The sequence below is a fragment of the Rhodopirellula islandica genome (assembly GCF_001027925.1).
Taxonomy (GTDB): domain Bacteria; phylum Planctomycetota; class Planctomycetia; order Pirellulales; family Pirellulaceae; genus Rhodopirellula; species Rhodopirellula islandica.
Genome location: NZ_LECT01000048.1, coordinates 115,344 through 205,705, shown reverse-complemented (window position 1 = coordinate 205,705; position 90,362 = coordinate 115,344). Strand labels below are relative to the sequence as shown.

Genomic DNA, 90,362 nt, shown 5'->3' with positions numbered 1-90,362 from the left:
CCCGTTGGCAACGCCGCGATCGCCTTGGCTGTGATTCCAACGGCCCTCGATTGGGTACACTGTTCGGCACTTCCAAGTCGTCCGCTTCGTTGATGGCGGTGTCGTAAAAACCTTCCGTTCGGCGACCTGCCGAGGTCGGGGGTTCGAGGGGATCTATTAGTGTGCGATTAGCGCTGATTAGTGTTCCTGGAAAAGCCGGGTTGCGCTGAACACTGATCTTCGCTAATTGAACACTAATCCGACGCGGGCTCTCGGCTTCGATGCGGAACAGTCGCCTAACATGTGTTTCACGCTGGATAGCGACTTCGTCTCTGGAGCCTCGTTCGGCGGGTCACGTCGTTCGCTTCGATGATGCCTTCCCATTGGCAACGCCGCGATCGCCTTGGCTGTGATTCCAACGGCCCTCGGGTTTAGTACACTGTTCGGCACTTCCAAGTCGTCCGCTTCGTTGATGGCGGTGTCGTAAAAAGCGTTCCGTTCGGCGACCTGCCGAGGTCGGGGGGGCGAGGGGATGTATTAGTGTGCGATTAGCGCTGATTAGTGTTCCTGGAAAAGCCGGGCTGCGCTGAACACTGATCTTCGCTAATTGAACACTAATCCGGCGCGGTCTCTCGGCTTCGATGCGGAACAGTCGCCTCACATGGGTTTTACGCTGGGTCGCGGCTTCGTCTTTGGAGCCTCGTTCGGCGGGTCACGTCGTTCGCTTCGATGATGCCTTCCCGTTGGCAACGCCGCGATCGCCTTGGCTGTGATTCCAACGGCCCTCGATTGGGTACACTGTTCGGCACTTCCAAGTCGTCCGCTTCGTTCAGGCGTTGTCGTAAAAACGTTCCGTTAGGCGACCTACCGAGGTCGGGGTTTCGAGCGGTCCGAGGGGGTCTATTAGTGTGCGATTAGCGCTGATTAGTGTTCCTGAAAAAGGCGGGCTGCGCTGAACACTGATCTTCGCTAATTGAACACTAATCCGGCGCGGGCTCTCGGCTTCGATGCGGAACAGTCGCCTCACATGGGTTTTACGCTGGGTCGCGGCTTCGTCTTTGGAGCCTCGTTCGGCGGGTCACGTCGTTCGCTTCGATGATGCCTTCCCGTTGGCAACGCCGCGATCGCCTTGGCTGTGATTCCAACGGCCCTCGATTGGGTACACTGTTCGGCACTTCCAAGTCGTCCGCTTCGTTCAGGCGTTGTCGTAAAAACGTTCCGTTAGGCGACCTACCGAGGTCGGGGTTTCGAGCGGTCCGAGGGGGTCTATTAGTGTGCGATTAGCGCTGATTAGTGTTCCTGAAAAAGGCGGGCTGCGCTGAACACTGATCTTCGCTAATTGAACACTAATCCGGCGCGGGCTCTCGGCTTCGATGCGGAACAGTCGCCTCACATGGGTTTTACGCTGGGTCGCGGCTTCGTCTTTGGAGCCTCGTTCGGCGGGTCACGTCGTTCGCTTCGATGATGCCTTCCCGTTGGCAACGCCGCGATCGCCTTGGCTGTGATTCCAACGGCCCTCGATTGGGTACACTGTTCGGCACTTCCAAGTCGTCCGCTTCGTTGAGGGCGGTGTCGTAAAAACCTTCCGTTGTCCGCCGCAGGTTATTCGTTGGCAAACCTCATCGTCGAAAAATCGCCCACGATCAAATGGTATTCTGACCTTCACCCGTTTTTCGCGCGGATTGAATCCATTGTCCGTCAACACCGCTGGCTCTGGACGGACGTGGACCTTACTTGTGAACTTCCTGTTCCGCCCAACAACAGTGATCGTTACTTGGTCGACGGCGACACGCTTTACGACTTCGCTCTCAATCGTCCTCAATTCGTCTGGTCGGTGCTGTCGGCATTGCCTGCATCCGCCGATTTCGACCCCACGATCCTCGACTCTGTTCCGTATGCTGACGGCAACGCCGATCTGTGGCATGGTTCGCCGCGGCCGCAATTCTCTGACGCGAGTTTCGAGATCGTTTGCTGGGATTCTTCGGCGACGCTGCTGATTGGTGCGTCTGACGACGTCGCGAATGCCTTTCTCGCTGCGTATCCGGACGCACGCAACCTTGATACTGACAATCAATCGCGGGGCTAGCGGCGGACAACATGGTGTTCACGACGGGCCTTCGGTGCACCTTCCTTGGTTGGTCACGCGGGCTGGCGTTGGTACAATCTCTCGTTGTTCAGACATCGCTGGCTCGGTTCCGGGCGGTGTTCAAATACTGACTGTGGGCCGACGCAGGGGGGGCCAATGCCGATCGCTGAAATCATTCACCCCGGATTCTCCACCGCCGACGGAGAGGTTACATCGATTTCGTATGATGGCAGTGATGTCACGCTGAGATTCCTCGATTGGCGTGAACATCAAATTTGCGTCGTGTTTCGTGACGTCACTCGTTTCGAGTGGACTGATGAACCAGACGACTTGTTCGAGGGTGAGCCGTACGATGGCACGTGTGTGGTTCGGAATTCTGCCTGGCCGCCAATCGTTGCCGAGTCCAAATGGGAACACTACCGCCTGAACTTCAACGCTTGCGGCGGTCGGTTGGATGTCGCTTGCGAGTCTTTTGCGATGGGGACGCTGCCATAGCGCAGGGTCGGCCCAGTAAGGGCTTTTGCTGATCGCAATCCCAAGGTGCGCCAACATCATAGCGCACTGGAACGAATTGACGGCCATGTCGACGACGCCGACGTGATCGCGATCTATGACGTCGATCCTGAGGGCGACGTTTTTCGCGAAAATGCGATTCTGGGGGTGAAGACGTGAGCGATCAACGGCAGACGCAGGTGGTCACGAGCAAGGTGTGGGAGGTAGACGTTTCCGCGCCACTTTTCAGCGCGTCCTGTTGCACGATGAATGACAGCCCACAAGTCGATGTTGGCCGAGTTCGGCAATGCCGATCTGGATCTCGATGCGGGCGTGCGCAAACGAGTTTGACACGGCTGCCTCATAATCGATCCCAATTGCATGACCGGCATATCTGTTGCTTTGTACAGCGATAGTCGTCCCTCACCCGGGTGGCTGTCGCTTTCTTTGTGCGTCTTGCGCGGTCAAACGTGGGGGAATGCGCGATTTGGGTGGCTCGTTGACGCCCTCCCTCACCCGTTTTTGACTCATCGGAGACCTTTATGTTCGGCTTTCGTTCTGCCCGCTTGCTCGAAAATCAACCAGTTGATCAACGCCACGCTCCCGAAGTTGCAAAGGAAGCTGAGAATTTTCAGAGGAGAAAGCGACGCGGAACCAGGTCACGCCGAACAACTCTGAACCGATTGATGGGGGAACGCCTCGAGGAGCGTCGCGTTCTAGCGGCTTATGTCGTCGACACCGCCCTGGATGTGGTCGCGGAAGACGGCATGATCAGTTTACGGGAGGCAATCCAAGCCTCCAATTCCAACGCCATTGTGAATGCGGACACGGTGCCGGGTGATTTGACTGCGACCGAAATCGATCGCATCACCTTCGCCGACGGTTTGAGCACGATCCTTCTGGGCAGCGAGTTGGAGGTCACCGAATCGCTCCAGATTGCGTTGGGTGACTCATCGGGTCAAACGATTGGCGGTGGCAATGTCTCGCGAATTTTCGCGATCAACGCGTCCGCTGGGGAGGCCGTGATCGTGGATGTATCCGGTTTGACGCTGCAAGACGGTTTGGCGGAATCAGGCGGTGCAATCTTCGTCGGGTCGGGACAATCGTTGTCTCTAACCAATGTCACGTTGACAGGCAACACAGCGACTGGCGACGACGCTGACATGGGTGGCGGTGCCCTGGCCATTGATGGCGGGAACGTGACGATCACCGATTCAACGATCACCGGCAATGTCGCAAACGGTGTCTCCGGCAGCGGCGGGGGGATCCTCAATCAAGGCACGCTGACTGTTGCGGGCGGCCAGATCAGTGGCAACACCGCCAATCGTGCTGGCGGTGGGATCGAAGCGACCGCGGGGAGCAGCACAACGCTGACCGATGTTTTGATGGAACTCAATGTAGCCGGACCGGATGGTTCGGCGGCGCCAGGCAACGGTGGCGCACTGCATCTCTCGGGTGATGGCAACGCAGAGATCTCAGGGGGAACGATCCGCGACAACACCGCGGCTCTCGAAGGCGGTGGTCTTTGGAACAACACCGGGACGATGACGGTTGACGGAACCATCTTGACCGGGAACGTTGCCTCGGGTGACGCCGCCGATGACGGTGGCGGAGCGATCTTCAACAATGGCGGAACACTGACGGTCAGCAATGCAACGATCAGCGGCAACGCGGCTGACGGAACGCTTGGTAGCGGTGGTGGTATCTTCAGCACCGACGGTGCAGTGACGATCAACTTGAGCCAAATCGGTGGTGCGATTGCATCCGAAGGCAACACGGCCAATCGTGCTGGTGGTGGCATCGAAGTGATCACTGGCACGGTGACGTTGAACTTCGGAACCGATGTTTCGAACAACTTCGCCGGTATCAATGGCGGTGGATTGCACTCGACGGGAGCGGCCAACGTGACATCGAACCTGGCGATCTTCGGCAGCAACACGGCGGCCAGCGAAGGGGGCGGTTTGTGGAACTCGTCGACCGGAACCATGACGCTCAACGGCGGGGCGATTTCATCGAATGTTGCCAGCGGCAATGACGCCAGCAACGGTGGCGGCGGTCTATTCAATGACGGTGGCACGCTGAACGTGATCGATGCAGTCATCGGATTCAATGTCGCCGATGGTGCCAGCGGCAGCGGTGGTGGGATTCTCAATGATGGCACGCTAACCGTCTCGGGTGGCGAGATCAGTGGCAACACTGCCAATCGAGCCGGTGGTGGGATTGAAGCCACGGCGGGGAGCGGCACGACGTTGACGGATGTCAGGTTGGAATCAAACGTTGCTGGACCGGATGGATCTGCATCACCGGGCAACGGAGGTGCATTGCATGTTTCTGGCGATGGGATCGTGACGATCACCGGCGGTTCGGTGACGGACAACGTTGCTGCGAACGAAGGCGGTGGCCTTTGGAATAGCGTCTCCGGAAGTTTGACTGTGGACGGGACGACCGTCAGTGGGAACTCCGCTCCAATTGGTGGCGGCATTTTCAATGACAGCGGTGTCGATGCGACATCGCAGTCTTTCGAAACGACCCTGAGTACCCTGAATGATTCAGGTGTGAGCGGAACCGCATCGGTTACGGTGGACACGAGTGATCCCGGCAACCCGTCGATCACGGTCCATATCAACGCTTCTGGTTTGGTTCCCAACCAACCTCACATCCAACACATTCACGGACGATTTGCATCGGACCTGGATTCGACCGGAACAATCCCAGGACCCTTCCTGGGTGAAGGTGGTGTTGCGATCGATTCGCGAACACCGGATGCTGGCGATGATGCGAACGGAGATGGCTTCATCACCGTCGGCGAAGGGGTTTCTGGATATGGCAACGTTTTGTTGAACCTATCCAGCCCACGTGCACCGGTTCCTTTGGAAGGGAACTCACCGTTGGCCGATTTCAACTTGGATGACTTTCCCACAGCCGAAGACGGCACGATCGACTTCAGTGAGACGTACACGTTTGATCTGAGCGATGCTGACCAAGCTCGTCAGTACAACAATTTGTTGCCGATGTCACTGCGTGAGATCGTGCTGCATGGGGTGAACACGGACGTTGATGTTGACGGTGATGGTTCACCGGATGGTTATCGCGTGACCGGTCCAGCTGCAGCGGGCACGTTGCAAGCCGTGGGCGGAATGCTGACGATCGTGAATGCGGAGATTTCTGGCAACACAGCAACGGGGAACGGTGGCGGGATCGCCAACGAAAGTGGAAATGTCTCGATCGCTGATTCAAGCATCTCTGGCAATGTCAGTGGTGGCGATGAACCAGGTGAAGGTGGCGGGGGAGTCTTCAATGACGGCGGCACGGTCACGATCACCGACAGTGATGTTTTCGAGAACACCGCGATGGTGGGACTGGGCAACGGCGGCGGGATTCTGAACGCGAACGGCGGAACGTTGGTGGTTCGTGGAGGAACGATTTCGAACAACGATGCGTCTCGTGCGGGCGGTGGTGTCGAGAACGCTGGCAATGCAACCTTCTTCGAAACTGAATTCGACGGAAACACGACTGGAATCAATGGTGGTGCTCTGCACACATCCGGCCCTTGGACCGCGAATTTCATTGACACGACCATCACTGCAAACACTGCGGGTGCGGAGGGCGGTGGTGTTTGGAACAGTTCGGCCGGAACGATGACTCTGGTTGGATCGAGCGTTGATGGCAACACGGCCAGCGGCGATGACGCGGATCAAGGCGGTGGCGGTGTCTTCAACGATGGCGGCACGCTGACCATCGACTCGACGTCCATCACCGGCAATGCAGCTGACGGAATCTCGGGCAGCGGCGGCGGAGTCTTGAATCTCGGTTCGCTGACCGTCACTGACTCGACGATCAGCGGCAACGTTGCCAATCGCGCAGGCGGTGGGATCGAAGTGACCAACGGGTCAACGACATCGCTGACGGACGTGAATCTGGACGGAAACAACGCCGGTGTCAGTCCCGCAGTGGCAGCGCCTGGCAATGGAGGTGGCTTGCACGTCACCGACGCGGGGACGGTCACCATCAGCGGTGGCACCGTGAACAACAACGTTGCCGCGTCTGAAGGTGGCGGCTTGTGGAACGGAACCGGTGTGATGACCGTGACCGGAACCACGATCAGCGGCAACACGGCCTCAGGCGATGATGCTGACAATGGCGGGGGCGGTCTGTTCAATGTTGGTGGCACTTTGAATGTCAACGACGCAATGATCACTGACAATGTTGCGGATGGTGCAGCCGGCAGTGGCGGGGGGATCCTCAATCAAGGCACGCTGACTGTTGCGGGCGGCCAGATCAGTGGCAACACCGCCAATCGTGCAGGCGGTGGGATCGAAGCGACTGCGGGAAGCAGCACAACGCTGACCGATGTCTTGATGGAACTCAATGTTGCCGGACCGGATGGATCAGCGGCGCCCGGGAACGGTGGCGCACTGCATCTCTCGGGTGATGGCAACGCAGAGATCTCAGGGGGAACGATCCGCGACAACACCGCGGCTCTCGAAGGCGGTGGTCTTTGGAACAACACCGGGACGATGACGGTTGACGGAACCATCTTGACCGGGAACGTTGCCTCGGGTGACGCCGCCGATGACGGTGGCGGAGCGATCTTCAACAATGGCGGAACACTGACGGTCAGCAATGCAACGATCAGCGGCAACGCGGCTGACGGAACGCTTGGTAGCGGTGGTGGTATCTTCAGCACCGACGGTGCAGTGACGATCAACTTGAGCCAAATCGGTGGTGCGATTGCATCCGAAGGCAACACGGCCAATCGTGCTGGTGGTGGCATCGAAGTGATCACTGGCACGGTGACGTTGAACTTCGGAACCGATGTTTCGAACAACTTCGCCGGTATCAATGGCGGTGGATTGCACTCGACGGGAGCGGCCAACGTGACATCGAACCTGGCGATCTTCGGCAGCAACACGGCGGCCAGCGAAGGGGGCGGTTTGTGGAACTCGTCGACCGGAACCATGACGCTCAACGGCGGGGCGATTTCATCGAATGTTGCCAGCGGCAATGACGCCAGCAACGGTGGCGGCGGTCTATTCAATGACGGTGGAATGCTGAACGTGATCGATGCAGTCATCGGATTCAATGTCGCCGATGGTGCATCGGGAAGTGGTGGCGGCATTTTCAACACTGGGATCGCGACGATCGACAACACGACCATTTCAGGCAACGTCGCCAATCGTGCCGGCGGTGGTCTGGAAGCCATCGGCGGATCGACCACAACGTTTACCGGTGGATCACTGGAAAACAACGTGGCTGGCCCAAGTGGATCTGCTGCGCCAGGCAACGGTGGAGCGGTTCATATCTCCAGTGATGGTTCCGTTGAACTGACGGAAGTTCATGTTGATGGCAACACGGCCGCCAGCGAAGGCGGTGGTTTGTGGAACAGTTCCACGGGAACGCTGGTCGTCACACGTTCTACGATCTCCAACAATGTCACAATCGACGGCGGCGGGATTTTTGCCGACGGGGACGGCGGTGAAGTCACGGTTGTCAACTCAACCATTGCATCGAACTCAGCATCCAGCCATGGTGGCGGTGTCTTGAGCGAAGGTGGAACTGTCTCGTTGACCAGTGTCACGATCGCCGACAACACTTCATCGCAAGGTGGAGGCATCTCGGTCGAAGCGGGCATTTTGTCGTTGATCAATTCGATCGTATCGCGGAATACCGCTTCGACGAATCCCAATCTGTCGGGTTCCATCACCGACAACGGAAACAACCTTGTCGATGATGACGCAGGGCTTGGAACACTGGGCGAGTTTGGTGGCCCAACCCCGACGATTCCATTGCTCGCTGGTAGTGCTGCTTTGGATGCCGGGGTGCTGGCCGGATTGGCAACTGATCAACGCGGCGTTGCGCGACCGCAGGGTCCGGGGGTCGACATCGGTGCCTTCGAATCGGATCTGGCGGCACCGGTTGCGGCTTCGTTGAGCATCGTTGCTGAGAATGCCCAACGCGTCGAAGGTGATGCGGGGACCACCGCGTTCACGTTCACGGTGACTCGTTCCGAAAGCACGACCGGTACTGTCACGGTGGACTATTCAGTGGTCGGTGACGGAGAGGATCCAGCGGATGCGAGCGATTTTGGTGGCACATTGCCCACCGGGACGGTGGCATTCGCTGATGGCGAGTCGGCGGCGACGATCACGGTGAACGTTTCGGGCGACACTCAAGTGGAGTCAGACGAAAGCTTCACGGTGCTGCTTAGCAACGCCAGCGATGACACGCTGATATCACAAGCGGATGCGGCGGGAGTCATTCTCAACGACGACATCAATGAACGTGAAACGCGAATCTTGATTCCGACCTTTGTGGCGCGTCCACACTTGATTCCTGGGGATGGCATTCCAACCGCAATCATCTTTCAGGCGTTGACGGACACGACGGTCACGGTCACGCCGATTAGCGTGACCAGCCTGAGCGAGACGGTGCGGATCGTCGATGCCGATACGTTGACGGTGAGTTCCTATCAGAACGGTGTGGCGAGGGCGAACTTGGAAGCCGGCGAGTTGTATGCGGTCATTTTTGAGCCGCTGTCCAGCGATCGGATTTTTTCGATTCAATCGTCAGCCGGATCCGACACGTTGACCAATCGAGCGGCGACGAACATCCTGCAGCCAACCGATACATCGGCTGACGGTGAAACGACGGCATTGGATGCGTTGATGGTGATCAATGAGTTGAACCGTTTGAACGATGCCGGTGGTGAACCACTCGTGGGAAGCTTCGTCGATGTCAATCGCGACGCGAACGTCACTGCACTGGATGCATTGTTGGTGATCAATCATCTCAACCGAATGGAACTGTCAACCAACGCGGCTTTGGGTGAACTCATTGCACCGCAAATTCCATTCGGAAGTTTTGCACCCAGTGAGCTCTCGAGCGATGAAGTCGATGAGTTTTTCGACAGCGGAGAAGTCATCGGTGTCGACGGACCCGAAAGCAAGGTCTCATCGACATTCGACGGTTCATCATCGACCGCAACAGCCACGTCATTCGGAGTGGACGAGGCGATGGCGGAACTCGATGACGAGGACCCCTCGCTATCCATGGCAACTGAGATCGAATTGTTGGGAACCGTTTAGCAACTTGGTCCGATAGGATTTGACCGCATCGCGTCAACACCAACCATTTCGAAGTTCAGCGTTGGCCCTGGGTGTACGGGGAAACGGGGAAGCGGGGGCGTTTGCCAAACCGGTTCAAACGCCGAATGACGCCTGCCGACCTGCTTGGCGTCAACCGCATCCCGGGCGGTTGGATTTTCAACTCATTCGATCTTGGTTGGTGGTTTCTCGTTCAACGCAGTCTGATTTGGACGATTGTTTGATTGCCGGAGATGAAACCGAGCCAATCATCATGGGAGGCTCGGTCACGATTGGTCGACACGGCACCACTTTGCCGAACGTTCGGCAGGGTTTGACAACGCGTTCCTGAAGCGTGGGGTTGACCATGAATGGCATTGCGGACGATCTCTTTGCTGCCACTCTTTCGGCTAAACTCAGAACTCAGAACGAAATGCGAACGGAATGTCATCCGCGCAAACAAAAAGCCACGTCCGTGGACATGGCTTTCGTTGTTCGGTTTGGAAACCGATATGATTTGGCAAGCGTTGATCAGCTGGCCTTGTAGGCGTCGCGAAGATCGCGAACTTTGTCGTGGCCGGCTTTGACCTTTGCGTATTGGGCGGACAACACATCGTTCATTGCACTGCCAGCGGTGTCTTTGAGGACATCTTCGTAGGCTTCCTTGATGTGATCCTCCCCACGCTCGGCTTCGATCAAGATCACGGTTGCATCGCCGCCGTTCAGTTTGCCGCGGATGTTGATCCAGATGCGGTGTGTTTTGGCGGCCACGCTGCCATCGTCTTCGGCTTCTTTGCCGTTGAACTCGACGTGCTGCTGCAGTTCAGTGGCCATCGCGGACCGTTCATCACCAATCGCCCGAAACAGTGTCGCCAAACGCTCGTCCTTCAGTTCTTCGGCGGACTCGTGAAAGCCGTTGTAGGAATCGATGTTGGCACGAATCAGCTTTTGAAGCTTTTCGATGGTGGTTTCGTTCAAGTCGATTTTGGTTTCAAGAGACATGTGAAATCCTTCAGTTTGCTGTAGTTGGTAGATTTATCAAACGGTTGTTCGATGAAGGAAGTAGGTTGCAACTACCGTGCCAGAACTCGACTTCGTTCTTCCAAAGAGCCGTTGCCATTGTCTGACACCGCACTTGGTCGCACGCACTACAGCGAACGCTTTCTCGAATGACGATTCTGGGGGTGGAGCGATGCTGACGAGGTGAATGCCCGGTTCACTTGGTTTTGCTTGTTTAATCTTGCGTACCCAATCAAAATCCCGCTGGTGTCAGAGACGTGGCTTTTTGAATTTCGGATTCCGTTGGCATGCGATGGATCGTGATTGAGTCGGCGTCTTTGTCAAACTCGATGAGTTCTCGCTCCGCAAAGGCGTTGAGCCAGGATTCCATGGGCCAGACGCCCCACTTGCGGTGAAATCGTTCAGCGTTTTTGACGATTGGTTTGAGATGGTTCAGGGGTGGTTTGCAAACCGAGTGATGTTGGTGATAGGCAACAGCGTTTACGAACCCGAATGGCACCCCAGCTTTGCGAGCAGAAAACGCGAAGTCGGTGTCCTCGCCACCATAGCCATCAAATGAATCGTCAAACCCGCCGATTTGATCGAAGGAAGAGAGGCTGGTTGCAAAGCAGAGCGACCAGAACATTTCGTATCGTTCGGAACCTTGACGTTTTTCCTCGCCAAGTTGAGGCTGCAACGGATGACCGACTGAAAGTCGTTGGAGATGATCCATTTGCCAGTCGTCTTCGGCGGCTTCCGCGGGGAGGTAGCGGGGGCATCCCATCCACAGTCGGTCCTCGGTTTGAAGTGCATTCAACATGTTTCCGATCATGTCGGGCGATGGGATGCAATCAACGTCCAGGAACACCAAACCGTCGGTTTTGCAGAGCGAAGCGGCGTGGTTGCGAGCCTGCGCTAAGGGAAGCGGTTCGGTTGGATGATTGACACTGGATATGCGAATCGGGAAGCGTTGACAATCCGGAAGTGTGACATCCTGATTCATGCCAACGACAACCCATTCGTGTGGCAGAATTTCAGATTGCAACAACCCCTTCAGTTGATTTTCGAGATGTGCCTGACGTCCGCGAACGATGGTGAGGACACTGATCTTCATAGCGTTAACAACTCCCGAGACAATCTGGCTTCCTGGGACCATTGAGCGACTCGAGTGATGTGCTCCGCCGCCTGCTCGGCTCCGTCCTGTTCAAAAATATCTCGCCATGGTGATGGATCCAAGGACATCGCTTCCTCAATCAATGTCGGCCACTGGCCTAATTGGGGCCAATCGGTCAATCCGATTGCCAATTGTTCCCGGCTCAGGATCTTGGCCTTGCGAATTTGTTCTTCGAAGGGGCGGTCTTCCGCGATCGCGATGAACCGGCACCGGGCATGACCGAGCTCCATCACGCTGTTATGGCCAGCAGATGTAACGACGACACTGGCATCAGCGATCCAACTGCCGGGATGATCTTGCCATCCGGCGAAGAGCAGATTTGCCGGTGTTCGTTCGGCGTTCGTATCATCTTCTTTTCCTAAGACGCACCAGTCCGCGTGCGGGACCGAAGTCGCCGCGTCTCGCAAGTGCTGGTGAACGTCGCCCGTGCCACCTCGACCAAACATGACCACGATCAACGGCCGATCGCTTTTTCGTGAGTGCCGTTGAGCTTGACTCGACGATCCGCTTGCTTCTTCGCGGCAAAAACCATCCAAGTAGACCGTTTTGTCTTGGACAAAATCGGGTGTGATGTCATCCTCCATCGATTGCGGGAAGGGAGCCAACAAGGAGTGAGCGGCTTCGTAAGCGGCCAAGTGAGCAGCGTCGTCGCGACGTCCATGCTGACGCATCACAATCTGAGGAATCGACGCCAACCGCGTGAGCATCGATATCTCCGCTGAAACGTCGATCACCATCACGTCTGGTCGAGTTTCATCCAGCCAACGTGTGTACTGAGCGACTCGCTTCGTGATGGAATCTGTCCACAGCGGTGTGTGGTGCAGCGCGGAAACGTCTCGTGCGTGCTGCATTCCACGTACTGGAACGTCGTCGTTGTCGCATTCGATTCCGATAACGTTCTCAAGCGTGGGACCGCTCCAATCGAGGCCATGAATTCGGCTGGTGACAACCGATGCTGGCACCGGCAACTGACGAAGAATGGCCTCGGTTCGGTGCTTATGGCCCATCCCGTGATAATGGACATAGAAGCCCACATGGGGTTGTCGAACGATCACGCCGCAACCTCATTCGGGAAGCTCCAGTTGGAGTGTTTTCGGTACAGCGACTCGTATTGTTCCACCATTCGGTCGAAGCTGTAGTGCTCTTGTGCGACCCGGCGGCAGATTTCACCAGGCAGCTTCATGCATCCAAGCAACGCCTGAGCCAAATCACGGACACTTCCCGGCTTGGCCAATCGGCCGGTGGATTTGCCAATCAGCTCCGGCAAAGCACCGCGATTGAAGGCAGCCACGGGAGTCCCACATGCCAGCGATTCTGCAACGACCAATCCAAAGGGTTCGTCCCAACATGGTGTGACCAAGGTCACGGCTGAACGACTGATCAACGTGCAGAGTTCTTCGTGGGTACGGTGACCATGGTAAGCATCTTCCGGACGAAGCAGTGGGAGGACTTCCGAGTCAAAGTAGCTTTGATCCGAAATGGGGCCAACAACGTCAAGCGGGATGCCGGCGCGATGTGCGGCACGCAATGCCAAGTGGGTTCCCTTGTCCGGCAGGATGCGACCAAACCAAATGGCACGTCGCTGTTTTTCTGCTTTGCAACGCACCCAGAACGAAGTGTCGACTCCATTGTGGATCACCGTTTGGTCGGGCAGCAATGAACGCCAGGCATCCGCGTTTGCATTGGAGATGTTGATGAATTGGCCGCAAGCTTCCGCGTTTCGTCGTTGCACTTCCGCTGCCATCCGAGGCAGGACCGGTGCATGCAGCGTCGTCATCAAACGTGTCGGCAGCAGATGTGAGAACTGCAAAGGAATGGGGCTCAGCGAGTGATTGTGAATCACGTCAAATTGACTTGTGCTGAGTTGCAACATCAAATCCGCGTAAGCTTCGTCTTCCACGCTTTCAATCCAGTCGTGGCACAGACGACCGAGACGTGCATTGGATTCGGGGATGGTGGCGTTTGGGATGATGCTCGTGAGAGGCAACCGCGGATCCGAGTCTCCCGAAGCAAACAATGTGACCTCGTGACCTCGATTCACCAGGGCGTTTGTGTACGCGTGAGTGAATGCTTCCAAGCCTCCTGCGTATGGTTTCGCGATGGGAAATTTGAGATGACCTACAATGCCGATTTTCATCGCGAATGGCTCCCCAGCCGATGGAGTTGTGAACGGGTGATTGATGCTCCGATCATCCGTGATGTCGTTTTCGATTCCGTCGGCCTCGGCTTGAGCAACGACCGTGCCAAAGGTCGTGGGGAGTTGCTCAGCGACGTTGCGTTGCGACCACGGACACCCGTTCCACGATCGGATTGATGACTCCTGAATCGGTTAGTTTTCGATCAGATTGGTTGATCAATGCAACCAACGACGAGAGCAAACGAGACAGCGTTCCAATGCCGGAGCGGGAGCGAACAATGCCGCTCGCAGGGTGCTCGGTTGTGTCGGATTGCCTTCGTGAAAGGCTGGTGGTGGACATTGTGTTTTCCTAGTTTCGAGGTCACGTTGATGGACGTGATGCGGTGGCACATATTTCGCTTACGTAGTCGCGAATCAATTCCGAACCGCCACTGCATTTTTTGAGCCAGAGGGTGATCGTGTTTTAGTCAGCGGCGTCATGTCGCGATCCTCGCACTTTTGATTTTTTTGAATTGCCATCCGCGATGGTTGGCCGTTGTCCATTCTCTCGTAGGAAGTCATGTCTGAATCGTCCCGTCGAATTGAACATGACGCTTACGGCTATCGAGCGATGGTGGCGGTTGCCATTCCGCTGGCGGCCACCGTTGGTTGTTTCTCGATCACGCTCTTCACCGATCGCACGCTTTTGATGTGGTATGGTCCAACTTCGTCAGCGGCGTCGATGGCGGCGGGCAATTTGTACTGGGCGATCGCATGCATTCCCGTCACTGCAATGGGGTTCATCACCCCGCTTGCTGCGATGGCGATGGGAAAGAAGCGTGGTCGGGGAGCGGTAGCGCTGCGGGTTTGGTCGCTGCTTTGGCAGTGTTTGTGGTTCACTCTGGCTTGCGTTCCAGCCTTCGCGTTGATCGGTTGGATGAGCCCCGATTTGTTCGAAGCCTTTGGACACGACGTTGAACTGGCGGATCAGGAGGCACGCTACTTTCAAACGTTGCTGTTGGTCGCTCCCGCGTCGATGCTGGAAGCTGGCCTGACCGCGTTCTTCGTGGGAAGGCGGGTGACTCGGCCGATCTTGCAAACCAACATCGCCTCGTCCGTGATGAATGTCGGATTGGATTACTGGTTCATCTTCGGTGGGTTGGGATTGCCCGCGATGGGCGTCTTTGGTGCTGCACTCGCAACGACCATTGCGATGTGGTTCAAAGTGGCCGTGTTTGTGGTGATGTTGATGCGTTTGAATTCATTCGGGCGTCATTTTCCTTCCGCATGGCGACCGAGTCGTCATGTCATGACTGAAATCATCGTGCCGGGATCCGCGATTGGATTGCAACAACTGATTCGGTCTGGATTGTTCAGCTTCGTGTTGCTGGTCATTGGTGCGGCTTCGGTCACCGGTTTGGCAGCGACCTCCGCAGCGCTCACGATGTATCAGTTGCTATCGATTCCCGCGATTGGTTTGGGCACCGCGGTCACCGTTGTGACCGGGCAAGCGCTGGCATCCAAAGGGATTGGTTTGGCATCGGACACCATCCGTCGAGGGATGAGGTTGGGATTGGTCGTGGCGCTGACATTGGCGATTGCACTCGCCGCGTTCCCGGAACCTCTGCTGCAGATACCGTTGGGGGGAATCGGCGCGCAAGAGCGAGACGAAATTCAACCGCTGGCGATTCGCTTGATGCGGTTTGCGGCTGTCTACGCTCTGGTCGACGTCGCCAGCCTCTTGCTTGCCGCTTCAGCGAAGGGTATCGGCAAGTCGTTTGTGATCTTGGTGGCAACCGCGATTCCAGGCGTCGTGGTGGTTGCCGGTGGATGGTTGCTGGCACCCGATGGATGGCTTCGGAACGGATCACTGGTGGGGGAAGATCAAATTGTGATTCATTGGTGGTCCGTCTTGGTGCTTTGGTCGACGGCTCAAGCACTCTTGTTAGCGGGGAGTCTGTGCTGGTCGACGAAGCGGACGTCGGACGCGGCATTGGCCTAGCTCGGTCACTGGCGAGCACGAAACGCTCTTTCGGCGTCGCAGCTGCTTGACGTTCACTTCGGACCAATTGCCAAACCGGGGCAAAAGCCAATTCGACTCACGCACTGATCAAATCGATCGTCCGTCCCCGCTCCATTGGGCCGACCGTTTCCTTCCAACGCTTGGCTTCGGCGAGATTCAGGTTGCTCTCACAATTGAGCGTTGGTAGACTCGGAAGCATGAGAACCCCGCTCTTCATCGCCCTGTTGGTCGTCAATTTATTGACGTGCCCTTTGCGTTGTTTTTCGTGCCAAACGGAAGCAACATGCGATGAAAGTGTTGCTGCAGAAACGTGCCGTTGTTGCCATCACGGGGAGTCAGCAGCACCGGCGACCGCGTCGGATCTTGATTCGACACGCGGCCAATCCTCCCCGTGCGGAGGCGATTGCACTTGCCAAAACTGCATTTGCGAAGGTGCGGTTCTGGAGAGCGACTTGGATCTTCCCGATTCCAGTTCGCTCGTCGTTTGGACCAATGTGGTTGATCGGCGATCGATGTCGCCATCTTGTTCTGGTGCGACGTGGTTTTCTTTTCGTGACTTGCCGTCTTGTGCGAGTCCATCTGGTCGGCAGGTGCGTCTTGCGCACCAATCTTGGCTGATTTGATCTTCGCCATCCTCCGGGAAGTGCTGGAACGCTGACAAGGCGTCGCTGCGCTTCCATCTACGAAGATCGCCCTGAATCACAAATTGGTGATCGCGTCGCGTGATGGATTCGTCACGTTCGATCCGTCGTGTTTGAGTTGGTGTGGCCAACGTACCGGTTTCCCTCGCTTGCGCAAGGAAGCAGAGCTGCCTGCGCCACACTTTGTCTGATTTCCCCTTTTGACATGGAAGAGTTGAGAATGATGTTTGGTTCGAATGGCAATGGACTGGGATTGGTCGCTTTGGCTTGCCTCCTGTCCGGTTGGTTCAGTCCTGCGGCTGCGTCCGCTGAAACGCTGGATTCCAAGCGGGATCCATCTCATCAGATTGTGATGACGGTGGGTGAGATGTGTGGCGGGTGCGTCAAGAAGATCACGGCCCGATTTGATTCGGTGGATGCGGTCACGAAAGTCGTCTGCAGCATCGAGAAGAAGTCCGTCGCTTTGGTTGCCAAAGACGGTGTGAAGTTAAGTCCCAAGGGAATTTGGGAACTCATGGAAAGCATCGGCAAGACGCCAAAGAAGATGATCACGCCCGACGGCACGTTCACCTCCAAGCCCAAGCGTTGAAGATGAGATTCGCAATCGGTTTCGCAATCCAATTCTTGTCCTGGGACATTCGCTAGTGCTGTTGCCTTGGGAATACGGCGTCCGCAATTTGGCCCGACGGCCGGTGCGCACTGCGTTGACATTGGTGGCCCTGGCCACGGTGGTGATGCTGGTGTTTGTGGTCGTGGGATTCATTCGCGGATTGGAACGGTCGCTGGCAATCAGTGGGGATGACGATGTGGTGTTGGTGTACTCGGTGAACTCAGAAGAGAACATCGAGAACTCATCGATTGCCGCGCGGACTCCATCGCTGTTGGCCGCCAGCCTCGATGGCACGATGAAGCGTTTTGGCGTCCGTCATGTGTCACCGGAGCTGTACTTAGGAACGCGAGTCGCGACGGACTCTGGTCCGGGAGGCCTGGGGTTGGTTCGCGGTGTGACCACATCGACGCCCTTGGTGCGTCGTTCGGTGCAGCTGGTCGAGGGATCTTGGCCGTCCGATGGGGAAGTGATGGTTGGCCGTTTGGTGGCCACCAAGCTTGGTCGCGAACCGAGTGAGCTGACACTTGGCAAACAGCTGGAATTTGAGGGCCGCAAGTGGACGATCAGCGGCCGGTTCGCTTCTGGCGGGTCGGCCTATGAATCGGAAATCTGGTGTTCCTTGAATGACTTTCAAACTGCGACCAAACGGCAGGATTTGAGCTTGGTCGCAATTCGATTGTTGCCTGGTCGCTCGGCGGCGGAGGTTCAGTTGTTCTGCAAAGAGCGTTTGGATTTGGAGCTGCGAGCGATTCGCGAAACGGATTACTACGCGTCGCTTCAGCAGCACTACAAACCCGTCCGAGTGTTGGCGTGGTTTGTGGTGGTGCTGGTGTCCGGTGCGGGCGTGTTCGCTGGATTGAACATGATGTATGGATCGGTTGCCGGACGGATCCGAGAAATCGCAACGTTGCAAGCCATCGGTTATCGACGGCGTGCGATCTTGCTGAGTGTGGTCCAGGAGGGCGTCCTGTTGGCGGCCGCTGGATCGTTGTTGTCAGGGGTGGTGGCGTTGCTGCTGCTCAATGGCATGGCGGTTCGATTCACAATGGGAGCTTTCACATTGAGGATCGACAGTGTCGCGATCTTGATCGGGTGCGGCGTTGGAATTTTGTTGGGTGTCCTTGGTTCGTTGCCACCGGCACTCAAAGCGTTGCGAGAAGAAGTCGCAACGGGACTGAAAGCAGTTTGACTCAAAACCCTTTTTCAAAGAGAAACACAATGAAACGTTTTCAACACCTTGCCCTATTGGGCGTCGTTGCTTTGATCGCTGGTTGCGGCGGTTCAGAAGTTGCCGAGAATGATGCGAGCCAAGGGTCCGGTGCGGATTCGGCTTACCTGGCCAGCTCGGAACCTGCCGATGCGATGCCCGTCGGGGAGGCCCGTGAGAAGGCTGGCGATGGCGAAGAGTTGACCTTGGTGGGATTGATTGGCGGCTCCGCGGACCCGTTCGTCGATGGTTTGGCGGCATTCACCATTGTCGATCCGAACGTTCCCTACTGTGCCGATGACGAAGGTTGCCCGACACCCTGGGACTACTGTTGCACGCAGGACCAGGTCAAAGACAACATCGCGACGGTGAAGGTCGTTGACGAGTCGGGAGCACCGGTTTCGAAAACCGCTCGCGATTTGTTAGGCGTCAATGAGCTGGCAACTGTCGTGGTTCACGGGATTGCCAAACGGGACGACCAAGGCAATTTGACCGTTGAAGCCAGCGACGTTTTCGTTCGGTCGAGCAAGTAGTCATGGCAGAAGCTCCGCTTGATCTCGGCCAATTGGCCATCGACCGCACGCCAACGCAAAACAATCCCGCATCGTCGCCTCGGCGTCGACGTTGGATCAGCCGTTTTGTGATGCCGATTGGAATCCTGGTCGGCTTTGTAGTATTGCTGGCGGTCGCGGCGGGGCGTCATTGGTTGCCAAGGCAAACGGTCACCGTGATGCCGGTGATCGCCAAACGTGCCGAGGTGGTTCAGGCGGGACAAACGTTGTTTCAATCACCCGGATGGATCGAGCCGCGGCCGACCGCGATCAGCGTCGCGGCCTTGGCCCCAGGAGTGATTGAATCGTTGTTGGTGGTGGAGGGGCAACCGGTCAAACGGGGCGAGCCGGTTGCTCGTTTGATCGCCATTGACGCGGAGTTGAACGTTCAACAGGCCAAGAATGCAGTTGCGATTCGGCACGGGGAACTGCAACGTGCGGAAGCGGAATTGAACGCTGCCCGGGTACGTTTCGAAAACCCGGTGCACTTGGAGGTTCAACTGGCCGACGCGGAAAGCATGTTGGCGAAAGCGCAGACGGAACTTGCCAAGTTGCCGTTCTTGATTGACGCTGCCGAGGCGAACGTGGAATACGCTCTGAACAACATGCAGGGCAAGCGGTCGGCCGAAGGCGCGATTTCCGGTCGAATTCTCGCTCGTGCGGAAAGCGACCACGCAGCGGAGCACGCGAATCTGCAGGAGTTGCAACGTCGCCAGCCGAACCTAAAACGCGAAGTGGATGCCCTGAGCAACAAGGTGCAGGCGTTGGAGAAGCAGCGTCAGTTGCTGGTCGAAGAAACTCGTCAAGTGGAAGAGGCCAAGGCCAAGGTCGCGTCTTCGAAAGCACTCTGGGATGAGGCGAGGTTGCAGCTGCGACAGACTGAGTTGGCGTTGGAACGCAACGTGGTCAAGGCTCCCATGGATGGTCGAATTCTACGATTGATCGCTTCGCCTGGAACGCGTGTTTCGGGCATGGCGTCCTCGACGGGGCATAGCGCCAGCACGGTGGTAGAGATGTACGATCCCGAACGCCTGCAAGTCCGCGCGGACGTGCGTCTGGAAGACGTCCCGATGGTTCGGCAAGGCCAGCCAGTGGAGATCGAAACCGCGTCGTCGTCATTGGTTATCCAGGGACGAGTGCTGCAAGCCACCAGCGCCGCGAACGTTCAAAAGAACACTTTGGAGGTGAAGGTCGAACTGATCGACCCGCCTCCCACCGTGAGCCCGGAAATGCTCGTGACGGCAACGTTTCTTTCTCCAGCGACAGAACTCGACACCCAAGCGGCGAAGGACAGGCAGCGATTGTTTGTGCCGCAGTCGTTGGTTCAAACAGGAGACTCGGGAACGTTCGTTTGGTGCGTCTCTTCAGATCAGATTGCAAGGAAAACGCCGGTGATTGTCGGGGGAGCCGGAGGTGATGGCTTGGTCGAAATTGAGTCGGGACTGAACGTGACGGATAAATTGATTGCGAACATTCCATCCGGTTTGGAAGCAGGCGATTCCGTCTTGGTGGAACGCGAAGACACAACGATGGGGATGAACTGATGGCATTGGTCGAACTACGTGGCGTCTGCAAGAGTTTTCGCAAGGGTGATGAAACGATCACCCCTCTGGACGAGGTTGATCTCGACATCGAGGCGGGCGACTTCGTCTCTTTGATGGGGCCAAGTGGCACCGGGAAAAGCACGCTGCTGAACTTGGTCAGCGGAATCGATCGTCCCGATGCGGGAACGATTCGTGTGGCAGGAACCGAAGTCACCAAACTTTCTCGCGGTAAGTTGGCCGATTGGCGAGCGGCAAATTTGGGCTACATCTTCCAAACCCACAATTTGATTCCCGTTCTGACGGCCTACGAGAACGTCGAACTGCCGACGTTGCTGTTGAAAATGTCGGGGACCCAGCGTCGGCAGCGCGTTGAGTTGGCGCTAGAAGCGGTGGGGCTGAGCGATCGAGCGGATCACTACCCTCGGCAGTTGTCGGGAGGACAAGAACAGCGGGTCGGGATCGCCCGAGCGATTGTGGCTCACCCCAAAGTCGTCGTGGCGGATGAACCGACGGGGAGTCTGGATACCGACACCAGCGAGCAGGTGCAGGTCTTGCTGCAGCGATTGAATAAGGAACTGGATATCACGCTGTTGATGGTCACTCATGACACGGATGCTGCCAAAATCGCATCGCGGCAATTGGTTTTGGATCGAGGTAAGTTTATCGAGGTTGGATTGGACGAAACCTCGGCAGTTAGTTGAACTCAGGTGGCTTTGGCTGTTGGGTGAGTATTCACAGGCTGGAAGCCTATGCCACATTGGGTGCTTCCGAAATCGGATGGACATTATGTTTCGTTATGTTTTGAAAACGCTTTGGCGACACCGCACTCGGACGCTGCTGACTGTCACCGGCGCGGCGGTTGCCATGTTTGTGTTCTGCTTTGTCGGCTCCGTGCAAGAGGGCCTGCATCGACTGACGACGGGATCGGATGCGGATCGCAATCTGATTGTCTTCCAAGAAAACCGCTTTTGTCCGACCAGCAGTCGTTTGCCGGAGGACTACCAACGTGTCATTTCGGAGGTCCCGGGTGTACGCGACGTGATGCCGATCCAAGTGTGGACGAACAACTGCCGAGCGAGCCTCGACATTGTGGTCTTCAACGGAGCCGATCCGAAACAGATCCAGCAAACACGTCCGTTGAAATTGACCAGCGGGAGTTGGCAACAGTTTGAGTCCCATCGAGATGCGGCCATCGTGGGGCGGAACGTGGCGCAGCGTCGAGGGCTGAAAACCGGAGACCAATTCACGATTGGAGACTTGTCCGTGCGTGTGGCGGGTGTCTTTGAATCGAGCGTTCCATCCGAAGAGAACTTGATCTACACCAGCCTGCAATTTCTGCAGTACACGCGTGGGTTGGACGCCGCCGGGTTGGTGACGCAGCATGAAGTCATGCTCACCGACGATGCGGACCCCGATCGTGTGGCGGCAGCGATTGATCAGAAGCTTCGGGCCGGCGCGGTCGCGACCAAGACTCGCCGAAAGGGAGCGTTTCAAGCCAGCACGTTGTCGGACTTGGTGGACTTGATTGGTTTTGCTCACTGGCTGGGCTACGCCTGCGTCGCCTTGGTGTTGTCGTTGGTCGCGACGACCACGGTGATGAGCGTCCAGGACCGGATCAAGGAATACGCGGTGCTGCAAACCGTGGGCGTTCGACCGCTGCGAGCCATGCGGTTGGTTTTGGCCGAGAGCACCATTTTGTGCTTGGTGGGCGGGGTCGCGGGAACGCTGCTCGCGCTCGCCGCGCTTGGTTTGGGAGGGTTTGCAATTGGTGCCGAGGGAGCCACGATCGCGTTCCGTCCATCGCTGGGGTTGGCGGTCACCGGACCCGTGGTATCGGTCTTGGTTGGGATCCTCGCCGGGTTGGTGCCCGCCATTCAGGCCGCCACCGTCCCAATCGTCAACGCGCTGCGGCAGGCGTGAGATCACACGAGGTCACCTGAGTCGAGCTTGTCCCGCTCGACGCGAACAGGCTCGCTGCGATTCCCTGGAGAAAGCGTTGAATGATGAGATTGGGAAACTCAATCCCCAGTCTTTCCAGCATGGACGACACCCGGTCGTCCCGCCCGCCGTTGAAGATCTCGGCTGTCTGGTGCACGACGATGGTCATCACTCCAATTGGAGCAACATCGAATCTCGCCAGGGGCTGTCCGAGGGGCATTCGCGTGCGTGTCAGATGTTTGGCTGCGTTGACGTGTCGAGCGAATGAGCTAGTTTGATGCCTTTTTTCAACGCGCGCATTGGAGTTTCGTGACTACCAAATTGAGAAGTGAAGATCGGTCGAATCTTGTCGGATCGATCTGGATGGTTGCCTCCATGGCGGCGTTTTCTGCGGAAGACGCGTTGGTGAAAGCCGCTGCCGAAGTGCTGCCAGTTGGCCAGATTTTGTGCCTGTTTGGGTTGGGAGGAATGTTGGTCTTCGCTGGCATTGCGAAACGCAATCGGGAACCGCTGTTCACGGCGGACGCACGTGCGCCAATCATGCTTGTTCGAATGTTGTTGGAGGTCACCGGCCGACTGTTCTATGTGCTCGCGATTGCGCTGACCCCGCTGTCGGCGACCACGGTCATTCTTCAAGCAACGCCGCTGGTTGTGGTCGCAGGTGCCGCGATGGTCTTTCACGAACAGGTAGGGATACGAAGGTGGATGGCGGTCTTGGTCGGCTTGCTCGGGGTGATCGTCATCGTTGGTCCTGGCACGGACGGTTTCTCGATGCTTTCGATGTTGGCTGTCATGGGGATGCTTGGATTTGCCGGGCGAGATCTCGCCAGTCGTGCGGCGCCAGCTAGAGTCAGCACGTCGATCCTTGGTTTGTACGGTTTCCTGTCGGTGTTGGTTGCTGGGGTGATGTCTTCTTTGTGGCGAGGGGAGTGGTTTGTTTGGCCAACCGGCAAAGTCTCGTTCTGTTTGTTGGGAGCGGTGTTGGTGGGGGTGGCCGCGTATGGCAGCTTGATGAAAGCGATGCGGACCGGTGAGGTCTCGGCAGTCACTCCTTTCCGTTATTCGCGTTTGCTGTTCGGAGTCGCCTTCGGAGTGTTGTTGTTTGGTGAACGGTTGAATCTGCAGATGATGGTGGGTTCGGGGCTGATTGTGTTGTCGGGCTTGTTCATCATTTGGCGAAAGAGGGCACCGGTACCGAAGGTCGAGTTTTCGTGAGCGAGACGCTTTCTGGAGCCGGGATTTCGGAAGGTGCTTCGTGTCATTGCCTCCCTTCAGTGTTTCCTGAGACCTGGCCTGGTTCGGATTGGCCAATCTGCTTTTTTTTGAAGAGTGTTGACCTTGGTATGATGGTCTTGCTTGTATGTCCAACGCTTTGGGATCGGTACTCCCAAGGTGTTGAATGACCGATCGATGAAATGGGAAACGCGATGAAATACAGAGTGCTGGTTCTTCTTTTGTGTTCTGTTTTTGTGGGGACTGTTCACGCGCAAGATTTGCCGGAGGTGTTGATCATCGGCGACTCCATTTCAATCGGCTACACGCCCGCGGTTGCTGCTGAGCTGGAGGGCAAGGCGGTGGTTCGGCACAACCCTGGGAATGCACAGGACTCAGGGACCGGTCTGAAGAAGCTCGATCGATGGATCGGAACCGAGCAGTGGGATGTCATTCATTTCAATTGGGGGCTCTGGGACCTTTGCTATCGACATCCGCAGTCGAAGGTTCAAGGGAATCGAGACAAGGTCAACGGGACGCTGACGACGTCGGTTGAGCAGTACGAACAGAATCTGGATGAGATCGTTTCGCGACTGAAGAAGACGAATGCGAAACTGATTTGGGCTCACACGACCACCGTTCCGGAAGGCGAGGCTGGCCGCAAGGTCGGGGACGACACAATCTACAACGAGGCCGCGGAACGAGTCATGATCAAACACGGCATTGCGGTGAATGATCTCAACCAGGTTTCGGATTCGTTCGCGGCGGGGCTGTTCGTCGCCCCAGGCAATGTTCACTTCACAGCAGAGGGATCAAAGAAGCTGGCTGCTGCAGTGAGCAATGCGATTTCGAATGCCTTGCAAGAATAGGGGCTCGCCTGTCAACCAATCGCTTCGCAGTGGTTGCGAGTTAGGATTCAGCGAGTCTCCTTGGCAGTGAGCCGATTTTCAGCGATCAATCAGGGGCAGGGTTTTCTGTTGAGCGGCGCTTTGAATGGCGGTCTCGATGATTTGCTGGCCAATTCGGGCGATGGTGGGCGAGAGCGGGCCTTCGACAGGGAGGTCTTGGTTCAGCCGCGAGAGCGTGTATTCGATCCCGTTGGTTTCGCCCGTTGGGAGGTCTTCGACCGGATGATCGTAACCTTCCGGGCGGGCCTCGGTTTGGACACGCAAGGTGGTTGCATAATCGTAGCTGGAGATGGTCCCGCGAGTCCCGCGAACGACGTAGCCGCATTGGGGTTGTGGTTGGTGAACCCACGGGTCGGTGAAGGTTCCCCAGCGGGTTTCAAATTTGGACATGCCAGTCGCATAGCGAGCGATGGTGATGCTGTGCTCGTCGACTTCCAATCCCTTGGTACCGGTGGTCACGCAAGTCACGTCGATGGGTTTTTGGCCGCCATTGAACCAAGTGCCCATCGTCACACCGTAGCCGAGGTAGTCTCGCAGTGATCCGCCACCGGCGTCCAGCTTGTACCACCAGCTGCGTTGCTTTTCTTCCGCGGTCGGTTCCAGTTCGAGTTTGTCTGCGCCGTGATAAAGGGGGCCACGATTGCCACCATAGTGATGCACCTCGATGACGTCCCCGATTGTGCCTTGGTTGATCAGGCACCACGTCATGTAATGAGCTCGGTCCCAACGGGCGGGCCAGTTGATGATCAGCTGCTTTCCGGTGGGCCGCATAGCCTCGATCATCCGATCGGCATCAGCCAAGGAGGCCGCGAAAGGTTTTTCGACCAGCAGGTGAACACCCAGCGGCGCGAGTCGTTCGACCCATTCCGCATGCTCGCCGGTGGGTGGGCATAGGATCACCAGGTCTGGCTTTGCGGTTCGAACACATTCCAGTTCGTCGGTGAAAACGTTGTCCGATGGGATTTTCAACGCTTCAATGGTCGGCTGCATCGACTGGCGATCGGAATCACAAACGCCGACCAGTTCCGTGTCGGTGTGCTCGGTGACTTGCCGCAGCAGGTCGCCCATGTGCATGTGAGAAAAATTGATCCCAGCGATTCGCCAAGGTTTCATCATCGGTCGCTCGTGTCCTGCGTTGCTTGAAAAAGCCAACTGGATGCGTTGGCTGGTGCTCAACGAGTTTAGCGAACGCAGGGCAATTCGACACGCGGGGCAATACGACACGCCGGGGAAGAGTCAGCGACGGGGAGTTGGAATCATGCTCTTCCACTTGGTTGCCACTCAAGCCGGTCGGTCACTGCGTCCACGTGCACCAGCGACGAACTTTTCCATGGCACTGGGCAGCGGCGTGTCGAAGCTCACCGCTTCGCCGCTGACGGGATGAAAGAATCCGAGCGTGCTCGCGTGCAATGCCATGCGTTTGCGATGCCAGCGAGCGTGCATGGCTTCCTTGGGTTTGTAGCGTGGTTCTCCAAGAACCGGATGGCCGGCGTTGGCGAATTGCACTCGGACTTGGTTGCGTTTGCTGGTTTCGAGTTGGGCTTCGATCAGCGTGGTGTCTTCGCCATGGCTGGACTCTCGTTCGACCAGCCGACGAACCACCTTGTAGTGCGTGATGGCTTCGTCGGTGTCTTTGCCCGGGCGGGTCTCGTAGCGATCCAGATTGCTGCCGGTGGCCAAGTGCGATTCAAAGGTGCCTTCATCGGCGAGCACATTCCCAGCCACGATCGCGTGGAATACGCGAGTGGGGCGGCGGTCCTTGAATTGCTCGATCAGCAGTTCTGCGATGGGTTCGTGTTTGGCGAAGACCAGGAGTCCCGAGGTTTCCCGGTCCAGGCGATGGACGACAAACGCCTCTTTCTTTGCCTTGGAGTAGCTCAGGTAAATCGAGACACGATCGACCAAGCTGTTGGGTTCACCGCGATCGGTCGGGACGGTCAGCGTGCCGGCGGATTTGTTGACGACGATGATGTGGTCGTCTTCAAAGACGATCTCGAACGTGCGGTCATCCCACTGACGTTTCTTTTCACGATAGCGCTGGTGTTTGTCGTATCGGACCGCCACCAGGTCACCTGGTTTGACCGTGGTCCCGACACTTTTGCACGGAGATCCATTGATCATGACGCAGCCCTGGTCGATCATCCCGCGAGCTTGGCTGCGGGAGGTTCCAGAGAGTTCTCGGACGATGATATCGACACGTCCTTCGTTGGTTTCATCAACGGTGGTCGAAACGCTAGTCAGCGGCATGAATGGATTTCAGAGGAAAGCGGCATCGGGATGAGGCCTGCCAAATGTCCTTTCGAACGCTCGCAGAAACCTCGTAGCCGCCACAGTCTATTTCAGATCCGCAAAAAATTGGATGGCCTGATCGGGCAAGATTGCATCGCATTCGATTTGGAGGTCCTTTCCGGTGACGGTACCGGGGAGGTTTTCGATCGTGAAAGCCCTTGTTTCGCCGGGCAAAAGCCCGCCAAGGGACTGCTGGGACCGATTGCCTCCCACCGCAAAAAAGGCATCCCGATAGAGTGGTGCGACGCCCTCATTGGTGGCTTCCAGCTCGAGCGTCGTGCCCAAATTGGACTTGGAGAGGATTGCCTGGGTGACGCGGAAGCGGTAACCCATCGCCATTCCAGCCTCGCGAATTCGAGCCATCGGTTGGTACTTGGGCTGGTCATTCCCGATCATGAAGGAGACATGGAAGTCGCGGCTGGATGTTTCAACGGAGACCCCGTTGGGGCCGGATTTGGCCAAGGCGAGTTTTTGATCGCGGCGGTTGTAGTAGCTGAATTCACCGCCGCCGGCGTTCCGTTGCCAGCGATCTGTGCCCATCGCGGCCCAGTTCTTGGCGTTCCACTTGGAATGTGATTTCGAAAGAAACGAGTCGTCAAACAATCCGAAATGGAGAGCCAGCAGTGAGTCGTTCCCTGCGATGGGCGTGAACTCATCATCCGCCGCATCGATGCTGATCATCCATGGCAGGGAATCAAACTGCCCGTCGAGATGCCGCAGGAACTTGGATTGGTACTCGGCGGCGGGGAACGTTTTGCCGAGTTCCATCGGACCATCGTAGATGTGGTATTCCGACCAGAGTCCAAATCCGGTTTGAACAAACGCGATCCGCGGGTCGGAGTCATATCGTTTTGCGAATTCGGTGTAGAAGTCCAGCGTGAATTGCTGCAAAGCGGGGTTAGACCAATCGCAGAAATGAGTCGGTTTGCCTTCGCTCTTGGCGATGGTTTCCTGGTAGTCAGCCGCGTCGCGAATGAATGCTGGAACCGTGGTGGTTTTGCCTGGGTAGACAAATCGAAATCGCAGGATGGCTTGATGCGACCGCGAGGCGATGTCGTCGAGAATTTGTTCGACCTTTGAAAAGTCCCATTGGCCGGGGCCGGTCGCGACTTCGTCGTAGCCGCAGTAGCGAAACTCCAGTGAGATCGCGTCGGTGGCAACCTGGTCGTGATCATGCCACAGCACGATGCCGGTCATCGGCTGGACACCATCGATGATCGAATGCAGTGGCAGGTTGGAACGCGACTCAGATGGCGAATTTCCGTCCTGGGCTGAAGCGGCAACTGAGAAGATCAGTGGCAGGCAGATCAGACTCAACCCAAAGGCGGTCGTACGAAGCGGTGGGAATGGGTGGAGCATGGGACTGTCGATGGGAGTGGGCAAGTTCACTCGGAGTCGAATGAATCGGATTCGAGTGGCTCCGATTTGATTTGGGCGATGATTTCACGAGCTTTGGCGGCGTCCCGCTCGAACGTTTTGACTTGGACCCATCCCGGGGCTTCCGCCGCGAATCCGGCGGTGAAACCTCCAACGGCGACGGCACGGATACCGACATCAGCAAGGATGTTGACCAGAACCGCTGCCGCAGGCTCAGTCGGACGTTCGGCCACGGTGACCAGTGTTGCGTCGTCGTCCGCAGATGGGGATGTTCCGCTGGGGGAATGGGGGCCTTCCGGTGGGATCGATTGAGTCATCGGTTTGTTCAGCAGGGAGAAATGAAAATTTGGTGAAGAGAAGACAGGGGGGATCGTTGATGCCAAGCGGACGTTGAGGATACTCGATCTGGTTGGGGGAAGGTCGCGTGGAACGGCGTTGCATCTTGAGCCATTCGCTCGTGCGTGCGTCGACCCTCGGAACGCAGCATCATGTGGGCGTGGCAAGTTCGAAGACAGGAAGAGGAAAAGGCAAAAGAGGAAGGGACGGTGCGTTGCTTTTGACGACAGGATGGCCAGTGGTCGGCAATGGCAGGTGCAGGATACAATTCGAAGATGAGCAATGAATCGACCATCATTCTGGCTGGTACCGACAACGACATCCCATCGCCTCCGCCCCAGGGGCTGAAGCGATACACGGGACTGCGCGAGATGGCACGTGGTGCCACGGCGGTTTTGCAGGCCGGGGTCGATTCGGTCATTGGCCGAACGGTGGCGATCAAGAAGCTGTTGCCAGAGATTCGAACGGATCGCTACGAACGTCGGCGTTTGCTGCGGGAGGCTCGCGTCACGGCTCAGTTGCAGCACCCCAACACGGTGCCGGTCTACGAGATTGGGGACGATGATATTGAAGGCGTGTACTTCACGATGAAGCGGATCTCCGGTGAGAACCTGTTTGAATCGTTGAAGCGGATCGCTCGCAAGGATGAACTCGCCGTCGCCGCGTTCCCGCTGCAACGCCGTTTGGAAATTGTCGCCGATGCTTGTCAGGCGCTGGCTTACGCACACGCTCGTGGGGTGATTCACCGCGACGTCAAACCCGAAAACATTTGGGTTGGCAACTTTGGCGAAGTCATCTTGCTCGATTGGGGTGTGGCCAAGGTTTGGGGGCACGCCGATGATGCGCAGACGTTGCATCGTCAACAGATGCAGCCCGATCATGAGACCAAAACTGAAACACAACTTCAGACCTTGACCGGTGGCGGGCAACGTCCAGGCACGCCGCTGTACATGTCGCCCGAACAAGTCAACGGGAACCGTGGGATCGATGAACGAACGGATATCTTCAGTGCTGGTGTGGTGCTGTACGAATCGCTGGCGATTCGGGAGCCGTTCCGGGGGCGAACGATTGACGAAACGTTTGACAACATCAAGCACGCGGATGTCCCACCGCCCAGCGAAAAGTCGCCCCAGTATGGGATTCCCAAAGAAGTCGACGCGGTGGTCATGAAGGCCATCGCGAAACGTCCCGCTGATCGCTACCAATCGATGCGTGAGTTGATCGCGGATATTCGTGCATTGACCGTCGCGGTGCCGTGAGCGGGCCGTACTTTGCCCCGTACGGCAAAGCCCCGGTGCACTATCCGATGGACGATCCCGCGCGAACGGGCGTCACACCGGACCAAGCCGAGTTGCTGATCGTCGAAGGCGACAGCGCGGCGAAGTCGGTCAATCAAGTTCGGGATGCAACCCGGCAATCGATCTTGGCTCTGCAAGGCAAGCCGATGAACGTTGCCAAAGCCACGGCATCCGTGGCACTTCGAAACGAGGTGCTGACTCGATTTGCATCGACGTTATTGGATCGACGGATCAATCCCGGCGAAGACTGGATCGCCGCGTTGCGAACCGCTGAAACATGTCGCTATGCGAGATTGGTTGTGCTGATGGATCCCGACGCTGACGGCATCCATTGCGGCGTCTTGGTGCTGGGGTTCTTGCTTCGGTACGCGCCCAAGTTGTTCGAGGAGCATCGAGTGTGTGTGGTTCGTCCACCGATGTTCTTGTTTCGGATTCGGGGAGTCGCGTCGGGAGAAACGCGTGGTCAGGATCGAACCTTGGTGGCATCCAACCCGGATCATGCTCAACGAATGGAGGCCAAGTTGGCGGAAGCCGGCGTGTTCGACTACGAGCGATTTCGCCACCGAGGATTGGGTAGCATTCCACCAGCAGTCTTGCGAACCTGTTGTGTGGATCCGGGGACCCGGGCGGCGGATGAGATGAGCCGAGTGGAAGCGGCCTCTGCGGTTCAGCTATTCAGCGGAGGATGAATCTGCGTTGGAGGCTGCGTCCGGTTCACTGACAGGTGAGTTCGTTGCAGGGAAGGCTTGTTCGCGAAGGGCTTTCAGTTTTTGGCCGGCTTGGTCCAGTGTCTTGGTGGGCAGACGATCGTTGTGGAACATGTCAGGCAGTTCGATCCAGTCGCTGTGTTCGAGCGTCAGTGAATCGTAGAGGGCCCGCCCGTTCTTTCGGGGCACGATGCGGTCCGGCACGCCGTGGATTTGGACCAGAGCACCTTCATAGTTTTGCAGGGCCTGAACACTGTCGTATTGGTTCTTCATCAGCCAGCGCACCGGCAGGAAGAAGAATCGATCCGCGCCGACACTGGCAGCGCTATCGAAGGTTCGGTCCAGCAGCAACGCCTCGATCGAATCGCCGCGTTCATGCAGAGCAGCGACCAATCCACAGGCGACACCTCCCCCCAGCGATCGACCGTAGATCATGATTTCTGACACGGGGGTTCCGGTGGTGTGGGACAGGGCATCGATCGCACACACCGCGTCTTCGATCGTGCTGGTGTCACTGGGCGTGAACCCGTCGCTCTGGAAGCCTCGGTACTCGGCGGTCAGGACCGTCGCGTTCCAACTGTCTGACAACCGTCGAGTCCAGTCATCCATTTCGTCTGCGTGGATGCCGTTGCCGTGCAAAAAGAGAACCACGTCGTCCGCATCTTCGCGAATCAGCAAGCGGCCTTCCAGATCCGCTCCATCGACCGCCGGGTAGCTCATCGTTTCCACGACGCCCGGTGTGGGATGGTCGGGTTTGAAGCGATTCGGGTCCATCAGAATGCTGGTGTCGAAGTAGGCACCTGGGAATAGCAAACGCGTTTCCATGACCACCAATCCCACGCAAACGATGACGTAGATGACCGCCAGCAAGCCCGATGTTCGCAGGATCCGACGGCGGATCGACGCCTTTGGTTGGCGAGCTTTCTGGTCGCGGGGGCGATCCGCTTCTTCCGATCTGCGATCCGTGAGGTTGGATTGGTCGGGATGTGCGGCTGGTTCGTTGGGCATCGTGGACTCAGCGACGGGATGGCGGGAGCAATCAGGCGGAGGAATTCGATCCGCGTGCTAGGTTTGGGTTGGACCTTGGTCCAGCAAAGTGGGATCGGCTTCCAGTCTGTCGCTTGCACGGGGGGAGGGCTGATGCGATTGACAATCCACTAGTGGTCTGTCAGGACTTGTTTTTAGGGTAGTGGACGAGGCCACGAGTCCTGAACTGGCGTAAAATCCAAGGACTCGTGGCCTCGTCCACTACGATCAACCCTCACTTTTAACTTTGACGGACCACTAGCAGGCGGATCCCACTTTCGAATTGTCGCTGGTCGGACACGCGTGTGTCCAGGACGTTATTCCGAGTCGCTCGTCATTCAAAATCGCTCGTCATGTGGATTCGCCGATCGTTTACCCAGCTCGAAACCAACGAAGACGCGATTTCTCGCGTTCGTTGTGGCCGGATCGTGATGCGTGACGGCAAGTTGGAACGAATCGAGCAGCACGGGATGCGAAGTCCTGTCTCGGTGGCTCAGGTGTGGTGGCAAGCCAAATTCGCCGCGTTGCAGGGAGACGTTTGCTGTCTCGATTACCACGTGCCGCGAGGGATGAACGCGTTCATGACGCTGGACTACGTTCGCAGTGGTGATGCAACGGGGTTCGCAACCGCGATCGGAGCGTTTCAGGTGCTCGACGAAATCGCGCGGCTTCGGAAGTCGTACGCCATCGTGGCGCACGTGAGCAATGCCCGCATCACCGACCGGCATCTCAAACGAGCCGGTTGGGAAAGACATCTTTTGGATTGGCCTGGGCGACACTTCATTCGGCGAATGCAGCCGAGCGTGTCCAGTTCGGCCTGAGAGGGCCAAACTCGCAACAAACGCCTCGGGAAAAGTTCCCAATTTCAATGCTGGCGGTCGAGCGAAACCACCCGATTCAAGCCACCGGATGGCTTTTGCTGCCTTGCAAAAACCAGATGGATTTCCGAGCGATTGATGAACGAAAGTCGGAAAGACTTTCGTTTGCTCTGATTCTCAGGCGAGATCCACAATGAATCTCGCTGTCTGAGACAATCAGGTGCCCTAGAGCACGCCACCGTGAGTACGGATGGGGGTCATGTGCGAAGGCGAATCAAGGAACCAGAAACGCTCCCATTCGTCGACCAAAGAACGCAGGTCTTCCGAGGTGTACAGCAACTGTTGAACGCGTCGTTCAGGTCGGCTGGAGTAGATCGGCACAAAGCAGCCAACGGAGGTGGCCAGGCCGGCCATCAACACGCATCCCAGAACCAAACGGCTCATGACGGATCGTTGGCCGTGACGGGCTGCAGAATTAGTTTTCGCGGTCGTTTGCGAGCTTTTCATCGTCAGTTCCTCCGTGAACTTGTCGGTGCGTTCTATTGCCAACTGCCCGAAGGGCTGTTGGGGGGGCTGTTTGGCGGACGGTTCGAGTTCGGGTCGTCGGTTTCGTTCGGACGCTCGGCAGAACCGGAGGTTGGCACATGATCCACAGGCATGACCCAGGTGTCAGGCAGGTTGTCGCTGGACAGTTGCCGGACGCGTTGTTCCATCACCTTGCCGGGTTTGAACGTGACGACGTACTTTTCGGGCACGTCGACTTGTTGTCCCGTCTTTGGATTGCGTGCTTTTCGAGCAGCTCGCGGTTTGACTTCGAAAACGCCGAAGTTCCTCAGTTCAATGCGGCCTTCCCGCACCAAGGTTTCGACGATCGAGTCAAACGTCCGCTGCACGACCTCTTTGGTTTCTTGCTGAGTCAGTCCGAGTTCTTCGGAAATGACGCGCACGATTTCTTTTTTTGTCACCCCGGCTGGCTCCGCAAACCATTGTGATTGATGGACTTACAAAGGCAGCTTAGGTTTCAAGTCGGAACCGGTCAAGCCGCCGAAGCAGGCAAGAGTTGGTCCCTGATGAACCGTATCGACCGGCATAACCGCTACACTCCAGTTAAACCGACTTTTCTTTCCGGCGAATCTCGATTTCGTCAAAGTTGTACAGCTTGCCTTTTCCTGCCCCCGGGCAGACTTGGCAGGTTTCCTCCCAATCGGAGGGGCCAGCGAGGGTGCTGTCCCAGAATGGCCAGGTGCGACACTGGATGGGGCGAGCGTTGTAAACCATACACCGTCGCGACTTCGGGTCCAGGAAAATGCAGTCCCCGTCGGGGTATTCAATCAAGCTGAATTGGTTGCCGACGCGACGCAGGAATTTGTGCTCAAACGCCTCTCGGTCCAGCTTCATTTCCTTGGCCAGGCCTTCGATTTCGTTTTCATCGACGAAGACATAGCCGGGTTCACCGCTGCAGCACTCGCCGCACTGAGTGCATTCGAAACGCAATCCATCGGCGTACCAGGGAGCGGACTTGGTTTGAGGACGGGGATGAGCAGGACGTTTGGCCACGGCGATTGAGTGCGAGCGAGATGGTTGGTGAGCAAAGACGAAGCTTAACCGGTGAGGGGCCCCTGCGTCGAGTTCGTCTGAGGGAGTCCGATGGCGACGGAACCGGCACACGCTAAACTCTTGCGTGTTGTTTCGGCGCCTCTTCGGTGCTTGGGCCACGCAGCGAAACTCGACAGTTTTCAATCATGCGTTGCTTGGTAGAGGGATTCGTCAGCATTCCAGTCCGGCTCAACCCAACCCCTTACGCTTGGCATGGACATCATTCACTTGGCGGTTCGTTTTGTCTGACGCATTGACTCTGGACCATCTGTGCGTGTCGGCAGGCCAACGCACGCTGTTGCAAGATGCTCATCTGGCTTTTCCGGATGGCAAGATCACCGTTTTGGTCGGTGGCAGTGGTGCTGGGAAAAGTGTGCTGCTGAGAGTCCTGGCGGGCATTTTGCCACGGCACGGCGACGCGATTCAGTGGAGCGGTGACATTCACTGGCGAGGCGAGTCCGTTGATTCGGAGTCGATGCCGCGAACGGGAATCGTTTTTCAGCAGTTTGCATTGTTCGACGAACTTTCGCCAACCGCGAACGTTCAATTCGCGATTGACCACCGTGCGGATCTCAGCGAATCGCCTCAGCATAGCGCGGCGGATTGGTTGGAATTCCTTGGTGTGCCCGCGTCGACACCTGTGGCGGCACTCAGTGGTGGTCAGAAACAACGTTTGGCGATCGCAAGGACGTTGGCATCCGCGCCCGAAATCATTCTTTACGACGAACCGACCTCCGGGTTGGATGCCGCGACTGGAAAACGAGTCGCGGATTTGATTCGAGAGACGCAGTCTCGATTCGGTCGAACCAGCATCGTTGTGACGCACGACTACGAGACGTTGTTGCCGATTGCCGACGAAGTGTTGTTGTTCGATTCCGCCGGGAAAACCATCCGCCGGATCGAGCCAGCGGAGTGGTCCCATGTCGCCGAACAAATGGAATCGGTGGCGCTGGCGCCTTCACAGCTCAACGAGGTTGTGACAAAGCCAATTTCCCGGACCGTTGAGATGGTCCGGCGTGCAACGCAACGATTCTTGGATTCGACGGGACGCAGCTTGATCGCCGCCGCGAGGCTGCCTTGGGATGCGCGGCCGGTGGTCCCTAGCGTGAAGTGGGCGGGGCGTTTTCTCGCTCACTATTTGCGATTGGTGGGTGGTCCGTCGGCCTGGGTTTATTTGATCATCGCGGGTTTGATTGCGGGATTCACAACCACGTATTTCACGCTGCGGTTTTTGCCGTTTCGGTTGTACACCCAGCCGTTGTTGATCGATGAGTTGCTCTCCTCGATCGGGTTTGCGCTGTATCGGATTTTGGTGCCGGTGTTGGCGACCGTGTTGATCGCGGCCCGGTGTGGTGCGGCAGTGGCCGCTGACGTGGGAGTCAAGCAGTATGGTGGGCAGGTGGATGCGTTTCGGACATTGGGGATTCGCGCCCCGGCGTACTTGCTGATTCCAATTTTGGCAGCCTTCCTGATTGCGACACCGATTTTGGAGTGGATCGCGTTCACCGCCTCGCACTGGATCAGCCGCATCACGTTCAACTTTTCGCATCCGGAAATTGGCGTTCATTTCTGGCAACAACACTTCTTTCGTGCCATCACGCCCGATACGACCGGAGGATCCCTGATCACCTGTTGGAAAGGTTGGGATTGGGTGCTGGCAAAGAACTTGCTTTGTGGTTTCGGCACCGCGGCGATTGGTTACCATCAAGGGATTACCCCCAAACATTCAGCCGGTGATGTCAGTCATTGCATCACCGCAACGGTTTTATGGACGACGCTGTACGTGTTGGTCGTGCACTTCATCGTTGCGTTGCTGGAATTTTGATTTCCCCGTAGGAGACACCATGGACAAGAAGGCGAAGAAACGTCTGGACGTCATCAACAAGAAACTTCAGACCTTGCGTCCTCGACTGGCTGGTTCGAAAGAGCAGGCGGACGATTTGGATGAACTGAAGGAACTGGAAGACGAGATCAAATCGCTCGAGGAAGAAGCCGCCAAGCTGCGAGCGTCTTGAGGATGCGAGAGCCACGAGCGCTGAAAGACCGATGAAGAACCATGTGTGGCAACCGTATTGCCAAATGAAGACCGCTCCGCCGCCGATGAAGATCGTGGCGACGGAAGGTTGTCATTTGATTGGCGCCAGCGGCCAGCGGTGGATCGATGGAATGGCGTCGTGGTGGTCAGCCTGTCACGGTTACAATCATCCTCATGTTCGCGAGGCGGTGACGGAACAGTTGGCGCGAATGCCGCATGTGATGTTCGGTGGAATCACGCATGAGCCCGCCGAGCGTTTGGCGACTCGGTTGGCTGCGTTGGCTCCGGGGGATTTGAATCATGTGTTCTTTTCCGACAGCGGGTCTGTCGCGGTCGAAGTCGCAATGAAGATGGCGATCGGGCACTGGCGTCGCCGCGATCGTCCCGGGCGGACTCGGTTCTTGGCGTTTCACAATGCGTACCACGGTGACACCACCGGCGCGATGTCATTGTGTGACCCGCAGCGAAGCATGCATGCTCGCTACAGCGACGCGATCACGCAGCAGTTCCATGTGCCGCTCCCGCGAGATGAATCGTTCGAAGAAGAGTTGAATCGTGTGCTTTCCGAACATGCTGATTCCATTGCTGGTGTGTTCGTCGAACCGTTGGTGCAAGGCGCCGGCGGGATGCGATTTCACGACGTGGAAACGCTGCGTCGGATCCGAGACGCGTGTCGGCGACATGACGTGTTGTTGATCGCTGATGAGATCGCGACCGGGTTTCAGCGAACCGGGAAAATGTTCGCGGTGGACCACACCGCGGAGGACGAGCATCCGGTGGTGCCGGATATCCTGTGTTTGGGCAAAGCCCTGACAGCAGGCACGATGTCGATGGCAGTCACAATCGCCCGAACACATGTCTTTGATTCGTTCTACGATGACGATCCTGGTGCGGCATTGATGCACGGGCCGACGTTCATGGCCAATCCGCTGGCCTGTTCTGCCGCGAATGCTTCGTTGGATCTGTTTGAGACGACTTCGTATGACATCGATCGCTTGGAATCAGTCCTTCGAGAGCGATTGTCTGTGTTGCGAGAGCTCGACCATGTGGCCGACGTTCGATGTTTGGGAGCGGTCGGCGTGGTCCAGTTTCGCGACCCACCGAAGATGCAGCGTGTGCAAGAGGAGTTGGTTCAACGAGGTGTTTGGTTGCGCCCGTTTGGAGACTGCTTGTACACAACGCCGCCATTGTGCATTGGCGAGGATTCCCTGCACCAAATTTGCGATGCCATGATCGACGCGACACACGCGACGTTGCCGTCCGGCATTCAGTTGCGATAACGCTGGTGGCATTGGTTGCACGCTTGCTTCAGCCGAGCCATGGAGTGTTGGAGTTCATGCCAATCCTTGCCTTCGACTTGGGATTCCATGGACTCGACCAGTTCGACTGAATCGAGCATCCAATCACGCATTTCTTCGTTGCAGACCCGATGGGACTCTCGCAAGGCTTCTTGAAGCAGCCGAACATCGCTGACCTTCCAGGCGTTGTCCTTCATCGCGCTGAGCAGGACTTCGTATTGCAACGAGGTCTCGACCATGTGGGAGGCCAGCGTGCTGATTTCGGCGATCTCGACCAGTTCAGGGAGTTTCGCAGAATCGGGCGGAGGTCGAAAACCATCCACGTCACGCCAAAGACCCGCGTACTGCGATCCCGTGCCTGCCCGTTTCAACAGGGCAATGGCTTGGTTGCGATTCAGCCAACCAGCGGATTGTCCGATCACCGCGGCCATCGCGGGACCACGATGTTTGCCATGATGGCAATGGACATACAGGGGTTCGTGGACCTGTTGAGTCAGTGCTGCAGCGGACTTGCAGGCGTCTGGATCCACCCCGTCGTAACCGATGGGGATATGGATGTATCGCATCCCATGCTTGCGAGCCAATTCAACCTCGGGACGCTGGCCATCCACGCTGACAATCACCTTGACGCCCAATCGAGCCAGTTCGGCGAACGCGGCTTCCCCGACCGGTGCCGCGCCGGACATCAGGTTTGGATGAACGTCGATTCGGTTCTCGAGCAAGGAGTGTTCCGATGCGACGTTCCGTTCATTCGCTGCGGCGGGCTGGTCCGCAAATGTGTGAGGCGACCCAACGAGCGGCGCAATGAGAATGCAAAACCAACCAGGGACCCGTGCGATCCAATTTTGTGAGTGATTCATGCCCCAAAGATAACGCATTTTGAAGCGCAGGGACAAAGTCGGTCTGGTTGAACGACGAAAGGGACGCTGAGAGCAAATTGCTCTCGAGCGTCCCTGGATTGGCTGGTCAGCAAATGGGAGGCACTGGCTCGGAAGTCTTACGACTTTTTGAGTTCGATGGTCACGCTGTTTTCGCCTTCGTTGACGATCGCTTCGATATCAGTGCTGGCTTCATTCCAGTATTTTTCTGGAACTGATTCGTCAATTTTGACGGCCTCTGGCGACCCCTCTTCCATCGGAACCGTTCGGGGCGCGAGGTAGACGCTGTAAGTTCCGGTTGGAACGGGATCCTTCAGAACAAATTGGCCACCGTCTTGGATGTCCGTGCCCGCCGCTTGTCCGGTCGTTGAATCCAAGAACATGACCGCAGCGTCGTCGTAAGGTTTTCCGTTGAGAGTGACGGTTCCCTCGACCGTCCCCTCCGGAGGCGAATCGCTGCACCCGATCGAAATTGTCGTGAGGAATGCCAGGCCGGTGCAGAGCATGGTGGTTGGAAGGTTCATTGAGTTTGATCGTTTCATAGGAAGTGTTGATTTCTCTTGGTGGATTGGTTGTGCTAGCGAAATTCGTGAAGTCGAACTGATTGCCTGGTGTGGGACCGAAGGGCTCACGCCGTGCCACGGCGAGTTAAGAGGCCAAGGTGGCCCTCCAGTGTGTCCCGAAATCGACTGCCTGCGGCTGACTGCCAACCTCACTGCGGAAGCGAGGTGATTTCACCGTCGTAGCGGCAGCACAGTTGCTTCAGCAGCATGAAGTCAATTGAATCCGTGATGAACTGAACGCTGGCGTCGCCCATGACCACGTTGATGCCACCGGTGTGCATGGAATTGATCACGGTGTTGTTGCGGTACATTCGATCGGTGGCCCCGGTTTGCACGATCTGAGAGTTCGGAGCGAATCGGACGCAGGTGGTCCCGGTTTGCCAGAGATCCCAGCTGCTGGAGCCATCCACGGGACGCGGGTGTCGTGACCCCATCCATCCACCGTAATAGTTGGAGGTTCGGTTGACTCCATCGACCCAGCCTGACTGTTCCGCGATCATGATCGCGTTGGTGGTTCCATCCACGACGTCTCGCATCTTGATCTTGCCGTTGGGGAACAGCATCCCGTTGTTGGAGGACCAACCGTGACCGAGGTCTGCGGTCCCTTTGTTGGGATCACCACCAGGAACTGGTCGAGCGGCGCCTTGGATTCCGACATACTGGACGTTCATGGCTCCCTCGGAATTGTTGGAGACCGGAGCATCTTCAAACATCTCGATTGCCGAGGACGGGCAAGCGTAGGTTGGTACGGCGAGATACTTGAGAACTTCATTGCCTTTCAACGCGTCGGCACCCGCCGCACCTCCGGCCATGAAGTGGGACGAGTAGCTGAATTCGAGCTTCTCGTGAATGTTCCCTTGTTCAATGAAAGGCAACAGCAATGCTCGCCAATTGGATCCGCTGGCGGGCCAAGTTTCGCGAAGGTTATAGGAACCTAGCGGGAACGTGGACATGGTGTCGTGATAGTTGTGCATCGCGAGACCGAGTTGCTTCATGTTGTTGGAACAACTCATCCGACGGGCAGCTTCTCGAGCTGATTGGACCGCTGGTAGCAGCAGCCCGACCAAGACTCCAATGATGGCAATGACAACCAGCAACTCGACCAAAGTGAATCCAGAGCGTTTCAATTTCTTCTGACTCATCGACAGGTCCCTAGGTGAGAGTTTCGAAAACGCGAGTTGAATCGAGGAATCGAAACATGGGGTGAAGAAGGGAAGAATCCTTCCCAAAAATTCTCGTCGTCGCGTGAGCTCTGGTCCCGGTTGGGTAGCGTCCGTCACCCACACGATGAAACGCTGAAGGCAAAGGAAATGCCAACGTATGGGGGGCTGCGACGTTTTGGTTGGAGGTTTTGTGCTTCGGGGGCGACTCTTCCCGTCCTAGCGTGCAAGGTGGAGATGGGTGTCGTTGATGAGACGCGGCGAAGTCATTTGCTTGCCTCTGAACGCAGCAGTCACTGCTCATCCGATGCGCAGGACCGCAAGGTGAGTGCGTGTTATCCGAGCAGCCCCCAAAACGGGAGGATGCATTTGCACAGTGCCCGTTGCCGGCTTGGTTGTGAACCTGCGGGAGACCGGTAGAACAGGCGGGCTCAAAGGATCGCCAAGTGTGAACTCAGCCTCGCATTCGCTAGAACCGTTGCAGACCGAACGCTTTGCGGGGTTGGGACCAGTGAACTGGGGAATTTTTTAAGATTCCTTTGACGGCGTTCAAAAGATTGGGTTTGCTGATGCTTGGCCGTGAAGCCATTCTGGCTCGTGCTCAACGAACAAGGAATCAATTTGTCGTTCTACGTCTTTCTGCTGGTCTTGGTATCGCTTTGCTGTGGGGCGGCTCCCGGTTGGTCAGAACCTTCGTTTCGCTCGGTGATTGCCAGCGTGGCGTTGGTCGCTGGTTGGACGATCCTCTGTCACACCGCGGCCAGAATGATGGTGTTGCAGGTACGTCGCGGGCACATGCGATTGCGTGACGCGGCGCGGATGCTGGAAATTCAGCTGGACATCTTTCGGTGGTTAGGATTGCCGGTCGTGTTGGTTTGCCTGGGTGCTTTTTCGCTGGCGGCTTGGACTCGAGAGCAACCGATTTTGGAATCAAGCATGATGCTGCAGTCGATCGTGTTGCTCACACCGGGGATCACGATTCTGCTGGCGACTTGGTCCGCGGAACATGTCTTCGGAGCCCGATTGGGGCTCACCGATTCAACGCTTCGAAACTACTTTGTTTCACTTTGGTCGGGGCTTCGCGGCGGTCCTGTCTGGTTGATCATCCCGACGATGATGTTTCTGTTGCTCGGCGATTTGGCGGAATGGAGCCAACCGCTCGCGACGGGAAACGCTCTTGCAATTGGAATCGCAGTCGGCATCGCGGTGATTGCATTTCTGCTGCCGTGGGTGGTCGCTCAAGTGATTCGGCAAGAGCCCCTTTCCGATGAAGATCGCGAAACAATCAGCCTGTGGTTGGAACGCGTTGGCGTTCGAACTCGAGGATGGGGTGGCATGCGGATTGTGCGATGGAACACAAATGGCCGCGTGTTCAACGCGTTGGTCGCCGGGTTGTTTCGTCCGGGCCGTTTGCTGCTGTTGTCCGATCGAGTGCTCGATGAATTGCCTCGCGGACAAGTGCTGATGGTGGTGATGCATGAAGTTGCCCACGTGCGTCGTTGGCATGTGCCCATCCGAATGGCTGCGGTCGCACCGGCCTGGTTCGTTTCGATCTGGGTGGGATCCTTGTTCACCAATGAAGCTTGGGGAGCAACGGTTGGCGGACTGGCTGGGTTGTTGCTGACGGTGGGGACGCTGAGTGCCGTGGCGTATCTGACTGAATGGGATGCCGACGCGGTCGCTTGCAAGTTGGCAGTCAAAGCGGGGAACCAAGCGGAAGGCATGCCGGCAACTGAAGCGGAGGCGGCGGGAATGATGGCCGCTGCGTTGGGACGAGTCACCGCGGGCCATCCTGCGGCCCGTCGAGCGAGTTGGTTGCATCCAAGTTTGGCCATGCGTGTCAAGCGATTGGCCAAACCACCACGCATCCATCTGATTTGATTAAAGCGATGCAGCGGCAATCAGAAGATGGGGAAGGACGGTGGGAAAGGTTTGAGTTAGAATCGGTGTCCCTCACACGTCCCCCCCCATGAAGAGCTGTTTGCATGCGTTCTCGCCATCTTCTGTGTTTGCTCGTTGGACTGATGGTTTTGTCCAATGGGTTCGCGCCCGCCCCAGCCACTGCGGACACCCCACCTAGCCAACCGAACATCTTGTTCGTTCTCTACGACGACCTTGGTTGGGGCGATTTGGGGTGTTACTACCAGAACGAATCCAAGCACGATCGGACGCATCAAACACCCCACTGGGACGCGATGGCTGCCGAAGGGCTGCAGATGCGAAATCACTACTGCCCGGCTCCGGTGTGTGCTCCCAGTCGTGCTTCGTTGCTGACGGGCGTTCATCAAGGTCATGCGTCGATACGCGACAACCAATTTGACAAGGCATTGCCGGATGTACCGACGGTCGCATCGGTTTTGAAGGACTCGGGATACACGACCGCCTTGATTGGCAAGTACGGGTTGCAGGGGGAAGGCAGCAACGCCGAAACTTGGCCCGCGTACCCGACCAAGCGTGGCTTTGACGAATTCTTTGGCTACGTCCGTCACCGCGACGGGCACAATCACTATCCCGCCGACAAGTGGCCGATCGCCAACGGTGAGGCGCACGCCAACCCGGTGGAACTCTGGCACAACGACGAAGAGATTTCGTCGCAGCTGAAGGGCTGTTACACCGCCGATTTGTTCACCGCGAAAACGAAGCAGTTTTTGGTTGACCATCAATCGCAATCCGCGGACGAACCCTTTTTCGTCTTCCTGTCCTACGACACGCCTCACGCCTCGATCCAGTACCCGGCTTCGCCGTATCCAGAAGGCAAGGGGGTCAAGGGCGGCGTGCAGTGGCTCGGCGAGACTGATCGCATGATCAATACGGTCGGGCCAATCGATTCGTACAAGCATCCTGACTATGCCAATCAGGGCTGGACGGATGCCGAGGTCCGATTTGCAACCAGCGTCCGTCGTCTCGATGACTTGATGGGCGACCTGCTGCAAACGCTTCGTGATCTGAAGATGGACGAGAACACGTTGGTGGTTCTCTCCAGTGACAACGGACCACACAGTGAATCCTACATTCGCAATGTGAATTACAACCCAACTTCGTTTCAGTCCTACGGGCCCTTTGATGGGATGAAACGCGATTGTTACGAAGGCGGGATCCGAGTCCCGACCATCGCTTGGTGGCCCGGGAAGATCGCACCAGGAATCGATCGTAGCGCGAGCCAGTTCCATGATTGGTTGACCACGTTCGCTGATTTGGCGGGAGCAACTGTTCCAGCACGAGCGGACGGTGTTTCGTTGGCACCGACGTTGTTGAAGACGGGGGAGCAAGCACCGCCGACGACTTACGTCGAGTATTTCAACGGAGGCAAAACGCCAAACTACGATGACTTCGAACCCGCCAGACGCGGTGCTCGTCGTGGCCAAATGCAAGCGATCTTCCTGGACGGTTACAAAGGCGTTCGGCACAACATCCAGTCGCACTCGGATCCCTTCGAAATCTACGATGTGGCCAACGACCCCGGCGAAGCGAACAACTTGGCGGGAACATCCGCCGAAATGGATGCGTTGCAACAACGAATGCACGACCGTGTTTTGCAGGTTCGCTCGAACAATGCGTCCGCTCCGCGTCCCTACGATCAGGCCCCCATCCCGGCGGATGACACCTTGGAAGCGAACGCTCCGATGGTCGTCACCTATTGCCCGAGCGAAACGTCAGTGGTCTCGCGTTTAGACCCCGCCCAATCGACCGAGGTTGACATCAAGGAACTGGATGTCGATGAAGCGGTGCGAACCGCCGGCAAAGGAAACGTTCGTGTGCGGTCGGTTCTGAATGTTGCCAAAACGGGACGCTACGAAGTGCGACTGACCGCGACCGGCGACGCTGTGCTGCGGTTGCATGATGCCGCCTTGATTGACACAACGGGGCAATCGAACACCGAGGCGTCCGTCGAGGTCACGCTTGAAGCGGGGACGCACCCGGTTGACATGATCGTCCGTTTGGCGGGCAATGATTCGGTTCCGGCATTGGAACTGAATGAGCTGCCAGACGCTTCCCAGAAGTCACGCCAACCAGCGAAAAAGAAGAGGAATTCCAAATGACTGCTCCCGCCGAACCGCTTCGCTATGCAATTCTTGGAAGTGGTGCGGTCGGCGGGCTGTATGGAGCCATGTTGGCGAAATCCGGATGTGAGGTTCATTTTTTGCTGCATTCGGATTTCGACCACGTTCGCGAAAACGGATTGCGAATCGACAGCGTGCAGGGCGACTTCGTGTTGGAATCGCCGCAGGTTTACCAGTCCGTGGAATCGATGCCCAAGTGCGATGTTGTGATCGTGGCGTTGAAGTCCACTCGCAATGCGTTGCTGGATGAGTGGTTGCCGCAGGTCACGGCGGAGAAGGGCGTGGTGCTGACTCTGCAGAATGGGTTGAACGTCGAGGCGGATGTCCGCCGGACAATCCCTGCAGGACACGTCCTGGGTGGATGTTGTTTCTTGTGCAGCAACAAGGTGGGGCCGGGGCACATCCATCACTTGGACTATGGCCGAATCGCATTTGGTGCCTATCAAGAACCGGGCGTGGACCGATCCTGGGCGGAGTCCGTCGGGCACCGGATCGAAGCGGACATGAAGTCAGCGGGCATCGATGCCAACTGGAACGATGATCTGGCCAAGACTCGTTGGCGAAAGCTGATGTGGAACATCCCGTTCAACGGGTTGTCGGTTGTCCTGGATGCCTCGACCGATCGAATCATCGGATCGCAACCGGGCCGCGAATTGGCGATGCAGTTGATCTCGGAAGTTCACGCGGGCGCGGCGGCCTGTGGTGTTGAGATCGACCAGAAAGCGATTCGGGCGACGATGGAACACACCGAGACCATGGTGCCCTATGACAGCAGCATGCGGCTGGATTTCTTGGCCAAACGGCCGATGGAAGTCGAAGCGATTTTCGGAAATCCTTTGCGAGCGATCGGCGATCAAGCCAGCCAAATCGCCCCGTCAATTTCGATGCTGTATCAGCAACTCGCGTTCTTCGACGAAGCGATCTGCCGAGACGCTTGAAAGCTATCCAAGAGCCTTCTTGGAGACGGCAATGCGTTTGCGATCGAGGTCGATTTCAAGCACTTTGACTTTGACCACGTCGCCGACGGAAACCACTTCGGATGGGTCGCTCACGAATTGGTTGGATAGTTGAGAGACGTGAATCAAACCGTCTTGGTGCACGCCCAGGTCAATGAAGGCACCAAAGTGAGTGACATTGGTGATGACTCCTTCGAGCACCATGCCCTCGCGAAGGTCTGCCATCGATTGGACCGAATCGTCGAACTGGGCAACTTTGAATTCGCTTCGCGGGTCGCGTCCCGGCTTGCCCAATTCCGCGATGATGTCGCGAATGGTGGGGATTCCGAAGCGGTCGTCCACGAAGGATTCCGGTTGCAGTTTTTGGCTCAACGTCGCGTTGCCAACCAAGGTCTTCACGTCGGCCTTCAATTCCTTCGCCATCCGGCTGACCAGCGAGTAGCTTTCGGGGTGCACAGCGGAATTGTCCAGCGGTTCGTCTCCACCGCGGATGCGCAAAAAGCCAGCGGCTTGCTCGAACGCTTTTTTGCCGAGTTTGGGAACCTTGGTCAATTCTTTCCGGCTTCCGAAACGACCGTTGGTGTCTCGGTACTGAACAATATTCTCGGCCAATTTCGGCCCAATGCCTGCGACACGTGAAAGCAACGGCACACTGGCCATGTTCAAGTCCACTCCGACGTGGTTGACGCAACTTTCGACGGTGCGGTCGAGGCACTTGCGGAGGAGAGGCTGGTTCACATCGTGCTGGTACTGACCGACCCCGATGGATTTTGGGTCCGTTTTAACGAGCTCTGCGAGCGGGTCTTGCAGGCGACGTGCGATGCTGATGGCGCCTCGGACGGTGACGTCCAGATTGGGGAACTCTTTCCCCGCCAGTTCGCTGGCCGAATAGATCGACGCGCCCGATTCACTGACCATCACCTTGGTGACATCCAGTTGATTGTCGCGAATCAGTTCGCCGACGAAGGCATCGGTTTCTCGCGAGGCGGTGCCGTTGCCGATGGCGATCAGTTCCACCTGGTGTTTCTGAATGAGCGCCAACAATTGTTTCGACGCACCCGCCGTGTCGGACTTGGGCGGCGTGGGGTAGATCGTCGTGTTGGCCAAGAATTTGCCGGTGCCATCGACCACAGCGACTTTGCAGCCGGTTCGAAATCCAGGGTCGATTCCGATGGTCACCCGTGGGCCACCGGGAGGCGACATCAACAGTTCGTGCAAGTTCTTGCCAAACACGCCGATGGCGTCTTCGTCTGCCTTTTCTTTCAGCATTTGTAGCACAGTGGATTGCGTGGCTGGTTGAAGCAGACGTTGAAAGCAATCTTCGGCGGCGGATTCCAGTTCTTTCGCGAACTCAAAGGAGCGGTTGCGTAGGAAGGTTGATTGAATGTGCGAGATCGCTCGGTCGTCTTCCATTTGCAACCCGACTCGCAAGACGCCCTCGGCTTCGCCACGCAGCATGGCGAGCAGTCGGTGACCGGGGATCCTGGCGGCCGATTCGGCGCGATCCAGGTAGGCTTCGTATTTGTCGGCTTGGTCCTTTTTGCCTCGTTTGACGGCGGAGGTGATTTGTCCGAACTTGGTTCCCTTTTCGACCATCCACTCACGAACCGGTGCGTCCTCACTCCATTGCTCTGCGATGATGTCGAGAGCACCTGCCAGGGCTGCATCGGCATCTGCGACGTCCAAGTCTTCGTTGACGAAGCCAGCGAGGGTTTGCTGCTTGGACTGAGGCAGCTTGGTTTGTTTCAGCAGCAGATCCGCGAGTGGTTGCAATCCTTTTTCGCGAGCGATGGTGGCTCGCGTGCGGCGTTTGGGTTTGTAGGGCAGGTACAGAGCTTCCAAGGTTCGCAAGTCGGTGCAAGCTTCGATTTGCTTTCGGAGGTCCGCGGTCAGGGCGCCTTGTTCTTCGATCGTTTTCAGGACCGTGGTTTTTCGTGCCTGCAAAGCGTTGTGCTTTTCGAGTGCGTCTTCGATTGCACGCAGTGCGATTTCGTCCAAACCACCGGTGGCTTCTTTGCGGTACCGAGCGATGAAGGGAATCGTGTTGCCGGCTTCGAGCAGTTCGATGACCGCGGCGACTTGTTTCTCAGGAAGATTCAGTTCTCGAGCGATGATTTGCATGGGACGGATTGTCTGAGCTGCGACAGGAAACGAAGGGCGGTGAGTGATTCAGGGAATGGTCTCCGGAGGTCAGGTCCCGGAGGAAGGATCGCGAACGACCCGATCGGCATTGATAGTCAAGCGTGCCGACGTTGTGCCATCTCAAAATGGTGTTTCACGGCGCGGCCGCTGATGGTGGTCTTTTCCAGCAGCTCTTTCGTGATCGCCTGGATGGCGTCAAGGTTGGCGTCGTCGTGGAGGATGTGTTCGGTTTTCGCGAGCATGCGTTTGAGCAAGGTTTCGTGCTGGCGTTGCGATGCGGCCCGTGTGCACAAGCGAGCCGACACGTCGCGAAGATCCTGGGAGGCTCCAGCTTGGCAGTAGACACCGGTGAAGCGAGCCTCGGACACCATTCCCGCCAGCAACACCAAAACGTCATCTTCGAGTTGGTCCTTGCTGCCTTTGGAGCGGCCTTTTTTGATCTCGCACGTGCCCAGCCGCGAGCCGCCGAATTGCAATTTGCCGGGAGCGATCGTGACTTTTTGCACGCTGCGGCCGACCGCGAGCGCCATCACAGCATGACCGGCTTCATGGAATGCGGTCGCGATGAGTTCCTTGGCGGCCGCCGGGATGGGGCTGGGGGCCGCCGATTCAGAGTTGGTTTCGCGAGAATTCATCGTGGCAGTGTAGATGAGAAATCAGAATGCAGCGATCATGCCTGCCCAGCGGAGCGGTGCCAAGCCGGTTGCACCGCGTCACTTTGGCTCTGTTAAAATGTGCGTTTCAGGGAATCTGCCTCTCGCCGGTTCGTCTGTGTCTGTTCGGTCACTCCCATCCCCACTCCCCACTCCGAAATTTGCCATGGAACGTCGCTCCTTTTTAGCAGCCAGCGCTGCCGCTGCCACCGTTGCTGCCACCCACGCCAAGTCGGCTTCGGCCGATGAAAGTCGCCGACCTCGACGCGTCGCGTTGATCGGATGCGGTTGGTATGGCAAATGCGATTTGCTGCAGTTGCTCAACATCGAGCCGGTGGAAGTGGTTTCGCTTTGCGACGTGGATCAAGTGTTGCTCGATGAGTGTGCGGACCTGATCGCCACCCGGCAGAAGTCGGGCAAGCGACCGGAAACTTTCGCAAACTACGAGGACCTGCTTGCCAAGAAGAATGCCGACATCGTGTTGATCGCCACTCCCGATCACTGGCACGCTTTGGCGATGATCGCCGCGGTTGAATCAGGGGCAGACGTCTACGTGCAGAAACCAACCGGCGTCGACACGTTGGAAAGCAAAGCGATGTTGGATGCGGCTCGGCGAACCGGGCGGGTCGTGCAAGTTGGAACTCAACGTCGCAGCACGCCGCACTTGATCGATGCCAAGAAGAACGTCGTCGACGCGGGTTTGTTGGGCAACGTCGCATTCGCGGAGGTGTGTTGTTACTACCACATGCGAGCGAACAAGAATCCACCGGCGATCGATCCGCCACCCCATTTTGACTACGAAGCTTGGACGGGACCCGCGCCGATTCGTCCCTACACGGAATTGACTCACCCGCGGAAGTGGCGAGCGTTCATGGAATACGGGAACGGCATTGTCGGGGACATGTGTGTGCACATGCTGGATCTGGTGCGCTGGCAATTGGATTTGGGATGGCCCAAACGCATCAGCAGTGTGGGCGGGATCATGGTTCAAAAGGATTCACTCGCCAACATCACCGACACCCAAACCGCAACGTTTGACTTCGATGACTTGGACGTGGTTTGGACACACCGAAGTTGGGGCAGTGCTCCGGACCCAGAGTATCCCTGGGCCGCCAAAATCTATGGTGACAAAGGGACTCTGAAGCTGAGTGTGAACAAGTTCGAATTCGAACCACGCGGCGGTGGCAAGAAGATTTCTGGTGAAGCCTTGATCGAGACGGATCAGTACCCCACCGATGTCACCGACAAAGAAAAGTGGTCGTTGGAGTTGCACGTTGCCTCCGCCATCCGCGGTCACATGCGTGACTTTTTGAACGCGATCGACAACCGCACGAAACCAGTCGCCGACATCGAGCAGGGGCACATCAGCAGCGCGTCGTGCTTCATGGCGAATGTGGCCATGGACCTTGGTCGTACCCTGGAGTTTGATCCGGAGACGCACACCATCGTGGGAGACGAGGAAGCCACGCTGGCACTCAAGCGAACCTACCGGGCTCCGTACCAGCATCCGGCTGATCGAGCGTAATCTTCCAGGGGTCAGGACACTGGCTGGCACCTTCTGGCATTCTGGTAGGCACCGTCCGGCAGCGAGGGAATCGGGGGAAATTGCTGTTCGGGCGGTTCATCAATCCGGGGCCTGACGACCCCGGCAATGGATGTGTCGACCCTTCGGGCCTGCCGCCGCTCGGCGGCTTGTTGAGCGAAGGTGGTGACGACCGAGACCTCGGGTTAAAAACCCGAGGCTGACAACTGTCACCGCTCCGCGGTTGTTGTCGCCCACCCAAAATCGCACAACCAGTCGCGGAGCGACGGCAGCTGTTTGCCGCTCCGTACGATCGAGCCAGGAAATGGCTTGGCACCTTGCGGACATGACTGACAAGAGACGCAAGAACTGCGAGATCGCTGCTCATGGCTGCTTCGGAATCAGACCGGTTCTTTGTCCGACCAAACGGCGAATTCGTTGCCGGATGGTTCTGTGAAGTGAAAGCGGCGACCGCCGGGAAACGCGAAGATCTCTTGGACGACCTGGCCGCCGCAGGCTTGGACCTTTGCCTGCGTGGCCTCCAAGTCATTGCTGTGGAACACGACCAACGCAGCACCATTCACGGTCGTGGATGACTTCTCCGATTGGTAGAATCCGCCGTCCAGGCCCGCCGCTTTGTCGAAGGCGGTGTACTCCGGCCCATAGTCGGTGAACTTCCAATTGAAGCAGGCTTCGAAGAAGGCTTTGGTCGCGGCAAGATCCTTGGCAGGGATCTCCACGTAGTTGATCAGTTCGTGTGGGCTGGACATTCAACTTCCTCAGTCGTGGGATTGGGATGGCCCCGCGACTTTAACAGGTTGATTCGCTGTCCGCCCATCGCGGACTCATTCGACCTGCATCAAATACGAAATCAGGTCCGCCATCGCTTGCGGGGTCAATTGTTCCTCCAAACCTTCGGGCATGATGGACATGCCGGTGCTTTGAAGAAGCTCGATGTCGACACGAAGCAATTCGTCTTTGGCGGATTCTGCCCGCTGCAGCGTGATCGAAGTCGCGGATTCATCCGTGATCATGCCAGTCAGAGTTCGTCCATCCAGATCGAGTGCGACGTAGTTCAGGTACTGCGGATTCACTTCGCGGTTGGGATCCAACACATTGGTGAGGATGAAGTCTGCCCCCCGAGCTTTCACGGTGGCCAGGTTGGGACCAATCTCATGACCGCGATCTTCGAGTCGGTGACAGTTGGCACATTGGGCGGTGAAGAGTTGTCTTCCTCGATGCACGTCGCCTTCTTTTTGCAACGCCACTTGGTAGGCCTGAACGACTTCTTCGCGATTCTTGGAGCCACTGGATTCCAGCAGCCCAGTCGCCAGTTGGCGAATCGCTGAGTCGCTGGATTTCGAGGCCACCTGCAAACGGGAGCGGGAGACTTCGCTGATAGGAATGTCTCCAGCAACAATTGCATGGAGCAAGGTCTTCAAGCGATCCGGCCGTGAGAACAGAATCTCGCTGGCCGTTTCGCGAAGGCTCGGACTGAGGCCGCTCCATTGATCCAGCAGTGTTGTCGTGATTTCATCGGAATCGAAGCGTCCCCAGGTGGTCATCGCTGCGCGTTGGACTTCGATGGGTTGGCGACTGTCGATCAATGACGGCAGAATCTCCGAGACGCGCTCGAGACTCGCATAGCGTAGGTTTGCAATGGCGGCCACACGGGCATGGATGGACGCGGAATCATTCACTGCCAACTGTTCCAATGACGCAAGCATCTGCTGCATGGTTTCATCGACCTTGGCCAGCTCGCCTGACGCAGCAAGCCGGTGCAGGACGCTGCCGGAGCGAGTGCGCGACTGCAGCAATTGACCCAGGATAGGAAGAGCGAAGCCGCCATCGGAGGAGGAGAGATTCGAGACCGCGGCGAGCGCGAGTTGGATCTCGGTCTGGTCGTCTTGTTGGTTGATCTGAGCGGCAAGACGAGTTAGGAAGCCCTCCAGACGAGCGTCAACCGGTGGCGCGAGCAAGGCTGCAAAGAGCTTGCCAGCTCCCGTGCCGACGGAGCTCTGCACCGCTGTTTGCATCCACCGATCGGTGGGGTTTTGGCGAATGATTGCCGCCAAGGTTTCCGTTTTGTCGAGCCCCGGGATGGAGCCAATCGTGAAGGCCAGTTGATAGCGAACCTCGATGGATGGATCGGCGGAAAGCGTCTGCAACTTCTTTCGAAGTTTCTCATTGGGTTCGACGTGTTCAGCCAATTGGATCGCGAATCGGCGTAGCTCAGGGATTGGATCCGAGAGTCTCGGAAGAATGGTTGCGGAGTTCAGTTGTCCGAGACCATCCAGCACGGCCAAGGCGTGCAAGCGACCCAGGGGGGATTCCGATTCAGATGCCAATTGACGAAGTGGTTGAGTGGCTTGGGATTGTCGCTCAATCAGCAAACGCCCCGCCGTTTCTCGCTGCCAGGCATTGGGGTGAGCCAGGAATTCAACGAGTTCTGCATCCGTTGCAGCAAGCAAATTCGGCGTGGGTCGGTGTGAGTAGTCATCAGGAACCAGACGGTACAAGCGACCTCGGTCACGTCCCGAGGTCAGGTCCAAGTGTTGCTTGATCTCGGCAGGCAGACTCTTGGGGTGTTCGATGACTTCGCGGCAAACATCGATGATGTGCAGCGTTCCGTCAGGTGCGTTGGCAAACTGGGCAGGGCGGAACCAGATGTCGGTGGAGGTGACGAGTTCACTGTTGGGGTCGACTCGTTTTCCGATCCACTTCAGCCCATCGGGATGGAGTTGTTTGCGGTGAATCAAGTTGCTGCCAACGTCACCAATGATCGCCATGCCTTGGAACGAATTCGGCCAGGCGTCGCCCCGCACGATGGTCACGCCGGTGGCGCCGGTGAAGTAACCCGCGGCGCGACCGCCACCTTCAATGGGCCCCCGAGCTTTGCCGCTGACTCGCAAACGCGTCCGCACGATCCGCCAGGGTTCCACGGGGCTGGTTCGAAACACTTCGGCTTGCGGTCCATCTTCGGCGATCGAAATTCTTGCGGACGCAGGTTGCAGCAACGGGTTGCGACCGACGTAGCGATCCTCATACATGACTTGCTGAAGATGATCACTGTTGGAGGAAACGAACTTGCGTCCCCAATTGTCGAAGCACATCCCGTGTTGGGCGGCACCGCTGGTCAATTCGAATTCACCGGTGCGAGGGTCCAGAGCGATGTCGCGGCCGCGAACATTGATGGCGTCCGATTCTGGTTGCTCGGGACGCCGGATCATTCCGCCGGTGCTGCTGCAAGCGATGTGAATGCGGTTGTCGAGTCCCCATCGGAATGAGTTCATGAGGCCTTGGACATTGGACGTGCCAAATCCGGTCAAGACAGTTTCGCTTTGATCTGCTTTGCCGTCGCCGTCGGTGTCACGAAAGTAGTACAGGTTGGGTGCGTCGCCGACGAACAGCCCACCGTTCCAAGGGAACAAACCCGTCGGCCACAGGAGGCCCTCGGCGAAAATGGTGCTGGTGTCGTAGGTCCCGTCTTGGTCTGTATCAACCAAGTGAGATATTCGCGAGATTCCCTCGTCGCGATCTTCGCTGTAGCCTCGCATTTCGCAGACGAACAGCGAACCATCCGCGTCCCATTCCATCGCCACAGGGCTGGTCACCAACGGTTCGCTGGCAATCAATTCAATTTGAAATCCGGCGGCGATTTGGAAGTCTGCCAGTGTTTCCGAAGGCGGGGTGGCGGGGACGCGAGGAAGTTCCCCGGCGTAGTCCTCCTCTGCCACAGCGATTCGAAATCCCATCGCCAGCAGGAGAAACAGGCTGACGACGATGCTGCTTGTTGGCGAGATGCGTTTGATCGACTTCATCGTGATGGAACCTCGCTTGTGTCATCTGCGGCGGACTCAACGGGCTGGTCTGTTTCCACTTGCTGTTCTTCCGGGACTTCGAGCAGGGTGCGCACGCCTTGCATCAAAACCGATTCCACTTCGGGAGCCACCTTGGAAGCTCGCGGGCTGGTTTCGTAGCCGCCTTGTCCATAGGCAGCCTCGGTTCCGATGTAGCCCGGGCCGTAGTCGCCGTAGGCGGCCATGGCCACCTTGAGATCGGGACGCATGGCTTTCGCTGCCAATTGATATTCGACGAACAGTTCGCCGGGCATGTGCAACAGTCGAACGTCTCCGACCGAGAGGCAACTCAAATCGATTTTGTGTCCGTCCTGGCATCGCAGCAACCAAGCCAGATCATCGGGGCTGCCCCAGTAGTCGGTCGTGTTCCAATCTTTCAGCTTTTCTCGAAGAGCCTCGGCATCCAGGTGAGCCGCGGGTGGAAGAGCCACTGGCGCGAACGACCAATTCACATCGTCCGCCGAAATGGCAAACTTTTCAGTGGATTCGGCGGCGGCTTCCATGGCGTCGGCCAAACGTTGAGCCAGTGTCAGTCGGTTGGCGGGAGAGCCGTCGTTGTATTTGCCCGCTCCGATGTTCCCGCCGGCTCCGTTGAAGTGAACGTGCATCACGTCGGGCCGGTCTTGGCCGCGAATGAATCTCGCCAGCCCGGGAAAGTCGGGGCTGGGAACGCCGGTTCGGTAGTAGCTCTGTGGATGACAGGCGTAGTGCGTGATCACCGCAATGGCTCGGTCGCCGCTGAAAAAGGTCAGGGATGTCAGTTCGGGATCGATTGTGCCATCCGGTTCGGCTCGCAGCTTTGGATCCCGGCAGGCGGTGTAGCGAGTTGCGAAGACCTGGCCCGTTTCATCTTGGAGTCGGCGGTTGGAAGCAATCTCCTTGACCTCCGCAGTTCCCCAACCTGCGTGAGTGACTTCTTTGGCACTGGCGATGCCCTCGGTGACCGCGTCGAACAATCGGCTCAAAACCTCTCGGGCAAGTGAACTGTCGTAGGGGCCGAGGTCGGATTTGCCGGTGTCGTTGACGAGTCGTTCTGCAGAGAAGTCACATCGGGGCGCGTCGTGTTGATGCAAGGTGTGAACAGCGACTCGTTCGGGTGTCGTCCCGGCAGATTTGGCCAGTCGGCTTCGGAATTGATCGTGACCTTCGTTTCCAATTCCAATCCAATCGACGGCACACAGCACGATCGGGGCGTCCGCGCCGAGAATCACGATGCCCCGAGCCCGGAGCGTCATTTCTTCGACTCGTTTGACGCGGTCGTACGCCATCATGGATCCCACCGGTGGCGTCGCATCGACATCAAAGGTTGCCAATCGAATTGGCTGGGGGCGAGAATCTGACTTGGTAGTTTCGGACTGGGCGAGCAAGCTGCTTGGAAAGACAAACTCGCTGACCAGGCACATGGTCAACAGGAAGGGAGCGAGGGAGTTCACAAGGGAACGAGACGTCATGGCAGGTCTCCGGGCAAGTTGCCATGCACACGAATTCAGACCGACGAATTCCGGAGGTGAGGCAGGCATTGCAACGGATCTCGTTCCAAGATCATGGGTGCGATGACGATGCCAACCCGGGCCAACGTGGTCGTGTCCATTCGAGATGGATGGCGATCAGGGGGGAGTTGTTGGTGGGAGTATCCGCTTGCACTTGTCGAGTTGAGTTGCTCAAGCGGGCGGGCCCTATGGTAGCAGATTGAAACCAAGGCGATGGGGCTGAGAACGTCCCTGGAAGGCAGGGACTGCGAAGGTGGCCTTTTGTCGAAATTTTGGCACAACATTGCGTTAAACTTGCCTTCGCTCGGAATCTTTGAATGTCTGGGGATTGAAGCCGGGGCTTCTGTTTGACTCCAACGGGAATGGCTCGAATGAACTCTATGCGTCTCACCTGTTTGTTTTGGTTGGCCTGTGGGTGGACGTTCCCCATGGTGGGATCCGTCATCCATGGTTTCGCCGAAGAAACGCCGCGTTTACCAGCGAAGCGTCCCAACATCCTGTTGATCCTTTGCGATGACCTGGGATACGCGGATGTGGGGTTCAACGCGGCGCACTTTGGCGTGCAGACCGATGTTGTGACTCCCCATCTGGACCAATTAGCGAACGAGGGGGTGATGTTCACTCAGGCGTATGTGTCGCATCCATTTTGTGGTCCGAGCCGGATGGCATTGCTGTCGGGACGGATGCCACATTGTTTTGGTGGGCAGAAGAACCTGCCAAATGAATCCCTCGATCTGTTGGATTACAACGACAAGGGCATTCCTGAAACGGAGGTGTTGATCAGTTCCGTTCTGCAGCAGGCCGGGTATCGCACTGGGGGTGTGGGCAAATGGCACCTTGGTTGCAAGAGACCGTATCACCCCAACCAACGCGGGTTTGACCAATTCTATGGTTTCTTGGGAGGCGGTCATTTGTACTACCCGTCGGTGTCGGACAAGATCGAACCGAAGGTGAATGACTACCAGTATCTCTTGGAACGAAATGGGCAGTCGATCGAGTCGCCGGAAGGTGCCTACCTGACTGACACGTTGACCGACGAAGCCGTCGAATTCATCGCAAGCAATGACGCCGATCAGCCGTTCTTTTTGTACTTGGCATACAACGCACCGCATTCACCACTGCAAGGAAAGACGGAGGACCTCAAGGCGTTGTTTCCTGATCACGAACCGTCCAACCCTGGCAACGGAGTGGATTTTCGAGATTACGACAAACGCCAGAACTATGTTGCCATGATGTACGCAGTCGATCGTGGGGTGTTGCGTCTGAAGCAGACCTTGAAGGACCCCAACCAGGACGGCGATTCAAGTGATTCCATCGCGGCGGACACGCTGATCGTCTTCCTCAGCGACAACGGCGGCAAGATTCTACAAGCGGCCAACAACGCTCCGTTGAAAGACGACAAAGGCTCCACGCACGAAGGAGGAATTCGCGTGCCGATGTTGATCGTTTGGCCGGGGCACTTGGAACCGGGAACCGTGTTTCCACATCCCGTGACGGCACTGGATTTCTACCCGACTTTTGCGGGCTTGGCGGACGCTGCCGTTCCAGTTGGCAAGGTTCTGGACGGCAACGATGTTTGGCAGGACCTGACGTCCGGCAACAATCCGCATGCTCACGACACTCTGTTTTGGCTGCGGCATCACGGCGGAGGCAATGAGGTCGCGATCCGAAACGGTGATTGGAAAGCGTACCGAAAGCAGTTTGGAAAGTGGCAGGTCCACAATGTTGTCGAAGATGCGGCTGAGTCCAACGACCTGGCATCAACCAACCGTGAGTTCTTGAAACGCCGGGTCCACGAGGGAGCCGATTGGAGCAAGACGCTTGTCTCACCGGAGTGGCATGACACGGCGGCGGGGCGGAAGAGCTGGATCGAGAATGGAATGCCAAAGTTCGAGCAGACGTTCCAATTGCGTTGATGACTCGGGAGACGTGCAAGCCAACGATTCAGCGAGGCTGATGGGCCTGGTTCACTTCATGAGTGCCTGCTGCATGCCTTGTTGGCGGATGCATGCAATGGTGCCTGATCGAAGTGATGGCACAAAAAGGGACGGCCCGATTGCCGCCCCGAGGAACAGCTGAATGACAACTGTTCTGCTTTGATGTTGGAACTCAAATCAACGTTCGGAGAACGCGATCAGATGAGTTTGGTTTTGCCAGGGATGGCGAAGCTTGGCTCGGGGCGGCTGCCGTCCCATTGCAAGTCTTTGGGGAACAGATCCAGTTCCGATTCGTTGGCCACAAAGTCCCAGGTGACTTTCTTGCCGGTGTAGGCTGCCATCCGGCCCATCACGGCAGTCAAGGAACTGTTGGCCGTTTCGAGCAATTCGACGATGGGTTCACCGGACCGAATCGAGTCGATCAAGTCCTTGTGTTCTTGACGGTAGGCGTCGGCGATGCTGCCTTCCAGTTTCAAGGTTTCTTTGCCGCTGCGATCCAGGAAGGTCGACCCACTGCTTCCGGCACCGATGACGGCGAAGCCCTTGGTTCCGCGAACGGTGCTGCCGTTCTCGGCGGTTGTGCCAGGGATTTGGCGACACATGAACGAGACGGGGCGATCGTCTGTGTACAGATAGTCGATGCACATGCTGTCCCACATTTCGCTGTCGTCGGGACGAGTGAAGCGCCCGCCCGAACCATAGGCGCTGACGGGTGGGCCTTGCATGACCCAGTTCATCAGGTCGATGTTGTGGACGGCTTGCTCGGCGATTTGGTCACCGGACAACCAGATGAAGTGCATCCAGTTGTTGAGTTGGTACTGGGTGTCGCTGACGCCTTCGCCACGGTTCTTGTACCAGATGCCGTTGCTGCAATAGCGTGAGGTCATGCCGATGACGTCGCCGATTTCACCGTCATGGATTCGTTTGACCGCTTCCATGTAGTTGCTTTGGCGACGGTACTGGGTGCCGGTGACGATTGCCGTGCCATTCTTCTTGGCTTCTTCGTGAGCAGCCACACAAATGCGGTAGCCAGCGGGATCGACGCAGGATGGTTTTTCAGCGAAGACGTGTTTGCCCGCTTTGACTGCTTCGGCGATATGAAACGGACGGAAGGCAGGCGAGGTCGTCAAGAAAACGACTTCCACATCGGGGTCGGCCAAGACCTTCTTGTAGGCGTCCAGCCCGGAATAGATGCGGTCGTCGGCGACGTTGATCTTGTCAGCGTGTCGCCGTTTCATTCCTGTGCGGAGACGTTCCGCGTTGCCTTGGTCCAAGTCGGCGATTGCGACCAGTTCGATGTTGTCGTTGATCGTGAGTGAATCGTTGACGGCACCGGTGCCACGTCCTCCGGCACCGACGATTCCGATTTTGATTTTGCGATTGGGGTCGGTGGACGCGGCTTGGGTGTGAACCATTTGGTTGGCGCCAACGGTGGCCGCCAGGGCTGCGGTGGCGGTCGCACCGCGACGCAGGACATCGCGGCGACTGGTGGTCTGACGTTCAGAAGTGGTGCGGTTCAGCTTGGCATTCATATCAGGCTCACTTGGAAATTGTCAAAGGAACAATCGCGGCATCACGATTGGGAAGGACAGAAACAGGCAGGTAGGAGTGCGCCAGAACAAACGACTGGCGGCGGGAACGCTGGGAAGGGAAATGGACGAGGCCACGGATCTTCTGGGAAGCAAGTCAAGCGGATTTCGTGACCTCGTCCTTCCCATTCGCTTCGCCCGACAAACGGGCTCCACGAAGTCGAATTTGAAACAGTCGGCAGATCTTAAAGACCTTCGCTGCCGACTGCTTCTTGGCTTTGCAGTTCGATTGTTTTGCCGGTGCGGAAGGACTCATCCGCCGCAGCGACAATTTTCATCGAGTTGACCGCATCTTGAAGATGGGCCGTCAGATCGTTGTCTTGTTGAATTGCATCCAAGAAGAATTGTTGTTCGCGATGGCATAGTCCATCGTGGTCGGGTTCATCTTCCAAATGGATCCATTCGTCGTCGCGGGCAAAGTTGCCTTCGGCGTTGAGTTTGCCGTGGTGCAGGCGGATCGATTCGGTTTTGGTGTGAGCGTCCACGTTGTCGCTCTGTCCCGTCGACGAAGCGGATTCCGCAACGATTGAGACGGAGCCCTTCGGTCCGACCACGTCTTTCACGAAGAATGCGGTCTCGCTCATCATGGGGCCCCAACCGGCTTCGTACCAACCGACCGAACCGTCTTCGAACGTGACCTGCAATTGGCCGTAGTTGACCATTCCCTCCGGGAGTTCGTCGGTCAGACGGGCACCAATTCCGGAAACACGGACTGGTCGTGAACCGGTCATTTGGCACATGACATCGACGTAGTGCACGCCACAGTCCACGATCGGGGAAACGGTTGACATCAGCCGTTTGTGAGTTTCCCAGGTTGCACCGGAGGAAGACTGATTGAGGTTCATCCGCATCACCAGGGGCTTGCCCAGAGTGTGAGCGATTTCGATGAACCGGTTCCAACTTGGATGATGTCGCAGAATGTATCCGACCACCACTTTGCGGTTGGTTGCCAAGGCCGAGGCCACGATGGATTCGGCGGCCTCCACCGAATCAGCGAGCGGTTTCTCGACAAAGACGTGGCAACCGGCTTCCAAGGCAGTCGTCACGAAGCGAGCGTGCGTGTCGGGCCAAGTGGAAACGCAAACCGCATCCGGCTGAGTCGCCTGCAGCGCTTCGTCGAAGTCTTGGTAAGTGGGGTAGTCGCTGCCAAGTTCTTCGTTCAGTTTGGCTCCCGATTCTTTGGATCGCGTGCAAATGCCAACGATCTCGAAGCCGTCGATGGCTTGGTACGCCAACGCATGAGATCGTCCCATGTTGCCGGCGCCCACGCACAGAATGCGGACGCGTGGTTGGGGGGAGGTGTCGTCGGACGCACTCATTGCGAGAGTTCTCCAGTCGTGGACGGTGACAGGCATTCCGCAGCGGCGTCGTCGAGCAAATATTGCACGTCACGATGCGACTGCAGAAACGAAGCTGGGATCGCGGAGGTCATCGTTCCCTCGATGGCACGTTGGACAATGTCGGCTTTGTGTTCGCCGAATGCGAGCAATCGGATTCGATGGGATTGCAGAATCGAGTCCACGCCCATGGTGATCGCGAGCAGTGGCACGTGGTCCATGCCACCAAAGTCTTTGACGGCATCCAGCCGTGTGAGGTTGTCAAGTTTGACCAACCGGGTTCGTGTGTCTTGGGTGGCACCTGGTTCGTTGAAACCGATGTGCCCGGTGCGTCCAATTCCTAGCAGTTGAAGATCAATGCCGCCGGTCGTTGCGATCAATTCATCGTAGTCGCGGCAATACCCCGGAACGGCTTCCAACTCAATCGTCCCATTGGGAATGTGAACGTTGGTGCGAACAATGTCGATGTGATCAAACAACTGTTCGTTCATGAAACGAACATAGCTTTGGGCGGCATTCGGTTTGATCGGAAAGTACTCGTCCAGGTTGAACGTGATCACGTTGTGGAAGGAAAGTCCCTCTTCCCGGTGCATTCGTACCAATTCTCGGTAGACACGAATCGGAGTCGATCCGGTCGCCAGTCCGAGAACACAGTTCCGGTTTTCGGAGGCACGTTGGCGGATCAAGGCCCCAATCTCTCTCGCGACGCGTTTGCTGGCGACGCCGGGATCTGGCAACTTCAGAACAGACAGTCCTGGTGTTGACTTCGTTGAGTGATTGAGTGGCGACGGGCTTTCCAAGGTACTGCTCATGAGTGAGACGCATGCATTGCGGAGTCGGGCGAACGGGATGAATGTTGGCTCGGGAAAAGTGCCGCCAGCAAGTCGTCACCGGGGTGGCCATGGCCACGATGCTGCACAAAGGCTTCTGCCGCATGCGTTCCGATGTCGGTTCCTCGAGCTTGGCTGTGGGCTTGCATCGCGGTCAAGTATTCGTTGATGCCGTTGTGCGATCGCAACCATTCCGATTGGCTTTGGTGGCAAGCCAACATGCGTGCCTTGGTTTCGAGTTGGTCGCTGATGTCAACGTACGAGGTGGGCGTGATCAAGTTGCCCATCCGATCCTGCCCGTCATGTCCATCGGTGTAGTACAGGTAGGGAACCCTTGAACCATCGAGGACCGGTTCACGGGATGCATTGGGAGCGGCGTAAACAAAGCTGGCGGCTCGACCGAGTTGACCCGAAATCTCATGGTCGGCGTGGTAGTCCGACATCGGCATCGTGATCACCAGAGTTGGCGCGATGCGTCGAAAGAGGTCGATTGATTTTTGCAACGCTTCACGGTCGTACACGAGACGTCCGTCCGGTTCACTCAATGTGTGAAATGTGGCGCCGATCAAATGGGCTGCGTCAGTGCCTTCCTGGAAACGAATTCGGGCGGTTTCATCGGGCCCCATGTTCATCGACCCGCAATCGCCAGCGGTGACCGAAACGATATGAACTTCCCAGCCCGACTGTTGCAATCGAATCAAGGTGCCGCCGCAACTGATCTCCGCGTCGTCGGGATGTGCCATGAACGCGAGGGCCACTTTTCGGTCGGGAATGGAGGGGCTGATTGGCATATCGGGATGACTCACGTTTGGGGGATGCGATTCGTCGTGGCCCATTCTGCAGAGTTGCGAAAGTCGTTTCTCCACGACAGTTGCCATTTTGTGGTACTTTGTTTGCGCGTCGGCAAAGCGTTTTATGAAAATGTGCGCAGTTCTCTGAGAAGTGATACTCGTTGTGCGCCTTTGGGGACGATGCATCTTGATGCGTTCGTTCGCCCCGTGATTCGTTTTGGACGCGTTGGCAAGCGAGCTTCGAAACGTCTCTCACCACGCCGCTCGTTCACTCTCACTTGATCACCTGTCATGGCTTCGCCAAGGTCTGCCGCATGAAAGCTTCCTACGAAAAGTTGGTCCCCGACGGTGGGCAATCGTTTCGATGTTTCAATCGCGCGTCGTTGCAGTCACCGGTGAAATGGCATCGCCATCCCGAAGTGGAGCTGACCTACATCCCGTCTGGAGTTGGGTCCCGAATGGTTGGCGACCACATTGGCAGCTACACCGATCACGACCTGGTGTTGCTGGGGTCTGAGTTGCCGCACACGTGGGCTTCGGATGAATACCGAGGTCAGGTTTACGATTTGCACTCCGCGATGGTGTTGCAGTTTCATCCCGACTTCTTGGGGCCGCACTTCTTTCGGCTCAACGAGATGGTGGAGATTCACCAGTTGCTGCAGCGTGCCAGTCGAGGATTGTGGTTTCCGGCTGGGATGGCTGAGTCGGTTGGCAACCGGATGATGGACTTGGAGACGGAGCGAGGAGCGAGCCGCTTGGTGAACTTGCTATCGATTCTGGATGAACTCGCGGGCTGTTCGGATTGCGAGCCGCTCGCGTCCCATTTGTATCGAACCAGTAACAACGAGGAGGTGGAGACCCGCATTCAGGTCATCTGCGACCACATCACGCATCACCTCACCAATCCAGAACTGACGCATCGTGAACTGGCGGAGCTAGCAGACATGAACGCGTCCGCTTTCAGCCGGTTTTTCAAACAGTCGACGGGGCGAACTGTGTCCGCCTACATCAACGAACTGCGAATCGGGTTTGCCTGTCGCTTGTTGACCGACACGGAAGATTCGATTCTGTCGATCAGTCAACAGTCCGGGTATCAGAATTTGTCGAATTTCAACCGACGCTTTCAGCAGCACCGAAAGATGACGCCACGTGAATATCGCAACCGTGTTCGCATCGCGGTTTGAACGAATGGAATCAGTTGGAGGATTCTTCCTTTGAAATCGCTCGAGTCAGTTTGACCTTCATTTTCAACGCTTTTCGCCGCCACTTCGCCGCCTCGTCCTGGTCACCGGCTTTGAGGAACGCATCCGAGACAACCATGAATGCCTCGGCGAGGATCTTGGGATCTTGCGGGGCCTTGGCTTCCTGGATTCGACGCACAAACTCATCCATCTTTTCACGGACTTCTGGCAACGCACAGATCCTTTCTCCTTCTCGCGTGGAACATCCGAAGACGACGCCCGCCAGTTTGTCGTAGTCGCCCAGCAAGTCCGTGCCTTTGGGAACCAACCGCACGACGATTGAGTTCCCTGTGTCGTCGGAGACTTCCATCTGAACGTTCCGGCGTCCGAGCACAATTGGGATCTCGTAGCGATCGTCGTCAACGTAGAGCCCCCAAGTGCCAACAGGCAGTTTGATGGTGGCGAGGCCATTCCGATTGGTACGGTCTGAAAACAATGATGGAAAGCGGGGCTGGTCTCGTCGATTTTGGAAGTAGGCGAGCAAGTTGGGAGCATCAAAGAAGTCCGCGCTCCGAGTCAGAGGGGTGCCGTACACTTGAGATCCCCAATTGGTCCACAGGACGTTCGGATAGGCAGTCACTTTCACGTCGCCAAGTGGTTTGTCGTCGAGGCTTTGCACCTGAACTTGGCAGACGTGCAGCGTTTCCATTTCCAGAATGAGGGGAGTGTCAAACGGCGGATCGACCATGACGGGATTCCCGAGGCGACTGCTCCGTTTTGGGTCTGATCCAGTGGGGTGAACCCGATGCGTTTTTGTGAGTCCGATGATCTGAATGGATTGATCTCTTGGCCAGCCTTCAATCAAAAAGGTTCCATCGGCATCGACATGAGTCCAGGTCTGCCACGTCGCACGTTCTCGAGCTGACTTGGGCGGAACGGTCATCGCCAGGAGACGGCCGTCGATGACTGGACGGGAAACACTGTCTGCGAGTTTTCCGGGGACCGAAGTTGCGGGGTGCAGCGGAACATCCACTGGAGTGTTCATCCCGGGCTTGAGCTCGACTTCCATCATCTCACTGAAATGCGTTGGTTTGCCGTCCACCAGTCGAACCAACAGGAAATCAGTGGCGCCGGGATAGAGTTGGTTGACGCGGACTTGATCGTCTTGGATCTCCCGTCGGTAGCTATTTTCCCAAGACCCGATGTCGGAGCGAAGAACTTGGATTTGGTCCAGAGTGAAGTCATCGTCATTCGGGACGATCGGCCGGAAAAGGATGCTCGCCGCCGGTTGCATTTCGATGGCAAAGACGTCGTCGGACGGAACGTCGATGTGAATCGCATCTGGCAAACTGAATGACTCATGTCGAACATGCACGGACACTTGCAGGGTTCGCGACTTTTCACTGGCATCGCGATAGAACGGATACGAAACGTTGGCGAGTCCGTCTTCGTTTGTGCGGGCAGATTCAGGCATCATCTCGGAACGGTCTTTTCCGTTGCTGAGCCAATGGCCGTGGCCTTGCGAGTAGCGAAGTGCCCATGGGGTCACCACGGCACCTTTGATCGGATCACCGTTGGGGGCGGTGACCTCGACGGAAACTGTTTGGATCGTTTGCTCTCCGACGATGGTGAACAGATCGTTCTCGTCCGCCGAAAGCGAACAGTGGCCAGTGGCAACGCACAGCCAAACGACGATGGCTAGCAGCGAAAGTCTCATCACAAGTGCCCCAGGAGGTTCGCGAGTTCACGCGTTCATTCGCGCGTGTTGCCTCTCCGGATTGTAGGCGAGTCGCCGGCTCGATGCTGGGAGGGTTGCCATCAGGCGAAATCTTTCTCCAGCCATCTCCAAGCCATGTATTGCATTCTTGGCAGATGGAATGGCCCCTTCCAGAGATTGCCTTTGAGTTCGCTGCTGAGGCTGCCGTCGCGGTGCAAGTATCCGAACCATTCGCCGTGCAGGGCGTCGGGGAAATGGGAGTGCGCCCACTGGTGAGCTTGCCTGTGCCAATCAGCGTACTTGTCGTCGCCGGTCAGCAGATGAGCGAGCAGGGTTGCCAGGATGGTTTCGTTTTGAGGCCACCAGAACTTCATGTCGTGCCAGTACTCTTGAACCGGCAAACCATGCACATCGACAAAGTAGAGGATCCCTCCATGTTTCCGATCCCAGCCACGATGCCACATCCAATCCAGCATTTGGCAGCCCGTTTGGATCAAGGAAGCGTCCTTGCGGAGATGGCCTTCCCAGAGGAGAAACCAAGCTCCTTCGATCGCGTGTCCAGGGTTGAGCGTGCGACCGTCAAAGTGATCGAGAATCTGGCCGTCGATGGCCACGGTTTCCATCACGCACTCGATGTCGGGCTTCAAGTGAAATTCGCGAATTGTGGCGATGCTTCGGTCGATCCAGTCGTTGGCATCTTCCAGACCAATGGATTGACGCAGTTCTTGAGCGGTGGCGATGGTGATCATCGGGAATCCCATGCCTCGTGTCCGACGCGTCCCGGTGAACTTTGAGGCGGCCTCTTCGCTGCTCAAGTTGTGGTCGACAAATCGTTCGAATGTTTGGATCGCACGTTCGCGGTAGTGAGTTTCCCCTGTGGCCAGAGCGAGCTCGCCATAGGCGATTGCGGCAAAGCACTCCGAGAAGGCATAGCGTCGCTTCCGGATGGGCTGGCCTTCTTGCGTGACCTGGAACCACATTCGACCGTCCGAGGGATCGAAGCAATGTTGGTCGAGGAACGTTGCACCGTGGATGGCGAGCTGAAGCCATTCTTCGCGAGGTTCCACGTTGTTGTGGAGTTCGGCGAACAACCAGGTGCAGCGGCCTTGTTGCCACACACCCTTGTCGGTGTCGATCACGGTTCCGTCGCGATTCAGCGAGGTCAGGAACCCGCCGTGTTCCCGATCGACACCGTGCCTCGTCCAAAACGACACCGTGTCGTTCAGCAAACCGTCCCGGTACACCTTGATCAGTTCATTGCGCCGCGTTGGATCCACAGGTCACGACTCCGGTTGGGCGGTGTGTGGTTTGGCTTGGTTCTCAACCAGCGTGTGAATCGTCAATCCTGACAAGGATTCGCTGGGCGGTGAGGTCAGCAGACTGGCCAAGTAGCCCGATCCAAAGCAGCTCAAGATGCCACAGGTTGTGTAGAGATAACCGTTGACTTCAGTGAATTGCCACAACGCGAACATGGTCGTGGCGCCGATGGCGGCGCCCACCATCGCGCCGACCGAGTTGGCTCGCGTGGTCAACCCTCCCAGGACGAACAGTCCGCCCAGGACTCCCATGAACAGGCCAATCACCACAATGAATGTGTCGAAGAGTGACTTGATGCTGGGATCGACAAAGACCAACCCAAACAGGGTTCCCAAAACGCCGATGAGGAACGTCAGGGTCCGAGCGGCAAACAGGTAACCACGTTCGTCTCGGCACAAATTCAGTGGTCGAAAGAAGTCGGTGACCAGAGCGGTCGCGGTCGAGTTCATGCTGGTGGAGACCGTGGACTGGGCCGCAGCAAACACACCCGCGACAATCAGCCCCGCCACTCCGATTGGCATCTCTCGGGCGATGAAGAGCGGGAAGACTTGATCGGTTGTGATCGCCGGTGAAAGTCGCTCGGGATGCGAATGGTAGAAACCGTGTAGCGCCGTGCCAATTCCAAAGAACAGCAACGTTGCCGGGATGGTGAGCACGGCATTGGTCCAAATCGAACGAGCCGCCAGCGATTGGGAAGCGGTGGTCATGTATCGCTGGACGACGGCTTGGTCGGCGGTGTAGGAGGACAGGTTTTGCCCAATCGCACCGAACACGATCACCCACAATGCGATTTGGGCGTGAGTCGGACTGAGGTGAAAGTTTGCCAGTCGAAGCTTGTCGGCGTCGACTGCATGCGACCAACTTCCCGCGAATCCACCGTCGGTGGCGGACAGCATCAACAGGATCGCTAGGAAGGCGCCGCCAAGCAGCACGACGGTTTGGATCGTGTCCGTCCAGATGACCGCTTCGATTCCGCCCATCGTGCAATAGGCGATGCTGAGCCCGCCCATCAATAGCACGGATTGTTGTGGCGTCAGTGGTGTCGCGACCGACAACGCCAGCCCGGTCAGCGACATCACCACCGCCATTCGAAACACGTGGAACAGCGAGAAACTGAGGCTGCCAAACCAACGCACTGAGCGATTGAATCGTTTCTCGAGGTATTCGTAGGCACTGGTCGCATCGATTCGGCGAAAGAACGGCATCGCGACATACACCGCCACGATCGCAACCAGCGGGATCGTGAAGTTGCCGATCGAATACGTCCAGTCTTGCGCAAATGCCTTGGATGGAATGCCGGTGAAGGTCACCGAGCTGAGCATGGTTGCGAAAATGCTGCAGCCAGCCGCCCACCAAGGGATCTGACTTCCGCCGCGAAAGTAGTCGTCTGTGTTTCGGTTGCGACGAGCGAAGTAGACGCCGATGCCAACCATCGACAGGAGGTAACTGAACAGAACGACGTAGTTCAAGGTTCCAAAGCTGCGATCTGGGGCGTGGACGGAGACGCGGTACACCGACGGCGAACGAACTCGGGGACGGACTTCTCCGGTTGCGACCACGATCGCATCGTTCCAATGCACCGCCGTGGTGGTCACGTGATTCGCGGGACTGCTGCCGGTTTCCGTCCAGGTGTCCGTGATCGTGTGATAGGCAAACGTCTTCTTGAGAAATCCGGGGTGATTGTCCTTCAAGTCATCCGCTTGCCCAAACAGGCTGCCGTCATCGCCGCCCAAGACAACCAGGTGGCTTTGTCCAACATGCGTTGCGGTTCCCGCCGCCATGGGGTGCGGGATGTCGGTTTTTTGTTGCCAGGTTTGATCGCTGGGACGATACGCCCACGTGTCAGTCAGGAATTCGACTCCGCTTGCCGCCTGCCGGCGTCCACTGATGACGTACAGACATGTCTCATAGCCATCGTGCTGGGCGGCGGTCAGGTGAAGTGCGCGGGATGGGCCCGGGAAATCCGGAAGACGCCTCCAAGCCAGCAAACTCGGGTCTTGGGATTGGCTCAGGTCCAGCGTCCAAGCAGCCGATGTTGCGGTGGAAAGGTCACTGCCACGTTGCCCTCCAACAACAAAGACCGTTTGCCCAACTCGCTCTGCCGAGGCATGAACGCAAGGCTCCGGGAGCGGAGGGTATGGTTGGTGCCGAATTGTTTGGGTGGTCGCATCCCATTGAAGCAAGAAGACCTCGCGAAAAGTTTCTGCCGCGTCGTTTCCGCCGATGCAGAGCAATCCATGGTGTGGTGACACGTCCCGGGGAATCGAAACGGATGCGCCATAGGCCGTCGCCCTTGGGAGGCGACCGGCATCGATCCATTGGGAGTTGGTGGCTGTTAAGTCGTCGGGTTCCGTCAGGACGTAGATTGAATCGTGCCAAACCTTGTTGGATTCCCAAACGGGACGCGGGAAGTTTGCACCGCCGGCGACGATCAATGCATCCCCATCGACACCGACAAAGGGACCTGCGACGCCGAGTGGATCTGGGATGGAGGGAAGTTCGTCCCACTGCAACCAGTCGCTTGAGTCCGCTTGCGCGAGAGCAGCGGGGATTCCCAGCACGATGTTGCTCAGCGTGATGGCTGCCAGTGAAACCAGAATGCGGATCCCAAAACGAAATGCAATGCGTGGGGTAGCAAGACGCGTTCGGAATCGTTTGGAAAGGCAAGGGGTCATGCGCGGCCGGACTCCGCCGGGGCACGGCACCAATCGAAGAATCCAATCGCCTGCAAGTCATTTCGCAGGGCTTGGGTTTGCGTTGGCGAGAGCGATTCGAGTGGGAGTCGACAGGAACCAACCTCCAGACCTTGCATCGCCAAAACCGCTTTCATGGCGGGATGAAAAGGATAACGCCCGATGGTGCTGATCATCTCGATGGATTGGGATTGCCATTTGCGAGCCGCGTCCAGTTGACCGCTGGTCAGCGCGAGCGTCATTTGTCGGTAGAGCTTGGCGGCGATGTTGTAAGTGCTGCCGATCGCGGCCCTCGCGCCGGTGGCGGTGGCGCCCAACAACATTTCGTCGCATCCCCAAACGACATCAAATTGCCGGTTGGCCAGTTCCAGGCAGCGTTGGAATTCGAAAAGTTTGGTGTCGGTGTACTTCAATCCCACCAACGTCGGGATCGCATCGTCGGCCTGGGTGAGAAACTCCGGCATTTCGATGTTCGATCCGGTGAGCATCGGAATGTGATAGTAATAGAAGGGAGTCTCCGGCGCAGCGGATGCCAATTCCTTCATGCACTGAACCAGCGTCTGCGTGTTGGAGACTTTGAAGTAAGAGGGACACGTGGCGGAAATCGCGTTGGCGCCAACTTCTTGGGCGTGCGCAGCGAGTGCCTGGGCTTCTCGCAAACTGTTGTGCCCGACCTGAACAATCACGGGCAGTCGGCCGGCACTGGCTTCGACAAAAGCGGCCGCCACCGATTGCCGCTCAGGCGTTGTCAGCGACATGCCTTCTCCAGTGCTGCCGCAGACATAGAGTCCCGAGATTCCGTCGTGGAGCAGTTTCTCAACCATCTTCGGGACAACGTCGAGACGCAAGTCGCCAGTGGCGGTCATCGGTGTGTAAGTCGCAGCGATCAAGCCAGAGAGTTTTCGGCCTGACATCCGCTGCACCATGAGTGATTCGTCGACCATCAGTTGGCCTCCTTGCCGTTGGATGTTGGTTGAGGTTTTGAAGCGGTTGGTTCGAGAGCGTCCAATGGGATCGCGGTGAAGCTGATCGTTTTGTACCCATCGCGTTCAAACAGGACGCCGATGCGTTCATCTTGTAGGCGTGTCAGGCACGAATAGGCAAAGCCATTGGGATAGACTTCGACCTGTTTCGGCCACGTCTGGCCTTCGTCGTAGCTGATCCGAAGCACACCGTTTTCGCGTTTGCTTTGAGTGGCTGGGTTGGAGAACAGGAGGCGGCTCGTTCCTTCTGTTGGCCAGGAATACCGCAGGATGGCGGCTTGGCAGGTGGGGTCGATCAACTGCTCATCGATCTCAAGCGGTGACCAGGTTTGCCCGGCGTCTTCGCTGATCGCAATCTTTCGATGTTTGGTCGAGCCGGCCCCCTGGGCTCGGGCGTTCAGCATCACTCGCCCGCCTGACAGTTCGACCATTTGAACTTCGTTGCCGTGTCCCTTGCCATCACCCGGAGCGACGTCGCCCATTTGCCAGGTGTGGCCATTGTCGTCGCTGTAGGCGGCGTAGACCTGCCAATTGTTGAAGGGGCCTTGGTTGAACGGCATGATGATCCGCCCTTTTCGCGGGCCGTGGTGCAAGATGATCCCGATGCCGGGTCCCGCAGCGACGCTGGTGACATCCTGCTCTCGTTTGACCTGTTTGGAAACGTCGCGTGGTTCCGACCACCCCAGTCCGTCGTCATCGCTGGTTTGAATAAACGTGAAAAAGGAATCGGGGCCGTGACCGTCGGATGCGTTTCGTTCGCCCAGTTTGCTTCGCTGGTACATCACGAGAACCCGTCCCGATGCCAGCACGACGGCTTGCGGGTTGTTCAGTGAGAGTTTGCCTTGGTCGTTGAGGACGATCACCTCACTCCAAGTCGCTCCGTTATCGGTGGAGCGTTTCATGATCAGATCGTTCTCGGAATGGTCTCCGCCCTGGCGACCCTCCGCGAAGGCCAACAATGTGCCTTGTTGGGTCGTGACGATGGAGGGAATTCGAATGGCGGGGTAGCCATCTTGTTGGGGCACAAACACATCGACGATGCCATGTTCGACGGAGGTCGTTGTTTCGGAGGCGACCAAGTTCGATGATGCCGAGGAGAGGCAGCAGCCACTGATCGTCGCGATCAAGAAAGATACAGCCGCATGACACGCAGAGCGACGGTGCAAAAGGGGGGAATGCAGGCGGGGCACAACGGACTCCGTTGAGGAATGTTTGGCGGGAGGGAGAGGCGAGGCAGGATTGGGAGGGGCGTTATAGCATGTGAGGCTGGGCCAAGGTGGCGTTGGCCTTCCCGACGCAGTGAAGAATCCGCTCGGCCCGTGTCGTTCGCGCAGTGTCGATTGGTCTGTTCAGGCCATCGCGGCACCGCCGGTTTTCGTTGTGGCAGCGTTGGGCGACAACCCGCTGGTTTCGCAGGGATAGGCGGCGCTGAACTGGTCTCTTCACCCAGGGCGTCGAATTTTTGACCGCTTGTCAGCGTGACACCAGGAAGTGATCCGGTCATACTGTTGCCATGAACCAGAACCATCGCTGTGCTCGTCGTTTTGCTGCCTGGTCCGTTTGCACAATCGGATTGTTAGGGGCGGCGTTCTTTTGTTGGAACGAATCCGTCTGGGGCAATCAACCGATTGTGCAGCCCACGTCGACGAGCAAGACGTCCATTCGAGGCGGGGAGGCTTTGTCTTCGGTGGCGGCCGGAACCGCCATGCTGCGTCGCCCCGTGGCGGTCGTGAATACGGGTGATGATCAGGTGGTCGTTGCCAATCGTCGCAGTGGAACACTCAGCGTTGTTGACACGAATGCGCTCCAGGTGATCGGCGAGTATCGGCTGGGTGGTCACCCGACGGATTTGATCGCGGTGGGGGAACGCTTGCTGGTCACGGAGCAAGATGGACGGCTGACATCCGTGCAGATGAAGGCTGGCAGTCCCGTCATTCAATGGAGCGTGGCGGTGCCGAATGAACCGGCGACGGTTCGGGCTACTGACAATGGGGACTGGTGCTCGGTTTGCTCAACCTGGGCGAGGGAAGTCACGTTCGTGAACCTGCAGGGATCTGCGGATCAACCACCCGAAATCATGGCCACCGTGTCGCTGCCATTTTCGCCCCGGGCACAATTGATTCTTCCCGATCAAAATCGGTTGCTGGTTGCCGACGCGTTTGGGCCTCGGTTGGCTGTCATTCGCCTGGATGACTTTCAGGTCGAGTCGATTCGGGAAATTCCCGGCAACAACATTCGAGGGTTTGTACGCAGCACGGACCGAGAAATGGTGTATGTGACGCATGAGTTGATCAATGAAATCGCGCCGCCGCGAAGCAGTGAGATCATTTGGGGATCGATGGTGTCCGACGCGATGCGTGAGCTTTCGGTCGCGACGATTGTGGATCCCAAAGCGAATTTGATGAAGTCGGGACGCTTCATTGCGGTTGGCAACAACACACGCGGAGCCGGTGACCCCAACGCGTTAGAAATGCGAGAAGACGGTCGGTTGGTCGTGACCATTGGTGGATTGGGGCAGGTGGGCGTGGTCGAACCCGGTGGGATCGGGGTGACTCGAATTGTGGCCGGACGCCGGCCAGTTGCCATCGCAAAGATTTCGGAAGATCGATTTTTGGTCGCCAATGAACACTCGGATTCGTTGACTCGATTGGATTTTCACTTCGATGCGCCGGAAGTGAATACCGAGGAGAGCGTGCGCTCCCGTGACAGCGATGTCTCAAGCGAGGGGACGGGGGCCAGTGATGCGGAACCCATCCGCGACGCCGGGCCATACTCTGAAACCGAAGAAGTCGAGTACGAAGCAGAGTACGAATACGAAGAGACGGAGGAGGAACAGGATGACTCGTCTGCTTACCGAAGCAAATCCTACCGCTCCTCTGATGACCCGGCCGTTGAGCCGGTCAGCTCTGATGTTGCAACGAAGAGCTACCAGATTGGTCCCGACGTCCAGGCGGGCGAAGAACAGTTGTTCGTGATTGCGACATCCCTGAGTCTCGGCGAATCACCTTCGCTTCAAGCAAGCGATCGAGGCGAGTTGCTGTTCTTTGACGCCAGTCTTTCTCGTGGCGGTTGGTACAGTTGCCATAGTTGTCACACCGACGGGCACACCAGCGGATCGCTGGCCGACACGCTGAGCGATGGTGGCGAAGGCGCCCCCAAACGCATTCTTTCTCTGCGTGGAGTCGGCGAAACCGGTCCCTGGGCTTGGGTGGGAGACAAGTCAGAGATTGAAGGTCAAGTTCGGCAAACACTGGAATTGACCATGCAAGGACGGAAGATGAATGATGGTGACGTGGCGGACCTCGTCGCGTTCCTTGAGTCGATCCCGCCCGCTCCGGCTTTTCGCGCCCCGGTGACGGATCTGGATCGAGAACTTGTGTCGAAAGGACGACACTTGTTCGAGTCGTTGGATTGCGTGTCCTGCCATTCCGGTTCGATTCTTACATCGGATGCGACCTACGACGTGGGTCTGAAGGATGAGCGAGGGATCACCGAATTCAACCCGCCGTCGTTGCGAGGTGTGGGGCATCTGCACTCGCTCTTCCATGATTTGCGAGCAGCTGAGTTGAGCGATGTTGTCGGCAACTTTCAGCATCAACTGCCGCAAGAATTGTCGATCGAAGAACGGGCACAATTGATTCGCTACCTCGAGAGTCTGTAGACTCGGATCAGCCGATTCTTAGGGCATCCGAAGGCCCGCTTTCGCGACTTGCGTTCGCCAAAGGCGCTTCTTTGCGTTGCGGTCGACTGAAGAATCTACGTTTTGTGGTTTCATCCAACCAAATGTTTCGTAAAACGTGGGTGAGAGAGTCGACGCTGGAAGTGCCACGCGTTGCACCGAAAACGTATTTGTGACAGGCGCCACCTCATCGGCTCGATTTACAAGGGGATGGGCTGGATGCATTGGATGCGTCTTGGTTGTGGCATTTCGACGAAGTGCACCCGAGGTCTTTCGGATGACACATCTGAACGTGGGTTCATTGCAAGGTTGGCCCTGGTGCCATCTGGGTGGATAAATCGAAAACAGGTGCATTCGGGAGTCGATTGCAGCTTGAGGCCGTGTTAGACTGAGTTTTCGTTTGCGGAGAACCGCAAATGGCAGCATGGTCCTGCATTGCGCCCTGATTCTGTCACTGGCACGCGTTTGTGACTGGGATCCGTTTCGCAACCACTTCGGTGGTTCGAACGATCGTGGAAGGACACAATTGTCCGGTAGTGCACCGGGCGGGATGTGCCACTGACAAAAGAAAAGACGGTCGAACGGTTGCCGAGGCGGTGTTTGCACTGAGGTGAGCATGCGACTGATAGTTGCATCTCAATGACCCATCAATGAATTCCGAAGGCGGAATCATTCCTGTTGGCGAAGACGGTGGATGACTAGTTTTTTAAACGCCTTCGATTGAGATGAATTGAAGGTAGGGATTTCTTGTGGTTGATTGAAATGGCGCCGAACTACCAAAACACAAACCGACGCGGTGCGGAACAGCGGATTGATCAGGCGCATCAATCCATTGTGATGCTCGGCAATGCGTTGGACGAGTTTGACATCGGCTTCGTTCGCTTGAATGTCAAAACAACCCAGTTGAGAGATGCGAATGCTTCGTTCGCAAGAATGCTCGGGCGTGATTTGGAGACCCTGCGAGAGCGGCCATTGAGCCGATTGGTCGAAAGTGTCTTTGCTTCTGCATTTGAGGTGGTTGTTCAAGGAATTGGCATGGGAGCGGCCGACCGGGTCGTGCGAGAGTTCCCAATGGTGCATCTTGATGGGGCACTCATTTGGTTGCGGTTCACGTTTGTTGGTGACCATGACGGAAGCAGCCCCATCGAATTTGCGAGTGCCACGGTGATCGATGTTTCGCCGACGAAGAACCTCGAAGAAGAACTGCGTCTCACCAATGAGCGATTCGAATCGGCCCAAGCAAATTCGCGCGTGGGCAGTTGGGAGTGGGTTGAAGGCGAGCCGGTGGCGTGGTGGTCAACTCAACTTTATAAATTGCATAACATCGATCCAGCCTCCGGTCCCGTCGCCTTTGATGAGTTCATCGAAGTAGTGGATCCAGTGGACCGCGAAAAGATATTGGATGTGAATCGGCCGCCTTTTCATCCTGGGGATGTCCGTCGATTTGAATTTGCCAGCAATCCGGCACATGGACCACGACGTCACTTTTCCGCGACGGTTTGGTTGACGGAGGTCGATGGGAAGATTGTGCGACGCGGCACCACCCAGGATGTGACCCGTCAGGTGGAACTGCTTTCTGCCTTGGTCAAGAGCGAGAACCAATACCGCGAGATCGTGGTGAACAATACCGAGGGCAATGCGGTGTTGAATCTGGACGGGAAGATTCTGCAGGTGGACGAGAACTTCGCGTCCATGCTTGGACGCCAGAGCGAAACACTGAACGGTTTGAATATCTGTGAACTGGCAGAAGCTGAGAGCGCGGAATTGATCGACCAGCGGATGCTTCATCGAAATCACTCCGAGGCGCATGAAGTGCGGATCACCCACGCTGATGGGCATTTGGTTTGGTTGCTGCTGACCTGTTCACCGTTGGCCAATGATTCGGATCAGTTCGTTGGCATTCAAGCTCGGGCATTGGATATCACCCACCGAAAGCATTTGGAGTTGCTGACGAAGCGTGCCGCGAAGGCAAAGGCCCGACTGCGACGTTTGACCAATCGCGAACGCGAGGTTCTGCAACAGATTGTCGAAGGCAGCATGAACAAGGTGATCGCGAATCGCTTGGATATCAGCGAAAAGACCGTGGAACGCCATCGGTCCAACTTGATGAAGAAGCTCAACGCTCAGAGCGTGGCTGAACTGGTCAAGATTTCATTGACCGCCGAGATCATGTCGGCTTGAGCACGCTGCGGCATGCCGAAAGGTTTGGTCACGCAGGACGAGTGCGGTGACTCGCAAGTCTCAATCCGTCGCAAGAATGGGGACGGTTGCTGGTGATAAGCTGGTGGGCAGGAATGATTGGGTTGAATCCCGCGAGCCGTTTGGGCGTGAGCCCCGGTTGTGCGTGGGAACCGTGGCGAACGCCAGGCGGCTCACATATAGAAAGCAGGCAAGCTCGGCCAGCATCCGAGGTGATCCACCTTTGCCCCAAGGTGAATCGAGAGGATGCTGACCGAGCTTTGCTCTTTGCCCCATAACATTATCGCTCAAAGGTGACCTTGAGGCGGTTGCCTTCTTTCGAATTGAGGGGCATCCCCAACGGGGTGTTCAAAATGAGTGTTCGGGAAGGCGTTTTGTTCGCTTGAAAGCGTCAAACGCTCGAGTTTTCTCTGGTTGTGAGCGTTCATGTGTCAGCTTGCCACACCCCGAACGGGACAGGTGAACCCGTCTGCAGACTGCGTTGAAACGCAGTTGAGGTTGCGGTTGGGTGGCTCTTGCGATGAGTCGGTCGCTCTTGATCAGCAATCCACTTCGCGCCCATCTGAACAATGAGTCGTGCAGGTCTCATCAGGGCGAGAATGCGATCTGGCACAAGCGCCGTTTCGAGATCGCTACTGCTGCATGACGATGCCGAAGCTAAGAAAGTCAGCCGACATTCGGTTGGTGACCGAAGACCCAGGGACCGCGCCAATCCCAGGCAGTATGACTGCTCCCGTTCGTGTGTTCTCCATGTAGTGAGACCAACCGACGTTCACCGCCACCTTTTGATTGAGTTTGTACGAACCACCCATGCTGAGCATGTGTTCGTAGATCAGTGGGGAAGCCAGGTTGAAGAACGATTCGCTTTCACGAATTGGGTTTTGGTTGTAGGTGTATCCCGCCCGCAGAAACACTCGGTCCCCGATGCTGCGTTGGGCACCCAAGGCAAGAGCAAAGACGCTGCTCCAATCCAACCCCGCAAGTTTTCCAGTTGCATCGTAGGATGCTTCGTCACCAAAGCCATCGGCATTGGCATAGTCGAGGTAACGGATGTCGGCGGCAAAGAGCCATTGGTCGAATCCGGTGTATCCGGTTCCCAGTGAGATGACCGATGGAAGATCGATGTCAGTAGTCAAGGTTCTTGGCAAACCGTTCTCGTCGGCACCCGTGAATTCGAACGTTTCCATCCACGCTTTGCTTTTGTAGGACGCTCCGAGCTGCCAGTTGGGGCTCATCAGGAAGTAGGATCCGATTTGAAAACCACCGCCCCAGTGATAACTCGTTGATCGCCCAGAAGAGTAGGTGTTGTCGCCGTTGACGGAGTCAAAGACGAACGGTTCGATTCCGACTTGGCCTGTCGTGATCAGCGGGCCGGCCGCGACGGACAGTCGCTCGGTCATCGCCATCGAGAGCACAGGCGCGATCTGCAAAAAGGAAGCTTCGGAAGTGATCTGTCCCAATCCCGTCGGCTGCGGTGCCAACACGGGATTGGTGGGGTCGGCTGGCAGATTGGTTTTGAAACCTGCGACGGAGTTGACTCCCAGTCCAAAGGTGAAGCGGGGATCTTCCAGCCGATGTGTCCAGGCGAAGTTGGGGACCGGAAAGGATCCGGGTTCCGCATCGGTCGTACCTGTCGTTGCACCGACAGTCGAGGTGACTTGGTGATCGGTGAACAAAAGGTCGACTCCGACCTCCAGTTCGCTGTGTTCCATCCCACTGATAGAAGCAGGGTTCCAGTACATCGCGCTCAATGCGCTGATCGGAGCCGCCGTGGACGCTCCCCCCATGCTGCGGTTGACCGGCCCAGCAGCCGAAATGTAAGCACCCTGTGAAAAGGCGTCGCTCGCCCAACTGAGCGACAGAAATATAACCGCGAACGGAAGAACTCTCTTGAACATCCAATTTGCCCCAACGATGGATTCGTCTTGTGCTCACCGGCAGAATCACCGGCAACTTCGGACTAATCGGCGTAATCGTTGCGGCTTACGTGAGGAATCTGGTCGGGACGTCACAGTTTCACACCGTGCTCAAAATGCACCCGTCGAGATCTTGGTTTCGGTGACACTTCGAAGCAGGCGTTGAGATCGCGTAGCAGGCAAGAGCAACCGCGCCGAAGCCGATGAACTCAGGTTAAGTATCGAAAGAACGTGTCTGCGATCCGACTACTTGAAGCCAACCGCAAATTGATAGGTTGCCAAGACTGGGTCGTCCGAGCGTAAGAACTCACCCACGGTAGTGGACTTGGTTTGCGGCAAGCCGCAGGTCAAGAAGAAGTCGGTCGGTGAGTTGCTGCCGAAAATGAAACGTTCGCCCAGCTCTTCCATTCCGTCCGTGAACTTCTTGATATCGGGGGAGGGAACGGTTCCTTCGACCACGTTCTCGCGAACCAGATCGCACCACACGAGACTGCCGGGATGTTGAAGGAGGGTGGCGATGTCACGGAGAATTTGCTGGTTCTCATCTTTCGTGAAGTACATCGAACAGCCTTCGAAGACGACGGCAGTCGGACGTGTCGGGTCGAATTCAGCGTTCTTGGAGAGGAGTTCCGAGATTTGATCGACTTTGAAATCCGCCGCCATGCAATGCCGTTTGATGTCGCCATCGGATTTCATTTCGGAGGTCACGCGATTGCGCTCTTCGAGCATTTCTGGCAGATCCAATTCAAAGAAGGTTGGATCTCCCAGTTCCTTGCTCAGTCGGAAGGGACGCATGTCCAAGCCAACGCCGAGAATAATGACCTGCTCCAGTCCGTCCACGCTGCGAAGGGTTTCGTCGATGTGTCGGGTCCGAGCCAACACCATGTCTTTGAGTTGTGGCAAGACTCCGTTGAGGCGATTGGCCAGCAATTCACCATGGGGACCGGCTGCCTGACGTTCGTGACTTTGATCGACACGAATGTTCTTGCTTTCCGATGAAGCACGCAGTCCTGCGATCATTCGGGCGGACGCTTTGAGCTTCTGTTTAAAGATCGGAGAGATGCGTGGGTTGGTCTTCGTTGGTTTGAGCTGAATGGATGGTTGTGCGAAGTACCGCATCTCGGCCTCCGCAACAAGTTCGCCGTTGGAGGTGAACACAACCGGCAATGTCACCAAAATGCGTTTGCCGCCGAAGTACCGTTGCTGGACCGTGCGGGCAATGTTGGCTGGAATGTCGCAGGTCGCGGTCAGGTGGCCAGTGCTGGGGTTGCGATACTTGACGTCCATGGCTGCCAACCACAGCGAAGCAGACTCCTCGTCGGTGCATCGGTGAATCCCCGCCAGGGGGACGCCGCGCAACAGCGTCGTCAAAGCGAGCCCACCGGTGTAGTCCGCGGACAACGAGATCAATGCGGCTTGGTGGGTTCCATGTTGATTGGTGGAAGCCTTTGTGAGCGGAAGAACGGATTCGCAAGAACCCTCCCCTACGGAGGTGACCTTCCACTGAACAGCTTTGAGAACTGGGATGGCATTGTGCAAGAGCTCCGTCATCAATTGCGGGTTCACGCGTTGGGCGTAGTCTTCTTCCCAGCTGACAACTGGTTTTCCATCCACTGATGTAAGCATGTTCTCTCCAAGAGCCGTGCAAGAAAAGCAAGAACGCGTGTTCACCCAAGAACACTGGATCCAAAACGCTTCGATTGAATCGGGAACTTTACCAAACGTTCTTTAAGGTTGGCTCGCGCCAAGGTGTGACGCAACACGATGGTTATACCAATGGTATGGACACTATTGAGAGTTTCCTGAAAGTCAACTGAAATATTCTGCTCATTTTGTCTGGTCGATGAGAGTGGCGCCAATCTGCGCGGTACTGTTACGAGGGCAATTTCTAAGCATTGCGCAAGCGCGGTGGATTGCTCTAAGAGGCGACGGTGACCAAGGCCCCGATGTCATGTTCGCTTCTTCGCAGTGACGCTTTCACGAAATCTTATCGAGGCAAATGTGGGTTCTGTACCAACCAGGGAAAACGAGTCAACGACCAGCGTGCGCTACAACGTCCAAAAGAAGTTGTCCAACGCATCGGTTGTCGCATGCTTCTCGGCGATTGATGCCACAACGGGTGGAAAGGTCATCCTCCGCGAAGTTCCTAAGTTGTTCTTTCAAGAGCGTGGCTTTCATCGATTCAAAACGGAATCGCGATTGACATCGGGGATTCACTGCGAAACTTACTCCCGGCCAATCGACTTCATGGTGGGCGAGACTCATCTTCGGGTGGTCTATCCTTTCGTCGAAGGGACCTCGCTGGCGAGACGTTTTCGAAAGCGTCCGTTGACGGCCACGGAGGCCATGCTGTTGGCCCAAGATCTGTTCGAAGCACTCGAGCAAATTCATCGGATTGGGTGTATCCACCGAGACATTCGGCCGTCCAACATCATTGTCCGCGAGGATGGGCGGTCGGTGCTTTGCGGCTATGTGCCCCTGTGGTGCCCGGAGTTGTTCGGCAAGGATGATTTGTTGGCTCGCGAGTGCGCGACCTACACCTCACCCGAATTGTCCGGGATCATCGATCATGACATCAGTGAAACCTCGGACCTCTATTCCGTTGGGCATGTGCTGTACGCCGCCCTGACGGGGACTCCTGCGTTTTCAGGGGATGTCAGCGAAATCTTATACCGGCACATGACCGCGGATCCAGAAAGCGGGAACTACCCCGATGAAACACCGTCGGTCGTGATCACTTTGGTCGACAAACTGATCTGCAAAGAGCCTCGCGACCGCTATCAGAGCGCAGCGGCGGTTCTCCATGATGTCAAAGCGATCTCTCATCAATTGATGACGGGTGGTTCCGCGGAAGACTTTGTGATTGGCAGCGCTGACAAACGCACCGTCCTGATCGATCCCGCTTTTGTCGGGCGTGATGAACATGTCAGAACGCTTGAGAAGTCCTTGGACAATGTGATCGACGGGCGGTCCGATCGAGTGCTGCTGCGCAGCGAGTCGGGGATGGGGAAGACACGATTGTTGAACGAAGTTTCGCGACTGGCATCACGGAAGCGATTCTTGGTTCTTCGAGGGCGTTCGCTACCGGATGCGAACCAGCAGCCATCGGCGATTTGGCTGCAGGCGATGGATCAACTGATCAAGCATCTGATCAATGATCCAGAAATGTTGAAGTGCACACGCGATCGGATGGAGCCGTATCGACAAGAAGTCACCACGGCACTGCCGGCGCTTGCCAAGGCGTTCGGATGGAGCAACGCGAAGCTTTCTGGTCCTGAAGAGTTCGGGCAAGGCCGAATCGTTTCTGCTTTCCGCACCCTGTTCACGGAACTGGGGACGCCGGAAACAAGTGTGATGATCACGCTGGACGATTGCCAATGGATGGACGATCAATCGTTTCGAATTCTCCAAGCGATCTGCGAGCATCCGGCGCGGCATCTGTTTCTGTTTGCCGTGACACGCCCGGACGAAGGTTTGAGTTCACGTTTGAATGATGTGAGCTTCCCAGTCAAGCTTTCGCTGGGGCCTTTGTCGGATCAAGCGGTTCAACAACTGGCTGAATCGATGGCGGGGCAGTTGCCACAGGCTGCGATTGATGTGGTGCAGCGATTTGCTGGCGGCAGTCCCTTCATGGCATCTGCCATCGTACGTGGGTTGGTCGAATCAAGTGCGCTGCGTCCGGTCGACAAAAGTTGGGGCATCGATCAGGCGAAGCTGGTCAGCTTTCAGGCGGCCGACGATGCCAGCGAAATCTTGGTGGACCGTCTGACACGGCTGCCCAATGAAACACGCGAGTTGCTGACCGCAGCCGCGGTGATCGGTCGCGACTTCAATCTTGAAGTCGCCGCTGAGTTGGTTGGCATTCGGCTTGCCGACGCGCACCAAGCCATCCATCCAGCGCGGGTTCAACGTTTGGTATGGAGTCGTCCCGATCGGATCTTGGCATTTGTGCATGACAAAATTCGGGAATCCATTTTGGAGGAGTTGTCGAACGATCGGATTCGGTCGATGCACGGTCAAATCGGACAGTACTACGTCGAGCATGAGCCGCTTGAGTTCTTCAAGTTGGCCTATCACTTTGACGCAGCGGAAATGCACGAACAAGCATTGCCGTTTGCGTTGCGGGCGGCCGAGATTGCGAGGAACAGCTTTTCATTGGTGAGCGCAGAGGAGCAACTGCGAATTGCCGTGCGGGCAATTTCGCATGCGGACCGTGCGAAGACTCATCTCATTCAGATGATGATGAGCGACGTGCTGATATTGCAAGGCGAATATGACAAGGCCGAAACGTGGCTCGATCAAGCCAGTGAAAGTGCAGAAACAGACACGCACCATGCCCGGATCTCGTTGAAACGCGGCGAGTTGCATTTTAAACGTGGCAGCAAAAACTTGGCGGTGGAGTGCTTTGAAGCTTCGTTGAGGCAGCTTCGGCAACCGGTCTGCAACAATCGATTGGCGCTGATGGCTCGCATCGCGCTGGAGGGTGCCCGGCAGGTGCGAAATTCATTGTTCCCTTGTTTTCTTGGGCGACGTGGCGGGCAGCCTACTGAAGAGGAACAGATGTCGCTGTCATTGTACAGCCAAATTGCGCATGCCTATTGGTACACCCGCGACAAGTACTACACGCTGTGGGCTCACTTGCGGTCGATGAATGCGGCGGAGCGTTTTCAGCCCACTCGCTTTCTGGCCCAGTCCTATTCCGAGCATGCTCCGGTGATGACGTTGCTGCGCTGGGAGAATCGTGGCGTGGAGTACGCTGGCCGGTCCTTGGAGATTCGGAAGGCGTTCAGCGATGTGTGGGGCCAGGGGCAAACGCGGAACTTCCTGAGCATTCTGTTGTTGTCTTTTTCACGCTACGAGGCATGCGTGGATCAAGCCGGGCAAGCGGTGAAGATGCTCGAACGCACCGGTGACTACTGGGAAGTGCACATCGCTCGTTACCAGTTGGCGGCGGCGTTGTATCGATTGGGCAGACACAAGGAAGCGTTGGAACAGTCTCGCATCAACTTCGAATCGGCTTTGAAACGCGGGGACTTTCAAGCAACCGGCAACATCATTGACGTGTGGGCTCGAGCGACCAACGGGGACATTCCCGAGGACGTGATCGAGAACGAACTCGCAAGGGATCTGGCGGATTCTCAACGGATGTGTCAGGTCTTGTTGGCCAAAGGCGTACGGGAGTTCTACCACGACCAATTCGACGAGGCAGTCAAGTCATTTGCCAAAGCGATTTCAGTCGCCAAGGCAACTCGAGTGAAAAATGCGTATGTCAGTCCCGTTTATCCATGGTATTGCACCGCGATGCGCCGGCAGTTTGAAACGACGGTGCCACGCAGTGCGAAGCGCCGCCAACGATTGATACGAGAACTCGGCCACGCGACCAAGACAGCGGTGAAAGTCAGCAAGCAGTTCACCAACGAAATTCCCCATGCTTTCCGTGAGCGAGCGGCCTACTTGGCGCTGACGGGGAAGCTGCGGGCTGCTCAGTCCGCCTTCCAACATAGTTTGCAGGTCGCCGAGCAGCAGGGAGCCATGGTGGCTCATGCCAAAACGTTGATCTTGTTTGCCGATTTCGCGGCGGTGTTCGGTTGGCCGATCGATGCCGATGCGATTGAAAGTGCTCGAGGCACACTGGCGGCATTGGAATGCAGCGACTACGACGTCAACGAAAGCGGATCGCTTTCGTTGGTGAATCGTTTCGATTCCCTGCTTGCGTCGGGACGACGGATCGCAACCAGCGTCCTTCCGGAACAGATCTACCAGGAAGTGCGTCGCGCCGCGACAAAGATCCTCCGCGGTGAACAGGTCTTCTTGGTGATTCGTTCCGACAGCGGCGGCTATCAGACAGTGCCGCCTGAAATGCCCTTTGATGCAGCGATCGTTCAAGAAGTGAACCGCACTCGTCAGACGGTGGTGGTGGAGGTGGAGAACACGGTTGCCAATGGCATCACGAAGTCAAGGCAAGGCACGTTCTTGTGCAGCCCAGTGGATGTCAATGATCAGACCGTGTTCTACCTGTATGTCAGCAACGAGCGATTCTCGAATCTTTACGACGACGATGAAATTCGAATCGCTGACTATCTGACCTCCGCAGCCGGCGCTGCGATGGAAAAGGCCAACAGCTTCCAGCAACTGCAAGATTTGAACTTGAATCTTGAGAGGAAGGTTTTGGAACGAACGGATTCCGTTGTGCGTCATTCGAAAGAGCTCGAGCTGACCGCCCAGCAATTGACTGCAACGAAAGATCAACTTCAGATCGCGAAGACAATCGCGGAACAGGCGAATCAAGCCAAAAGTGAATTTTTGGCACGGATGAGTCACGAGATCCGCACTCCCATCACCGGGATCTTGGGATTCACGGAGTTGTTGTTGCGCGGTGTGGTGACGGATGACGCGGAACGTGAGTCGCACCTGCAAACGATTCATTCCAATGGTCTTCACCTGCTTCATTTGCTGAATGACATCTTGGACATTTCCAAGATCGAGGCCGACAAGATCGAGACGGAACGGGTCCTTTGCAATCCAAGCTGGATGGCCCAAGACGTGATTGCTTCCTTGCGTTCCAAAGCGATTGAGAAGGACATCACGCTGGCGTTTCGTGTGGACAGTGATGTTCCAGAGCAAATCTACAGTGATCCAACGCGACTTCGTCAAATTCTGACCAACTTGACCAGCAACGCGATCAAATTCACCAACGCAGGCGGGGTGACCATCTCGATTGCGTCCGATACGTCGACTTCAGACGGAACCGAGCGAACTCCCACGCAGTTGACGTTGGTGGTCGAAGACACTGGCATTGGAATGACGGACGAGCAAAGCACGGTGATCTTTGAACCATTCAAACAAGCGGATGTTTCGACCACGCGTGAATATGGCGGGACCGGATTGGGATTGTCGATCAGCAAGCGTTTGACCGAAGCATTGAACGGGACATTGAATGTCTCAAGTGCGAAGAACGTTGGCACCCAGATGATCCTCGAATTTGAAATCGAATGTCCACCGGGTGTCCGTGTGCTGGGGCCGAAAGAGGTGGTGGCACCGAGCAACGGCGTCCAAGAGAACCTATTTGACGAGGTGGATTTGAGTGGCGTCCAGATTTTGGTCGTCGACGATTGTGAAACGAATCGCCGGTTGTTGTCCTTGTTTCTGCAGGACGCTGGAGCAGAGGTTCTCACCCGTACCAATGGCAAGGAAGCGGTCGATGCACTGACGAGTCAACCAGAGATGGTCGACATTGTGCTGATGGACATGCAAATGCCGGTGATGGATGGCTACACGGCAACAACAACTTTGCGTGAATCGGGGGTGCAGCAGCCAATCATTGCATTGACGGCCAACGCCATGACCGGGGATGAGATTCGTTGTCGTGAAGCTGGGTGCACGGAGTACCAAACCAAGCCGCTCGATCTCAATTCACTCCTTCAGAGCGTTGCAAGAAACACGATCGGGCAGGATCGTGTGTCAACCGACGAGGACTTGGTGGTTGCGGACGCATCGAGCGTTGACGACGAAGTCAGTGACTTGGTTGCTGAGGAAGTGGCGGTGACCGCTGAGAAGGTGGTTTCACAACCAAACAAAATCTTCAACTACGATTGGTTGCACACGTTTGCCTGTGATTTGATCGATCAGGTTGATCAGACGATGCCCAGTATCATCAACGCCTACGATCGGGGCGACCTCGAACAAGTTGGCAAGCATTTGCATCAGATCCGAGGTTCCGGTGGAACAGTCGGACTGGGCCAACTGTCAGAGATTGCCATCAAGGGTGAAGCGGCGATCGAAGTGGCGGAATGGCAGCAACTTCGCACGACCTTGTCTGAGTTGCAAGAATTCGTCGACGCAGCGATGGTCGAAAAGCAAGCCTCGCCGGCGTCTTGAACCGGAGACGTTCGTGCTCGCACTGCCAGGAAGGCGTGGCAGGCACTCGCTATTCAGGACCTCTCCCTTTGGAGTAGATTGACGTTCTGATTGCATTCGCCGAGGGATGGACCGCGAACAGTGCTCGGTTCGACCAGCGAGTCATTCTCTTTCGTTGCATCCGTTTGGGTGAGGTGATGGAATGCATGTTGAAAGCTGAAACCTCGTTGATTGTCGCAGGCGGAGTTACGAATGAAACGGAACGAGAGGCAGGCGTCGAGGATGGAAGATCGGTCGTCCAGGCGAGCGACGATCGCTGAGGATCCGGAGGCTGACAAACGGTCCTTTCGTGGTTGGGGCCCCCGTCTTGGTTGGCCCTTTTTAGCCGTTTTGTTGTCGGCCAATTTGTTGGGATGCACTCGTTCGCCGGTGTCTTCCGACACGGCGATGGAGGGTGATGAGGCAACAGGAATTCAATCCCGCCTGGAATCCCAAGCGATCGGTCCAGTCGGCAAAAACGATCGGAACAGCGCGCCCTTGGAACCCGAGGTCACGCTGACGACGTCTCAGTTGCGTCCCGTCGCTGATCTCCAAGCGGGGTTCGTTGCTTCCGAAACTTGTCTGCAGTGCCACGCTGAGGAGCACCAATCCTGGGACGCATCGTTTCACCGGACAATGACACAAATCATCCGCGAGGAAACGGCTCCTGAATCCATTGTCAACAAACAGGTGGTCGTCAACGGAAAGCGTTACGCCTTCGAGAGACACGAGGACGCATTTTTCGTCACTTATGCCGATCCGTTCCGGGGAGGAATGGTGTTGCGTCGGGAACTGCTGATGATGACCGGATCGCATCACATGCATGTCTTTTGGCACGCGTCCGACCATTTGGGAACCCCAGCCCAACTCGACATTGTCTATCTGATAGAGGAAGAACGCTGGATTCCTCGCGATTCCAGTTTTCTGCAACCTCCAGACCATCACGCTGGGCTGGAATTGGGCACGTGGAATCGGACGTGCAGTCGATGTCATTCGACGCATCCTCGTGAGCGTTCGAATGAGCAGACACTGGAATGGGACACTCGCGTGGCAGAATTCGGCATCGCCTGCGAAGCGTGCCATGGGGAAGGAAAGGGGCATGTCCTTCGCCACTCCAACCGCGAAGACGAAGACTCGGAGGAGAGTTTGACGACGGAAGCCGTCACGGATCTGGTGGTGAATCCAGCGAAGCTTTCCAAGCGGCGATCCGCGGATGTTTGCGGCCAATGTCACAGTGTGTTTCTGCCCGATTACGACGTCGTGAGTTTGCAGGAGTATGAGCAGACGGGGAACCCGTTTCGCCCAGGCGATCGACTCGATGAAATCGGATTTTCGAGGGTCGTCCGTGCAACCGACGAACATCGCGACTCAGAGACGTTTCAACGCTGGTCAGAGATGGAAGATGTGGGCGGTGCGTTTTGGTCGGATGGCATGCCTCGCATCGCCGGGCGTGAATACAACGGATTGATCGAGTCGGCTTGTTTCCAACAGGGTGAAATGACGTGTTTGTCTTGCCATCAAATGCACCCGCCAGAAGTCCCAGGGACGGATCGAGAAACCCAATTGGCAAGTTGGCGGAACGATCAACTTGGTCAGGGGATGGCCGGGGACGATGCTTGTTTGCAGTGCCATGCGGAGATGGGAGAGCAAATCGAAATGCACACCCATCACGCGGTTGATTCCCATGGCAGTCGATGCATGAATTGCCACATGCCTCACACCACGTATGGGTTGTTGAAAACCATTCGCAGCCATCAGATTTCAAGCCCTTCGATCGAACAAAGCCGTGTCAGTGACCGGGCCAATGCCTGTTCGTTGTGTCACCTTGATCGAGGTTTCCATTGGGTCGCCAATCACTTGCACGATTGGTACGGCCAGCCTCTTCCGGATCGGGAGGCACCGGGAAACGAGGTTGATCTCTCGACATCGGCGTTGCATTTGTTGAGTGGTGATGCTGCTCAACGTGCTGTCCAAGTGGCCGCGATGGGTTGGGCTCCCGCCCAGGAGGCTTCGGGAACAGAGTGGATGGAACCGTATTTGTTGTTGGCCTTGAATGACCCTTACGATGCCATTCGGATTGTGGCGGAGAAGTCTCTACGCACACTTCCCAACCGAGTTTCCAAACCGATGGACGCGATGGCTCCTGCTGGTCAGCGGATGCACGCGTTCAATGCGGCGATTGAAGCGATCGACAAGTCGCTTCAGATGGAGCCCAAACCAGAGGTCTTGGTCGATGAGGAGGGGCGTTTTGACTTCTTGCGAGCGAGAGAGTTTCTAGAACGAAGAAACCATCAGCCGATTCACTTGCGAGAATGACTCAGGCGTATCCAAGGCTTTTCGGAGTCACCTTCGGTGACAACGTATCGATAGTTGGGTGGAAGGTTGGTGAGAGTTTGTTTGGATCCCGATGGCCACTGGATCGCGACTTGGCAGGGTTGCTCGGAGTCGCCGAGTGCAAAGTCCAACACGGCTTCATTGTTCGCCAAGAATCCGCCGTTGACCTGCCAGTTGGTCCAGCGTTGGGATCCTGATTGAATCTCCACCGTGGCTCCAACGGCGTCTCGTTCGCTATGTGTTCCAATCAATTCGAGCTGCAGCCAGGCTCGAGGGGCGGATTCGTTCTGCAAAAGCGTGGCTGGTTGGTCGAGATGATTGGCAAAGACGTCCGGCAGACCGTCTCGATTCCAGTCCAGCACCGCAAGCGTTCGGCCTAGTGTCGGTTGGCTCCAGAACTCATCACGCTGCCCAGCGTCAGCGTCGGTTGAATCGGAGACGAATTCGAAATGGTTGTCGTGACCTTGGAACAACTGAGGCAGCATTCGAAACGGCACGCCTCGATGCCGATGGTCGACAATGTGTCCATTGAGAACCATCAGGTCCGCTCGCCCGTCGCGGTCAAAGTCGGCGGCTTGGGTGCCCCATCCCACCGTTGGTTTGCTGCGTTCATGAATTTGCCAGTGGCGGCTGGAATGTCGGAACGTCTTGCCCTCTTCTTGAAGGTAGAGATCGGCTTCTTGATCCCAGTAGTTGGTCACGTGAAGGTCGGGCAGACCGTTGCGATCAAAATCCGCGAACGCCAGCCCCATTGATCCATGTCGTCCTCCCAGTTGGCTGCTCGCGATTCCAGAGAGAGAGGCTGTCTCCTCCGCGAGCCAAGTTGCTTGATTGGTTGGTGGCAGTTGGGAATCGGCGAGGAGGGAACCGTCAGTCACACTGGCGGATGCTCGCCGGCCACGATTTTGCCAGAAGTGGTTCGCATCGCCATCGTTCGCAATGTAGACGTCATTGCCCAGCTGGCCATTGAGATTGCCGAGCAGGACTGCGAAACCATGGCCTGCATTCGGAGAGGATCCTTCGGACCGCAAAAAGGATTGAAAGGCACCCCGTGCATCGAGCGTTAGCCAACGGTCAACGGCAGGTTGGAAACGACTGGGGCCGCAGGCGTCGTTGTCTGGAACGCAGGGGATTTCGAATGCGCTGGGATCGTCGATGTAGTTGACTTCGATGATCTCCGGCAAGTGATCTCCGTTGAGGTCACCGCAAGCGATTGAGGTGGTCCATTTGCCATCGCCTTCCCCCGGGAGTTCGGCCCGAGAGAAGGTTCCGTCACCGTTGTTTTTGAGAGCAACGTTGACGCCGATGTTGGCAACCAAAAGATCTGGGAAGCCATCTTGGTTGATGTCTGCGACGGCGATTCCCTGTCCGTACCCTCGGTCGTCGGTTTGTGAATCCAACGTGACGTCTTGAACAGAGTTCGCAGAGAGGTTGCGAAACAGTTGATTGGGGGTGGGGGATTGCGAGTCAAGGGCGTCGACGCCAGCTTGAGAGCAGTAGAGATCAACCCAGCCGTCACGGTCAAAATCCAGGACGCCCAATCCACCGCCTGTTTGTTGATGCAGATAAAACTTTTCGTCGGTCTGATCATCCCCGTTGTCGTACTGGAAACGGAGGTTCAGCAATGGGGCTACGTTGCGAAACCGAATGGGGGCGGGGACGGAGTTGAGTTGGGAGGAACCCTGAGGCTGGGATGAATGATCGCGGTCGAGCGTGGCTGAATCGAGTGCTGCCGGCAGCGGCCATTGGGATAGATTCTCGCGTGACCAGGGAACCGATGGAGCAAGTTGCAGAGCGGGGTTTGAGGCTTCTAGCTCCACCAGTTGCTTGCGTTTCTGGCTCAACGCGGTCTGATCGAGTGGTTGACTTCCCGTCATGGCAACCGCAATGCGTTCCCACGCAAGTGATTCCCACGGGCGTCCGAGTTCCGACAGCAGATCTGCCATTTCGCGATACTCGGCTGGGGTTCCCGACGCCAAACCAAAGATCTTCGCCAGTTCGGCGGTCCGTTCGAGCAGTTCGAATTGCCGCATGGCTTGCCCGGCCTCCTCGTTGAGACCGACTTGTCGCAACGCCCGAGCAACGAGAACAAGAGAGTTGCGGTCCGTTGGGTCGCGTTGAATGGCCTCCCCCAAACAGCGAATTGCCACCTCGTGATCGTTGCGGTGAGAAGCGAGTTTTCCTAAGGCGTGCCAGTACTCCGGTTCTTCCTGAATGTTCGAGGGAAGCGAGTGACGCCACGCTTGGAGTGACTCGAAATCCTGCAGATCCGCTAGCACGCGGCCTTGGAAGGCGGCGATTGCCGTCGATTCCGGGTATTTCTGACGGAGATCACTGAGCAGTTCATTGGACTCGCTCAATTTGGCTTCGTCGTGTTGTCGACGTGCCAGCGACAACGAAGCCAGGCTCAGTTTTGAAAAGTCGGGGGCCGAAAGCGATTCGTCAATGAACGCTTCTCCCCGAGTGATCACTGAGAAAAGGTCTCGTTCACTGGCCTTGCCTTTGCGGATCAATGGTTGCAAAACACGACATGCCACGACGCGTTGCCCCGTCTGATTGAGGACTTCGGCCAACCGATGGCGGACGCGATCCTGATCGGTGGTCGTTTCCGTCGCATTGTTCAAGAGGTCGATGGCCGGTTCATAGGCGTTGGCCTGCAAGTACCAATCGACGGCCTTCAGTTTTGCCGCAGAAGATCGCTCGGGGTTGCTGTAGGGGATGGACGCAAGCAAGTCAGCGGCGGCGACGGGACTGCCGGATCTGTGTTGCACCTCGGCCATCAAACGCATGACATCCGTCCGGTCGGGATGGCTCATCAAGATTGGTTCGAGCATTGCTTCGGCACGCTCAACTGAGCCCAGTTTCAGTTCTTGCTTTGCCAATACGATTTGTTCGTCCACGTCCTGTTTGGAAGTGGCTTGGTTGGTTTCGTTGTGCTGCTGTTGCTTGCGCAGCTTTTCGAAATCGGATGGTTCAGCGGAGCACCCAACGATCCACCCCAGCCAAGAGAGCGTGAGCAGCATTGTGCCAACATTCAAACGTTTCGTTGAATCACCGAACATGCTTTTTCGTTGGAATCGGTTTTTCGATTCCCTCCACCAAGAGGTAGTCTTGCCCAGCGTCTAAACCTCGGAACAACTGGCTGAGTCCCGACGGCCAGTGAACCTGGATGTCGCTGGATGTGTTGCCGCTAGGAATTGGCAGGTTCAGCTTGCGTTCCTGGCTGCTCATGTAGCCATCACCGGCAGTCAGCTGAAGTGTGCGTTGATCGTTGGGGTTTCGAACTTCCACGGTGGTGCCGATTGCATCGCGGTGTCCGGTCGTTGCTTTGAATTC

The 90,362-nt window shown here is 56.8% G+C and carries 65 protein-coding genes (1 of these 65 only partly in view); 29 read left to right on the top strand and 36 right to left on the bottom strand.

Annotation, left to right across the window (positions count from 1 at the left end; translation table 11 throughout):
* Positions 1 to 1,702 precede the first annotated feature (1,702 nt).
* The 4 genes from RISK_RS24960 to RISK_RS24950 all read left to right on the top strand — a co-directional run bounded on the left by RISK_RS24960 (position 1,703) and on the right by RISK_RS24950 (position 9,642).
* Complete coding sequence (locus RISK_RS24960) at positions 1,703 to 2,065, top strand: hypothetical protein (RefSeq protein WP_236696674.1); 363 nt, start codon at positions 1,703 to 1,705, stop codon at positions 2,063 to 2,065.
* 156 nt (positions 2,066 to 2,221) lie between these two features.
* A complete protein-coding gene (locus RISK_RS24955; RefSeq protein WP_047817033.1) occupies positions 2,222 to 2,560 on the top strand; it encodes a hypothetical protein in 339 nt (112 codons plus the stop codon).
* Between the two features lie 45 nt (positions 2,561 to 2,605).
* Complete coding sequence (locus RISK_RS33420) at positions 2,606 to 2,737, top strand: hypothetical protein (protein ID WP_261340235.1); 132 nt, start codon at positions 2,606 to 2,608, stop codon at positions 2,735 to 2,737.
* Positions 2,738 to 3,243: 506 nt separating this feature from the next.
* Complete coding sequence (locus tag RISK_RS24950) at positions 3,244 to 9,642, top strand: choice-of-anchor Q domain-containing protein (protein ID WP_390173964.1); 6,399 nt, start codon at positions 3,244 to 3,246, stop codon at positions 9,640 to 9,642.
* 528 nt (positions 9,643 to 10,170) lie between these two features.
* Here RISK_RS24950 and RISK_RS24935 read toward each other — a convergent pair.
* From RISK_RS24935 to RISK_RS30360, 5 genes are all read right to left on the bottom strand, one after another.
* Positions 10,171 to 10,641, bottom strand: coding sequence for a PA2169 family four-helix-bundle protein (locus tag RISK_RS24935; RefSeq protein WP_047817029.1), 471 nt, complete (start codon positions 10,639 to 10,641; stop codon positions 10,171 to 10,173).
* 250 nt (positions 10,642 to 10,891) lie between these two features.
* Entirely contained in the window at positions 10,892 to 11,752 is an 861-nt protein-coding gene (locus RISK_RS24930) for a glycosyltransferase family 2 protein (protein WP_047817028.1), read from the bottom strand.
* Positions 11,749 to 12,867: a glycosyl transferase family 28 protein gene (locus RISK_RS24925; RefSeq protein ID WP_047817027.1), complete on the bottom strand. Its 1,119-nt coding sequence runs from the start codon at positions 12,865 to 12,867 to the stop codon at positions 11,749 to 11,751. The genes RISK_RS24930 and RISK_RS24925 overlap by 4 nt, the downstream gene beginning before the upstream one ends.
* A complete protein-coding gene (locus RISK_RS24920) occupies positions 12,864 to 13,949 on the bottom strand; it encodes a glycosyltransferase family 4 protein (protein WP_047817026.1) in 1,086 nt (361 codons plus the stop codon). The genes RISK_RS24925 and RISK_RS24920 overlap by 4 nt, the downstream gene beginning before the upstream one ends.
* 127 nt (positions 13,950 to 14,076) lie before the next feature.
* Positions 14,077 to 14,289 (bottom strand): hypothetical protein, encoded by a 213-nt coding sequence (locus tag RISK_RS30360; protein ID WP_083435161.1) that lies wholly within the window; start codon positions 14,287 to 14,289, stop codon positions 14,077 to 14,079.
* Between the two features lie 219 nt (positions 14,290 to 14,508).
* Here RISK_RS30360 and RISK_RS24910 point away from each other — a divergent pair, with 219 nt between their 5' ends.
* A complete protein-coding gene (locus RISK_RS24910; protein WP_047817024.1) occupies positions 14,509 to 15,930 on the top strand; it encodes an MATE family efflux transporter in 1,422 nt (473 codons plus the stop codon).
* 346 nt (positions 15,931 to 16,276) lie between these two features.
* Here the strand turns inward: RISK_RS24910 and RISK_RS32370 are convergent, their stop codons facing one another.
* Positions 16,277 to 16,723, bottom strand: coding sequence for a hypothetical protein (locus tag RISK_RS32370; protein WP_160311503.1), 447 nt, complete (start codon positions 16,721 to 16,723; stop codon positions 16,277 to 16,279).
* Positions 16,724 to 16,797: 74 nt separating this feature from the next.
* Here RISK_RS32370 and RISK_RS24900 point away from each other — a divergent pair, with 74 nt between their 5' ends.
* The 6 genes from RISK_RS24900 (at position 16,798) to RISK_RS24875 (ending at position 22,424) form a co-directional block, all read left to right on the top strand.
* Positions 16,798 to 17,181 (top strand): heavy-metal-associated domain-containing protein, encoded by a 384-nt coding sequence (locus RISK_RS24900; RefSeq protein WP_047817022.1) that lies wholly within the window; start codon positions 16,798 to 16,800, stop codon positions 17,179 to 17,181.
* A gap of 55 nt (positions 17,182 to 17,236) precedes the next feature.
* On the top strand, positions 17,237 to 18,391 hold the full coding sequence (locus RISK_RS24895) for an ABC transporter permease (protein ID WP_047817021.1): 1,155 nt from the start codon (positions 17,237 to 17,239) through the stop codon (positions 18,389 to 18,391).
* 29 nt (positions 18,392 to 18,420) lie between these two features.
* Entirely contained in the window at positions 18,421 to 18,942 is a 522-nt protein-coding gene (locus RISK_RS24890; protein WP_047817020.1) for a hypothetical protein, read from the top strand.
* A gap of 2 nt (positions 18,943 to 18,944) precedes the next feature.
* Positions 18,945 to 20,504, top strand: a complete 1,560-nt coding sequence (locus RISK_RS24885; protein ID WP_047817019.1) for an HlyD family efflux transporter periplasmic adaptor subunit — start codon at positions 18,945 to 18,947, stop codon at positions 20,502 to 20,504.
* The gene (locus tag RISK_RS24880; protein ID WP_047817018.1) at positions 20,504 to 21,205 is read left to right on the top strand and encodes an ABC transporter ATP-binding protein; all 702 of its coding nucleotides are present in this window, start codon (positions 20,504 to 20,506) and stop codon (positions 21,203 to 21,205) included. The genes RISK_RS24885 and RISK_RS24880 overlap by 1 nt, the downstream gene beginning before the upstream one ends.
* Positions 21,206 to 21,290: 85 nt before the next feature.
* Positions 21,291 to 22,424, top strand: coding sequence for an ABC transporter permease (locus RISK_RS24875; protein ID WP_047817017.1), 1,134 nt, complete (start codon positions 21,291 to 21,293; stop codon positions 22,422 to 22,424).
* Here RISK_RS24875 and RISK_RS24870 read toward each other — a convergent pair.
* Entirely contained in the window at positions 22,402 to 22,611 is a 210-nt protein-coding gene (locus tag RISK_RS24870) for a hypothetical protein (protein ID WP_047817016.1), read from the bottom strand. The genes RISK_RS24875 and RISK_RS24870 overlap by 23 nt on opposite strands.
* Positions 22,612 to 22,805: 194 nt before the next feature.
* On the opposite strand from RISK_RS24870, the gene RISK_RS24865 reads away from it, so the two are divergent.
* On the top strand, positions 22,806 to 23,657 hold the full coding sequence (locus RISK_RS24865; RefSeq protein WP_083435163.1) for a DMT family transporter: 852 nt from the start codon (positions 22,806 to 22,808) through the stop codon (positions 23,655 to 23,657).
* Positions 23,658 to 23,869: 212 nt separating this feature from the next.
* Positions 23,870 to 24,523, top strand: coding sequence for an SGNH/GDSL hydrolase family protein (locus tag RISK_RS24860; protein WP_047817060.1), 654 nt, complete (start codon positions 23,870 to 23,872; stop codon positions 24,521 to 24,523).
* 78 nt (positions 24,524 to 24,601) lie between these two features.
* Here the strand turns inward: RISK_RS24860 and RISK_RS24855 are convergent, their stop codons facing one another.
* From RISK_RS24855 to RISK_RS24840, 4 genes are all read right to left on the bottom strand, one after another.
* Positions 24,602 to 25,678, bottom strand: a complete 1,077-nt coding sequence (locus tag RISK_RS24855) for a Gfo/Idh/MocA family protein (protein ID WP_047817059.1) — start codon at positions 25,676 to 25,678, stop codon at positions 24,602 to 24,604.
* Between the two features lie 165 nt (positions 25,679 to 25,843).
* Positions 25,844 to 26,809 (bottom strand): RluA family pseudouridine synthase, encoded by a 966-nt coding sequence (locus RISK_RS24850; protein ID WP_047817014.1) that lies wholly within the window; start codon positions 26,807 to 26,809, stop codon positions 25,844 to 25,846.
* An 87-nt stretch (positions 26,810 to 26,896) separates the two neighbouring features.
* Positions 26,897 to 28,210, bottom strand: coding sequence for a DUF4832 domain-containing protein (locus RISK_RS24845; protein ID WP_102017670.1), 1,314 nt, complete (start codon positions 28,208 to 28,210; stop codon positions 26,897 to 26,899).
* Between the two features lie 26 nt (positions 28,211 to 28,236).
* The gene (locus RISK_RS24840) at positions 28,237 to 28,545 is read right to left on the bottom strand and encodes a hypothetical protein (protein ID WP_047817013.1); all 309 of its coding nucleotides are present in this window, start codon (positions 28,543 to 28,545) and stop codon (positions 28,237 to 28,239) included.
* Positions 28,546 to 28,839: 294 nt separating this feature from the next.
* Between RISK_RS24840 and RISK_RS24835 the strand changes: the two genes are divergently transcribed.
* Together RISK_RS24835 and RISK_RS24830 are read left to right on the top strand one after the other, a co-directional pair.
* A complete protein-coding gene (locus RISK_RS24835; protein WP_047817057.1) occupies positions 28,840 to 29,823 on the top strand; it encodes a serine/threonine-protein kinase in 984 nt (327 codons plus the stop codon).
* Positions 29,820 to 30,551 (top strand): toprim domain-containing protein, encoded by a 732-nt coding sequence (locus tag RISK_RS24830; protein WP_047817012.1) that lies wholly within the window; start codon positions 29,820 to 29,822, stop codon positions 30,549 to 30,551. The genes RISK_RS24835 and RISK_RS24830 overlap by 4 nt, the downstream gene beginning before the upstream one ends.
* Here the strand turns inward: RISK_RS24830 and RISK_RS24825 are convergent.
* Positions 30,534 to 31,577, bottom strand: coding sequence for an alpha/beta hydrolase (locus tag RISK_RS24825; RefSeq protein WP_047817011.1), 1,044 nt, complete (start codon positions 31,575 to 31,577; stop codon positions 30,534 to 30,536). The two genes, RISK_RS24830 and RISK_RS24825, sit on opposite strands and share 18 nt — an antisense overlap.
* 371 nt (positions 31,578 to 31,948) lie before the next feature.
* Here RISK_RS24825 and RISK_RS24820 point away from each other — a divergent pair, with 371 nt between their 5' ends.
* Positions 31,949 to 32,416 (top strand): hypothetical protein, encoded by a 468-nt coding sequence (locus tag RISK_RS24820; RefSeq protein WP_047817010.1) that lies wholly within the window; start codon positions 31,949 to 31,951, stop codon positions 32,414 to 32,416.
* A 222-nt stretch (positions 32,417 to 32,638) separates the two neighbouring features.
* On the opposite strand, the gene RISK_RS24815 is transcribed toward RISK_RS24820, so the two are convergent.
* The 3 genes from RISK_RS24815 to RISK_RS24805 form a co-directional block, all read right to left on the bottom strand.
* Positions 32,639 to 32,857, bottom strand: a complete 219-nt coding sequence (locus RISK_RS24815; RefSeq protein ID WP_231846276.1) for a hypothetical protein — start codon at positions 32,855 to 32,857, stop codon at positions 32,639 to 32,641.
* A 95-nt stretch (positions 32,858 to 32,952) separates the two neighbouring features.
* Positions 32,953 to 33,360, bottom strand: coding sequence for an HU family DNA-binding protein (locus RISK_RS24810; protein WP_236696672.1), 408 nt, complete (start codon positions 33,358 to 33,360; stop codon positions 32,953 to 32,955).
* A gap of 160 nt (positions 33,361 to 33,520) precedes the next feature.
* Positions 33,521 to 33,970 carry a YkgJ family cysteine cluster protein gene (locus RISK_RS24805; protein WP_047817007.1) on the bottom strand — a complete coding sequence of 150 codons (450 nt, stop codon included), beginning with the start codon at positions 33,968 to 33,970 and terminating at the stop codon, positions 33,521 to 33,523.
* Between the two features lie 280 nt (positions 33,971 to 34,250).
* Here RISK_RS24805 and RISK_RS24800 point away from each other — a divergent pair, with 280 nt between their 5' ends.
* From RISK_RS24800 to RISK_RS24795, 3 genes are read left to right on the top strand one after another with little or no spacing between them, the layout of a single operon-like run.
* Complete coding sequence (locus RISK_RS24800) at positions 34,251 to 35,834, top strand: ABC transporter permease (protein ID WP_047817006.1); 1,584 nt, start codon at positions 34,251 to 34,253, stop codon at positions 35,832 to 35,834.
* Between the two features lie 19 nt (positions 35,835 to 35,853).
* Entirely contained in the window at positions 35,854 to 36,024 is a 171-nt protein-coding gene (locus RISK_RS32725) for a hypothetical protein (protein WP_053061297.1), read from the top strand.
* Positions 36,025 to 36,055: 31 nt separating this feature from the next.
* Positions 36,056 to 37,324, top strand: coding sequence for an adenosylmethionine--8-amino-7-oxononanoate transaminase (locus RISK_RS24795; protein WP_047817005.1), 1,269 nt, complete (start codon positions 36,056 to 36,058; stop codon positions 37,322 to 37,324).
* Here RISK_RS24795 and RISK_RS24790 read toward each other — a convergent pair.
* From RISK_RS24790 to RISK_RS24780, 3 genes are all read right to left on the bottom strand, one after another.
* Positions 37,312 to 38,064 (bottom strand): hypothetical protein, encoded by a 753-nt coding sequence (locus tag RISK_RS24790; protein WP_236696671.1) that lies wholly within the window; start codon positions 38,062 to 38,064, stop codon positions 37,312 to 37,314. The genes RISK_RS24795 and RISK_RS24790 overlap by 13 nt on opposite strands.
* A gap of 275 nt (positions 38,065 to 38,339) precedes the next feature.
* Complete coding sequence (locus RISK_RS24785; protein WP_236696670.1) at positions 38,340 to 38,744, bottom strand: carboxypeptidase-like regulatory domain-containing protein; 405 nt, start codon at positions 38,742 to 38,744, stop codon at positions 38,340 to 38,342.
* A gap of 188 nt (positions 38,745 to 38,932) precedes the next feature.
* Positions 38,933 to 39,925, bottom strand: coding sequence for a DUF1559 domain-containing protein (locus RISK_RS24780; RefSeq protein WP_047817002.1), 993 nt, complete (start codon positions 39,923 to 39,925; stop codon positions 38,933 to 38,935).
* 597 nt (positions 39,926 to 40,522) lie between these two features.
* Here RISK_RS24780 and RISK_RS24775 point away from each other — a divergent pair.
* The 3 genes from RISK_RS24775 (at position 40,523) to RISK_RS24765 (ending at position 44,942) form a co-directional block, all read left to right on the top strand.
* Entirely contained in the window at positions 40,523 to 41,824 is a 1,302-nt protein-coding gene (locus RISK_RS24775; protein WP_236696669.1) for a M48 family metalloprotease, read from the top strand.
* Between the two features lie 104 nt (positions 41,825 to 41,928).
* On the top strand, positions 41,929 to 43,983 hold the full coding sequence (locus RISK_RS24770; RefSeq protein WP_047817001.1) for a sulfatase-like hydrolase/transferase: 2,055 nt from the start codon (positions 41,929 to 41,931) through the stop codon (positions 43,981 to 43,983).
* Positions 43,980 to 44,942, top strand: coding sequence for a putative 2-dehydropantoate 2-reductase (locus RISK_RS24765; RefSeq protein WP_047817000.1), 963 nt, complete (start codon positions 43,980 to 43,982; stop codon positions 44,940 to 44,942). Before RISK_RS24770 ends, RISK_RS24765 begins: the two co-directional genes overlap by 4 nt.
* A gap of 3 nt (positions 44,943 to 44,945) precedes the next feature.
* On the opposite strand, the gene RISK_RS24760 is transcribed toward RISK_RS24765, so the two are convergent.
* Entirely contained in the window at positions 44,946 to 47,081 is a 2,136-nt protein-coding gene (locus RISK_RS24760) for a Tex family protein (RefSeq protein ID WP_047816999.1), read from the bottom strand.
* Between the two features lie 116 nt (positions 47,082 to 47,197).
* Positions 47,198 to 47,737: a M50 family metallopeptidase gene (locus RISK_RS24755; RefSeq protein ID WP_047816998.1), complete on the bottom strand. Its 540-nt coding sequence runs from the start codon at positions 47,735 to 47,737 to the stop codon at positions 47,198 to 47,200.
* Between the two features lie 184 nt (positions 47,738 to 47,921).
* Here RISK_RS24755 and RISK_RS24750 point away from each other — a divergent pair, with 184 nt between their 5' ends.
* Positions 47,922 to 49,280 carry a Gfo/Idh/MocA family protein gene (locus tag RISK_RS24750; protein ID WP_047816997.1) on the top strand — a complete coding sequence of 453 codons (1,359 nt, stop codon included), beginning with the start codon at positions 47,922 to 47,924 and terminating at the stop codon, positions 49,278 to 49,280.
* A 398-nt stretch (positions 49,281 to 49,678) separates the two neighbouring features.
* On the opposite strand, the gene RISK_RS24745 is transcribed toward RISK_RS24750, so the two are convergent.
* The 3 genes from RISK_RS24745 to RISK_RS24735 all read right to left on the bottom strand — a co-directional run bounded on the left by RISK_RS24745 (position 49,679) and on the right by RISK_RS24735 (position 54,588).
* Complete coding sequence (locus RISK_RS24745; RefSeq protein ID WP_047816996.1) at positions 49,679 to 50,047, bottom strand: VOC family protein; 369 nt, start codon at positions 50,045 to 50,047, stop codon at positions 49,679 to 49,681.
* 75 nt (positions 50,048 to 50,122) lie between these two features.
* Positions 50,123 to 53,098 (bottom strand): PVC-type heme-binding CxxCH protein, encoded by a 2,976-nt coding sequence (locus RISK_RS24740; protein WP_047816995.1) that lies wholly within the window; start codon positions 53,096 to 53,098, stop codon positions 50,123 to 50,125.
* Positions 53,095 to 54,588, bottom strand: a complete 1,494-nt coding sequence (locus tag RISK_RS24735; RefSeq protein WP_201778963.1) for a hypothetical protein — start codon at positions 54,586 to 54,588, stop codon at positions 53,095 to 53,097. Before RISK_RS24735 ends, RISK_RS24740 begins: the two co-directional genes overlap by 4 nt.
* A 419-nt stretch (positions 54,589 to 55,007) precedes the next feature.
* Here RISK_RS24735 and RISK_RS24730 point away from each other — a divergent pair, with 419 nt between their 5' ends.
* Positions 55,008 to 56,543, top strand: a complete 1,536-nt coding sequence (locus RISK_RS24730; RefSeq protein ID WP_053061296.1) for a sulfatase-like hydrolase/transferase — start codon at positions 55,008 to 55,010, stop codon at positions 56,541 to 56,543.
* 218 nt (positions 56,544 to 56,761) lie between these two features.
* Here RISK_RS24730 and RISK_RS24725 read toward each other — a convergent pair whose 3' ends face one another.
* The 4 genes from RISK_RS24725 to RISK_RS24710 all read right to left on the bottom strand — a co-directional run bounded on the left by RISK_RS24725 (position 56,762) and on the right by RISK_RS24710 (position 61,111).
* Positions 56,762 to 58,096 (bottom strand): Gfo/Idh/MocA family protein, encoded by a 1,335-nt coding sequence (locus RISK_RS24725; protein WP_047816994.1) that lies wholly within the window; start codon positions 58,094 to 58,096, stop codon positions 56,762 to 56,764.
* Positions 58,097 to 58,338: 242 nt separating this feature from the next.
* Positions 58,339 to 59,472 carry a Gfo/Idh/MocA family protein gene (locus RISK_RS24720; protein ID WP_047816993.1) on the bottom strand — a complete coding sequence of 378 codons (1,134 nt, stop codon included), beginning with the start codon at positions 59,470 to 59,472 and terminating at the stop codon, positions 58,339 to 58,341.
* Complete coding sequence (gene nagB, locus RISK_RS24715; protein ID WP_083435158.1) at positions 59,469 to 60,302, bottom strand: glucosamine-6-phosphate deaminase; 834 nt, start codon at positions 60,300 to 60,302, stop codon at positions 59,469 to 59,471. The genes RISK_RS24720 and nagB overlap by 4 nt, the downstream gene beginning before the upstream one ends.
* Positions 60,299 to 61,111, bottom strand: coding sequence for a PIG-L deacetylase family protein (locus RISK_RS24710; RefSeq protein WP_047816992.1), 813 nt, complete (start codon positions 61,109 to 61,111; stop codon positions 60,299 to 60,301). Before RISK_RS24710 ends, nagB begins: the two co-directional genes overlap by 4 nt.
* Before the next feature lie 314 nt (positions 61,112 to 61,425).
* On the opposite strand from RISK_RS24710, the gene RISK_RS24705 reads away from it, so the two are divergent.
* Positions 61,426 to 62,295 (top strand): AraC family transcriptional regulator, encoded by an 870-nt coding sequence (locus tag RISK_RS24705; RefSeq protein WP_047816991.1) that lies wholly within the window; start codon positions 61,426 to 61,428, stop codon positions 62,293 to 62,295.
* Positions 62,296 to 62,305: 10 nt separating this feature from the next.
* On the opposite strand, the gene RISK_RS24700 is transcribed toward RISK_RS24705, so the two are convergent.
* The 5 genes from RISK_RS24700 to RISK_RS24680 form a co-directional block, all read right to left on the bottom strand.
* The gene (locus RISK_RS24700) at positions 62,306 to 64,009 is read right to left on the bottom strand and encodes a hypothetical protein (RefSeq protein ID WP_236696668.1); all 1,704 of its coding nucleotides are present in this window, start codon (positions 64,007 to 64,009) and stop codon (positions 62,306 to 62,308) included.
* A gap of 101 nt (positions 64,010 to 64,110) precedes the next feature.
* Entirely contained in the window at positions 64,111 to 65,286 is a 1,176-nt protein-coding gene (locus tag RISK_RS24695; RefSeq protein WP_047816989.1) for an AGE family epimerase/isomerase, read from the bottom strand.
* 3 nt (positions 65,287 to 65,289) lie between these two features.
* Positions 65,290 to 68,001, bottom strand: a complete 2,712-nt coding sequence (locus RISK_RS24690) for a sodium:solute symporter family transporter (RefSeq protein ID WP_083435157.1) — start codon at positions 67,999 to 68,001, stop codon at positions 65,290 to 65,292.
* Complete coding sequence (locus RISK_RS24685) at positions 67,998 to 68,963, bottom strand: dihydrodipicolinate synthase family protein (protein WP_047816988.1); 966 nt, start codon at positions 68,961 to 68,963, stop codon at positions 67,998 to 68,000. The genes RISK_RS24690 and RISK_RS24685 overlap by 4 nt, the downstream gene beginning before the upstream one ends.
* Positions 68,963 to 70,081: a sialidase family protein gene (locus RISK_RS24680; protein ID WP_047817051.1), complete on the bottom strand. Its 1,119-nt coding sequence runs from the start codon at positions 70,079 to 70,081 to the stop codon at positions 68,963 to 68,965. Before RISK_RS24680 ends, RISK_RS24685 begins: the two co-directional genes overlap by 1 nt.
* A 434-nt stretch (positions 70,082 to 70,515) precedes the next feature.
* Between RISK_RS24680 and RISK_RS24675 the strand changes: the two genes are divergently transcribed.
* Both RISK_RS24675 and RISK_RS24665 read left to right on the top strand, forming a co-directional pair.
* A complete protein-coding gene (locus RISK_RS24675; RefSeq protein WP_047816987.1) occupies positions 70,516 to 72,663 on the top strand; it encodes a cytochrome c peroxidase in 2,148 nt (715 codons plus the stop codon).
* Positions 72,664 to 73,443: 780 nt separating this feature from the next.
* A complete protein-coding gene (locus RISK_RS24665; protein ID WP_047817050.1) occupies positions 73,444 to 74,862 on the top strand; it encodes a PAS domain S-box protein in 1,419 nt (472 codons plus the stop codon).
* Positions 74,863 to 75,512: 650 nt separating this feature from the next.
* On the opposite strand, the gene RISK_RS24660 is transcribed toward RISK_RS24665, so the two are convergent.
* Positions 75,513 to 76,778 (bottom strand): OmpP1/FadL family transporter, encoded by a 1,266-nt coding sequence (locus tag RISK_RS24660; protein ID WP_047816985.1) that lies wholly within the window; start codon positions 76,776 to 76,778, stop codon positions 75,513 to 75,515.
* A gap of 264 nt (positions 76,779 to 77,042) precedes the next feature.
* Positions 77,043 to 78,410, bottom strand: coding sequence for an SAM-dependent methyltransferase (locus RISK_RS24655; RefSeq protein ID WP_047817049.1), 1,368 nt, complete (start codon positions 78,408 to 78,410; stop codon positions 77,043 to 77,045).
* Positions 78,411 to 78,863: 453 nt separating this feature from the next.
* Here RISK_RS24655 and RISK_RS24650 point away from each other — a divergent pair, with 453 nt between their 5' ends.
* Together RISK_RS24650 and RISK_RS24645 are read left to right on the top strand one after the other, a co-directional pair.
* Positions 78,864 to 84,674, top strand: coding sequence for an ATP-binding protein (locus RISK_RS24650; RefSeq protein WP_053061301.1), 5,811 nt, complete (start codon positions 78,864 to 78,866; stop codon positions 84,672 to 84,674).
* Positions 84,675 to 85,100: 426 nt separating this feature from the next.
* Complete coding sequence (locus tag RISK_RS24645; protein WP_390173965.1) at positions 85,101 to 87,008, top strand: hypothetical protein; 1,908 nt, start codon at positions 85,101 to 85,103, stop codon at positions 87,006 to 87,008.
* Here the strand turns inward: RISK_RS24645 and RISK_RS24640 are convergent.
* Positions 86,993 to 90,088, bottom strand: coding sequence for an FG-GAP-like repeat-containing protein (locus tag RISK_RS24640; RefSeq protein ID WP_053061295.1), 3,096 nt, complete (start codon positions 90,086 to 90,088; stop codon positions 86,993 to 86,995). The two genes, RISK_RS24645 and RISK_RS24640, sit on opposite strands and share 16 nt — an antisense overlap.
* Positions 90,078 to 90,362, bottom strand: the final stretch of a protein-coding gene (locus RISK_RS24635) for an FG-GAP-like repeat-containing protein (protein ID WP_047816983.1). 2,766 nt of this gene lie beyond the right edge of the window; the window shows 285 of its 3,051 coding nt (coding positions 2,767–3,051); its start codon lies beyond the right edge, outside the window — the gene reads right to left on this strand; it ends in the stop codon at positions 90,078 to 90,080. The genes RISK_RS24640 and RISK_RS24635 overlap by 11 nt, the downstream gene beginning before the upstream one ends.

Coding starts and splice junctions, on each gene's coding strand:
- RISK_RS24640 (WP_053061295.1), bottom strand. CDS start 90,088: ATGTTCGGTGATTCAACGAAACGTTTGAATGTTGGCACAATGCTGCTC.
- RISK_RS24865 (WP_083435163.1), top strand. CDS start 22,806: ATGGTTGCCTCCATGGCGGCGTTTTCTGCGGAAGACGCGTTGGTGAAA.
- RISK_RS24870 (WP_047817016.1), bottom strand. CDS start 22,611: ATGACCATCGTCGTGCACCAGACAGCCGAGATCTTCAACGGCGGGCGG.
- RISK_RS24710 (WP_047816992.1), bottom strand. CDS start 61,111: ATGCCAATCAGCCCCTCCATTCCCGACCGAAAAGTGGCCCTCGCGTTC.
- RISK_RS24885 (WP_047817019.1), top strand. CDS start 18,945: ATGGCAGAAGCTCCGCTTGATCTCGGCCAATTGGCCATCGACCGCACG.
- RISK_RS24675 (WP_047816987.1), top strand. CDS start 70,516: ATGAACCAGAACCATCGCTGTGCTCGTCGTTTTGCTGCCTGGTCCGTT.
- RISK_RS24910 (WP_047817024.1), top strand. CDS start 14,509: ATGTCTGAATCGTCCCGTCGAATTGAACATGACGCTTACGGCTATCGA.
- RISK_RS24770 (WP_047817001.1), top strand. CDS start 41,929: ATGCGTTCTCGCCATCTTCTGTGTTTGCTCGTTGGACTGATGGTTTTG.
- RISK_RS24930 (WP_047817028.1), bottom strand. CDS start 11,752: ATGAAGATCAGTGTCCTCACCATCGTTCGCGGACGTCAGGCACATCTC.
- RISK_RS24815 (WP_231846276.1), bottom strand. CDS start 32,857: ATGAGCCGTTTGGTTCTGGGATGCGTGTTGATGGCCGGCCTGGCCACC.
- RISK_RS24845 (WP_102017670.1), bottom strand. CDS start 28,210: ATGCTCCACCCATTCCCACCGCTTCGTACGACCGCCTTTGGGTTGAGT.
- RISK_RS24725 (WP_047816994.1), bottom strand. CDS start 58,096: ATGAATGCCAAGCTGAACCGCACCACTTCTGAACGTCAGACCACCAGT.
- RISK_RS24685 (WP_047816988.1), bottom strand. CDS start 68,963: ATGGTCGACGAATCACTCATGGTGCAGCGGATGTCAGGCCGAAAACTC.
- RISK_RS24920 (WP_047817026.1), bottom strand. CDS start 13,949: ATGAAAATCGGCATTGTAGGTCATCTCAAATTTCCCATCGCGAAACCA.
- RISK_RS24740 (WP_047816995.1), bottom strand. CDS start 53,098: ATGAAGTCGATCAAACGCATCTCGCCAACAAGCAGCATCGTCGTCAGC.
- RISK_RS24645 (WP_390173965.1), top strand. CDS start 85,101: ATGGAGGGTGATGAGGCAACAGGAATTCAATCCCGCCTGGAATCCCAA.
- RISK_RS24745 (WP_047816996.1), bottom strand. CDS start 50,047: ATGTCCAGCCCACACGAACTGATCAACTACGTGGAGATCCCTGCCAAG.
- RISK_RS24765 (WP_047817000.1), top strand. CDS start 43,980: ATGACTGCTCCCGCCGAACCGCTTCGCTATGCAATTCTTGGAAGTGGT.
- RISK_RS24755 (WP_047816998.1), bottom strand. CDS start 47,737: ATGAATTCTCGCGAAACCAACTCTGAATCGGCGGCCCCCAGCCCCATC.
- RISK_RS24835 (WP_047817057.1), top strand. CDS start 28,840: ATGAGCAATGAATCGACCATCATTCTGGCTGGTACCGACAACGACATC.
- RISK_RS24860 (WP_047817060.1), top strand. CDS start 23,870: ATGAAATACAGAGTGCTGGTTCTTCTTTTGTGTTCTGTTTTTGTGGGG.
- RISK_RS24820 (WP_047817010.1), top strand. CDS start 31,949: ATGTGGATTCGCCGATCGTTTACCCAGCTCGAAACCAACGAAGACGCG.
- RISK_RS24850 (WP_047817014.1), bottom strand. CDS start 26,809: ATGCCGCTGACTAGCGTTTCGACCACCGTTGATGAAACCAACGAAGGA.
- RISK_RS24760 (WP_047816999.1), bottom strand. CDS start 47,081: ATGCAAATCATCGCTCGAGAACTGAATCTTCCTGAGAAACAAGTCGCC.
- RISK_RS24875 (WP_047817017.1), top strand. CDS start 21,291: ATGTTTCGTTATGTTTTGAAAACGCTTTGGCGACACCGCACTCGGACG.
- RISK_RS24720 (WP_047816993.1), bottom strand. CDS start 59,472: ATGAGTGCGTCCGACGACACCTCCCCCCAACCACGCGTCCGCATTCTG.
- RISK_RS24665 (WP_047817050.1), top strand. CDS start 73,444: ATGGCGCCGAACTACCAAAACACAAACCGACGCGGTGCGGAACAGCGG.
- RISK_RS24825 (WP_047817011.1), bottom strand. CDS start 31,577: ATGCCCAACGAACCAGCCGCACATCCCGACCAATCCAACCTCACGGAT.
- RISK_RS24950 (WP_390173964.1), top strand. CDS start 3,244: ATGGGGGAACGCCTCGAGGAGCGTCGCGTTCTAGCGGCTTATGTCGTC.
- nagB (WP_083435158.1), bottom strand. CDS start 60,302: ATGAGCAGTACCTTGGAAAGCCCGTCGCCACTCAATCACTCAACGAAG.
- RISK_RS24840 (WP_047817013.1), bottom strand. CDS start 28,545: ATGACTCAATCGATCCCACCGGAAGGCCCCCATTCCCCCAGCGGAACA.
- RISK_RS30360 (WP_083435161.1), bottom strand. CDS start 14,289: ATGTCCACCACCAGCCTTTCACGAAGGCAATCCGACACAACCGAGCAC.
- RISK_RS24795 (WP_047817005.1), top strand. CDS start 36,056: ATGAAGAACCATGTGTGGCAACCGTATTGCCAAATGAAGACCGCTCCG.
- RISK_RS24900 (WP_047817022.1), top strand. CDS start 16,798: ATGGAAGAGTTGAGAATGATGTTTGGTTCGAATGGCAATGGACTGGGA.
- RISK_RS24785 (WP_236696670.1), bottom strand. CDS start 38,744: ATGAACCTTCCAACCACCATGCTCTGCACCGGCCTGGCATTCCTCACG.
- RISK_RS32725 (WP_053061297.1), top strand. CDS start 35,854: ATGGACAAGAAGGCGAAGAAACGTCTGGACGTCATCAACAAGAAACTT.
- RISK_RS24855 (WP_047817059.1), bottom strand. CDS start 25,678: ATGATGAAACCTTGGCGAATCGCTGGGATCAATTTTTCTCACATGCAC.
- RISK_RS24700 (WP_236696668.1), bottom strand. CDS start 64,009: ATGAGACTTTCGCTGCTAGCCATCGTCGTTTGGCTGTGCGTTGCCACT.
- RISK_RS24780 (WP_047817002.1), bottom strand. CDS start 39,925: ATGAGTCAGAAGAAATTGAAACGCTCTGGATTCACTTTGGTCGAGTTG.
- RISK_RS24735 (WP_201778963.1), bottom strand. CDS start 54,588: ATGACGTCTCGTTCCCTTGTGAACTCCCTCGCTCCCTTCCTGTTGACC.
- RISK_RS24705 (WP_047816991.1), top strand. CDS start 61,426: ATGAAAGCTTCCTACGAAAAGTTGGTCCCCGACGGTGGGCAATCGTTT.
- RISK_RS24890 (WP_047817020.1), top strand. CDS start 18,421: ATGAAACGTTTTCAACACCTTGCCCTATTGGGCGTCGTTGCTTTGATC.
- RISK_RS24955 (WP_047817033.1), top strand. CDS start 2,222: ATGCCGATCGCTGAAATCATTCACCCCGGATTCTCCACCGCCGACGGA.
- RISK_RS24750 (WP_047816997.1), top strand. CDS start 47,922: ATGGAACGTCGCTCCTTTTTAGCAGCCAGCGCTGCCGCTGCCACCGTT.
- RISK_RS24660 (WP_047816985.1), bottom strand. CDS start 76,778: ATGTTCAAGAGAGTTCTTCCGTTCGCGGTTATATTTCTGTCGCTCAGT.
- RISK_RS24730 (WP_053061296.1), top strand. CDS start 55,008: ATGCGTCTCACCTGTTTGTTTTGGTTGGCCTGTGGGTGGACGTTCCCC.
- RISK_RS24880 (WP_047817018.1), top strand. CDS start 20,504: ATGGCATTGGTCGAACTACGTGGCGTCTGCAAGAGTTTTCGCAAGGGT.
- RISK_RS24935 (WP_047817029.1), bottom strand. CDS start 10,641: ATGTCTCTTGAAACCAAAATCGACTTGAACGAAACCACCATCGAAAAG.
- RISK_RS24690 (WP_083435157.1), bottom strand. CDS start 68,001: ATGACCCCTTGCCTTTCCAAACGATTCCGAACGCGTCTTGCTACCCCA.